General features: G+C 64.1%; 106 protein-coding genes. 41 read left to right on the top strand and 65 right to left on the bottom strand.

Translation table 11 applies throughout. The features are described 5' to 3' along the window. Positions 1-79 precede the first annotated feature (79 nt). On the top strand, positions 80-718 hold the full coding sequence (locus ABID59_RS19155) for an aspartate/glutamate racemase family protein (RefSeq protein ID WP_354084381.1): 639 nt from the start codon (positions 80-82) through the stop codon (positions 716-718). Here the strand turns inward: ABID59_RS19155 and ABID59_RS19150 are convergent. Next, positions 715-1362: a TetR/AcrR family transcriptional regulator gene (locus tag ABID59_RS19150; RefSeq protein WP_354084380.1), complete on the bottom strand. Its 648-nt coding sequence runs from the start codon at positions 1360-1362 to the stop codon at positions 715-717. The two genes, ABID59_RS19155 and ABID59_RS19150, sit on opposite strands and share 4 nt — an antisense overlap. Before the next feature lie 156 nt (positions 1363-1518). Between ABID59_RS19150 and ABID59_RS19145 the strand changes: the two genes are divergently transcribed. From ABID59_RS19145 to ABID59_RS19125, 5 genes are all read left to right on the top strand, one after another. Next, positions 1519-1728: a ferredoxin gene (locus ABID59_RS19145; RefSeq protein ID WP_354084379.1), complete on the top strand. Its 210-nt coding sequence runs from the start codon at positions 1519-1521 to the stop codon at positions 1726-1728. 78 nt (positions 1729-1806) lie between these two features. Next, a complete protein-coding gene (locus ABID59_RS19140) occupies positions 1807-3027 on the top strand; it encodes a cytochrome P450 (RefSeq protein ID WP_148748908.1) in 1221 nt (406 codons plus the stop codon). A 32-nt stretch (positions 3028-3059) separates the two neighbouring features. Then, positions 3060-4382: an MFS transporter gene (locus tag ABID59_RS19135; RefSeq protein WP_354084378.1), complete on the top strand. Its 1323-nt coding sequence runs from the start codon at positions 3060-3062 to the stop codon at positions 4380-4382. Between the two features lie 3 nt (positions 4383-4385). Then, the gene (locus ABID59_RS19130; protein WP_354084377.1) at positions 4386-5045 is read left to right on the top strand and encodes a sulfite oxidase-like oxidoreductase; all 660 of its coding nucleotides are present in this window, start codon (positions 4386-4388) and stop codon (positions 5043-5045) included. A 25-nt stretch (positions 5046-5070) separates the two neighbouring features. Continuing rightward, a complete protein-coding gene (locus tag ABID59_RS19125; protein ID WP_354084376.1) occupies positions 5071-6294 on the top strand; it encodes a bifunctional alpha/beta hydrolase/OsmC family protein in 1224 nt (407 codons plus the stop codon). Positions 6295-6303: 9 nt separating this feature from the next. Here ABID59_RS19125 and pdxR read toward each other — a convergent pair whose 3' ends face one another. Beyond that, the gene (gene pdxR / locus ABID59_RS19120; protein ID WP_354084580.1) at positions 6304-7734 is read right to left on the bottom strand and encodes a MocR-like pyridoxine biosynthesis transcription factor PdxR; all 1431 of its coding nucleotides are present in this window, start codon (positions 7732-7734) and stop codon (positions 6304-6306) included. A 100-nt stretch (positions 7735-7834) separates the two neighbouring features. Between pdxR and ABID59_RS19115 the strand changes: the two genes are divergently transcribed. Further along, on the top strand, positions 7835-8752 hold the full coding sequence (locus ABID59_RS19115) for a DMT family transporter (protein WP_354084375.1): 918 nt from the start codon (positions 7835-7837) through the stop codon (positions 8750-8752). Here the strand turns inward: ABID59_RS19115 and ABID59_RS19110 are convergent. The 16 genes from ABID59_RS19110 to ABID59_RS19035 all read right to left on the bottom strand — a co-directional run bounded on the left by ABID59_RS19110 (position 8731) and on the right by ABID59_RS19035 (position 22584). Next, entirely contained in the window at positions 8731-9789 is a 1059-nt protein-coding gene (locus ABID59_RS19110) for a YeeE/YedE family protein (protein WP_354084374.1), read from the bottom strand. The genes ABID59_RS19115 and ABID59_RS19110 overlap by 22 nt on opposite strands. A gap of 2 nt (positions 9790-9791) precedes the next feature. Next, on the bottom strand, positions 9792-10796 hold the full coding sequence (locus ABID59_RS19105) for a quinone oxidoreductase family protein (protein ID WP_354084579.1): 1005 nt from the start codon (positions 10794-10796) through the stop codon (positions 9792-9794). 52 nt (positions 10797-10848) lie between these two features. After that, complete coding sequence (gene paaK / locus ABID59_RS19100) at positions 10849-12180, bottom strand: phenylacetate--CoA ligase PaaK (protein WP_354084373.1); 1332 nt, start codon at positions 12178-12180, stop codon at positions 10849-10851. A 40-nt stretch (positions 12181-12220) separates the two neighbouring features. After that, positions 12221-12670: a hydroxyphenylacetyl-CoA thioesterase PaaI gene (gene paaI, locus ABID59_RS19095; protein ID WP_354084372.1), complete on the bottom strand. Its 450-nt coding sequence runs from the start codon at positions 12668-12670 to the stop codon at positions 12221-12223. 55 nt (positions 12671-12725) lie between these two features. Further along, entirely contained in the window at positions 12726-13808 is a 1083-nt protein-coding gene (paaE, locus tag ABID59_RS19090; protein ID WP_354084371.1) for a 1,2-phenylacetyl-CoA epoxidase subunit PaaE, read from the bottom strand. A 2-nt stretch (positions 13809-13810) separates the two neighbouring features. Next, a complete protein-coding gene (gene paaD, locus ABID59_RS19085) occupies positions 13811-14314 on the bottom strand; it encodes a 1,2-phenylacetyl-CoA epoxidase subunit PaaD (RefSeq protein ID WP_148748918.1) in 504 nt (167 codons plus the stop codon). Further along, positions 14308-15084, bottom strand: coding sequence for a 1,2-phenylacetyl-CoA epoxidase subunit PaaC (gene paaC / locus ABID59_RS19080; protein ID WP_187434587.1), 777 nt, complete (start codon positions 15082-15084; stop codon positions 14308-14310). The genes paaD and paaC overlap by 7 nt, the downstream gene beginning before the upstream one ends. Next, positions 15084-15371 (bottom strand): 1,2-phenylacetyl-CoA epoxidase subunit PaaB, encoded by a 288-nt coding sequence (paaB, locus tag ABID59_RS19075; RefSeq protein ID WP_092186062.1) that lies wholly within the window; start codon positions 15369-15371, stop codon positions 15084-15086. The genes paaC and paaB overlap by 1 nt, the downstream gene beginning before the upstream one ends. A gap of 11 nt (positions 15372-15382) precedes the next feature. After that, a complete protein-coding gene (paaA, locus tag ABID59_RS19070; RefSeq protein ID WP_354084370.1) occupies positions 15383-16375 on the bottom strand; it encodes a 1,2-phenylacetyl-CoA epoxidase subunit PaaA in 993 nt (330 codons plus the stop codon). Between the two features lie 76 nt (positions 16376-16451). Further along, positions 16452-17318 (bottom strand): phenylacetic acid degradation operon negative regulatory protein PaaX, encoded by an 867-nt coding sequence (gene paaX / locus ABID59_RS19065; RefSeq protein ID WP_148748922.1) that lies wholly within the window; start codon positions 17316-17318, stop codon positions 16452-16454. Between the two features lie 97 nt (positions 17319-17415). Continuing rightward, positions 17416-18186, bottom strand: a complete 771-nt coding sequence (locus ABID59_RS19060) for an esterase/lipase family protein (RefSeq protein WP_148748923.1) — start codon at positions 18184-18186, stop codon at positions 17416-17418. A gap of 202 nt (positions 18187-18388) precedes the next feature. Next, complete coding sequence (locus tag ABID59_RS19055) at positions 18389-19675, bottom strand: DUF445 domain-containing protein (RefSeq protein WP_148748924.1); 1287 nt, start codon at positions 19673-19675, stop codon at positions 18389-18391. 157 nt (positions 19676-19832) lie between these two features. Next, complete coding sequence (locus tag ABID59_RS19050) at positions 19833-20288, bottom strand: phasin (protein ID WP_148748925.1); 456 nt, start codon at positions 20286-20288, stop codon at positions 19833-19835. 246 nt (positions 20289-20534) lie between these two features. After that, positions 20535-21128: a GNAT family N-acetyltransferase gene (locus ABID59_RS19045; RefSeq protein ID WP_354084369.1), complete on the bottom strand. Its 594-nt coding sequence runs from the start codon at positions 21126-21128 to the stop codon at positions 20535-20537. Beyond that, a complete protein-coding gene (locus ABID59_RS19040; protein WP_354031755.1) occupies positions 21125-22207 on the bottom strand; it encodes a PHA/PHB synthase family protein in 1083 nt (360 codons plus the stop codon). Before ABID59_RS19040 ends, ABID59_RS19045 begins: the two co-directional genes overlap by 4 nt. Further along, complete coding sequence (locus ABID59_RS19035; protein WP_354084368.1) at positions 22204-22584, bottom strand: hypothetical protein; 381 nt, start codon at positions 22582-22584, stop codon at positions 22204-22206. Before ABID59_RS19035 ends, ABID59_RS19040 begins: the two co-directional genes overlap by 4 nt. Before the next feature lie 163 nt (positions 22585-22747). On the opposite strand from ABID59_RS19035, the gene ABID59_RS19030 reads away from it, so the two are divergent. Together ABID59_RS19030 and ABID59_RS19025 are read left to right on the top strand one after the other, a co-directional pair. Continuing rightward, positions 22748-23662 carry an alpha/beta fold hydrolase gene (locus ABID59_RS19030; protein WP_354084367.1) on the top strand — a complete coding sequence of 305 codons (915 nt, stop codon included), beginning with the start codon at positions 22748-22750 and terminating at the stop codon, positions 23660-23662. A 128-nt stretch (positions 23663-23790) separates the two neighbouring features. Then, positions 23791-24255 carry a nuclear transport factor 2 family protein gene (locus ABID59_RS19025; protein WP_148748930.1) on the top strand — a complete coding sequence of 155 codons (465 nt, stop codon included), beginning with the start codon at positions 23791-23793 and terminating at the stop codon, positions 24253-24255. Here the strand turns inward: ABID59_RS19025 and ABID59_RS19020 are convergent. Genes ABID59_RS19020 through ABID59_RS18995 form a run of 6 tightly spaced genes read right to left on the bottom strand, consistent with a single transcriptional unit; the run spans position 24252 to position 31885 of the window. Then, positions 24252-24926 carry a spermidine synthase gene (locus ABID59_RS19020; protein WP_148748931.1) on the bottom strand — a complete coding sequence of 225 codons (675 nt, stop codon included), beginning with the start codon at positions 24924-24926 and terminating at the stop codon, positions 24252-24254. The two genes, ABID59_RS19025 and ABID59_RS19020, sit on opposite strands and share 4 nt — an antisense overlap. A 30-nt stretch (positions 24927-24956) precedes the next feature. Then, a complete protein-coding gene (locus ABID59_RS19015) occupies positions 24957-28193 on the bottom strand; it encodes a bifunctional cytochrome P450/NADPH--P450 reductase (RefSeq protein ID WP_354084366.1) in 3237 nt (1078 codons plus the stop codon). A 30-nt stretch (positions 28194-28223) separates the two neighbouring features. Next, the gene (locus ABID59_RS19010) at positions 28224-29219 is read right to left on the bottom strand and encodes an alpha/beta fold hydrolase (RefSeq protein ID WP_354084365.1); all 996 of its coding nucleotides are present in this window, start codon (positions 29217-29219) and stop codon (positions 28224-28226) included. Between the two features lie 10 nt (positions 29220-29229). Continuing rightward, positions 29230-30780 (bottom strand): wax ester/triacylglycerol synthase family O-acyltransferase, encoded by a 1551-nt coding sequence (locus tag ABID59_RS19005; protein WP_354084364.1) that lies wholly within the window; start codon positions 30778-30780, stop codon positions 29230-29232. 47 nt (positions 30781-30827) lie between these two features. Further along, positions 30828-31628, bottom strand: a complete 801-nt coding sequence (locus ABID59_RS19000; RefSeq protein ID WP_354084363.1) for an esterase/lipase family protein — start codon at positions 31626-31628, stop codon at positions 30828-30830. Continuing rightward, positions 31628-31885: a DUF6489 family protein gene (locus tag ABID59_RS18995; protein ID WP_354031748.1), complete on the bottom strand. Its 258-nt coding sequence runs from the start codon at positions 31883-31885 to the stop codon at positions 31628-31630. Before ABID59_RS18995 ends, ABID59_RS19000 begins: the two co-directional genes overlap by 1 nt. 374 nt (positions 31886-32259) lie before the next feature. Here ABID59_RS18995 and ABID59_RS18990 point away from each other — a divergent pair, with 374 nt between their 5' ends. The 12 genes from ABID59_RS18990 (at position 32260) to ABID59_RS18935 (ending at position 46142) form a co-directional block, all read left to right on the top strand. Beyond that, entirely contained in the window at positions 32260-33861 is a 1602-nt protein-coding gene (locus ABID59_RS18990) for an ABC transporter substrate-binding protein (RefSeq protein ID WP_354084362.1), read from the top strand. 101 nt (positions 33862-33962) lie between these two features. Then, entirely contained in the window at positions 33963-34943 is a 981-nt protein-coding gene (locus ABID59_RS18985; RefSeq protein ID WP_354084361.1) for an ABC transporter permease, read from the top strand. Position 34944: 1 nt separating this feature from the next. Then, positions 34945-35907: an ABC transporter permease gene (locus ABID59_RS18980; RefSeq protein WP_148748939.1), complete on the top strand. Its 963-nt coding sequence runs from the start codon at positions 34945-34947 to the stop codon at positions 35905-35907. Between the two features lie 13 nt (positions 35908-35920). Then, entirely contained in the window at positions 35921-36907 is a 987-nt protein-coding gene (locus tag ABID59_RS18975; RefSeq protein ID WP_148748940.1) for an ABC transporter ATP-binding protein, read from the top strand. Then, positions 36904-37893 carry an ABC transporter ATP-binding protein gene (locus ABID59_RS18970; protein WP_354084360.1) on the top strand — a complete coding sequence of 330 codons (990 nt, stop codon included), beginning with the start codon at positions 36904-36906 and terminating at the stop codon, positions 37891-37893. The genes ABID59_RS18975 and ABID59_RS18970 overlap by 4 nt, the downstream gene beginning before the upstream one ends. An 81-nt stretch (positions 37894-37974) precedes the next feature. Beyond that, positions 37975-39780: a gamma-glutamyltransferase family protein gene (locus ABID59_RS18965; RefSeq protein WP_354084359.1), complete on the top strand. Its 1806-nt coding sequence runs from the start codon at positions 37975-37977 to the stop codon at positions 39778-39780. A gap of 9 nt (positions 39781-39789) precedes the next feature. Continuing rightward, the gene (locus ABID59_RS18960; RefSeq protein ID WP_354084358.1) at positions 39790-40500 is read left to right on the top strand and encodes a DUF1028 domain-containing protein; all 711 of its coding nucleotides are present in this window, start codon (positions 39790-39792) and stop codon (positions 40498-40500) included. Further along, positions 40497-41486 carry an ABC transporter ATP-binding protein gene (locus tag ABID59_RS18955; RefSeq protein ID WP_354084357.1) on the top strand — a complete coding sequence of 330 codons (990 nt, stop codon included), beginning with the start codon at positions 40497-40499 and terminating at the stop codon, positions 41484-41486. The genes ABID59_RS18960 and ABID59_RS18955 overlap by 4 nt, the downstream gene beginning before the upstream one ends. A gap of 175 nt (positions 41487-41661) precedes the next feature. Further along, positions 41662-42771: an ABC transporter ATP-binding protein gene (locus ABID59_RS18950; RefSeq protein ID WP_354084356.1), complete on the top strand. Its 1110-nt coding sequence runs from the start codon at positions 41662-41664 to the stop codon at positions 42769-42771. A 22-nt stretch (positions 42772-42793) separates the two neighbouring features. After that, positions 42794-44302 carry an ABC transporter substrate-binding protein gene (locus ABID59_RS18945; protein WP_354084355.1) on the top strand — a complete coding sequence of 503 codons (1509 nt, stop codon included), beginning with the start codon at positions 42794-42796 and terminating at the stop codon, positions 44300-44302. 10 nt (positions 44303-44312) lie between these two features. Then, positions 44313-45254: an ABC transporter permease gene (locus tag ABID59_RS18940; protein ID WP_148748947.1), complete on the top strand. Its 942-nt coding sequence runs from the start codon at positions 44313-44315 to the stop codon at positions 45252-45254. A 3-nt stretch (positions 45255-45257) separates the two neighbouring features. Continuing rightward, entirely contained in the window at positions 45258-46142 is an 885-nt protein-coding gene (locus tag ABID59_RS18935; RefSeq protein ID WP_354084354.1) for an ABC transporter permease, read from the top strand. On the opposite strand, the gene cnbZ is transcribed toward ABID59_RS18935, so the two are convergent. The 10 genes from cnbZ to ABID59_RS18885 all read right to left on the bottom strand — a co-directional run bounded on the left by cnbZ (position 46139) and on the right by ABID59_RS18885 (position 58624). After that, entirely contained in the window at positions 46139-46885 is a 747-nt protein-coding gene (gene cnbZ / locus ABID59_RS18930) for a 2-amino-5-chloromuconate deaminase CnbZ (protein WP_354084353.1), read from the bottom strand. The genes ABID59_RS18935 and cnbZ overlap by 4 nt on opposite strands. Positions 46886-46894: 9 nt before the next feature. Further along, entirely contained in the window at positions 46895-48145 is a 1251-nt protein-coding gene (locus ABID59_RS18925; protein WP_148748950.1) for a response regulator, read from the bottom strand. Then, entirely contained in the window at positions 48142-48531 is a 390-nt protein-coding gene (locus ABID59_RS18920; RefSeq protein WP_148748951.1) for a response regulator, read from the bottom strand. The genes ABID59_RS18925 and ABID59_RS18920 overlap by 4 nt, the downstream gene beginning before the upstream one ends. Beyond that, positions 48528-51122, bottom strand: coding sequence for a cache domain-containing protein (locus ABID59_RS18915; protein WP_354084352.1), 2595 nt, complete (start codon positions 51120-51122; stop codon positions 48528-48530). The genes ABID59_RS18920 and ABID59_RS18915 overlap by 4 nt, the downstream gene beginning before the upstream one ends. A gap of 54 nt (positions 51123-51176) precedes the next feature. Beyond that, positions 51177-52160 carry an ABC transporter substrate-binding protein gene (locus tag ABID59_RS18910; RefSeq protein WP_354084351.1) on the bottom strand — a complete coding sequence of 328 codons (984 nt, stop codon included), beginning with the start codon at positions 52158-52160 and terminating at the stop codon, positions 51177-51179. Between the two features lie 128 nt (positions 52161-52288). Next, entirely contained in the window at positions 52289-55384 is a 3096-nt protein-coding gene (locus ABID59_RS18905; RefSeq protein ID WP_148748954.1) for a MexW/MexI family multidrug efflux RND transporter permease subunit, read from the bottom strand. 68 nt (positions 55385-55452) lie between these two features. Continuing rightward, the gene (locus ABID59_RS18900) at positions 55453-56646 is read right to left on the bottom strand and encodes an efflux RND transporter periplasmic adaptor subunit (RefSeq protein ID WP_354031733.1); all 1194 of its coding nucleotides are present in this window, start codon (positions 56644-56646) and stop codon (positions 55453-55455) included. Position 56647: 1 nt separating this feature from the next. Further along, a complete protein-coding gene (locus ABID59_RS18895; protein ID WP_354084350.1) occupies positions 56648-57349 on the bottom strand; it encodes a TetR/AcrR family transcriptional regulator in 702 nt (233 codons plus the stop codon). Positions 57350-57494: 145 nt separating this feature from the next. Beyond that, the gene (locus ABID59_RS18890; protein ID WP_354084349.1) at positions 57495-58085 is read right to left on the bottom strand and encodes a thiamine pyrophosphate-dependent enzyme; all 591 of its coding nucleotides are present in this window, start codon (positions 58083-58085) and stop codon (positions 57495-57497) included. After that, positions 58082-58624 carry a phosphonopyruvate decarboxylase gene (locus ABID59_RS18885; protein ID WP_354084348.1) on the bottom strand — a complete coding sequence of 181 codons (543 nt, stop codon included), beginning with the start codon at positions 58622-58624 and terminating at the stop codon, positions 58082-58084. The genes ABID59_RS18890 and ABID59_RS18885 overlap by 4 nt, the downstream gene beginning before the upstream one ends. A gap of 106 nt (positions 58625-58730) precedes the next feature. On the opposite strand from ABID59_RS18885, the gene ABID59_RS18880 reads away from it, so the two are divergent. The 6 genes from ABID59_RS18880 (at position 58731) to ABID59_RS18855 (ending at position 64615) form a co-directional block, all read left to right on the top strand. Continuing rightward, positions 58731-59951 (top strand): cytochrome P450, encoded by a 1221-nt coding sequence (locus ABID59_RS18880; RefSeq protein WP_354084347.1) that lies wholly within the window; start codon positions 58731-58733, stop codon positions 59949-59951. Between the two features lie 6 nt (positions 59952-59957). Next, the gene (locus ABID59_RS18875; protein ID WP_148748959.1) at positions 59958-60635 is read left to right on the top strand and encodes a potassium channel family protein; all 678 of its coding nucleotides are present in this window, start codon (positions 59958-59960) and stop codon (positions 60633-60635) included. A 150-nt stretch (positions 60636-60785) separates the two neighbouring features. Beyond that, positions 60786-62000 carry an ornithine--oxo-acid transaminase gene (gene rocD, locus ABID59_RS18870; RefSeq protein ID WP_354084346.1) on the top strand — a complete coding sequence of 405 codons (1215 nt, stop codon included), beginning with the start codon at positions 60786-60788 and terminating at the stop codon, positions 61998-62000. A 283-nt stretch (positions 62001-62283) separates the two neighbouring features. After that, positions 62284-63939 carry a Spy/CpxP family protein refolding chaperone gene (locus ABID59_RS18865; protein ID WP_354084345.1) on the top strand — a complete coding sequence of 552 codons (1656 nt, stop codon included), beginning with the start codon at positions 62284-62286 and terminating at the stop codon, positions 63937-63939. Between the two features lie 71 nt (positions 63940-64010). Continuing rightward, entirely contained in the window at positions 64011-64289 is a 279-nt protein-coding gene (locus ABID59_RS18860) for a type II toxin-antitoxin system RelE/ParE family toxin (RefSeq protein ID WP_354084578.1), read from the top strand. Positions 64290-64300: 11 nt separating this feature from the next. After that, positions 64301-64615 carry a HigA family addiction module antitoxin gene (locus tag ABID59_RS18855; protein ID WP_187434591.1) on the top strand — a complete coding sequence of 105 codons (315 nt, stop codon included), beginning with the start codon at positions 64301-64303 and terminating at the stop codon, positions 64613-64615. 192 nt (positions 64616-64807) lie between these two features. On the opposite strand, the gene ABID59_RS18850 is transcribed toward ABID59_RS18855, so the two are convergent. The 11 genes from ABID59_RS18850 to ABID59_RS18800 form a co-directional block, all read right to left on the bottom strand. Further along, positions 64808-65044: a hypothetical protein gene (locus tag ABID59_RS18850; protein ID WP_148748963.1), complete on the bottom strand. Its 237-nt coding sequence runs from the start codon at positions 65042-65044 to the stop codon at positions 64808-64810. Between the two features lie 48 nt (positions 65045-65092). Further along, positions 65093-65542 (bottom strand): hypothetical protein, encoded by a 450-nt coding sequence (locus ABID59_RS18845; protein WP_354084344.1) that lies wholly within the window; start codon positions 65540-65542, stop codon positions 65093-65095. Positions 65543-66287: 745 nt separating this feature from the next. Then, on the bottom strand, positions 66288-67151 hold the full coding sequence (locus tag ABID59_RS18840) for a sugar phosphate isomerase/epimerase family protein (protein ID WP_354084343.1): 864 nt from the start codon (positions 67149-67151) through the stop codon (positions 66288-66290). Then, positions 67151-68341, bottom strand: a complete 1191-nt coding sequence (locus ABID59_RS18835) for a dihydrodipicolinate synthase family protein (protein WP_354084342.1) — start codon at positions 68339-68341, stop codon at positions 67151-67153. The genes ABID59_RS18840 and ABID59_RS18835 overlap by 1 nt, the downstream gene beginning before the upstream one ends. Before the next feature lie 172 nt (positions 68342-68513). Next, positions 68514-69665, bottom strand: coding sequence for a Gfo/Idh/MocA family protein (locus ABID59_RS18830; RefSeq protein WP_354084341.1), 1152 nt, complete (start codon positions 69663-69665; stop codon positions 68514-68516). After that, positions 69662-71059, bottom strand: coding sequence for an enolase-like domain-containing protein (locus ABID59_RS18825; RefSeq protein ID WP_354084340.1), 1398 nt, complete (start codon positions 71057-71059; stop codon positions 69662-69664). The genes ABID59_RS18830 and ABID59_RS18825 overlap by 4 nt, the downstream gene beginning before the upstream one ends. 4 nt (positions 71060-71063) lie before the next feature. Next, the gene (locus ABID59_RS18820; RefSeq protein ID WP_354031717.1) at positions 71064-71912 is read right to left on the bottom strand and encodes an ABC transporter ATP-binding protein; all 849 of its coding nucleotides are present in this window, start codon (positions 71910-71912) and stop codon (positions 71064-71066) included. Then, complete coding sequence (locus tag ABID59_RS18815; protein WP_187434592.1) at positions 71909-72901, bottom strand: ABC transporter substrate-binding protein; 993 nt, start codon at positions 72899-72901, stop codon at positions 71909-71911. Before ABID59_RS18815 ends, ABID59_RS18820 begins: the two co-directional genes overlap by 4 nt. A gap of 46 nt (positions 72902-72947) precedes the next feature. After that, entirely contained in the window at positions 72948-73757 is an 810-nt protein-coding gene (locus ABID59_RS18810) for an ABC transporter permease (protein WP_354084339.1), read from the bottom strand. 235 nt (positions 73758-73992) lie between these two features. Further along, positions 73993-74652: a TetR/AcrR family transcriptional regulator gene (locus tag ABID59_RS18805; protein WP_354084577.1), complete on the bottom strand. Its 660-nt coding sequence runs from the start codon at positions 74650-74652 to the stop codon at positions 73993-73995. A gap of 232 nt (positions 74653-74884) precedes the next feature. Continuing rightward, positions 74885-75733 (bottom strand): VOC family protein, encoded by an 849-nt coding sequence (locus tag ABID59_RS18800; protein ID WP_354084338.1) that lies wholly within the window; start codon positions 75731-75733, stop codon positions 74885-74887. Between the two features lie 208 nt (positions 75734-75941). On the opposite strand from ABID59_RS18800, the gene ABID59_RS18795 reads away from it, so the two are divergent. Beyond that, entirely contained in the window at positions 75942-76835 is an 894-nt protein-coding gene (locus ABID59_RS18795; RefSeq protein ID WP_148748972.1) for a sugar kinase, read from the top strand. Between the two features lie 102 nt (positions 76836-76937). Beyond that, entirely contained in the window at positions 76938-77846 is a 909-nt protein-coding gene (gene rbsK, locus ABID59_RS18790; protein WP_148748973.1) for a ribokinase, read from the top strand. A 161-nt stretch (positions 77847-78007) separates the two neighbouring features. Here the strand turns inward: rbsK and ABID59_RS18785 are convergent, their stop codons facing one another. Next, positions 78008-79240, bottom strand: a complete 1233-nt coding sequence (locus ABID59_RS18785) for an NAD(P)/FAD-dependent oxidoreductase (protein ID WP_354084337.1) — start codon at positions 79238-79240, stop codon at positions 78008-78010. Between the two features lie 243 nt (positions 79241-79483). On the opposite strand from ABID59_RS18785, the gene ABID59_RS18780 reads away from it, so the two are divergent. Together ABID59_RS18780 and ABID59_RS18775 are read left to right on the top strand one after the other, a co-directional pair. Beyond that, positions 79484-80278, top strand: a complete 795-nt coding sequence (locus ABID59_RS18780) for an enoyl-CoA hydratase/isomerase family protein (protein ID WP_354084336.1) — start codon at positions 79484-79486, stop codon at positions 80276-80278. Then, entirely contained in the window at positions 80275-80856 is a 582-nt protein-coding gene (locus tag ABID59_RS18775; protein WP_354084335.1) for a histidine phosphatase family protein, read from the top strand. Before ABID59_RS18780 ends, ABID59_RS18775 begins: the two co-directional genes overlap by 4 nt. On the opposite strand, the gene ABID59_RS18770 is transcribed toward ABID59_RS18775, so the two are convergent. The 4 genes from ABID59_RS18770 to ABID59_RS18755 form a co-directional block, all read right to left on the bottom strand. Then, positions 80849-82189 carry a TRAP transporter large permease gene (locus ABID59_RS18770; protein ID WP_354084334.1) on the bottom strand — a complete coding sequence of 447 codons (1341 nt, stop codon included), beginning with the start codon at positions 82187-82189 and terminating at the stop codon, positions 80849-80851. The genes ABID59_RS18775 and ABID59_RS18770 overlap by 8 nt on opposite strands. Continuing rightward, positions 82186-82764 carry a TRAP transporter small permease gene (locus ABID59_RS18765; RefSeq protein WP_354084333.1) on the bottom strand — a complete coding sequence of 193 codons (579 nt, stop codon included), beginning with the start codon at positions 82762-82764 and terminating at the stop codon, positions 82186-82188. The genes ABID59_RS18770 and ABID59_RS18765 overlap by 4 nt, the downstream gene beginning before the upstream one ends. 152 nt (positions 82765-82916) lie before the next feature. After that, the gene (locus tag ABID59_RS18760) at positions 82917-83924 is read right to left on the bottom strand and encodes a TRAP transporter substrate-binding protein (protein ID WP_354084332.1); all 1008 of its coding nucleotides are present in this window, start codon (positions 83922-83924) and stop codon (positions 82917-82919) included. A 59-nt stretch (positions 83925-83983) separates the two neighbouring features. After that, positions 83984-85702, bottom strand: a complete 1719-nt coding sequence (locus ABID59_RS18755) for an IlvD/Edd family dehydratase (RefSeq protein WP_354084576.1) — start codon at positions 85700-85702, stop codon at positions 83984-83986. 173 nt (positions 85703-85875) lie between these two features. On the opposite strand from ABID59_RS18755, the gene ABID59_RS18750 reads away from it, so the two are divergent. Continuing rightward, entirely contained in the window at positions 85876-86553 is a 678-nt protein-coding gene (locus tag ABID59_RS18750) for a GntR family transcriptional regulator (protein ID WP_354084331.1), read from the top strand. Between the two features lie 15 nt (positions 86554-86568). On the opposite strand, the gene ABID59_RS18745 is transcribed toward ABID59_RS18750, so the two are convergent. Continuing rightward, the gene (locus tag ABID59_RS18745) at positions 86569-87390 is read right to left on the bottom strand and encodes an NAD-dependent epimerase/dehydratase family protein (protein ID WP_148748981.1); all 822 of its coding nucleotides are present in this window, start codon (positions 87388-87390) and stop codon (positions 86569-86571) included. Positions 87391-87479: 89 nt separating this feature from the next. Here ABID59_RS18745 and ABID59_RS18740 point away from each other — a divergent pair, with 89 nt between their 5' ends. Further along, the gene (locus ABID59_RS18740; protein ID WP_148748982.1) at positions 87480-88457 is read left to right on the top strand and encodes an SMP-30/gluconolactonase/LRE family protein; all 978 of its coding nucleotides are present in this window, start codon (positions 87480-87482) and stop codon (positions 88455-88457) included. A 175-nt stretch (positions 88458-88632) separates the two neighbouring features. Here the strand turns inward: ABID59_RS18740 and ABID59_RS18735 are convergent, their stop codons facing one another. Beyond that, positions 88633-90063, bottom strand: a complete 1431-nt coding sequence (locus ABID59_RS18735) for an aldehyde dehydrogenase family protein (RefSeq protein ID WP_148748983.1) — start codon at positions 90061-90063, stop codon at positions 88633-88635. A gap of 274 nt (positions 90064-90337) precedes the next feature. Next, positions 90338-92701 (bottom strand): thiamine pyrophosphate-binding protein, encoded by a 2364-nt coding sequence (locus tag ABID59_RS18730; protein ID WP_354084330.1) that lies wholly within the window; start codon positions 92699-92701, stop codon positions 90338-90340. Positions 92702-92836: 135 nt separating this feature from the next. On the opposite strand from ABID59_RS18730, the gene ABID59_RS18725 reads away from it, so the two are divergent. Both ABID59_RS18725 and ppk2 read left to right on the top strand, forming a co-directional pair. Further along, positions 92837-93298, top strand: a complete 462-nt coding sequence (locus tag ABID59_RS18725; RefSeq protein ID WP_354084329.1) for an Lrp/AsnC family transcriptional regulator — start codon at positions 92837-92839, stop codon at positions 93296-93298. A gap of 91 nt (positions 93299-93389) precedes the next feature. Continuing rightward, positions 93390-94310 carry a polyphosphate kinase 2 gene (gene ppk2, locus ABID59_RS18720; protein ID WP_187434594.1) on the top strand — a complete coding sequence of 307 codons (921 nt, stop codon included), beginning with the start codon at positions 93390-93392 and terminating at the stop codon, positions 94308-94310. 108 nt (positions 94311-94418) lie between these two features. Here the strand turns inward: ppk2 and ABID59_RS18715 are convergent, their stop codons facing one another. The 7 genes from ABID59_RS18715 to ABID59_RS18685 form a co-directional block, all read right to left on the bottom strand. Beyond that, the gene (locus ABID59_RS18715) at positions 94419-95498 is read right to left on the bottom strand and encodes a zinc-binding dehydrogenase (protein ID WP_354084328.1); all 1080 of its coding nucleotides are present in this window, start codon (positions 95496-95498) and stop codon (positions 94419-94421) included. A gap of 60 nt (positions 95499-95558) precedes the next feature. Then, complete coding sequence (locus ABID59_RS18710; protein ID WP_354084575.1) at positions 95559-96500, bottom strand: DMT family transporter; 942 nt, start codon at positions 96498-96500, stop codon at positions 95559-95561. Between the two features lie 188 nt (positions 96501-96688). Continuing rightward, positions 96689-97528, bottom strand: coding sequence for an aldo/keto reductase (locus tag ABID59_RS18705; protein WP_354084327.1), 840 nt, complete (start codon positions 97526-97528; stop codon positions 96689-96691). Positions 97529-97792: 264 nt separating this feature from the next. Beyond that, on the bottom strand, positions 97793-100498 hold the full coding sequence (locus ABID59_RS18700) for a molybdopterin-dependent oxidoreductase (protein WP_354084326.1): 2706 nt from the start codon (positions 100496-100498) through the stop codon (positions 97793-97795). A 15-nt stretch (positions 100499-100513) separates the two neighbouring features. Beyond that, positions 100514-101731: an NAD(P)/FAD-dependent oxidoreductase gene (locus tag ABID59_RS18695; protein ID WP_354084325.1), complete on the bottom strand. Its 1218-nt coding sequence runs from the start codon at positions 101729-101731 to the stop codon at positions 100514-100516. 10 nt (positions 101732-101741) lie between these two features. Further along, positions 101742-102170 (bottom strand): globin family protein, encoded by a 429-nt coding sequence (locus ABID59_RS18690; RefSeq protein WP_148748993.1) that lies wholly within the window; start codon positions 102168-102170, stop codon positions 101742-101744. Positions 102171-102293: 123 nt separating this feature from the next. Beyond that, positions 102294-103676 carry an MFS transporter gene (locus tag ABID59_RS18685; protein WP_354084324.1) on the bottom strand — a complete coding sequence of 461 codons (1383 nt, stop codon included), beginning with the start codon at positions 103674-103676 and terminating at the stop codon, positions 102294-102296. Positions 103677-104367: 691 nt separating this feature from the next. Here ABID59_RS18685 and ABID59_RS18680 point away from each other — a divergent pair. Together ABID59_RS18680 and ABID59_RS18675 are read left to right on the top strand one after the other, a co-directional pair. Then, a complete protein-coding gene (locus ABID59_RS18680) occupies positions 104368-105207 on the top strand; it encodes a formate/nitrite transporter family protein (RefSeq protein ID WP_148748995.1) in 840 nt (279 codons plus the stop codon). Positions 105208-105266: 59 nt separating this feature from the next. Continuing rightward, positions 105267-106994, top strand: a complete 1728-nt coding sequence (locus ABID59_RS18675) for a bifunctional protein-serine/threonine kinase/phosphatase (RefSeq protein WP_354084323.1) — start codon at positions 105267-105269, stop codon at positions 106992-106994. 35 nt (positions 106995-107029) lie between these two features. Here the strand turns inward: ABID59_RS18675 and ABID59_RS18670 are convergent, their stop codons facing one another. Both ABID59_RS18670 and ABID59_RS18665 read right to left on the bottom strand, forming a co-directional pair. Continuing rightward, a complete protein-coding gene (locus tag ABID59_RS18670) occupies positions 107030-107698 on the bottom strand; it encodes an NAD(P)-dependent oxidoreductase (RefSeq protein WP_354084322.1) in 669 nt (222 codons plus the stop codon). A gap of 75 nt (positions 107699-107773) precedes the next feature. Continuing rightward, positions 107774-108643, bottom strand: a complete 870-nt coding sequence (locus tag ABID59_RS18665; RefSeq protein ID WP_354084321.1) for an SDR family oxidoreductase — start codon at positions 108641-108643, stop codon at positions 107774-107776. Positions 108644-108746: 103 nt separating this feature from the next. Between ABID59_RS18665 and ABID59_RS18660 the strand changes: the two genes are divergently transcribed. Further along, positions 108747-109640 carry a LysR family transcriptional regulator gene (locus ABID59_RS18660; RefSeq protein ID WP_354084320.1) on the top strand — a complete coding sequence of 298 codons (894 nt, stop codon included), beginning with the start codon at positions 108747-108749 and terminating at the stop codon, positions 109638-109640. 24 nt (positions 109641-109664) lie between these two features. Here ABID59_RS18660 and ABID59_RS18655 read toward each other — a convergent pair whose 3' ends face one another. Next, a complete protein-coding gene (locus tag ABID59_RS18655) occupies positions 109665-110582 on the bottom strand; it encodes an intradiol ring-cleavage dioxygenase (protein ID WP_354084574.1) in 918 nt (305 codons plus the stop codon). A 173-nt stretch (positions 110583-110755) separates the two neighbouring features. On the opposite strand from ABID59_RS18655, the gene ABID59_RS18650 reads away from it, so the two are divergent. After that, complete coding sequence (locus tag ABID59_RS18650) at positions 110756-112030, top strand: serine hydrolase domain-containing protein (RefSeq protein WP_354031693.1); 1275 nt, start codon at positions 110756-110758, stop codon at positions 112028-112030. Positions 112031-112360: 330 nt separating this feature from the next. Continuing rightward, on the top strand, positions 112361-113818 hold the full coding sequence (locus ABID59_RS18645) for a sensor histidine kinase (RefSeq protein WP_354084573.1): 1458 nt from the start codon (positions 112361-112363) through the stop codon (positions 113816-113818). Positions 113819-113822: 4 nt separating this feature from the next. Here the strand turns inward: ABID59_RS18645 and ABID59_RS18640 are convergent, their stop codons facing one another. Both ABID59_RS18640 and ABID59_RS18635 read right to left on the bottom strand, forming a co-directional pair. After that, entirely contained in the window at positions 113823-114554 is a 732-nt protein-coding gene (locus ABID59_RS18640) for a cytochrome c biogenesis CcdA family protein (RefSeq protein ID WP_148749001.1), read from the bottom strand. Positions 114555-114762: 208 nt separating this feature from the next. Then, on the bottom strand, positions 114763-115029 hold the full coding sequence (locus ABID59_RS18635) for a hypothetical protein (protein ID WP_354084319.1): 267 nt from the start codon (positions 115027-115029) through the stop codon (positions 114763-114765). Between the two features lie 110 nt (positions 115030-115139). On the opposite strand from ABID59_RS18635, the gene ABID59_RS18630 reads away from it, so the two are divergent. Continuing rightward, the coding region (locus ABID59_RS18630; RefSeq protein WP_354084318.1) for a hypothetical protein at positions 115140-115343 on the top strand (204 nt) is incomplete at its 3' end.

The following is a 115343-nucleotide window of genomic DNA, read 5'->3' as shown; positions in this document are numbered from 1 at the left end:
ACCTATCGTGCGGACAGCGCCCCTCACCCCGACCCTCTCCCCGTAAGAACGGGGAGAGGGAGAAGAAGCACCGAGCCTCATGCGCATCGCCCTGATCCACGCCCTCAAGCACTCCATCGCCCCGATCGAGGCGGCGTTCGCGCAGGCGTGGCCGGAGGCGCGGCTGATGAACCTGCTCGACGACAGCCTCTCGGCGGATCTGGCGCGCGACGGCAAGCTCAACGATGCCATGACCGAGCGTTTTCTTGCGCTCGGCGATTATGCGGCAGCGACCGGGGCAAACGCGATCCTGTTCACCTGCTCGGCCTTCGGCCCCTGCATTGAGGCCGTCGCGCGCGCGCATGCGCCGATGCCGGTGCTCAAGCCGAACGAAGCCATGATCGAACGGGCCGTGACGATGGGCAAGAAGATCGGCCTGCTCTCGACCTTCCCGCCAACGCTGGTCTCGATGCCACCGGAGTTTCCGACCTCCATCCAGATCGTGCCAAAGCTTGCCGACGGCGCGCTTGCCGCACTCGACCGCGGCGACCGTGCCACGCATGACCGGCTGATCATCGAGGCGTCAAAGGATTTGCGCGACTGCGACGTCATTGCGCTGGCGCAGTTCAGCATCGCGGCAACCGCACCGCTCGTCGCGGAAGCGACCGGCCGCCCGGTCGTGATGACACCGGATAGCGCGGTCGAAAAGTTGATGCGGCTGCTGAAAACGAAGGCTTAAGCGCCCGCCTTCTTGCCACGCTGCGCGTCCTTGATCGCAACGGCGAGCGCGGCCTTCGTCTCGTTCACAAAGTCCTCGACCAGTTCCTCGCGCGTGGCATGTGCGGCCTCGCCGGTGAACAGACCCTGCTCGGCCAGCATCACCACGCCGTGCAGCGCGGCCCAGATCTTGAGTGCTTGCCGCTCGCGCAGATAGCCAATTGCTGGCGCTTCCAGCGCCTCGATCACAAGTGCAAAGGTCTCGCGCGTAGCCTCGTGCAGCTCGCTGCCCTTGGCTGCGCAAGACACCGTGCGCGAGGCAAACATCAACCGGTAGATGCCGTTGCGGTGTAGGCCGAAATCGAGCGTCGCCTGCGCCAGCCGCGACAGCTTTGATTGCTTCGATGGCTTGGCCATTGCCTCACGCAGAATCGCGCTGAGCTGCCGGAACGCCTCCGCCGTCGCCGCGGCAAGCAGCGCCTCTCGGTCAGCAAAATGACGGTACGGCGCCGGTTGCGAAACACCGAGCTGCTTTGCCAGCGCCTTGATGCTGATCGCTTCCGCCCCGCCCTGCTCAGCCTCGCGCAGCGCGGCCTTGATCAGGGCGTCGCGGAGATCGCCATGGTGGTAGTTATTGTGCGGCTTGCGGGCAAGTTGTGAACGCATGTTGCGCCGAGCCTATAAGTTTGCGCTTGACAGGGGAAGCCTGTCGCGAATGTAATAGACTATAACTTAAAGCCAGCGGCAAATGCCGCGGATAAAAATCTACATGAGGAACGCGCGCCACCTTCCGGCCGCGCGCATACGACCGAGGAAGCCGCAATGACAGAGCGACTGAGGGTTCGCGTCGATCCCGACAAATGCCAGGGCCACGCGCGGTGCAAGGCACTCGCGCCAGAGCTGTTCGAGCTCGACGAATACGGCAATGCCCATGAGGCCGGAGACGGCACGGTTCCACCGGGCCTTGAGGACAAGGCCTGGCTTGCCAAATCCAACTGCCCGGAAACCGCGATCGATGTGATCGAGGAGTAGCGCGGCGCCTGCCCGCGCGCGCTTTGCGTGCCTTCAGCGAACACGAGCCCCAAGGGATATTCAAGGGATTTTCCTGCCATGTCCGACGTCAGCCAGCCCGCCGCCCATCCGCCCGTGACCGACTGGGTCAATGACTTCGACCACACCGATCCGCAATGGACCGACGATCCCTTCCCGATCTGGGAAGAGCTGCGCGCCGCGAGCCCGGTCGTCCATACCGGGCGCTTCCTCGGCTGCTACATGCCGACGACCTATGAGGCGGTGCGCGAAATCGCCAACGACACCGAACATTTTTCGTCACGCCGCATCATCGTCCGCGACGTACGGCCCGAGGTCGCCAGGAACGCGGCCCCGCCGATCACTTCGGATCCGCCCGTGCACAAGCCGGCCAAGCAATTGCTGCTACCGCCCTTCACGCCGGATGCGATGAAGAAGCTGGAGCCGCGGATGCGCGCAATCTGCAACGAGCTGATCGACGGGTTCATTGCCGACGGCAAGGTCGATGCCGCAGCGCAGTACAGCAAATACATTCCGGTTCAGGCCATCGCGCACATGCTCGGCATTCCCGAGTCTGACAGCGATCTCTTCATCAACTGGATCCACATGATCCTGGAGCTCGGCATCAAGGACGAGAACAGATTGCTCCAGGCGGTGCAGGAGATGAGCGCCTATTTCAGGACGCATATCGAGGAGCGGAGGTCGAAGCCGACCAACGATCTCATCTCCTATTTGATGAATGCCAAGGACAAGGAAGGCCAGCCGCTGGAGGAGTCGCACGTGCTGGGCTCGCTGCGGCTGCTCCTGATTGCCGGCATCGATACCACTTGGAGCGCGATCGGCTCCTCGCTCTGGCATCTCGCCCGGACACCGGCCGATCGCGAGCGGCTGATCGCCGAGCCCGGGTTGATCCCGATCGCCGTAGAGGAGCTGCTACGTGCCTATTCGCCGGTGACCATGGCTCGTGAGGTCGTCAAGGAGACCACGGTCTCGGGCTGCCCGGTCAAGACGGGCAACATGGTGCTGCTGTCCTTCCCGGCCGCCAACCGGGACCCAAAAATGTTTCCGGACGCTGACAAGGTCGTGATCGACCGGCGGGAAAACCGCCATGCCGCCTTCGGCCTCGGCATCCACCGCTGCGTCGGTTCCAATTTGGCGCGGATGGAAATGCAGGTCGCGCTCGAGGAATGGCTGAAGCGGATTCCGGACTTCCGGCTCGACCCAGCCGGCACCGTGACCTGGTCGCAGGGCACGGTACGAGGCCCCCGCCAGTTGCCATTTCTGCTTGGAAAGGCGATGTAGGCTCCCAACAGATGATTTCTGGGAGGCCGGACGTGACAGAGCAAGCAATCAAACCGGGCTCCGACCACATTGACATCGCCGACGCAGAGCGCCGGATCAAGGCGATCTTGATCGGCTCGATCGGCAATCTCGTCGAGTGGTACGACTTCTACGCCTACACGGCGTTCGCGCTCTATTTTGCCCCGGCCTTCTTCCCGGGCAGCGATCCCGTCGTCCAGCAATTGAACGTCGCCGTGGTGTTCGCGGCAACCTTCCTGATGCGGCCGCTGGGCGGCTGGCTGTTCGGCTACATCGCCGACCATTTCGGGCGGCGGATCTCACTGACGCTGTCAGTCGTCTTCATGTGCTTCGGCTCGCTGATCATCGCGGCGACGCCGACCTATGCCACGATCGGCTTTGCCGCCCCGGTGATCCTGGCGCTGGCCCGCGTGATCGAGGGCCTGAGCCTCGGCGGCGAATATGGCGCCAGCGCCACCTACCTGAGCGAAGTCGCCGATCCCAGGCGTCGCGGCTTCTATTCGAGCTTTCAATACGTCACGCTGATCGGCGGCCAGCTCACCGCGATCATCGTGCTATTGCTGCTGCAAAAGGTCTTCCTGACGCCCGACGAGCTGAAGGCCTGGGGCTGGCGGATTCCGTTCGCGATCGGCGCAGCGCTCGCGATTTTTGCCGCAGTGATGCGGCGCAATCTGCAGGAGACCGAGGCGTTCGAGGAAGCCAAGAAGGTGGTGAAGCCGACCGGCTCGATCACCAATTTGCTGCGGTATCCGCGCGAGCTGCTACTCGTGGTCGGCCTCACTGCCGGCGGCACCGCGGCGTTCTACACTTTCACCACCTACATGCAGACCTTCGTGAAGCTCTCGGTCGGCCTGACCGAAGACCAGACCACCTTCGTGATCTTCGGCACGCTGATCTTCGCGACCATCCTGCAGCCGATCTATGGTGCGATCTCCGACAAGATCGGCCGCAAGCCGCTGTTGATCTTCTTCGGCGTCGCCGGCACGCTCGCCACCGTGCCGCTGCTGATGACGCTGAAGGAGACCAAGTCGCCATTCGTGGCGTTCATCCTGATCTGCGCCGCATGGCTGTTCGTCGCCGGCTACACCTCGATCAACGCGGTGGTGAAGGCCGAGCTGTTCCCGACCAATGTCCGAGCGCTCGGCGTCGGCCTGCCCTATGCGATCACGGTCTCGATCTTCGGCGGCACGGCGCCCGCGATCGCGCTCTATTTCAAGAGCGTCGGGCACGAGGAATGGTTCTACTACTATCTCGCCGGCGTCATCTTCCTGTCGCTGATCATCTATTCCACCATGCGCGACACCAAGCATGCCTCTGCGATGCACCGCCACGAGTAGCTCATGGCCGACCAGACGCCATACGACAGCAAGCTGACGCGCACCAAGGAGAAATGGGCGCGCGAGGGCCGCTTTCTCACGGGTAAGGTTACGCGCTCCGAGGATCAGCGCCTGCCGCCCGGCCAGCATCTGACGAAAGACTGGCCGGTGCTCGACCTTGGCGTCCTGCCGCCGGTCTCGCGCGATCGCTGGCGGCTCGACGTCTACGGCGCGATCGAGAATCCCGTGTTCTGGACTTTTGCGGAGCTCGCCGCGCAAAAGCAGGACCAGTTCACCTCCGACATCCATTGCGTGACGACCTGGTCGCGTTACGACAATGAGTGGGAAGGGCTCGCAACGCGCGAGCTGCTGGCAGCCTGCCAGCCGCGCGACGATGCACGTTTCGTCGTGCTGCATTCCTATGACGGGTACACCACCAACCTCGCGCTCGAAGACTTTGCCGCCGAGGACGCGCTGCTCGCCCATAGCTGGTCGGGCCAGCCGCTGTCGGACGAGCATGGCGGCCCGGTGCGGCTGGTCGTGCCGCATCTCTATTTCTGGAAGAGCGCAAAGTGGCTCCAGGCTATCGAATTCCTGACCGACGACGCGCCGGGCTTTTGGGAGGTCCGCGGCTATCATAACCGCGGCGATCCCTGGGCCGAGCAGCGCTATTCGGCCGACTAGGCTCAAGCAAGAACGGGGGAAGCCCATGACGACGGAACGCTTTCAATTCACCGGCGAAGGCGGCCATCAACTCGCCGCCGCGCTGGAGCTCCCTGACGGCGAGCCCGTAGCTTACGCACTGTTTGCCCACTGCTTCACCTGCGGCAAGGACACGCTGGCGGCCAAGCGCATCTCGGTCGCCCTCGCCGCCAAAGGCATCGCAGTGCTGCGCTTCGACTTCACCGGGCTCGGCTCCAGCGAAGGCGAGTTTGCCAATTCGACGTTCTCCTCCAATGTCGCCGATCTCGTGCATGCCGCCGATCATCTGCGTGCGACCCGCAAGGCGCCGTCGATCCTGGTCGGGCACAGTCTCGGCGGCGCGGCGATTCTGGCGGCCGCCGGAAAGATTCCGGAGGCCAAGGCGGTCGCGACCATCGCGGCGCCGTCCGATCCTGCTCACGTCACCGGTCTCTTTAGAGAGCATCTCGACAATATCCGCACGCAGGGTGAGGTCGAGGTTTCTCTCGCGGGCCGCCCGTTCCGGATCAAGCGCGAATTTCTCGACGACATCGTCGAACACGAGCTGATGAAGGACGTCACCGGCCTGCACAAGGCGCTGCTGGTGATGCATTCGCCGGTCGACGGTACCGTGGGGATCGACAACGCAACCAAGATCTTCGTTGCGGCAAAACATCCCAAGAGCTTCGTCTCGCTCGATCATGCCGACCATCTCCTGACCAAGCCGGCCGACGCGCTCTATGCGGCCGATGTGATCGCTGCCTGGGCGAGCCGATATGTCGACACGGCAAAGCCCGCGCAAGCGATGGACCTCCCTGAGGAACCGCGGAAGGTCGTGGTCCGGGAGACCCGCAAGAGCAAGTTCAACCAGATCATCACAGTCGGACCGCATCATCTGGTAGCGGACGAGCCGGCGGCGGCTGGGGGTGAAGATGCAGGTCCCGGGCCCTATGATTTCCTTCTCGCCGGTCTCGGTGCCTGCACCTCCATGACCATGCGCCTCTATGCCGACCGCAAGTCGCTGCCGCTCGACCGCGTCACCGTCACGCTGAAGCATTCAAAAATCTATGCCAAGGACTGCGCGGAGTGCGAGACGCGCGACGGCATGCTCGACCAGATCGAGCGCGATATCGCAATCGACGGCGCGCTCGACGCCGAGCAGCGCAAGAAGCTGATGGAGATCGCCGACAAGTGCCCGGTGCACCGGACGCTGACCTCGGAGATTCGCATCGTGACGAAGGCGGTTGACTAGCGCGACTGCCTAGAAACATGACGCCATCGTTCGCACCGCTGCGCTGATCTCGCTCTCGCGCCAGGCCGCAAAGCCGAGCAACAGGCCATTATCGCGCGGCTTGCCCAGCGCCAGGCTGGACAGGGCGCGCGTTTCAACGCCTGCCTTGACGAGCCGCTTCACCGCCGCCTGATCGGCACGACCGCGCTTGAGGCGGGCGACGAGCTGGATGCCGCCCGATGGCACCTCGACCAAGAGCACCTCACCGAGATTGCGCTCCAGCCCCTCGACGAGGTGATCGCGGCGCGCGTGATAGAGTCGGCGCATCCGACGCAGATGCGCCAGAAAATGCCCATCAGCGATAAACTCGGCGAGCGCTTCCTGGATATGACTGGACGCGATCAAGCCGATATGCCGCTGCGCGATCTCGAATGTGCTGACCAGCGCCGGCGGCACGACGAGATAGCCGAGCCGGATATCCGACGTCATCGCCTTTGAGAACGTGCCGACATAAAACACGCGGCCATGGGCGTCGAGCCCCTGCAAGGCCGGCACCGGCCGGCTGTCATAGTGGAATTCACCGTCATAATCGTCCTCGACGATCCAGGTCTTGCCGGGCCTGCTTGACCTGAGAAACTCGGTGCGGCGGGCCAGCGACATCAGCCGTCCAGTCGGGTGCTGGTGCGACGGCGTCATGAAAACGAGTTTGGGCACGGCCATTCCCGGCATCGGCTGCATGCCCTGCTCATCCAGCCCGATGCCGGTCACGCGCGCGCCAGAGGCGCGGAAAGCCGCCGCGGCGCCGGGATAGCCGGGATCCTCGACCCAGACGTCGTCGCCCGGGCTAACGAGCGCAGCCGCTATCAAGGTCAACGCAGCCTGTGCGCTTGGCAGGATCATGATCTGGTCGGCCGTGGCACGAACGCCTCTGCTGGTCGCGAGATAATGCGCCAGCGCCTCGCGCAGGCGCGCTCGGTTGAGCGGACCAAGCTCGCGCCTGGCGGCGCGCACGGCGCTGCGGCGCAGGCAGCGCGCCCACACCTCGTTCGGAAACTCCCTGAAATCGCCATGCCCCGGCCGCAACGGCTTGAGCGGAGCCTGATAGGACATCGGCCAGTCCGTCTGCTTGAGCTGCGAAGCCCAAGGCGAGAGCTGCGGCCTGGCGGAGCGAACGCGCGAAGCGGCGGCGCCAGCTCCTTCGACGGGCTCAGCACCATCGACCGTCACTACAGGACGACGTCCGTGCGACGCCTGGAGATATCCCTCGGCGGCGAGCTGCTCGAACGCATAGGTGACAGTGTTGCGCGAGACGCCGAGATCGCTCGCAAGCCGGCGGCTTGACGGCAGCGCGCGGCCTTTGGCGAGGCGGCCGGTCGCGATCAGGCTCCGGAGTTGGCTGGTCAGCTGGGCCACCAGCCCCTCTTCCTCGGTCCGGCTCAGGTCGATCAGACCGGAGATCATGCTTTCTGAAACTGGCACTTTATTCCTTTCAGATCTGGCACTTTTTCAGGTGCCAGCTGGGATGCTATCTCGCAGACCGCACTGCTTCAAGGATTCTGCGATGAACTCTTCCCTCTCTCCCCGCACGGCAATCGGGCTGTTCCTCATCGTCGTGCTGGCCTGGGGCGTGAACTGGTCGATCACGAAGCAGCTCGTGCAATTCCTTCCGGCCCTCTGGACCTCGGCGATCCGGAGCTGGATCGCGCTGGCTGGGTTGTTCGTGATCCTGGGACTGAGCAACAATCTTGTGATCCCGGAGCGGCGCGACATTCCTGTGGTCTTGAGCGTGGCGCTGCTGCACATGACGGTCTTCTCGGTCCTGGTTGCGGCCGGTGTGCGCTTCCTGCCCGCGAGCAAGGCTGTCGTGCTCGGCTACACCACGCCGCTCTGGGTTGCGATTGCAGCACCGTTGCTGGGGGAAGATACGCTGACGGCGCCAAAGCTCGCGGGCGCCCTGCTCGGACTGATCGGGCTAGCCGTGATCCTGAACCCGGCATCGATCGATTGGACCAACACAAACGTCGTGCTTGGTGCCGGCATGGTGATCCTGGCCGCGATCTCCTGGGCCGCGAACATCATCTATATCCGCGCGCATCGTTGGATCGGCTCCCCGCTCCAGCTCCTGATCTGGCAGGTGCTCGTGGCAACCATCGTGCTCACAGGGTCGGCGCTGATCACGGACGGCCTGCCGCATGCGGAGTGGTCGGGGAGGCTCGTGCTGCTGTTCCTGTATTCCGGCCTGATCGGGACGGCGCTGGCCTATTGGGCGATGTCGATGGTCAACAAGAGCATCTCGGCCCTGACGACGTCGCTCGGCACCACCGGGACGCCGCTCGTCGGTATCGCCAGTGCGGCCGTCCTACTGGGTGAGCCAATCGACATCAGTCTGGTCGTTGCGGCCGGACTGATCGTGGCCGGCATTGGCCTTGCGACGCTGGGCGACCGGCTGCTGCGCCGTCAGGCCACCGCGAGCGGCTGAACGCGCAAGCTTCCGCGCAGGCCCGCCGTCGCGCCGAGCAGGATGCCGGCAACTGCAATGAACGAGCCCAGAGCGAGCGTCGATATGCCCGTGAGCCCCTGCCCGATCGAGCAGCCAAAAGCCATCACGCCGCCGATCCCCATCAGCGCGGCGCCGCCGGCCGAGCGCAGCAAGTGGCGCGGCGAGGAATAACCTTCGAGATGGAAGCGGCCCGTGGTGAGCGCAGTGACCAGACTGCCGGCAAAGACGCCGGCAACGGTCGCGATGCCGAAGTTCGGTGTCAGGCCCGTCGAGAGCATCGCGTATTGCAGGCTATCAGCAATCGGCGCGACGAAGGTGAGCGAGGTCACCGGGACGGGATTGAAGTCGTCAGCGCCAAGATAGCCGGTGACGTACCAGCCAGCGGCGACGAGAAGGCCTACGATGACGCCCGCCGCGATCTGACCCGGCGAGCGGCGAAACGCTGGATGGGCAAAGGCAAACAGGACCAGCGCTACGACGATCGCGGCAGCGGAGAGTACGCGAGAAAGAGCTTCACCAAGACCAAGCGTCGTCAACAGCGTGGGCAGCGAATTGGCGCCGGCGGTGGTTTGGGAAGCCTGAACCAGCGCAATGCGCGCTGGCGCGATCAAGCCTTTGAGCGTCATCTGCGCGGCAATGGCGAGCACGATCACGACGACGAAGGAGCGGAGATTGCCGCCGCCGAGCAGCACCAGCGCGCGCGAGCCGCAGCCGTTCGACAGCACCATGCCGTAGCCGAACAGCAGGCCGCCGAGGAACAGCACCGGTACCGAAAAGGTCGGCTGCAGGTAGATCGACTTGCCGAGATCGACCATGCCTTCGCCGGCGAGGAATTGGCTCATGGCAATCGCGACCGCGATCGCCAACGCATAGCTGCGCACCAGCCGCCCGTCTCCCGCCGCCAGCCATCCGCGCATGCTGCTCATCAGGCAGAAACCGCTGAGCAGGCCGACGGCACCATAGACCAGGCCGATGACGAGGCCGGCGATGATGACGAGTTGGGCGGGCGAATCCATGATTACGGCTTCAGGATCACGCGATCACGCGAGGAGCCGGCGACCGCAACGTAGGCTTCCTTCGCGCGCTCGAGCGGATAGATCGCATTCGCGTTGATTGGGAACGGCCTCAGGTGGCCGCCCGCAAAGCCCGGACCGAGATCGTGCAGCACGGCGCCCGTTGCGGCCGACGACAGGCCGAGCGTGTCGATGCCGACATAGGTGTGCTGTCCCCGGTAGAATTCGAGGATGTTGAACTGCACGATCCGGTCGATCGCGGCGATCAGGATCTGGCGGCCGCGCAGCGCGAGCGACTTGTGCGCGGCCTGGAAATAGGGATCGCCGACGGTGTTGAAGACGATGTCGGCGCCGTTGCCGCCGGTCAATTCGCGCACGCGTGTGGCGACATCGACGGCGGAAACGTCGATGACCTCGATCGGCGCATTGCTGTGACCTTCATAGGCTTCCGCCTTGCGCACCACGCCGACGACGCGCGCACCCTGCCAGGTCGCGATCTGCACCGCGGCCTGACCGACCTTGCCGTTAACGCCGAACACCAGAACCGTCTCGCCGCTCTTCGGCACGCCCGCGCGGCGAAAGCCTTCCATCGCGGTGACGAAGGGCACGCCGATGCCGGCGGCCTCCTCCCACGATACGCTCTTCGGCTTCTCCACGACCGCGTCAGCTTCGACCACGAGATGGCTCGCGTGCGTACCGTCGCGGCGGATGCCGAGATCACCCGAGGAGCCGAACACCTCGCGGCCGATCGTGCCGGCCGGCCCGTCGATCACCACGCCGGCGTAGTCTCGGCCGGGCGTACGCGGGAACACGGCATAGGGCATCAGCCCGGTGGCAGCCTTGACGTCGGACGGATTGACGGCGGCGGCCTTCACCTCGATCAGGAGATCGTTCGGGCCGCACGTCAGCATACGGCGCTCGACGCTGGGTGCAATCGCGGCGGCGTTTTCGGCCTTGGCATCGAGGCGGACGCAACGCGCCTCGACGGTTCTGGTATCGGCTGGCGACATAGGAAAGACCCGCGATTTCTCGCGGGCCTTGTCGCCTTTGGGGGCGGTCAAGTCAATCCTTCGGCCGCTTGTCGTAAAGGCGCTTGGCCTTGCCGAGCGAGCGCTCCAGCGTGGCCGGCGCGACGATCTGCACTTTGGAGCTGACGCCGATGGTGTTCTTGATATGGGTCGAGATCCGGTCGGCATGGTCGATGAGGCCTTGTCCATCCCAGCTTTCGGGGCGCGCCTCGGCGATGATGGTCAGTTCATCCATCCGGCCTTCGCGGGTCAATTCGAGGATAAAGTGACCGCCGCACCAGTCGGTGGCGAGCAGCACCTCCTCGATCTGGGTCGGGAACAGGTTGACGCCGCGCAGGATGATCATGTCGTCGGAGCGGCCCGTCACCTTCTCCATCCGCCGCATCCCCGGCCTTGCCGTACCCGGCAACAGCCGCGTCAGGTCGCGGGTGCGATAGCGGATCACCGGAAAGGCTTCCTTGGTCAGCGAGGTGAACACAAGTTCGCCCTTCTCGCCATCCGGTAGCACCGCGCCGGTCAAGGGATCAATCACCTCGGGATAGAAATGGTCCTCCCAGATGTGAAGGCCGTCCTTGGTCTCGATGCATTCCTGCGCGACGCCGGGGCCAATCACCTCAGACAGGCCATAGATGTCGGTCGCATCCATGTCGAAGGCGTCCTCGATCTCGCCGCGCATGGCGTTGGTCCACGGCTCGGCACCGAAGATGCCGACCTTGAGCGAGCATTGGCGCGGGTCGAGCTTCTGCCGCTTGAACTCGTCCAGGATCGCCAGCATGTAGCTCGGCGTCACCGTGATGATGTCAGGCCGGAAGTCGTTGATCAGTTGCACCTGCCGCTCGGTCATGCCGCCCGAGATCGGCACCACGGTGCAGCCGAGCTTTTCGGCACCGTAATGCACACCAAGACCTCCGGTGAAAAGACCATAGCCATAGGCGTTGTGGATGATCATGCCGGTGCGGCCGCCGGCCGCCCGGATCGAGCGCGCCACCACCTCCGACCAGGTCTCGATGTCGCGTTGGGTATAGCCGACGACGATCGGCTTGCCCGTCGTGCCGGAGGACGCATGCACGCGCACCAGTTTTTCACGTGGCACGGCGAACATGTTGAAGGGGTAGTTGTCGCGGAGATCCGTCTTCACCGTGAACGGAAACCTTGCGAGATCAGGAAGCTCGCGAAAGTCGGACGGATGCACGCCAGCCTTGTCAAAAGCCTTGCGATAATGCGCGACGTTGTCATAGGCGTGCTTCAGCGACCAGGCCAGCCGCTGCTTCTGCAACGCCATGATCTCGTCGCGTGACGCGCGCTCCTGCGCGTCCAACTCGACCCTATAGACGTGGCCGCCTTCCTTCAGCTTCGTCGAAGCCATTTTCGTTTCCCCACATTGATTTGTTCTCTTTATTGATTTCTTACTGTTCTTGCGCCGGCAACCACGTGCCGGGAATGACACGCGAATGCCCGCGGAATTCGGCTATGACGGTATCGCCGGTGGTGACACGCACGTCATAGATGCCGGAGCGGCCGCCGCGGGTGACCTCTTTTGCTTTCGCAACGAGCCGATCGCCGAGCTTGCCCGGCTTGATGAAGGTGATCTGGCCTTGTGCAGCCACGACACGGTCATTATGCGAGTTGCAAGCAAAGGCGAAGGCGGAATCGGCGAGCGTGAAGATGAATCCGCCATGGGCGATGCGCTGACCGTTGACCATGTCCGGCCGCACCGTCATGGCGAGCGTCGCAAAGCCCGGGCCGACCTCGACGATCTCCATGCCGAGGCCCTTTGAGGCGTCGTCCTCCGCCCACATCGCATCGGCACAGGCCCGCGCGACATCCTCAGGCGACAAGGCGGCTTTGACGTTCACGCGCTTCTCCCGACGAAATGCTTGCTCATGATGTTCTGCTGGTTGGCCAACACTGTCAAACGTGGTCGTAGTCGACCACGACCCGCTCCGACGATGGCTTGGCCTGGCAAGTGAGAACAAAACCCGCCTTCAGCTCCCACGGCTCCAGTGAATAATTGGTGTCCATCGGCGCCTCGCCCTCCACCAGCTTCGCCCGGCAGGTCGAGCACATGCCGCCCTTGCAGGCGAAGGGAAGATCGACGCCCGCGCGCAGCGCAGCATCGAGAATCGCTTCGCCGTCAGCGACCGGCACGTCGCGGCGCTTGCCGTCGATGATCAGTGATGCGATCGCCTTCGGCGGCGCATCGGGAGCAACGATCTTCTTCGGTCGCGGCTTGCCGCCGAATTCGGAGACGAAGCGTTCGACATGGATGCGGTCGTCGGCGATGCCAAGATCGCGGCAGGTTGCCTCGATCTCCTCGCTCATGCCAAGGGGCCCGCAGACGAAGACGTGATCAACGCTCTCCGCCGGCACCAGCGAGCGTAGCAGCACCCTCACCTTGTCGCCGTCGAGCCGGCCATGCAGGATCGGGATATCCTGCTCCTCGCCCGAGATGACGTGAAAGATCGAGAGGCGGTCGATGAAGCGGTCCTTCAGCTCCTCCAGCGCCTCGAGGAACATGATGTTATCGGTCGCGCGGTTGCCATAGAACAGGAAGAAGCGGCTATTGGGCTCGCGCGCCAGCACGCCCTTCACGATCGACAGGATCGGCGTGATGCCGGAGCCGGCCGCGAAGCCGACATGGATACGCCCAGCATCCGCCGGCGGGACCACGCCGAAGCGGCCGGTCGGGGTCATCACGTCGAGCTCGTCGCCACTCTTCAGCTCATCGGCCGCCCAGCTCGAAAACGCGCCGCCGTCGACCTTCTTCACGGCAATCCGGATCTCGCCGTCGTCAGGGCCGGAGCAGATGGAATAGGAGCGCCGCACCTCCTCCCCGTCGAGTGTGGTGCGGAGCGTGAGATACTGGCCGGGGGTAAAGGCGTAGTCGCCGGCGAGTTCACCGGGGATCGCGAAGGTCAGCGACACGGCGTCAGAGGCCTCGCGGCGGAGGTCGTTGACGGCCAGGCGATGGAAGCGCGGTGCGGCTGCTGACATGGTCAATGACACTTGAAATAATCAAAGGGTTCGCGGCAGGACTTGCAGCGCCAAAGCGCTTTGCAGGAAGTCGATCCGAATTCGGACAGCAGCTCCGTCTCCTGCGAGCCGCATTGCGGGCATGTGACGGCCTGCTCGCCGAACAGCGCGCGACGCGAGTGTGAGGATTGCGGCGGCGCGATGCCGTAGGCGTGCAGCTTGCGGCGTCCCTCTTCGCTCATCCAGTCGGTGGTCCAGGCCGGCGACAGCACGGTGCGCACTTTCGGCTGACGAAAGCCGGCGCGCTCCAACGCAAGCTCGATTTCGAGCGCGATCATGTTCATGGCCGGGCAACCCGAATAGGTCGGCGTGATCGCAACCTCGACATGGTCGCCGTCGAGCACGACATCGCGCAGCACGCCGAGATCGGCGATGGTCAGCACCGGGATTTCCGGATCGACGACATTTGCAGCAGCGTCCCAGGCGCGCCGGCGCAACTCGCTATCGTGCTCCAGCACCGTCACCATGTCTGCCCCGGAAACGTGCGCTGCATCGATTGCAGCTCGGACAGGAGATGACCGAGATGCTCGCCGTGCCGACCCGAACGGCCGCCCTGCTGCATCCAATCATTCTGCGGCAGAGTAAGCGTTGCTTCACCAACGACATCAGACAGCGTCGTCATCCAGCGGCCGCGCAAGGTGCCGGGATCGACGGCGATACCGGCATGAATCATCGCGCGCTCGCCGTCATCGACGGCAAACATCTCGCCCGTGAAGGCCCAGAGGTGATCGATCGCCGACTGCGTCCGTTGACGGCTCTCGTCGGTGCCGTCGCCGAGCCGGATGATCCATTCCGAGGCGTGACGCAGATGATAGGCGCTCTCCTTCTCCGACTTCGCTGCAATCGCCGCAAGCGTCGTGTCGCGCGAGGTCATCATGGCGCGCCAGTAGAGATCGGCGAAGGCCGAATAGAAGAACTGCCGCACCAGGGTCTGGGCGAAGTCACCATTGGGTTGCTCGACCAGCAGCAGATTGCGGTATTGCCTGACGTCGCGCAGATAAGCGAGCTTGTCCTCGTCGTTATCCTTGCCTTCGGTCTTGGCGGCATAGGTGTAGAGCTCGCGCGCCTGGCCGATGAGGTCGAGCGCAATGTTGGAGAGCGCCATATCCTCTTCCATCATCGGCGCGTGCCCGCACCATTCCGACAGCCGGTGTCCGAGGATGAGCGCATCGTCGGCCCGGCGCAGCGCGTAGAGCACGAGCGGCGTTTCGGAGACCTGGATGTTGGCGGCGGGCATCACATGTGCCCCACTTCTTCCGGCACCTCGTAGAATGTCGGATGCCGGTAGATTTTGGACTCAGCCGGCTCGAACATCATGCCCTTCTCGGCGGGGTCGCTTGCGGTGATCGCGGTCGACGGCACCACCCAGATCGAAAGGCCCTCGCCGCGGCGGGTGTAGATATCGCGCGCAGCCTGCAGCGCCATCGTGGCATCGCTCGCATGCAGCGAGCCGACATGCTTGTGCGCGAGCCCGTTGCGGCTGCGAATGAAGACTTCCCACAGCGGCGTATTCGGCGTGGTCATTTTTGATCTCCCTATTCCGCAGCTTGCGCGGTCTGACGCTGCGCGCGCTTCGCCGCGTAGGCGGCAGCGGCCTCGCGCACCCAGGCGCCCTCGTCGTGCGACTTGCGGCGCGCGGCCATGCGGTCACGGTTGCAGGGGCCGTTGCCGGCGAGCACCTGCTTGAATTCGGTCCAGTCGATCTCGCTGTAGCGCCAGTGACCTTCCGCATCCTGAGTCATGCCGGGATCGGGGATGGTGAGGCCGAGATATTGCGCCTGCGGCACGGTGGCATCGACGAATTTCTGGCGCAGCTCGTCATTGGAGAAACGCTTGATCTTCCACTTCGTCGACGTGTCGCTGTGCTGGCTGGTGGCATCGGGCGGGCCAAACATCATCAGCACCGGCCACCACCAGCGGTTCAGCGCGTCCTGCGCCATCGCCTTCTGCTCGTCCGAGCCGCGGCACAGCGTCAGCATGATCTCGTAACCCTGGCGCTGATGGAACGACTCCTCCTTGCAGACGCGGATCATCGCGCGCGCATAGGGGCCATAGGAGCAGCGGCACAGCGGGATCTGGTTCATGATCGCGGCGCCATCGACCAGCCAGCCGATGGTGCCGATGTCGGCCCAGGACAGCGTCGGATAGTTGAAGATCGAGGAATATTTGGCCTTGCCCGAGAGCATCGCGTCGACCAGCTCTTCGCGCGAGGTTCCGAGCGTCTCGGCGGCGGCGTAGAGATAGAGCCCGTGGCCGCATTCGTCCTGCACTTTGGCAAGTAACGCCGCCTTGCGCCGCAGCGTCGGCGCGCGCGTGATCCAGTTGCCTTCGGGCAGCATGCCGACGATTTCGGAATGGGCGTGCTGGGAGATCTGGCGGGTGAGCGTCTTGCGATAGGCCGCCGGCATCCAGTCATTCGGCTCGATGCGCTCTTCGGCATCGATGCGGGCCTGGAACTGCGCGGCCTTGGCCGCGTCCTCAAGACCGCGATCATCGGTGTCGGCCGTGTTCAGCGCCTGGGTATACATGCGCATCCTCCCGTTTGGTTGGGAGGAAATATATAACAAAAATTATCTCATGCAAGATATTTCTGTAACATATAGGTCAAGCCTCGAACCTCCGTTCCAGCAGCTTTCTCGCCGGCGGCAGCGCCCCCTTCTCGTTGGTTCCATGCCTATCAAGCCATTGTTCGGACGGCGCCAGCAGCGCGCGATAGATCTCGCCGCAAAGTTCGCGGGCAGTCCTGCCCGGCCAATCCGCCGGCAGCAGGCTCTCAGGCAGCAGCGGATCGCGCAGCACGACGCGGCGGTAGTAGTGGATCAGCAGGATGCGCGCGGTGAAGGCATCGGCCTCGGACAGGCCCGCGCCGCGCGCAAGCGCGGCGCGCAGCGGCTCGAACGTCTTCATGAATTTCAGATAGGCGTCGGCGGTGCGCTCCAGCGGCCAGCTCGCGCCGAGCAGGCGACGCCCGCTGTCATCCTCAGCCGAAACTTCGAGCCGGATGGCACCGGCAGCTTCCTCCGGCACCGGAACACCCGACGGAGCGACCCAGACGCCCGGCAGTGGGCTACCGAAGCCGGCATTGCGCAAGGCTTCGCGCGAGGCGTCGCGGTCCTCACCATTGCCGATCAGCAGCAGCTCGAAGCGGCCGGTCCAGTCCGACGGTAGCGGATCGTAGATGTGGCGCGTCGCGGCCTCGAACGTTTCTCGGCCCTTCTCGGCAAGACGATAAAAGCTGTTGCGGCCGACCTTTTCGCGCGTCAGCCAGCCATCGGCAGCGAGCCGCGACATCGCGGTGCGCACAACGCCGGCATCGATGTCCAAGGTCTCGAAGAACGCCAGCAGCGTGCCGAGCCACACCGAACCGCCGCGCGGCACGATGGCATCGCCGAACATGGTGATGACGATGGAGCCGGTGCGCGACGGCTCGCGCTTGAGCTGGTCGATGATGCGAGAGAGCGGATGCGCCATGCGCGAGGCATAGCGCGTTTGGTGCGGGCGCGACAATGGAGAGACGCGACGATCTTGCTGCTCGCTCTTCCCGTTCTTACCGGGAGAGGCGAAGAAACTACCTGTGCGGATCGGGATAAACCAGGCTGCGCCAGCCGCTGCGATCAAAAGGCTGCCACTGGCCTTCCTTCTGCGCGAGACGGTCGGCGACCGCATAGACAACGGCTGGATGGTGGCCCATGCCGCAATGGCTGCTTTCGACCTCGATGCTCTCGGTCTGCGCGCCCGACTTCTCCATGCAGCCTTGCCAGGCGCAGACGCCGTCGGTACGGCTGAAGATCGCGGTGGTCGGCACCGGCGGCGGGACGGCGAGTTCGCCACCGAACTCTGGATCGACATCATCGGCCTTGCGGCCGCTCGCCCATTCGTAGACACGCCAGGCATTGGTCGAACGGTGATCGCCGGCAAAGGGGCTGCCGAGCGTGATCACCTGGCGCACGCGCTCGGGCATCATCTTGGCGAGCTGGCGCGCATAGAGGCCGCCGAGGCTCCAGCCGACCAGGCTGATCTTTCGGACGTGCTTGTCGCTGAGCTCCTCGACCAGATCGACCATCGCGTGCTGCACGCCCTCGCGCAGGCCGTAGTTGCGGCCCTGGCGCCAACCGCTCACCGCGTAGCCCTTGCTGGTCAGAAAGGTGCGCAGCGCCCGCGTTGATGCGTCGGAGGCCACGAGGCCCGGCAACACCAGCACCGGATGCCCATCACCGTGCGGCGCGAGGCTCAGCAGCGGCAGCGCCCCGAGGAATGCGCCGAACTCGTGGATCGCGCGCCCTTCCAGAAACATCAGGGTACGGGATGGCGGACGCAGCGTCTGGGCAGTAGCGGTCATCAATGGATCCCCTGGGCAAGAATTCCTGGAAAGCTTGCCGGACGCGATGCCGGCAATGGGCATGAATTCCTATACGCCGGCTTCTTGAACGTTCCGCAGCGCAACATGAATCAGCTAGGCGGCCGGTTCCCGACATTCAAGCCGGTGCAGCACTGCGCCACAATAGGCTCAGGCGTTAATGCTAAGGGCCGTGACGCAAAAGTCACAACCATCGGAGCAGGAATTCTACGGAGTAGAGGACGAGACCTGCGAGCCCGCCGATCAGCGAGCCGTTAAAGCGGATGTATTGCAGGTCGCGGCCGATGTTGATCTCGATCAGCGAAATCAGCTGCGCCATATTCCATGATTTCACCTGATCTGAGATGAAGGTCGAGACGCCGCTCTTCTGGTCAGCGACGAAGCTGCGCAGCACCGTCACCAGCCCCTTGTTGATCTCGCCACGCAACTCGGCGTCGCCGGCGAGCGCATCGCCCGCCGAAACGAACATTCCGGCGAGATGATGCTGCAGCACCTGCGTCTCGCCGGACGCACTGCGCTCGATGAAGGATCGCGTGTTAGCCCAGACGGTGCGGGCGAGATCGGCAAGCTCGGGCCGCGCCAACAGATCGCGCTTCAAGCCGTCGATACGATCGATATAGGCCTGATCGGTGCCGAGCCGGTCAACGAAGCTCAGCACCATGCGGTCGAACTCGCCGCGGAACGGATGCTTGGGATCGCTGCGCACCTCATTGAAGAAGGCAGTGGCGGACGCCACGATCTTGTTCACCAGAAACTTGTCGGCGCGATAGAGCCTGAGCAAGGTCGGCAATTCCGCGCGCACCTTCTCGCGGATCATCGCCATCGTCTCTTTCTGGTTCAGCGTCTCGTGCATCACGCGGAGGAGATCGTCGAACAGGATCTGGTGCCGCCCCTCCGCGACGAAGCCGCGCAGCGTTCCGGCAGCGAGCGGCGCAAGGTCGATCGCCTGGAGCTGGGAGGACATGCGGCGGATGATGAAGGTCATCAGGCCCGAGCTTTCGGTTGTTGAGACCGCCTCCGGCAGCAGCCGCAGCGCGAAGCGCGCAAGGTCATTGCTGCGCTTGCGGTCGCGCAGCCAGTCAGCGACGAAGGAGCCGAAATCGATCTCCTGCAGCTTGGCCTCGACGGGACCTGCCTCGAGGAAATGCACCTGGATGAATTCGCCGAGCTTGTCGGCGATGCGGGCCTGGTTGCTCTGGATGATCGCGGTGTGCGGGATCGGCAGGCCGAGCGGCCGCTTGAACAGCGCGACCACAGCGTACCAATCGGCGAGCCCGCCGATGGTCGCAGCTTCCGCGAAGGCCGCGATGAAGCCGAACACGGGATGCACGGGCAGCAGCCATTTCGCGACAACGAACAGCAGAAGCGTCGAGGCCAGCACCAGGGTCGCCAGCGCCTTGACGCGGCGCAGCTCGGCCGCGCGTTCGGCATCGCCCGGAGTGTCGAAGGAAAAGGTGGCGGGTGAAGTCATCACTGCATCACCCTACCCGTCATTGCGAGCGAAGCGAAGCAATCCAGTCTGCCTCCGCGGAAAGACTCCGGATTGCTTCGCTCGCAATGACGGCAGCGCAAAAAACAAAGGCCCGCCGAAGCGGGCCTCAAATTCAGTTTCTCGTCTCAGGCGCCAATCAGGCGGTCTTGGTGTAGACCTTGGCAAAGTTGTCCTGAGCGGACTTCGCACCGTTGGCGGCGAGGTTGCCGAGATAGTCGGTGGTCGCCTTGGCGCGCGAGACGAAGGCTTCGCCGCGAGCGCGGAGCAGGCTCGACTGGATCTCGACGGCTTCGCTGAACGACTTGGCGGACGCGAGCTTGTCGATGCCCGAGAAGAACGCCTCGGCGTCCTCATAGATCGCCTGCTGGATGTTGCGGCTGATCTTGCCGGCCTCAGTGACGGACTCGGTCACCGCGTTCTCGACGGCGGCGGTCACGCGCTCGGAGCCAGCGAACACTTCGGCAGCACGATCCTTGGCGGTGTTGGCAGTCTTCTTGACGAACTCGCGGGCGGCCTCGGGAACTTCCAGGTTCTGGATGTTCTTGAACGCGTCCTTGAAGCCTTCGAAAGCAGTGTTGGTCTCGGTCGTCATTGGGGTCTCTCCATCCTCATTGAGTTGAGCTATGGGCTCACCCCGTCCGGTTGTGGCCCGGGGCACGGCTTATATGGCAGAGTTAATGGTGCGATGCAACATTCGTATTGCACTGCGATATCACGAAACCGTGAACCGCCGAAAGAGCAGGCAATCTGCCGCCTTCCTGGCCCGCCGCCTACTGTGCATGGGGTTGATTTCCAGCTTTTGGGTTGCCCAATGGCGTCTCAGTGCTGGACGGCGCTCCTAGTGCTGGACGGCGCCCGTCAGCCCGTAGGCTTCCATCTGGGCCTGGACCTGCGCAATGTTGTGGCCAAGCACGACGATGTCGTGGGTCTTGCCGCCGACATCCCGGACATGGTCGCGGAGCAGCGCCTCGGCCTTGAAGCCGAGGCTCTCGAACAGCGCGATCGCCGCCTGCTGGTCGACCGTCATCTGGACCGAGAGCTTTTCCAGCCCGGCCCCTAGCGCGAGCGCAAAGGTCTCCTGCGACAGCGCCTTCCCCACCCCCTTCCCGCGGACCTCGGGCGAAACCACCATGCGGATCTCGCCGACATGGGGCGACCAGGAGTGCGGATCGCGCACCAGCGTGCCGCAACCTATGACCTTGCCGTCTTTCACCGCGAGAAGGCTCTGAATCGCGCCACGCTCGATCTCCTTGACCCAGGCGGACAGCACCTTCGGTTCGCTGATGTTGCGCGGCAGGAACAGCAGGTCATGCGTCGGCAAGCCCTTGCCGAAAGCGAGCACAGCGCCTTCGTCCGTAGGCGACATCAGGCGGACCTCAATATCGCCCGCGTCGGTCTTGACATGACGCGGATAGGCACGCTGCTCACTCATGTCGATCTCTTTCCCAGCCAGGAATCCAGTTTCGGCCACAGCCGCTTGACCGCATTGGCGCCGGCGACCAGCGAGACGTGACCGCCCTTCAGCATCACCTCTTCCTTGTCGTCGGATCCGATCTTGGCGATCAGATGTTTTGCGGCCTCATACGGCACGATGTGATCGTGCTCGGCGACTGCGTGCAGGAATGGCACCTTGATATTCTCGAGCTTCGCTGGCCGCCCGCCGACCGACATGGTGTCGTTGTAGAGCTTGTTGTCCCACATCAGGTCCTTGGTGATGGTGCGGAAATACTCGCCCGCCAGCGGCAGCGTGTCGGTCGCCCAGCGATCGAACATCCGGTAGGACTTGACGAACTCGTCGTTCCAGATGTTCTCCCAGAGCTGGATCTGGCTCACCGTGCGCGAGGCCGGACGCAGCATCTCGAACGACGACAGGATCATCTCGGGTGGCACATTGCCGACGCTGTCGACCAGGCGGTCGACGTCGAAATAACGTCGGTCGGAGAAATTGGAGAACAGCTTCATCTCGCGGAAGTCGATCGGCGTGGTGAAGCAGATCAGATTCTTCATCGGCCCGTCCGGGAAGATCGAGCCATAAAGCAGCGACAAGACCCCGCCGAAGCAATAGCCGATGACGGAGACATCCTGCTCGCCGGAATCGGCCTGCACGCGACGGACGCAATCCGGGATGAAATCGAGGACATAGTCCTCCATCCTCAGGCTCTTTTCCTCCGGCCGCGGCGCGCTCCAGTCGAGCATGTAGACGTCGTAGCCGCGCTTGAGCAGGAACTCGATAAAACTCTGGCCCGGCACGAGATCGAGGATGTAGCCGCGATTGGTCGTCGCCATGACGACCAGCACCGGCACGCGGTAGATCTCGTCCGACATCGGCCGGTAGTGGTAGAGGCTCATCGTACCGCGCGAGTGCAGCACGTCCTTCGGAGTCGATCCGAGCGTGGGACCGGAGCTCGAGAAATATTCGACGCCCTTGATGCTGCGCTGGATCGCGCGCTGCACTTCGGACTGGATGCGCTCCGGGATCGCAGCGAAATCAAGTCCCGTCGGCGCGTTCATCTTTGCTCTCCGCCTTCGGAGGGCGGGCGTTTGGTGCGTGGCGGCCGCGGCGCGACGCACATCTGCGCATCGCTCGAATTGGCCGACATCTGGCTCAGCATCGACTTGATCTCGCCAATCTGGCCTTCGATGGCTTGCAGCCGTTCGGCGATGCCGGTCATCTGCTCGCGGCTCGGCAGGTTCATGGAGAGCAGGTACTTCTCCATGAGATCGCCGAACTGCTTCTGAGCACCCGCAGCAGCGCCGCCGGCGCGATTCATGGCTTGCGAGAATTCAGGCGTCTCCATCGCCTTGGTGGCGAAGGAGTTGAACCCCTTCTCCATGTCGCCGACCATCTTCTGCCACAAGGCGACTGGGTCGGTGATCTTGTCGGTCATCAGCGTCCTCCCAATTTGGAGGGCTTGTGCCCTTCTTTTCCCGCCATACCACACCGTTGCGCGGGGCCGGTCAACCGGCAAGCGGCGGGTGCCGCGCACACGGCTTCTTTGCCGCGGGAAACCGTGCGATACAGCATTGATCAAAAGCCAAGGGAACACGCCTGTGAACGCCCATCAGCCGCCTCAGACCCTCCGCGCCAACGGCATCGACATCTGCTACGAGATTTTCGGCAACGACAATGCCGAGCCGCTGCTGCTGATCATGGGGCTCGGGGCGCAGATGATCCATTGGGACGATGTGTTCTGCGAGCAGCTCGCCGCGCGCGGCTTTCGCGTGATCCGCTTCGACAACCGCGACATCGGCAAGTCGAGCCATCTCGCCGGCGGCAAGCGGCTAACGCCGCTTGAGCTGCTAAAGCTTCGCTTCCTCAGGATTCCCGTGGCCGCAACCTACAAGCTGATCGACATGGCCAAAGACACGGTCGGCCTGATGGACACGCTCGGCATCAAGTCGGCGCATCTGGTCGGGGCGTCCATGGGCGGCATGATCGCGCAGGAGGTGACGCTGTCGTTTCCGCAGCGCGTGCGCTCACTGACCTCGATCATGTCGACGACAGGCAATCCGCGCGTTCCGCCGCCGACGCGGGAGGCCGCTGCCATGCTGATGGCACCGCCGCCGCGCAGTAAGGAGGAGTTCATCACCCGCTACGGCCAGACCTGGAAGGTCTTGCGCGCCGGTTCCTTTCCGGAAGAAGAAGCGCTCGACCCCGGCCGCGCCGAACGCGTCTTCTCCCGCGGGCTCAATCCGGCCGGCGTCGGCCGGCAACTCCGCGCCGTGCTCGCCTCCGGCAGCCGCAAGGAGCGGCTGAATGGCGTCAAGACGCCGACGCTCGTGATTCACGGCACGGTCGATCCGCTGGTCCGTCCCGAAGGCGGCAAGGACACGGCAGAGTCAATTCCGGGTGCAAAGCTGCTGATGATCGAAGGCATGGGCCACGCTCTTCCGATGAGGTTCTGGCCTGAGATCATCGGCGCCATCGACATGCACGCCCATGGCGCAGCAGTGCAGGCGGCGTAGACCGACGCCCTCGGTCTCCTGGCGGTGACCATGTGAGCTGCCGGTTACTCTCTTAACGAGTGCCGGCGCGAAAGCTATAGAGGCCTTCCTCAATCGCAAGACCGGGGCTGCGGCCTCTCGGAGCTCACATGCATCTCATCGTCCGGCCGGTCGCAATGCTCGCCGCTTCAATTCTCGTGCTGTCCCTCGCCAACGGCGCCGCGATGGCTGGCAGCGCACAAGAAGAAGCCAATCGCAAAGCGGTGCTGGCCTTCTACGAGAAAGGTCTCAATCAGAAGGATGTCGACGCGGCCCTAACCTATGTCGGCGACCGATACACCCAACACAATCCGAACGCTGCCGATGGTCCGGAGGGCTTCCGAAAGTTCATCGGCTTCCTGCGTGAGAAGTTCCCGAACTCGCACAGCGAGATCAAGCGTTCTTTCGTTGATGGTGACTACGTCATTCTCCACGTTCACGCGGTTCGCGAACCCGGCACCAAAGGCAACGCGATCGTCGACATCTTCAAGCTCGATAACGGCAAGATCGTCGAGCATTGGGACGTGGTGCAGCCGATCCCGGAGAATCCGGCGAACAACAACACGATGTTCTAGCTCTTCTTCGCGATCCAGATCACGTGGCGCGCGCCGCCACCCCTGCCGGTGGCGCGCACACTGACCTCATTGACGTCGAAACCGGCGCTGCCGAGACGCTTGGTGAATGCAGGATTGGGTCCCGACGACCAGACACCGAGCACGCCGCCCGGCCGCAATGCCGCCTTCGCCGCCTTCAGCCCGCTTGCGCTGTAGAGCGCGTCATTGCCCTTTCTCGTCAGCCCTTCCGGCCCGTTGTCGACATCGAGGAGAATGGCGTCGAAAGCCGAGCTCTTCGCCCGGATGATTTCGCCAACATCGGTCTCCCGGATGCTCACCCTGGCATCATCGAGACTGTCGCCGAAGACCTCTGACATTGGGCCTCGCGCCCAGGCGACGACCGCAGGCACCAGCTCGGAGACCACGATCTTCGCCTTAGCTCCGAGCACGGTGAGCGCCGCGCGCAACGTAAAGCCCATGCCGAGGCCACCGATGAGGACGACGGGCTTTGCGACGGTCTCGATTCTCTTCGCCGCGAGCGTCGCGAGCGCGACCTCGGAGCCCGACAGGCGGTTGTTCATCAGCTCGTTGATGCCGAGCTTAATGGAGAACTCTTTGCCGCGCCGCATCAGGCGAAGCTCCTCGTCGGAGCCGGGGATTTTGGCGGTATCGATCTTTTCCCAGGGAATCATGCGAGAGCTTTAGCACGATCGGACGAACAATCACCCTCCCGCCCAGACGTCCAGCACATAGCGGCTCTTCGCACCCATCTCCTCGATCCAGCGCGCACCGGCGGCCGTATCGCTGCCGCTCTTCTCGCGATGGATCGCGACCAGCGCCGCCTTCACGTCGGGCTCCATCTTGCCGCCGTCGCCACAGACATAGATGATCGCGCCCTGCTCGATCAGCGGCCAGACCTTGTCCTTCTGCGCGGCAAGCATGTGCTGGACATAGGTCTTCGGTCCGTCCGCGCGCGAGAACGCGGTGAACAGTTCGGTGATGCCGCCGGCCGACAGCGTCTTCAATTCATCCGCATAGAGAAAATCCTGGTCGGGATGGCGGCAGCCGAACAACAGCATCGCTGAGCCAAGGACGGCCCCCTTGGCTTTACGCGCGGCGCGCTCCTGGAGGAAGCCGCGGAACGGAGCCAATCCCGTACCCGGACCGATCATGATGATCGGCACGGATGGATCATCCGGGAGCCGGAAGCCGGCCTTGGTCTCTCGCACCGTCGCGTAGACCGTATCGCCTGTGCGGCGGTTGGCGAGATAGTTCGAGCAAATCCCCTTGTAGGTGCCGCGCCCAGAGGCGGCCAGCCCTTCGACCACGCCGACCGTGACGCTACAGCGCGTCGGATCGACCGACGGCGAGGACGAGATCGAGTAATAGCGCGGCGCCAGCAGCGAGAGCATTTCCAGATAGACATGGAACGGCAATTCGCAGGCCGGATATTCGAGCAGCAGGTCGAACACGGATTTGCGCCTGGCCAAAATCTCGCTGCGATAACGCTCGAGCGGTTCGGCCTCCTCGCCGGCGAAGGCGAGCAATTTCGGCTTGGTGACGGGGCAACGGGTGTGCTCAGCCATGATCTGGATCTGCTTGCGGGTCGCCACCTGCTGCAACTCGACGAACTCGCTGAGCAGACGGCCGACCGACACGGCATCGCCAACAGGCAACTGCGCGCGACGGCCCTCGGCGACCTGAAGCCTGATCTGGTCGGCCGGCAGGAAACCGAACCGGCGGGCCACCGAATCAACCAACATCGGATCGTTGCGTGGAACTACGCTCAAATGGTCGCCGACCCGGTAGGTGACATTAGACGGAAGCTGCACCTCGATATGGCGCGTCGAGCGCTCGGACGGATTGGCGCCGGACTTGTTCTGGAGCTCGTCATTGACCAGCACCTTCATCGCCACCGCGCCGCCCTGGGCCACGATGGTGTTGACGGCGGTCACCGCGACCGGCTCGATCGCGTAGAGCGGATCGTCCTCCGCGGTGCGGGTGAAATTCCAGTCGATGCCGAATTCCTTGGTCGCAACCTGGGCGGCGGCCGGGAACCACTTCTGGAACTGACCGTCGAGATCGCTGCGCGCGTCGCCCTCGCCGCGCGGATAGACCGCGCGGGCGCCATGCTTCGACAATTGCTCGTCGATGAACCGTGGCACCGATTGATAGGTTGCGGCCCAGTCGCTGTTGCCACAGCCGAACACGGCGTACCGCACGTTGGCGAAGGCGTCTCTTGGCAAGTCGTCGCCGAGCCATTTGACGAACTGCGTCGCATTGTCAGGCGGCGCCCCGTTATAGGAGGCGCAGATAATCAGCACGCCGCCGGCTTGCGGCAGCTTGCCGACGTAGTCGTCGAGCGGCCCGAGGCGCACGGCAAAGCCGTTGATCTCGGCGAGATCGGCCATGCGGGTCGCAAGCTCCTCGGCCGTGCCGAGGTTGGAGCCGTAAAGAACCAGCATCGGCGTGTTGTGGCCGAGCCGGGTGGTCGGCTGACGTGGTGCTCTCGGCGCAGAAGCCGCCGCTGCGACCGGGCCGCCATAAGCACCGCGCTCACGATCCGCACGCGGCCGGACCTTGATCTTGAAGCCTTCCGGCTTCATCGTCAGCGTTTCCTTCAAGTGCATCTGATAACGCTGATGATCGATCAATCTGAAGCGCTGGAGGATCATGCCGAGCGCGAGCGCAGCCTCGTGCATGGCGAAGCCACGGCCGATGCAGGCGCGCTGGCCGTTGCCGAACGGTTTCCAGGCATTGATCGGCCGCCTGGCCTCGGCTTCCTTGCTGAAATTTTCGGGATCGAAGGCGTCGGGACTGGGTCCCCAGACGCTGGGGTCGCGATGCAGCGCCGTCACCAGGATCGTGGTGAATGTGCCTTTCCTGAGCTTGTACTTTCCGCCGCCGATGGTCTCGTCGTTCAGAGGCGAGATCCCATAGGCCGGCGCCGGCGGCCACAGCCGCAGCGCTTCTTTCAGGATCTGCGTGATGTAGGAGAGCTGCGTCACCTGCTGGTAGGTCGGCTTGGCATTGACGTCCGGACCGAAGACGCGGTCGACCTCGTCATAGGTCTTCTTGAGAATGTCCGGATGCTTGAGCAACGCATAAAGCGTGTAGGACAGCAGGCCGCTGGTGGTCTCGTGCCCCGCGATCAGGAAAGTGTTGATCTGGTAGCGGATGTTGACGTCATCGAGCTGCTCGCCGGTCGAGCGATCGACGCCGGTCATCATCGCGGCCAACATGTCCTTCTTGTCATCAATTCCTTCGGCACTCTTGCGGCGCTCGGCGATGATCTCGTCGACCATCTTGTTCATGAAGGCAACGTCTTCGCCCAACGTCTTCCGCCGCTTCTGCATCCAGAGCTGCTCGAACGGCAGGCCGCGCGTCATCATGATGGTTTCAAGTGAGCGCACCAGCGATTCGACGAAGGGATGGTAGTCGCGCCGGTAGAACGAGTTGAAACGGTACTCGAAACCGCACAGGCCGATCGTGTCGAGCGTCAGCGCCGTCATGTCGTGGACGACGTCGATCTCGTCGTCGGCGTTCAGACGCTCCCATTTGTGGACGAGCTGCTCGGCGATATCGACCATGCTCGGGTGGTAGGACTGCATGGCGCGGTTGCCGAAGGGTTGGAGCAGGATGTTGTGCGCCTTGCTCCAGTTCGGCTCCTTGGTATCGGCGGTGAACAGGCCGTCGCCGCCGACCGCGCGCACGCGCCGCAGCGCACCGCGCACCGTCTTGTCGAATCGTTTTTCATCGGAGAGCTCGTCGACGAGATCGTGTCCGGAGACGACGACGATCGGCGACCCCATCATGTCGAGCCAGAAGATCGGGCCGAGCTCCTTGGCAAGCCGCGTCAGGTGCTGCACGGGTGCGGCCGAATCCAGCGACAGCATGTTGCCAACCACCGGCTTGGGCGGCGGCTGCGGAATCGGGTCCAGACGGTTCTTCGATGACATCGCTACGCTTCCCCCGCTCGCAATGACGAGCTAGCCAAACCGCCTTCGACGCCATTCGATCAGCTTGGCGCTGACCTCTTGCGGCTTCTCCTGCTGTGTCCAATGGCCGCTGTCGCGGACCAGATATTTTTCCAGATCGGGAATCAGCTTGTCCATGCCATCAGCGGAAGACGGCGGCAACACCGCGTCGTTCTCGGCCATGATCATCAGCGACGGCACGCGCACCGTGTGATCCAGCGCTTCGGAGCGTATCCAGTTGCGCGACATGTTGCGGTACCAATTGATGCCGCCGGTAAAGCCGGTCCTGGTAAAGTTGTCGACGAACATTTGCTTCTCTTCCGGCGACAGGATCGGTGTGCGCGGATCATGCCTGGCGTCATAGCCGGCAATCATCTGCGGAAACGCCAGATTGACCCGCGGCGAAGCGCCGACGCCGGCAACCACCTCCTCTGCCGGTGCGTCGGGCGGACGCGGCGCCGGCTTGCGCATGAACGCATCGAAGGTCTGCTCGACGCGGCTACCAAAGATTCTGTCGGGTTCACGCGCTGGATCCTGGAACTGCACGATGTACATCTTGTCGCCGAAGCACGCGCGCAGCAGCTCGATCGGATCGGCCCAGGCACGATTGGTATGAGGCGTGTTGACGCCGACCACCCCAGCAACCCGGTCGATGTGCCGCAACGGCATCTGCCAGACGACGAAGCCGCCCCAGTCGTGGCCGACAAAGATTGCCTTGTCGATATTGAGGTGGTCGAGCAGCCCGACGAGGTCACCGGTCAGGTGCTCGATGTCGTAGTCCTCGACCGGCTCGGGCCGGTCGGTCGCGCCATAGCCGCGCTGGTCCGGCGCGATCACGCGGATGCCGGCCTCGCTCAGCGCCTTGATCTGATGGCGCCAGGAGAAGGCGAGCTCTGGCCAGCCGTGGCATAGCACCATCGGGGGCTTATCGGTGACCGGGCCCGCCTCGTAATAACCCATGCGGATTCCGTTCGTATGCACGAACTTGAGTGGTGGCATCTCAATCATCTCAGCATTCCTACTCAGCCGCGCCCTTGATGTCGGCCGCGGGCGGCGCATACGCCGCTTCGAGCGCGGCAAACTCCTCCGGCAGCATGTCGCACATCACCTGCACATGTGGAATGATGTTGGCGCCGACGATGAAGCCGAAATCGAGCTGGTCGCGGTAGCTCTGCACGGTGATGTTCAGCGCCTGCCCATGTGTCGAGATCGACACCGGGAAGATGTGCAACAGCTCGGCACCAGCGGCATAGAGCGTCTGCCGCGGCCCCGGCACGTTGGACACGGTGATGTTCGCAGCCGGCGGCAGCACATCCGACAGGTCGGAGCGGCTGTAGAGCAATGCCATGATCTGGACGATGATCGGTGCGCCCAGCATCGAGATGTTGGAGACCTGCGGCATCAGGGCGCGCAGCGGATGCGACATCTCCTTGGACTTGATCGACTGCGCGATGATGGCGTCAAGCCGCGCCTTGGGATCATCGATGTTGGTCGCGATCGAGCAGATCATGCCGAACACCTGGTTGTTGGCCTCGGTGTTGCCCTCCTCACGCAGCGAGATCGGCACGGCGGCGGTCAGCGATTTCGCCGGCAATGTGGCGTATTGCAGGAGGTAGCGGCGGACCACGCCGGAGGCGAGCGCCAGCACCACGTCGTTGAGCTTGCCGCCGGCCTGCTTGGCCAGCGCCTTGGATCGCGACAACGAGATCGACACGCCGGCAAAGCTGCGCTCGGACGATATCGACTTGTTGAGCATGGTCGGCGGCGACACCATGCTGGCGAGGCTCTCGCGCGACTTCGGATCGGAAATCTTGCCGAGCACGTCGGAAACGCTCTTGACCATGGTCGGGATATTGCCGGCAAAGCGTACCGCGCTCTCGATCTGGTACATCGCATTGTCGAACAGGATCGAACCGATGTCGCTCTTGCCGGTGCGCGGCAGTTGAAGATTCTTCGCGGCCGCCGAGGCATCAAGCGGCTGGGTGAAGAGCTGCTGATAGGAATCGAGCAGGTTCGCCGCGATATCGCGCGGCTCCTGTCCCGGCTTCGATCCGCCCGTCGGCGGCTCGACCTTTCGCGGGATCGGCGAGATGTCGTAGATCATGTTGGTCAGGGCCGCACCGGCACCGCCGTCGATGGCGGCATGGTGCATCTTGGAATAAAGCCCAACCTCGTTGTCCTTCATGCCCTCAAACACGTAGAACTCCCAGAGCGGGCGAGCACGGTTCAGGAGCTTGGCATGCATCCAGCCGACGATGCGCTCGAGCGTGGCGCGATCGCGCGGCGCCGGCAGGCTGGCACGGAAGATGTGACGGTCGATGTCGAATTGATCGTCTTCGACCCAGGTCGGATGATCGATGTCGAGCGGTGCCTTCTCCAGGCGCGCTTTCAGAATCGGCGCGATATGCAACCGCGAGACGATCATCGCCTTGAAGTCTTCGAAGAAGTCGCCCTTGTAATCGTCAGGCAGGCGAAAGATCGCCATGCTGCCGACATGCATCGGCATTTCCGGCGTTTCCAGATAAAGAAACGACGCGTCCAGCGACGACAGCTTCTTACCGTCAGCCATAGTTCCCTCCGCTCGTATTCGACGGGCGCCTTTGCCGGCGCTTCTCGTCAGGCCGATACTGCCTGCTCCGGCGGGGCATATGCAATGGCAAACGGACCAGCCCGGTCAAATGGCCAGAACTCCCCCTCCGGTTGCGCCAGGCGATCCGCCACGGCCCACAAGGCAGCCGGGTTCACCCCGAGCCCGATGTGGCTTGCGAAATGCACCTCGATATTCTCGGCCCGGTCGGAGGGATGTAGCAGGCAAGTCCGCCAATTCACGACGCCGTCCGCGCGCGAATAGATCGACGTCGCCGGTACCGGAAGATCGCCGGCGATCGCTTCACGCGCTTCCGCAAAATCCTCGACCCGCTCGCCGGACAACGCCTCATAGAGCGCCGTCGCATTGGTGGCCCGTACATCATTGGCAAAGGGGCTGCCGAGCGTAATGACATTGCGGACCATCTCGGGCGCCTGGAGCGCGAGATCACGGGCATAGACGCCGCCGAGGCTCCATCCGACCAGACTGACCTTCCGTCCGCTCGCGGCGTGGATTTCGGTGATGCGAGTGTGCAGGGCTTCCCGCATCCGCGCCAGTCCGCCGAGATTGCGGCCCATCCGCCAGGCGTGCGCGTCATAGCCGAGCTCGCCGAGATAGCGCCGCATCGGCGCCATCGAGAGATCACTGGCGAGAAAGCCCGGCAGCGCCAGCACCGGATGGCCGTCGCCCCGGGGCGCGCGCATCAGCAACGGCGACAGCAGGACGCTGGCGTTGAATTCGAGCAAGCTGCGCGCCTCCGCGAGCAGCAGGCCGAGGCCCGGCGGACGAAGCCGGCCTGAGCCTGGCGCCCCGTCGCGCGCCGTCGGCATTATTTCTTCTTGTCGCTGCTGCGCGGGCTGCCGAGACCGGCCATGGTGACGAACATGTCCTGAAACCGCTCGGCGATTTTGGGATCGAAGGTGAACCAGCTCTGGATCAGCGATTCCGGCGAGACCTTGTCGATATTACTCAGGACCTGCTGCTGCAGCTTTTCCATGACGGCAACCTGCATCGGCGACACATCCGGCAATCCGAAGAACTGGCGGGCCTCAAGGGGGGTGCAGTCGATTTCGATATTAACTTTCATATCCCCTCCGGATGAGATTCGAGCGGCGTCACACAGTATCGCCGCGACATGGTGTGCGACGCAAGCGACCTGAGACGTCGGGTCGGAAACCGGCTTCCGCAATCGGCGGATATGGTCAATCAGATTGTCGGCGCGAATGGGCGCCGGCGGGCCGCCCCCGCCCTCAATCTCGGGACCCGGCTGGCCGAAAGTCCAATGTCGCCAACTCGCTTCTCGCCGCTAAATTGTTGGTCAGCATTGCTGCAAAGCGGTGCAACTTGGCGCATTCCTTGCTGGAATGGCGCTTGCACGGGTCGAGAACTCTGGGCAACATGGATCGATCAACCCCGCCGAACATCAAAAATGACGGCGCGGGCGAGTGGAGAGGGTCAAGAATGTCAGTTGGACGAAGTCTGTTTGCGGCGACGCTCGCCGGTGTGCTTGCGTTGGCGGCCTCGCCGGCGTCGAGCCAGACGCTGCGTTACGCCAACCAGGGTGAGCTGAAGTCGCTCGACCCCTACACGCTGAATGAGTCGACCACCAGTGCGCATCTCGGCCACGTCTATGAGGGCCTGGTCGCCCGCGGCAAGGACCTGAAAGTCGTCCCGGCGCTGGCCGAAAGCTGGGAGACCCCGGAGCCGACACGCTGGCGCTTTCATCTGCGCAAGGGCGTGAAATTCCACAATGGCGACCCCTTCACCGCCGATGACGTGATATTCTCGGCCGAGCGCGTGCGGGCGAAGGGCTCGAATTTCCAGAGCCGCGTTCCCGCCGATGCCAAGGCGGTCAAGATTGACGATTATACCGTCGATTTCGTCCTGACCTCGCCCAATCCGATCCTGACGGCGCTTTGGGCGACCTGGTACATCATGGACAAGAAATGGGCAGAGGCGAACGATGCGGTGGCACCGACGCCGGCCGCCGCCACGACCCCGAGCTATGCCTCGCTTCATGAAAACGGCACTGGCCCTTTCACGATCGAGAGCCATCAGCCGGGCGTGAAGACCGTCTTCAAGGCAAATCCGAACTGGTGGCGCAAGCCGGAGCATAATCTGAAGGAGATCATCTTCACGCCGATCGCAAACCCGGCCACGCGTGTCGCGGCGCTGCTGTCGGGCGAGGTCGACGTGATCGAACCGGTTCCGGTCCAGGACATCGAGCGCGTCAAAGCGAGCCCCAACGCCACTGTGCTGACAGGACCTGAACTCCGCACCATCTTCGTCGGCATGGATCAGCAGCGCGATGAGCTATTGTACTCCAACGTCAAGGGCAAGAACCCGTTCAAGGACGTTCGCGTCCGCGAAGCCGTGTACCGGGCGATCGATGTCGACCTGATCAAGAATCGCGTCATGCGCGGGCTCTCAACGCCTTCCGCGTTGATGGTCGCACCGGAGATCTTTACGCTCTCGAAGGACTTCACCCGGCCGAAGTTCGATCCCGACGCCTCCAAGAAGCTCCTGGCGGACGCCGGCTATCCCGAGGGTTTCGAAGTCACGATGGACTGCCCCAACGATCGCTACGTCAATGACGCCGCGATCTGTCAGGCCGTCGTCGGAATGCTCGCCCGTATCGGCATCAAGGTGGAGCTGCTGGCGCAACCCAAGGCGCTGTATTTCGCCAAGGTGCTGAAGCCCGGCGGCTACAAGACTTCGCTGTTCATGCTGGGCTGGACCCCGGATACGCTCGACGCCCATAACGTGCTGCACGACATCATGGGCTGCCGGGACGATCCCAAGGATCCCAACCGCGGCGAGGCCAATCTCGCCGGCTATTGCAACAAGCAGTTCGACGAGCTCGCAGACCAGATCCTCGTGGAACCCGATGTGGGCAAGCGCGATCTCCTGATCAAGCAGGCCTTCGAGGTCTCGATGAAGGACTGGGCCTACGTCCCGCTGCACCAGCAGGCGCTCGCCTGGGGCGTCTCGAAGAAAGTGAAGCTGACCCAGCGCGCGGACAACATGGTCATGCTCTACTGGGCGACCAAGCAGGACGAGTAGGTGTCGACAAGTTGTGAAGTCCCGGAAGCCCTGGCTTCCGGGACTTGCTGTTTCGGGCTAACGCAATGATGCGTGCTGCTGAAGAGATGTGAAAGGAACAGATGCTCGCTTTCACACTGCGCCGGGCCATCCAGGCCATCGGTGTCATGATCGCCGTCGGGATCATCTCGTTCTCGATGTTCCGCTTTGCCGGCGATCCCGTGAACCAGATGGTCGGGATGGATACGTCGGGCGCCGAACGCGCCGCGATCCGCAAGTCGCTCGGCCTCGACGATCCCGTCATCGTGCAGTTCGGCCGCTATGTCGGTAATGCCGCGCAATTCAAGTTCGGCGTGTCCTACCAGTTCCGGCTGCCCGTCACCGACCTGCTGATGGAACGGATGCCGGCGACGCTGGAGCTGGCCATCGTTGCAACCATCTTCGCAATGGTCAGCGGCATTCTGATGGGCGTTTATTCCGCGCTGCGTCGTGACAGCTGGCTCACGCATGTATTCCAGGCCGTCTCGCTGATCGGCATCTCGCTGCCGACCTTCCTGATCGGCATTCTCATGATCTACCTGTTTTCGGTGACACTCGGCTGGCTACCCTCGTTCGGGCGGGGCGATGTCGTGCATATCGGCTGGTGGACGACGGGGCTCCTGACGTTGTCAGGCCTGAAAGCGCTGATCATGCCCTCGATCACCCTCGGCCTGTTCCAGATGACGCTGATCATGCGGCTCGTCCGCGCAGAGATGCTCGAGGTCCTGCGGACCGACTACATCCGCTTCGCCCGCGCCCGTGGGCTCACCACGCGGGCGATCCATTTCGGCCACGCGCTGCGCAACACGCTGGTTCCGGTGATCACCGTGGCGGGCCTGCAATTTGGCTCGGTCATTGCGTTCGCAATCATCACCGAGACCGTGTTCCAATGGCCGGGCATGGGACTCCTGTTCGTGCAGGCGGTTCAGAACGTCGATATCCCGATCATGGCAGCCTATCTGATGATGGTGTCCCTGATCTTCGTCACCATCAATCTCGTGGTTGATATTCTCTACACCATCGTCGATCCGCGGCTGCGCTCGACGGTCAGCCGGGCGCACTGACATGAGCGAGGCCGTCGTTCCACACAGCACCGAGAAGCGCGCCGCCGCCGCACCAGGCTGGTTCAAGCGCGCGCTCGACAGCGACCTGTTCTATTCCTTCCGCCGCTCCAGGATCACCATGATCGCGGCCGCAGTGACGCTGCTGTTCTTCCTGCTCGCGATCTTCGCCTCGGTGCTGTCGGTGCAGAATCCGTTCGACCCGGCGCAGCTCCAGCTGATGAATTCGCGCATCTCGCCGCTCTGGACCGCCGACGGCCAGAGCCCATTCCTGCTCGGCACCGACGAGCAGGGCCGCGACGTGCTGTCTGCGATCCTCTACGGCCTGCGCATCTCGCTTCTCGTCGGCGTACTCGGCGTGGTCTTGTCCGGCGTGCTCGGCATCATGCTCGGGCTGACGGCCGGCTATTTCGGTGGCGCCGTCGACGGGCTGATCATGCGCATCGCCGACGTGCAGCTTTCTTTTCCGGCCATCCTGATCGCGCTCTTGATCAACGGCATCGCCAAATCGGTCTTTGGCAACAAGCTCGACGAGATGAGCATGTTGGCGGTCCTGGTTTTCGCGATCGGGCTGAGTTTTTGGGTGCAGTACGCGCGCACGGTGCGTGGCTCGGTGCTGGTCGAGAAGAACAAGGATTATGTCGCAGCCGCGCAACTGATCGGCCTGCCCGCCCCCGTGATCATGCTGCGCCACGTGCTGCCAAACACGATGGGCCCGATCCTCGTGATCGCCACCATCAACCTCGCGCTCGCCATCATCACCGAGGCAACGCTGTCGTTCCTCGGCTCGGGCATGCCCGAGACCATGCCGTCGCTCGGCACGCTGATCCGTATCGGCAACGGCTATCTGTTCGCAGGCGAATGGTGGATCGTCGCATTCCCCGGAATCGCACTCGCGGCCCTGATCCTGTCGATCAACCTGCTCGGCGACTGGCTGCGCGACGCGCTCAACCCGAAACTCCGATGAGTATGCACCGTTCATGACCGCACCTGTTCTCTCCGTCCGCAATCTTCAGGTCGAGTTCGCCTCCCGCCGCGGCACGCTGCGTGCGATCGACGGCGTATCCTTCGACATCGCCAAGGGCGAAGTGCTCGGCGTGGTCGGCGAATCCGGCGCCGGCAAATCCGTCACCGGGCTCTCGGTGATCGGCCTGATCGATCCGCCCGGCCGCATCGCCGGTGGCGAGATCCATCTCGCGGGCCTGCGCATCGACAATCTGCCGCCGGAAGAGATGCGCCGTATCAGGGGAAAGCGCATCGGCATGATCTTCCAGGATCCGCTCACTTCCCTCAATCCGCTGTACAAGGTCGGCGACCAGATCGTGGAAACGATCCGGACCCACCTCAATCTCTCCGAACAGGCCGCCCGCCGCCGTGCCATCGACCTCCTCGCCGAGGTCGGCATTCCCGCGCCGGACAAGCGCATCGACGGCTACCCTCATGAATTCTCCGGCGGCATGCGCCAGCGCGTGGTGATTGCGCTGGCGATCTGCGCCGAGCCGGAATTGATTATCGCGGACGAGCCGACCACCGCGCTCGATGTCTCCGTGCAGGCCCAGATCATCTCGCTGATCAAGCGTCTCGGCCGCGACCACGGCACCGCCGTGATGCTGGTGACGCACGACATGGGCGTGATCGCCGAGACCTCGGACCGCGTCGCGGTGATGTATGCCGGCCGCGTCGCCGAGATCGGCCCGGTGCAGGACGTGGTCAGGAACCCGCTGCACCCCTACGCCAAAGGATTGATGGGCGCGATCCCGACGCTTGCCGGCGACGACAAGCGCCTGGTGCAGATTCCGGGCTCCATGCCGCGCCTGTCGGCGATCCCCCGCGGCTGCTCGTTCAACCCGCGCTGCGCCTCCGCCTTCGACCGCTGCCGCGTCGACCGGCCAGAGCCGCTGTCGCGTGGCACACAATCGGTAGCCTGCCATCTCTATGACAGCGTGCCGGCGGAGACCGCGGCATGAGCGCCCCCTTCGTCCAGGCCACAAATCTCCGCCGCGTCTTCGACGTCTCAAAGCCCTGGCTCAACCGCTTGCTGGAAGGCGGACATCTCGAATATCTCAAGGCTGTCGATCACGTCACTTTCGACATCAAGAAAGGCGAGACCTTTGCCCTGGTCGGTGAGTCCGGCTCAGGCAAGACCACGGTGGCGCGGATGGTGGTCGGCCTGTTGCCGCCGAGCTCCGGCAACGTCCTGATCGACGGCGTCTCGATGACCGATCCGCGGCAGACGTCAGCGCGCCGAAAGCTGCGCCGCCGCATCCAGATGATTTTTCAGGATCCTTATGCGAGCCTGAACCCGCACTTCCGCGTCGATGCCATCATCTCCGAGCCAATCCGCGCCTTCGACCTGATCCAGGGCGAACGCGACATCCAGGCGCGCGTCGGCGAGCTGCTCAGCCTCGTCGGCCTGCACCCCGACGACCGCCTGAAATTCCCGCACGAATTCTCTGGCGGCCAGCGCCAGCGCATCGCAATCGCGCGGGCGCTCGCCTCCGACGCCGAATTCATCGTCTGTGACGAGCCGACCTCGGCGCTCGACGTCTCCGTGCAGGCGCAGATCCTGAACCTGATGCGCGACCTGCAGGACAAGTTCGGCCTGACCTATCTGTTCATCAGCCATAACCTCGCCGTGGTCCGCCACATGGCGAGCCGGGTCGGCGTGATGTATCTCGGCCGGATCGTGGAGATCGCGGAGGGGCGCGAGCTGTTTGCCCGTCCACGCATGCCTTACACCAAGATGCTGCTGGGCGCCGTACCTGATCTCGCGATGTCCGGTCGCCAGCGCATTCCGGTGAAGGGCGAGATCCCGAACCCGATCGATCCGCCGCCCGGCTGTGCCTTCAATCCGCGCTGTCCGCTGGCGTTCGACCTCTGTCGCAAGCAAGCTCCGGAATTGATCGACGGCGTCGCCTGCCATGCGGTTAACACCGCGCCGGTCCCGGCGTGACGCGCGCGTGCCATGCGGCCTGTGCATTGGCCGCGCGGCATTGCCTGTGATCAATTGCGCGCGCCGCAAATGAGGTAGCCCATGGCCAGCAACGTCAATCCCGATCCCTTCACGACGCGCCCCGAGATCGAGGGCACGTTCGGTGTCGTCGCAACCACGCACTGGATCGCAACCGCCGTCGGCATGGCTATTCTGGAAAAGGGCGGCAATGCCTTCGACGCCGGTGTCGCCACCGCCTTCACGCTTCAGGTCGTCGAGCCGCATCTGAACGGACCCGGCGGCGACGTGCCTGTTATCGTCCATGACGTGAAGCGCGGCCGCACCGAGGTGATCTGCGGCCAGGGCCCGGCACCGGCACGCGCCACCATCGCGCATTACAAGAGCGAGGGCCTCGACATGGTGCCGGGCACCGGCCTGCTCGCGGCCTGCGTTCCCGGCACCTTCGAATCCTGGATGATGCTGCTCCGCGACTACGGCACGATGCGCGTGCGCGACGTGCTGGAGCCCGCGATCTCTTATGCCCGCGACGGCTATCCGCTGGTCGAGCGCGCCTGCGCCACGATCCAGACCGTCGAGCAATTGTTCCGCAAGCACTGGCCGACCTCGGCCGCTGTCTACCTGCCGAACGGCGAGGTCCCGAAACCCGGTACGCTCTTCACCAACAAGACGCTGGCGGCGACCTACGCGCGCATCCTCAGCGAAGCCGAAAGCGGTGGCGGAGGCCGCGACGCCGAGATCGAGCGTGCGCGAAATGCCTGGTCCCAGGGTTTTGTCGCGGAGGCCATCGACAAGTTCTGCCGGACCCAGGACGTGATGGACGTCAGTGGCTCGCCGCATCGCGGCGTGCTTTCCGCCGATGACATGGCACGCTGGCAGCCGACGATCGAGGCGCCCCTCACCTACGATTATGGCCGCTACACCGTCTGCAAGGCCGGCGTCTGGAGCCAGGGTCCGGTGACGCTGCAACAGCTCGCGCTGTTGAAAGGCTTCGCGCTTGACGGGCTCGATCCGACCGGGCCGGAGTTCATCCATCTCCAGATCGAATGCGCAAAACTCGCCTTCGCCGACCGCGAAAAGTTCTACGGCGATCCCAAGTTCAGCGAAATCCCGATCGCAACGCTGCTGTCGGACGCCTACAACGACGAGCGCCGCAAGCTCGTCACCGACAAGGCGTCGCTCGATTTTATCCCGGGATCGATCGAAGGTTTTGGCGGTGTGGTCAAGCTGCGCCGTGCAGAGGGCCAACGCGAGGCCGTCGGCGCACTCGGCGCCGGCGAGCCCACCGTGGGGCGCTTCGGCGAGGTCCGCGGCGACACCGTGCATTTCGACATCATCGACAAGGCAGGCAATATGGTGTCCTCGACGCCGTCGGGTGGCTGGCTGCAATCTTCACCGGTGATCCCGGAGATCGGATTCTGCCTCGGCAGCCGCGCGCAAATGTTCTGGCTCGAGGAAGATCACCCGGCAGCACTCGCACCGGGCAAGCGGCCGCGCACCACGCTGTCGCCGACCATGGCGCTGCGTGACGGCGAGCCCTACCTCGCCTGGGGCTCGCCCGGCGGCGATCAGCAGGACCAATGGATCACGCAGTTCTTCCTGCGCCACGTCCATTGCAACCTCAACCTCCAGGAGGCGATCGACGCACCGGCCTGGCACTCCGAGCATTTCCCGATCTCGTTCTGGCCGCGCACCGCGCGTCCCGGCGTGCTCGTGGTCGAAAACCGCGTGCCGAAGGCAACCATCGAGAGCCTTCGCGAGCGCGGGCATATCGTCGAGGTCGGCCCCGACTGGTCCGAGGGCCGCCTCACCGCCGCCTCGCGTGTCGGCGTGCGCCGCCGCGCCGCCGCCAATCCGCGCGGCATGCAGGGCTACGCCGCGGGACGCTGAAGGCAGCACATGACCTGGTCGATCATCGCGCGCGATCCTGCCACCGGCCAGTTCGGCATTGCGGTAGCGACCCGCTTCTTCGCGGTCGGCGCACGTGTGCCCTACATCGCGGCAGGCCTCGGGGCCATCGCAACGCAAGCTTTCGTCAATCCCTATTACGGCATCGACGGCATCAAGCTGCTACGCGAAGGCCTGAACGCGCACGACGTGCTCGCCGCCCTGGTCGCGACCGACGACGGCCGTGAGAGCCGGCAGATCCACATCATGGATGCAAGCGGCGCGATCGCCGGGCATACGGGGCGCGATTGCGTCGACTGGTGCGGGCACATCGCCGGCAGCGGCTTCTCGATCGCGGGCAACATGCTCGCCGGCGCCGATGTGCTCGCCGAAACGGCAAAGACCTACATCGCCAATGACAGCCTGCCTTTCCCGCAGCGGCTACTGGCCGCCATGCGCGCAGGGGAAGCCGCCGGCGGCGACAAGCGCGGCAAGCAGTCTGCGGCACTACTGATCCACGGCGAGGAGGAATGGCCGGCGCTGGACATTCGCGCCGACGATCACCCCGAACCGCTCGGCGAGCTTGAGCGGCTCGAACGGGTCAGCCACGAGCTCTGGATCCACTTCCGCGCTTCCATGCCGACCCGGCAGAACCCGGCCGGCAACACCGATCGCAGCGTCATCGACGCCAGCATCGCCGCGGCACGGGCGAGGCAAGCATGAACGCAAGCCCTCTCATCGAGATCAGGGACCTGCGCATCCGCTTCCACGGCGACGACGGCCGCATCACCCATGCGGTCGACAGCGTCGATCTCAGCGTCGCCAATGGCGCAACGCTCGGCCTCGTCGGCGAATCCGGCTGCGGCAAGAGCGTGACCTCGCTGGCGATCATGGGCCTGCTGCCGAAGCAGACGACGGAGATATCGGGCACGATCCGCTTCGACGGCTTCGACCTGCTGAAGACCTCGGACCAGACGCTGCGCGACTTGCGCGGCAACCGGCTCGCGATGATTTTCCAGGAGCCGATGACCTCACTCAACCCGAGCTTCACCATCGGCGACCAGATCATTGAGACCATTTTGCGCCATCGCGGCGGCTCGCGCCGCAGCGCACGGGATCGGGCGATCGAGCTGCTGCGTCGCGTCCACATCCCTTCGCCCGAGCGTCGGATCGACGAATATCCGCACAAGCTCTCCGGCGGCATGCGCCAGCGCGTCATGATCGCGATGGCGCTTGCCTGCGATCCACAGCTCTTGATCGCCGACGAGCCGACCACTGCACTCGACGTCACCCTGCAGGCCCAGATCCTGGAGCTGATGCGCGAGCTGAAGGCCGCGAGCGGCGCCGCGATCATTCTGATCACCCACGACCTCGGCGTCGTCGCCGAAGTCTGCGACGAAGTCGCGGTGATGTATGCCGGCGAGATCGTCGAGCGCGCGCCGGTCGACGAATTGTTCTCCGCGCCGCAGCACCCCTACACGGTCGGACTGCTCGGCTCGATCCCGCGTCTGGACCATCGCGCCGAACAGCTTGCGACGATCGAGGGCATGGTGCCGAACATGGCACAGCCGCCCGCAGGCTGCCGTTTCGCGGCGCGCTGCCCGTTCGTGCTGGACGCCTGCACCATTGCGCCGCCGCCGCTGTTGGAACTCAGTCCCGGCCACCTCTCGCGCTGCATCCGCGCGCCGCTCGAACGTCTGGTGTCGTGATGGCGCTGCCTTCTTCCATCTTGCCCCGGGCGCAGCGCAGCACAAGCGAAGCGCAGTGCTGCGCTGCTGAACCGGGGCCCATGCGGCAACAACCTGGGTCCCGGTTCAGCGTCGCACCACTTCGTGCTGCGCCGCGCCCGGGACACGAGACCGGATTTCGCGGGGAGCGCCGAGGATGACCGCTCTCCTCGAGGTCAAAGGCCTGGTCAAGCATTTCGTCGCCCGGCGCTCGTTGTTCGGCCGGGCGCTGGCCCATGTCAAAGCGGTCGATGGTGTCAGCTTCACACTCGAACCCGGCAAGACCCTCGCTTTGGTCGGTGAATCCGGCTGCGGCAAGTCCACTGTCAGCCGCCTCGTGCTGCGGCTGATCGAGCCAGACGCGGGCACGGTGCGATTCGACGGCCGCGATCTGCTCTCACTCGATCCGGATGCGCTCCGCAAATTCCGCCGCGAGGCGCAGATCATCTTTCAGGACCCCTACGCCTCGCTCAATCCTCGCATGACGGTCGGCCAGATTCTGACCGAGCCGCTGGCGCTGCACGATCTCGTGCCGACGGCGCACCGGCGCGAGCGCGTCGCGGAGCTTCTGCGGCTGGTGGGGCTCGAACCGCGGCTGGCGCGGCGCTATCCGCACGAGTTCTCCGGCGGCCAGCGCCAGCGCATCGCCATCGCGCGCGCGCTTGCGGTCGAGCCGAAGCTGATCATTTGCGACGAGCCGGTCTCGGCGCTCGACGTCTCGATCCGCTCGCAGATATTGAACCTGCTGCGCGAGCTCCAGGACCGGCTTGGTCTGGCCTACATCTTCGTTTCGCATGATCTCGCAGTGGTCAAGCACATCGCCGACCGCGTCGCGGTGATGAATCTCGGCCAGATTGTCGAAGAAGCCGATGCGGGCGAGTTGTTCGCCGAGCCACGCCATCCCTACAGCCGGGCCCTGTTGTCCGCGATTCCGCTGCCGCAGCCTCACGCCAGGCGGGCGAAGATCGTACTGCAGGGCGAGACCCCGAGCGCGCTCAATCCGCCGGCCGGCTGTCGCTTCCACACCCGCTGCCCCTTCGTGATCGACCGTTGCCGCGCCGAGGCGCCGGCGCTGGTGGCAGACGAGGCAGGCCACGCCACCGCCTGCCATCGCGTCAGCGAGCTGCCCCCGGCCGACACCATCCTGCCCACAGCCCTAGGATTCACGCCGGAACTGGCAAAATTAGTCGCCGCCTTCAGCCGAAAGACGGAAGGCGCGAGCCTGGCCGGGGTTGGTATACAGAGTGCAAGGCCTACAACGACGTAGCCGGAGCAATGGGGACTGTCCGATGAAGATGTTTCGCCTGGCCGCAACCGCGGCTGCGTTCCTGCTGTCGCTTGGAGCCGCCCAGGCGCAGACCACGCTGCGCATCGGCCTTGCCGAGGACCCCGATATCCTCGATCCCTCGATGGCGCGCACCTATGTCGGCCGCATCGTGTTCGCCGCATTTTGCGACAAGCTGTTCGACATCGACGAGAAGCTCAACATCGTGCCCCAGCTCGCGCTGTCGAGCGAGACGGTCGATGACGGCAGGGGCCTCGTCATCAAGCTCAGGCCCGGCGTGAAATTCCACGACGGCGAGCCGTTCGACGCGGAGGCCGCCAAATTCTCGCTTGAGCGCCATCTGACCCTCCCCGGCTCGTTCCGCAAGCCGGAGCTCGCCTCGGTCGACCACATCGATGTCGTCGATCCCCTCACCATCAAGCTGGTGCTGAAATCGCCGTTCTCGCCCCTGCTTGCCCAGCTCACAGATCGCGCCGGCATGATGATGTCGCCGAAAGCGGCAAAGGCAGCCGGCGACAAGTTCGGTCTGCACCCGGTCTGCGCCGGCCCCTACAAATTCGTCGAGCGCGTGCAGCAGGACCGCATCGTGTTCGAGAAGTTCGCGGACTACTGGAACAGGGACAACATCTTCATCGATCGCATCGTGTTCCAGCCCATCGTCGACGCCACCGTGCGGCTGGCGAACCTGAAATCCGGCGGCCTCGATCTGATCGAGCGCGTGCTCGCCACCGATCTCAAGGAGGTGCGCGCCGATTCACGGCTGAAGGTCGCCACCGCGATCGAGCTCGGCTATCAGGGCATCACGCTCAACATCGGCAAGGACAAGGCCAAGGGACCGCTGAGCCAATCAGCCAAGGTGCGGCAGGCCCTCGACCTTGCCATCGACCGAGAGGCGATCAACCAGGTCGTGTTCAACGGCGAGTTCCAGGTTGGCAATCAATGGGTCAATCCTGATCATCCCTACTATCAAAAGAGCTTGCCGGTCCGTCCCCGCAACGTGGAGAAGGCCAAGGCGCTGCTGAAGGAAGCCGGCGTGACGCCGCCGGTCAGCGTCGACTTCCTGGTACCCAAGGGCGCAGAAACGGAGACGCCGGCGCAAGTGATCCAGTCGATGGCGGCGGAGGCCGGCTTCGACATGAAGATCCGCGTCACCGAATTTGCAACCGGGCTCAAGCAGGCCGAGGCCGGCGACTACCAGGCCTTCATGCTCGCCTGGAGTGGCCGCGTCGATCCTGATGGCAACACCTTCATCTTCCTGCACAGTGGCGCTCCTCAGAATTACGGCGACTGGAACAATGCGCAGGCCGACAAGGCACTGGAGGACGCGCGGCTGGTGACCGACCTTGCCAAGCGCAAGGCCAGCTACGAAGTTTTGGCGAAGCTAGTCCAGGATGAGGAGCCGCTGCTTTATCTCTATCACCGCCGCATCATCATCGCGCATACGACCAAGCTCGATGGCTACAAGCAGATGCCAGACGGCCTCGTGCGCGTCGTCGGCCTCAAGCTGAAGTGACGCCGCGGCGATGCTGAACTTTCTCACCCGCCGGCTTGCGCAGATCGTGCCGACACTGTTCTTCGTGTCGGTGCTGATCTTCTCGCTGCAACAATTGCTGCCGGGCGATCCCGCCCTGGTGATGGCGGGCGAAGAGCGCGATCCGGCCGTGATCGAGCAGATCCGCCACCAATACCGGCTCGATCAACCGGTCCCCGTGCAGTATGCCTACTGGATGAAGGGCGTGTTATCTGGCGATTTCGGCGAGTCCCTGCGCAACAAGATGCCGGTGCGCGAGCTGATTGCGCAAAAGCTGCCGGTCACGCTGCAGCTCGGCTCGATGGCGATCATCATCGCCTTTCTGATCGGCATTCCCGCCGGGATCGTCGCCGCCGTGAAGAAGGGAACGGCCTGGGACTACGGCGCCAACTTCTTCGCGCTGTGGGGCATCTCGACGCCGAACTTCTGGCTCGGGATCATGCTGATCTTCCTGTTCTCGATCGAGCTCGGCTGGCTGCCGGCCTCCGGCTACGTGCCGCTCACCGAGAACTGGCGCGCGAGCCTTGCCGCCACGATCATGCCGGCCTTCGTGCTCGGCAACGCCATTTCCGCGGTCCTGATGCGGCATACGCGCAGCGCCATGCTCCAGGTGCTGGAAAGCGATTACGTCCGCACCGCACGCGCCAAGGGCCTCTCCGAGCGTTCCGTGATCCTCAAGCATGCCATGCGCAACGCGCTGACGCCGATCATCACACTCGGCGCGCTCGAGCTCGGCACGCTGCTCTCCGGCGCCGTGCTGACCGAGCAGATCTTCTCCATTCCCGGCTTCGGCAAGCTGATCGTGGACGCCGTGTTCAACCGCGACTATGCCGTCGTGCAGGGCGTGGTGCTGGTGACCGCGACCGTCTACATCACGCTCAATCTGGTCGCCGACGTCGCCTATATCCTCGTCAATCCGCGGCTGAGGGGCTAGGCCATGACCGACGCCGCCCTGTCGGGCCCCCTTGCGCAAGCCGACGAGCTGGACAGCCCGGCGCGCCGCGCACGGCGCCGCCTGTTCAAGCGCAAGGCGGCGGTTGCGGGCCTCGCGGTCCTCACCATCTTCATCCTGCTCGCGCTGCTGGCGCCTCTGATCGTGCCCTACGACCCCATCGCGACGAGCTGGAGCTTGGTGCGCAAGCCGCCCACAATGGCGCACTGGTTCGGCACTGACGAGCTCGGCCGCGATATCCTGAGCCGCGTCGTCTACGGTGCGCGGGCCTCGCTGCTGGCAGGCCTTATCTCGGTCGCGATCGCGCTCGGCATCGGCGTGCCGCTTGGCCTCATCGCCGGCTATCGCGGTGGCTTCACCGATGCGCTGATCAGCCGGATCACCGACGCGATGCTGGCCTGCCCGTTCCTGATCCTGGCGATTGCGCTGGCGGCGTTCCTCGGCCCGAGTCTTGGCAACGCCATGATCGCGATCGGCATCTCGGCAACGCCCATCTTCATCCGCCTGACCCGCGGCCAGGTGCTGAGTGTCAAGGCCGAGGACTATGTCGAAGCGGCGCGCGCACTCGGCAATCCGCCCTGGCGCATCGCCGTCTCGCATATCCTGCCGAACATCCTGCCCGCACTGCTGGTTCAGGCCACGCTCTCTATCGCTGCAGCGATCATCGCCGAGGCGGCGCTGTCGTTCCTTGGCCTTGGCCAGCAGCCGCCGGCGCCGTCCTGGGGCAGCATGCTTAACGCAGCGCAACGCTTCCTGACCCAGGCGCCCTGGATGGCGATCTGGCCGGGGCTGGCGATCTTCCTCGTGGTGCTGTCGCTCAACTTACTTGGCGACGGCCTGCGCGACGCCCTCGACCCGCGCCAGCGCTAGATCACGCTCTCGCGCATCACGCGGCGGCAATCCATCTCGTATTCGAGGTCGACCACCGGCGGCCGCGCAAAGTGCCAGGTGAGACCTGAGCGTAGTGCACCACGCCGAACCAGTTCATCGACCAGCGCGTGATGGAAGTCGTGCACGGAGTAGGCCTGCACGCCCGTCGTGTCCTTCCAGCCAAATCCAAACGCCGTCATCCGGTTCTCCATCTGGGACGTGGTGGTGAACCGCACCTTCTCGCGCAAACCCTCCGGGCTGAGGTCGCGGTAGCGTACCGTGCGCTCGACATAGGTGCCGCTGCCCTCGCGTGCCTCGGCGCCGCCGGCGATGACGAAGGACGGCGCCTTGGAGCTGGTAGGGCGCGTGAAGGAGAACGCATAGAACGACGGCTCCGACGGCGGATCGAGTTCCGGACAGACATTGCTGCGCGCCACCGGATTGGTGGTGCCGTCGAAGATGCCCCATTCCGACAGCGTCTTGACGTAATGCAGGTTGAACGCGCGGAAGCCCTCCTCGCTGAAGGCGGCCGGCGAACGCAGCTCGCAGGCACAGAAAGCCGTCAACGGACGCCCTGCCTCCTGGATGAACTTTGCCGCAAGCGCAAACCCCTCGGCCAGAGGCACGAGGCGATCGAACCGGACGCGCTCGATCTCATAGCCGTCATCGGCGGCAGCCCCAGCCGAGTACTGAAACACGGAGGGAATGAACCGATAATTGCCAGCGGAGAATTCACGCGTCATGACGAGCTCCTAATCCAATTGAATGCGGATGCCCTTGCCGCCGTTGAGCAGGCGCCTCAAGTGAAATCCGGCGAGAGCATCGTCGGCGTGCGCGCCGACCAGCGCGGCAAAGGTCGGCATGGCCGCGGCGTCACCGGCTTGCATCTTGGCAAAGGCCTCGGAATACTGCGCCGTCTCGGGCGCCTCGAATCTTTCGCGCGGCAGCGGCTCGAACGCGCGCAGCGGCTCGCTGCGCCCGCGCAGCATCAGATCGCCGACGGGTCGCCCCTGGAAGTTCCTGGCTGCCTCGGCGACACTGGAGCTGACACAGATGCGGGTGCCCAGCTGCTTGTTCGCAGCTTCCAGCCGCGCGGCGATGTTGATCGTGTCCCCATACGCGGTGTAGTCGAAAAAGCGGTTCCCGCCGAAATTGCCGACCAGTGCTGACCCGGCGTGAATGCCGATGCGGGTGGCTCCGAAATCCACGCCTCGATCACTTTGGCGCGCACAAAACTCCTGTGCCCACGCATCCAGATCATGGGCGCATGCGACCGCACGCGTCGCATAGTCCGGCTGATCGCCGGGCGCGTTAAACAGCACCTGGATCGCATCACCGATGATCTTGGCGACGGTGCCGTCATGCGCGAACACCACTTCGGTCATCCCGCCGACATATTCGTTGAGGAGCGCGCCCAGCGTCTCGGGCGGCGCGCTCTCGACCAGCGAAGTGAAGCCGGTGATATCGGTGAAAATGGTCGCGATATCGCGCCACTGCACCTCGATCCCCTCGCCCTCGCCGCTTGCCGCCAGACGCTTGGCCAACTCCGGCGAGAAGTGGCGCGACAGCGCAGCATGGGCGCGCTCGGCCTCCGCCTGACGACGACGCACCTCGCGCAACATCTCGATGTGGCGAAGGGTCTTATCGATCGTGGTTTCCAGGTCGGTGAAGTCGATCGGCTTGGTCAGGAAATCGAACGCACCGCGGTTCATGGCGGTGCGGATATTGCTCATGTCGCCATAGGCCGAGACGATGATGGTCGACTTCTTGTCCTCGGCTTCCTGCAACTTCTGCAGCAGCGACAGCCCGTCCATCCTGGGCATGTTGATGTCCGAGACCACCATATCGACTTGCGGGTTCTGCTCGAGCGATTCCAGCGCCTCCAAGCCGTCGCGCGCGAACATGATGGAGACGAGCCCGTCGCGGATCTGCCTGCGGAATTTCTGCAGGATCAGCGCCTCGAGGTCGGGCTCGTCGTCGACGAAGAGGATGGTCGGGGTCATGCCGCTTGCTCGAGCCTTGTGTCGATCTGCTGGCGCAGCAGCGCAAAATCAATCGGCTTGGTGAGGAGCCCGATGGCGCCGCGCTCGATCGCCTTGCGACGCGTCTCGGCATCGCCGTACGCCGTGATCATGATAACCGGAACATGCGGATGCTCGGCGCGCACCCTGGGCAGCATGTCGAGCCCGCTCATGCCGGGCATGTTGATATCGGACAGGATCAGGATCAACGAGGGGTCGCGAACCTCGGCCGCGAGCCTCAGCGCATCGGGCGCCGAGGGTGCAAACTCCATCTGGAAACGGCCGGCGCGCAGATCGCGCCGGAATTGCTGCCGGAACAGCGCCTCGACATCGGGCTCGTCATCGACGACCAGGATGTAAACGTTCACGTCTTGCCTCCGGAAGGACCGCTTGCCGCCATGACGCGCGGCAGGGAGATGATGAATTCGGTGAAGACACCGGGCTCGGTGTTCACGTCGATCGTGCCGCCGTGCTGTTTCACGACGATGTCATGGCTCATGGACAGACCAAGCCCGGTGCCCTCGCCGGCCGGTTTGGTGGTGAAGAAGGGATTGAACATCTTCCCCTTCACGTCCTGCGGAATGCCTGTGCCGTTGTCGCGGATCCGGATCTCGACCCTGCCGCCGAGATTCTTCGTCGCAGCGCTCAAGCTCGGTTCGAATCCATCCGCGGCGCTTTCCTTGCGCTTGGCCGCAGCATAGAAGCCGTTCGAGATCAGATTGAGGAAGACGCGACTGATCTCCTGCGGATAGACGTCGGCCATCCCGGCGGCCGGATCGAGGTCGCGCTGGAGCGTCACGTTGAACGACGGCCGTTCGGCGCGCGCGCCGTGATAGGCGAGATTAAGGCTCTCCTCCACGATCGCGTTGATGTCGGTGGGGCGATGCTCACTGGAGCCTTCGCGCGAGTGCAATAGCATGTTCCTGACGATGGAATCGGCGCGCTTGCCGTGCTGCACCACCTTCTCGAGATTCCCCCGCAGCATGCCGGTCAGCTCGTCCACCTCGTCCTTCGTCTTGCCGTCGAGCGATGCCGTTTGCAGGACCTCGTTGAGCTCGTCGATCAGCTCCGCCGAGATCGACGAGAAATTATTGACGAAGTTGAGCGGGTTCTTGATCTCGTGGGCGATGCCAGCCGTGAGCTGGCCGAGCGAGGCCAGCTTCTCGGTCTGGATCAGGCGGCCCTGAGCCGCGCGCAACTCATCAAGGGACTGCGAGAGTTCCATCGTGCGTTTGCGCAACTCATTCAGCAGCCGCGCATTCTCGACGGCAATGACGGCTTGCTTCGTGAAATTCTCGACCACAGAAATCTGTTTATCGGTGAACGGACGGACCTCCTTGCGATAGACTGCGATCGTGCCGATCAGCTCGCTCTCCCTCAGCATCGGTACGACGACGATCGTGCGGGCACCGGCCACATCGGAGATTCCGCGAATGCTTGGGCCTCCCGCAATATAGGCCGGTGTGCTTTGCACATCGTGAACGTGAACGACCTGACGCGTCCTGACGACCGCAGCGAGCGCGCTCTCCGGATGAGGGCGTATCGCCACATCTCTTCGCGAAGCGGCGAACGCAGGCGGCACGTTGTAGTCAGCCGCGATGGTGAAGCCTTCGCCGTCCCACAGGTTCATGATCCCGAAACTCGCGCCACAGACGCGCGTGGCGTTCTCGAGCAATTTGTGGAAAACCGGCGTGAGTTCGCCCGGAGACGAACTGATCACCTGTAGCACCTCCGAAGTCGCTGTCTGCTGCTCCAGCGACTCGCTCAATTCGGCCGTTCGTACCTCGACCTTCTTTTCCAAATCCGCGTAGGATTCCTGCAAGCGCGCGCCCATGTCGTTGAACTGGTCGGCTAGCTCCTCGAGCTCGTCGCCGGTCTTGATGGAGATGCGCTGAGAGAAATCGCCGCCGCCGATGCGCTCGGCACCGCTGCGCAGCGCCTGGATCGGGCCAACCATGCGGCGCGCGAGGAATATTCCAGCGAGCACCGCGAAGATCGAGGCTGCGAGCAGCACGATCGCGAGCCGCTGCAGCGATGCGTAGAGCGAGGCATAGGCCTCCTCGACCGGCAATTCAACGAACATGGTCCAGCCGAGCGGCGCGATCGGCGCGGAGGCCGTCAGGACCTTCTGCCCCTGGATGTTGGTCGCTTCCTGCAATGCATCCGGCATTGCGCCGCCACCGGCCTGAGCACCGCGTACCTGCTCGAGCTTGGACATGTCGGTGTTGCGCAGCACGAGGCTGATGTCGGGATGCGCGATCAGGCGCCCCTCCGGGCCGACCACATAGGCGTGTCCGTGCTCGCCGACCTTGATCTGGGATACGACGTCCCAGATCAGCTTGAGATTGACCTCTGCGATGCTGACGCCCGCATCCTTACGGGCGCCGGCCTGCGCCAGCGTCATGTAGGGCTCGGAATCCCTGCGGAAATAGATCGGCCCGTAAAAAACCTTGTGCGCGACCGCCTGCGTGAATTTTGGATCGTCCGACAGATCGACGCCGCTGTCGATCGCGTCCATCGCCAGCCGCGAAACGCGCAGGCGCTCTCTGCCGGTCGCGTCGACCTGGGCGAGCTCGGTGATCGCCGGCACTTGACGCAGCAACCGCAGCGCATCGAACCGGCGCGGCTCGATCGAGCCCGCCGACCAGGGCAACTGCGTGGTCCAGCCGAGCTGGCTCTCGATCTCCTTGATGAACTGGCCAATCTTGGCGGCCGCCGCCTCGGCCTGCTCGTGCTGGACCCGGATCAGCGAGGCCTTGTGCTCCCGATAGTAGAAGAAGACCTCGAACAGGCCATTGGCCAGCAGGGCGACGGCGACCACGGCCACGAACAGCGCGACATATTTGGTGAACAGCCGGGTCCTGATCCCCCGCCCCGCCTCGCCGGACGCGACCCCGCCCTCGGCCGCGCGCGGCAGGGTCCTGGTTTGCGGAGTGTCGGGATGGACGGAAATGCTCATTCCCCCAAGCCTAGCAAGAAGGCCGAACCTTGTCTCCCGCCGCAGCGCACTGGGTTACTCAATGACCTCGTCGGCAAGTGCCAGCAAGGTGGGTGGAATTTCAAGTCCGGTCGCCTTCGCCGTCTTGAGATTGAGCACCAGGGGATAGCGGGTCGGGAGCTCGAACGGCAGGTCGCCGGGATTTGCCCCATTGAAAATGCGGGCGACCAGCGCGGCCGCTCGCTCGAACGATTCCGAAGAATCCGCACCGTAGGACATCAGGCCGCCGTCGCGGGCGAATTGGTCGAATTCGTAGATCGCCGGCAGCTTTCGGACCGCGGCGAACTCGAACACGCGCTCGCGATTAAGAATCGTCAGCGCGTCCGCGACCATCAGGATGCCGTCGGGCAAATCGTTGTTCATCGCGGAAAAGGCTTCGTCAAAATCGTCGGGCTCGCGCACGCCGAGCGCCTGCACGGTCAGTCCGAGCGCCTGGGCCGCCTTCGCGGATGCCTGATAGCGCATGGTCATGCCGAGGTCGTCCTTGTTCCAGAGCATCGCGACCTTGGTCAGTTTCGGCGAAACCTCCTTGAGCAGCGACAGCCGCTTGGCGCTGAGCGTCGCTGCGACGTCCGAAATGCCGGTGATCTTGCCGCCTGGATGCGCCAGGCTTTCGATCAGCTTGGTCTCGACGGGATCACCGACGCCGCTGGCCGCGACAGTGGCAATGCCGGCGGCCTTGGCGGCCATGGCCGTCGGGTAGCCAATGATCACGACGACGTCGACGTTCCCGGCCTTCAGCTCTGCGATGAGCGCGGGCAGCATCGCGACGTCGCCAAGTGCGCCCCGCGCTTCGAAGGTCAGGTTGCGGCCGAGCTTGAAACCGCGCTCTTCGAGCACCTTGATCAGGATCTTGCCGCCCCGGCTCTCCGCCGTCACCGGCGCGATCGGGGCCACCGTACCCAGGCGATAGATACGACCCGGCGTATCGGCCGACGCCATGCCCGGGCGCGCCAATGCCGCCCCGCCAAGCACTGCCAGAAATTCGCGCCTCTTCATCTGACAACCCGCCTCAAGCGCACAATCACGGCGCAGCTGCGATCATAGCACGAGATACCGCGCGACAAGAAAAAGCGGCAACAGCCGTGGCTATTGCCGCTTCGCACGCAAATCGAGCTTAGGTCAGGTCAGGTCGGCCGCAGCGCCTTGGCGCCGACGTCGAGTTCATTGACCTGCTTGTTACGCTCGGAATCGGCCGCCGCGCGATGGTCGGTCGCCAGCACGACATAGACGGCCGGCAGCACGAACAGCGTGAACAGCGTGCCGATCGACATGCCGGCCACGACCACGAGACCGATCGAGAAGCGGCTGGCCGCACCGGCGCCGCTTGCAGTCAGCAGCGGGATCAGGCCCGTGACCATCGCAGCCGTCGTCATCAGGATCGGCCGCAAGCGGATGCGGGCAGACATTTCGATCGCCGATCGACGGTCGAGCCGCTCATTGACCTGGAGCTCGTTGGCGAACTCCACCATCAGGATGCCGTGCTTGGTGATCAGGCCGACCAGGGTGAGCAGACCGACCTGAGTGTAGATGTTCATGGTGGCCGCGCCGAAGAACAGCGGGATCAGCGCTCCCACGATCGCCATCGGCACCGAGATCATGATCACCAGCGGGTCACGCAAGCTCTCGAACTGCGCGGCCAGCACCAGGAAGATGATGATCAGCGCGAAACCGAAGGTGATCGCGAGCTGGTTACCTTCCTGAACATACTGCCGGCTATCCGCGAGAAAGTCGTGGCTGAAGCCCTGCGGCAGCTTCTTGGCCTCACTCTCAAGGAACTCCACCGCAGCGCCGACGGTCACGCCGGGCATCGGCACGGCCGAGAACGTCGCCGAGTTGAGCTGATTGTAATGCGTCAGCGAGTTCGGGTCGGTCTTGGTCTTGATCGAGACCACGGTCGACAGCGGGAGCTGCTGTCCGGTGTTGGTCGTCACATAGTAGCCACCGAGCGATTCCGGCGAGAGACGATCGCTGCGCGGCACCTGCGGGATCACCTGGTAGGACCGGCCCTCGAGATTGAAGCGATTGATGTAGTTGCCGCCGAGCAGAACCGCGAGCGTGCTGCCGAGGTTCTGCATGTTGACGCCGAGATCCTGCGCCTTGGTGCGGTCGATCGTGACCTGCACGTTCGGCTGGTTATAGGCGAGGTCGCTGTCGGAGACGATGAACATGCCGCTCTTGCGGGCAGCGTCCTTCAGCTTCTCCATCTGCTCAAAAACGGTCTGGTAGCCCGCGGTGGAGTTGATGACCATCTGCACCGGCAGACCGCCCGGACCACCCGGCAGCGGCGGCAGGTTGAATGCGAAGGCCTGCACGCCCTCGATCTTGGAGAGCTCGGCCTGGACCAGCGGCTTCAGCGCGATCGACGACCGCTTGCGCTCTTCCCACGGCTTGAGCAGCATGCCGGCGATGCCGCCTTGCGGACCGTTGATGCCGTTCAGCACGAAGCGCAAATCGGTCTCGGGGAATTTCTGGAATTCCTTGTCGAGCTTCTCGCCGTAGAAATCGACATAGTCGATGTTGGCGTATTTCGGCGCCTTGGTCACCGCGAACACGATACCCTGGTCTTCCTCAGGCGCCAGCTCCTTCGAGGTGTGCATATAGAGGAAGCCGACGAGTCCGAGGATCGTCACGGCGAACAGGCCGGTGATCGTCTTGTAGTCGAGCGAGCGGTCAAGCCTGCGGCCGTACCAGCGCGTCAGCGCGCCAAACACCCTGTTGACGAGCTTGGCGAAGCGGCCCTCCTCGGTGTTCTTGAGGAGCACCGAGCACATCATCGGCGACAGCGTCAGCGCGATCACGCCTGATACGATCACCGAGCCGGCGAGCGTGAACGCGAATTCGCGGAACAGCGAACCGGTGAGACCGCCGAGGAAACCGATCGGGGCATACACCGCCGCGAGCGTGATGGTCATCGAGACGACGGGGCCGACGATCTCGCGCGCGCCTTCGAGCGCCGCCTGCACCGGTGTCTTCCCTTCTTCGAGATGGCGGTGGATGTTCTCCACCACCACGATGGCGTCGTCGACCACGAGCCCGATCGCGAGCACCATCGCGAGCAAGGTCAGCAAGTTGAAGCTGAAGCCCAGCGCCAGCATCAGGGTACAGACGCCGATCATCGACAACGGGATGGTGACGACCGGAATGATGACCGAACGGAGCGAGGCCAGGAACAGGAAGATCACCACGATCACGATGATGACGGCTTCGCCCAGCGTCTTCTCCACCTCGTCAATCGAGGATTGGATGAACTTGGTCGAGTCATAGGCGACCTTCATCTTCATCGAGGGCGGCAGATTGCGCTCGAGCTCCGGGAACAGCGCCCGCACGCCCTTGACCAGCGTCAGCGGATTGCCTTGCGGCGTCGCGTTCACACCAATGAAGATCGCATGCTCGCCGTTGAAGGCGACGCTCGCGTCGGTACTCTGCGCCGCAAGTTCGACCGTGGCGATATCCTCCATCCGGACGAAGCCACCGTCCTTGGCCTTGACGATCATCTTCCGGAACTGGTTGACGTCGGTCAGGCTGGTGTTCGTCGAGATGTTGGAAACGATGAGATAGCCCTTGGTCTGTCCCGCCGCAGACTGGAAGTTGTTGGCCGCAATCGCGGACGCGACGTCGGCCGGCGATACGCTGCGGCCTGCCATCTTCACGGGATCAAGCCACAGCCGCATCGCAAAGGTCTGGCCGCCCAAAATATCGGCCGAGGCCACGCCGTCGACGGTCGACAGCACCGGCTGCACCACGCGCGTCAGATAATCGGAGATCGCCGAGCCCGACAGCTCCTCGGAGGAGAAGCCGAGATACATCACGGCCGTTGTCTGGCCCGTGGTCTTGGTGACGACCGGATCGTTCGATTCCTTCGGAATCAGATATTTGACCGAATTCGTCTTGGCCAGCACCTCGGTGAGCGCCTGGTTCGGATCGAAGTTCAGCTTGATGTAGACCTGAATCGTCGAGGTGCCGAGCACCGAGGACGAGGTCATGTAGTCCACGCCTTCGGCGGAGGCGACCGCCTGCTCGATCGGCGTCGTGATGAAGCCCTGGATCAGGTCTGCGGACGCGCCGGGATAAACGGTCGTGATGTTGATGACCGTATTCGACAGCTTCGGGTACTGCCGGATCGGCAGCACCATCGCCGCGCGCAGTCCGATCAGCAGGATCAGCAGGCTGACGACGACCGACAGAACCGGGCGCTTGATGAAAATATCAGTAAAGGCCATCGCGGCGATCTCGATTTCTATGTCTCAAGAAACGTGATCCGGCCAGGCCGGATCACGCGAGTGTAGTGTCAGTAGCGCGGCGGTTGCGCCGGGATCTGCGGAGCAGGGTCGGTCGAAATCGCCACGGCGGCGCCCGACTGCAGCTTGAGCTGGCCCACGGCGACGACCTTGTCGCCCGGCTTCACGCCCTTGATGATTTCGGTGCGACCATTGACCCGGCTGCCGGTCTGCACGAACGTGCGCACCGCACTCAGGCTGGTCTTGCCGTCCTCTCCCTTCTTCTCGGTGATCACGAACACCGAGTCGCCGTACAGGGTGTAATCGACTGCCGTCTCCGGAACGGTGATCACGGCCGGCTTGTCCGGCAGCACCACCGTGGTGGTCACGAACATGCCGGGCTTCAGGATCTTCTCCGGATTGGAGACAGTCGCCTGCACGCGGATGTTGCGCGTATCGGCGGCGATCTGCGGCTCGATCGTGGTGATCTTGCCGTCGAAGGTGCGGCCCGGATAGGCGTCGACCTTCAGCCGGACAGACTGTCCGACCTTGAGATTCGCGGAGTCCTTTTCCGTCACCGTGAAGTTGGCCCACAGCTCCGACAGATCAGTCAGCGAGACGATCGCCGTGCCCGCGGTCAGATACTGACCGACCTCGACCTTGCGGACGCCGAGATCGCCTGAGAACGGCGCGCGGACGAGCTTCTGCGAGATCAGCGCTTCGGTCTTGGCGATGCCGGCCAGCGCCTGGTCATAGGCGGCCTGCGCGGAATCGACGGTCGCCTGCGGACCGAACTGGCGCGACGCCAGCTGTTTTGCGCGGTCGAGCGAGAGCTGTGCGACCGTTGCCTGGGCCTTGTAGTTGGCGAGGTCGCCCTGGTCGGGCGCGTCGAACAGCTGCACCAGCGGCGTGCCGGCCTCGACATGGGCGCCGGGCTCGAACTTGATCTCGGTGACGCGGCCGTTTACGTCGGCGCTGACGTCGACCTGGTGCACGGCGGTGAGGCCGCCGACCGCGGTGAGCAGGTTCGGGATCACCTCGGACTTCGCTTCCGCCGCGCTGACGGCAGTCGGCGGCGGCTTGTTGTTGGCGAAGAACTGCTTGATCATCTGGCCACGGAAATAGTTGAACCAGACGAGACCACCAACCAGCGCGCCCAGGAGCGTGCCGACGATGATGAACCAGAGCACCGGCCGAACCGGACGCTTGGGAGCCTTGCTGTCGATCGGTTCGCCCGAAATCTTGTGTTCGGTTACGATGTTCATGTCATGCGCTTTCTGCAATCGCCGTTTTGCCGGCACAAGCGGCCTGATCGCGGCCCAGATGCGAAGCAATTGCGGCGTCGTTAAGTCCGATGCCTCTCAAGAGAAACTCACAGAGCTGCCGCTCCAGATCGTTCGCCCTGCCATAAGCGAGACAGGGCACGGACGGCAGCCTGGTCAGCGCAGCGGTCATCACCGTATGATGCGCAAACCAGAACAGGTTGAGCGGTTCACTGCCACTCGCCCGCGCATCGCCGGCGGCGACCGCACGTTCGAGCGAGGCGACGAAGACCGCCCCGATCAGCGTCTCGATCTTGGCATATAGCAAACGAGCGAATTCGCCGTCATCCAGATGACTGGTGGCCGTCAGTCGCAGGCGCTGGGCCTCCTCCTGGTCGGGTCCGTCGGCGATCATCAGGAAATGCTGGACCATGCCGCGGATCAATTCCACCAGGGTGGCCGTCGACGACTCGCGCTCGAGCAGATCCATGAGCGCCGGGTCCGCCTCGCACTCGTCGCTGAGGATTTCAGCATAGAGCGCCGCCTTGGACGGGAAATGCTTGAACAGCAGCGCCTCGGAAATGGCAGCAGCGGCCGCCACGCTCTTGGTCGTGGTGCCGGTATAGCCGTGTCGGGCAAAGCAACGCTTTGCGGCTCCGAGGATCAATTGACGCCTCAGGTCGCTCGTCATACGCAATGAGCTCATGCTAGTGAGTAAGCACTCACCCACGCCAAAGTCAAGCCAAATGGTGCGACGCAACCTAGGTGGGTGCCGACTTGTTGGAAATTGGTCACACTTTCCCGACCACCGAGGGCCGGCCGTCGGCGAGGGCGAGAGCAACCGGGCGATGTCAGATCGGCTGGAAGCCGAGATCGCCGCGGATCCGGTTGACGATGTAGGTCCCGTCCCGACTTGGCAAAATCCGCTCGACGCTGGCGCTGTCGATCTTCACATTGGCAAAGCGCGGCCCCGTCGAGAGATCATGGACGGTCTTGGCGAAGGTTTCGACCTCGGCCATGGTCGAGATCGCCCGGCTGTCGGTGATGCCACAGGCCCTGGCGACGCCCACCAAATCGGCCGCAGCCGAAGTGTGGCTGGTCTGGCCACCGGTCTCGCCATAGGCCTCGTTGTCGAGCACTGCGATCGAGAGGTTGGAGGGCTTCTGCAGGCCGATGGTGGCAAGGCTGCCCATCCCCATCAGCATCTCGCCGTCGCCGGTGATGACCAGCACCGGCAACTTTGGCTGCGCCAGCGCGAGACCCAGCCCGATCATCGCAGCGCCGCCCATGCCCCCCCAGAGATAGAAGTTGCGGGCATGATCGCCCGCGGCGGTGATGTCGTTGGTGGAGGCACCGAGGCCACCGATCGCGACGACGTCCTTGCGGTTGGCCAGCAGCGCGGACACCACCTGGCGGCGGTCGAGGAGATTGGCCTTGCTCATCTGGTGAAAACCTTGGCGCCGATCAGGCGCTGCGATAGCAGGACGGCGGTGGGCGTCAGCGCGTTGTAGGCTTGCGCCGCGGCCGCCTCCAACACCGCCGGCACCTCGGCTGCGTTCGAGGCGCGCAGCACCTTGATGCCGGAGAGCTCGAGCACGCCCTGCGTGGTCGAACCCATCGGCACCTGCCACGGATTGAACTCGCCCCACTCGCCGCGCATGGTCACGAGGGTGAGGAACGGAAAACGCAGGATCGGGATCAGCGACAGCATGTTGATGCAATTGCCGACGCCGCTCGACTGCATCAGCAGCACACCGCGCTGACCGCCGGTCCAGGCGCCGGCGAGCAGCGCCACGCCTTCCTCCTCCGTCGTCAGCGGAATGCCGCGCATCGTGGAGGAGCCGAGCACGCGCTGGATCAGCTTCGAGTGACCGGCGTCGGGCACATAAGGCACCTGCCGCACGTCGAAGCGTTGCAAGGTCGCGAAAATATCGTCCGGCCAGCTCGGGGCGGTGTCGGAAGCATCAGCGCGGGCGTGCATTTTCCTGTCCGGTCGGCTAGCAAATCACGGCGAGACTGTAGACGGTGATCAGCACGGCTCGAAAGAGCGAAAACGGCATATCGGTCTCAACCGGTGAGTATGGCGCATGAACGCAGATGCGAAAGAACTGGCGGCCAATTTCGATCTGGCGAAGCTGACGAGCGAATTCTACGACGATCCCTACCCGACCTATCGTGCACTGCGGGAGAACGAGCCGGTCAAGCGCCTGCCAAGCGGCACCGTGTTCCTGACCCGCTACGACGACCTTGTCGCCGCCTACAAGAACACAAGGTCGTTCAGCTCGGACAAGAAGCGCGAGTTCGCGCCGAAATATGGCGACACCCCGCTCTACGAGCACCACACCACAAGCCTCGTCTTCAACGATCCGCCGGCGCACACAAGGGTGCGGCGCCTGATCATGGGCGCGCTGTCGCCGCGCGCGATCGCGGGGATGGAGCCTGACATCGTCAGGCTGGTCGACAGCCTGCTCGACACCATCGCTGCCAAGGGCGATTGCGAGCTGATCGAGGATTTTGCCGCCTCCATCCCCATCGAGGTGATCGGCAATTTGCTCGACGTCCCCCATGAGGAGCGCACGCCGTTGCGCGACTGGTCGCTGGCGATCCTTGGCGCGCTCGAGCCCGTCGTATCGCCTGCGGTTGCCGCGCGCGGCAACAAGGCGGTGACGGATTTCCTTGCCTATCTCGAGACGCTGGTCGCGCGCCGGCGCCAGAAGCCCGGCAATCCCGAGCGCGACGTGCTGACGCGCCTGATCCAGGGCGAAGACAACGGTGAGCGGCTGACCGAGAAGGAGCTGCTGCACAATTGCATCTTCCTGCTCAACGCCGGCCACGAGACGACCACCAATCTGATCGGCAACGGCCTCGTCGCGCTCGACAGGAATCCGGACCAGAAGCAGCGGCTGATCGACAATCCCGATATGATCAAGACCGCGGTGGAGGAGATGCTGCGCTACGAAAGCTCGAACCAGCTCGGCAACCGCATGACGACGGAGCGGGTCGAGCTCGGCGGCGTCGTGCTCGAAGCGGGCACGTCGGTGACGTTGTGCATCGGTGCTGCCAACCGCGATCCCGCGCAGTTTCCGGACCCTGAACGCTTCGACGTCGCACGCACGCCGAACCGGCACCTTGCGTTCGCCACCGGTGCGCACCAATGCGCCGGCATGGCCCTGGCCCGGCTCGAAGGCGCGATTGCGATCTCGCGGTTCCTGGCGCGCTTCCCGGATTATGCCGTAAGCAGTCAGCCCGTACGCGGTGGCCGCGTCCGGTTCCGCGGCTTCCTGAGCGTACCCTGCTCGATCGGCTGAGGCGTCATGAACATCGATCGATTGCGCGAACGCTGGGCCGATCCGGCCCTGACGGTGCTGACAGTGCTGCTGGTGATCATGATGTTCGTGATCGCGCCGCTGCAGGCGCTGGGGCTTTTTGCATTCCAGGTCTCCGAGCTGGTGCTGGCGCTGCTGCTGGTCTGCGGCATCTTCGTGATATCAGGCAGCCCGGTCGCGGTCATCGGCATGCTGATCGCGCTCGGCATGATCGTGACCGGCGCGATCCTGCGGATCAAATCGCCGTCCATTCTCGATCTCAATCTGTTCGCGGGCTCGTGGTTCATCGTGGGCGCGACGATGGCCTGGGCGGTCGCGCGCCAGACTTTTGCGCCGGGGCGCGTGACCTATCATCGCGTGATCGGCGCGGTGCTGTTGTATCTGACTGTCGCGATCATTTTCGCAGCCCTCTACACCTTTATCGGCTCGCTGGATCAGGACGCCTTCGTCAGCATGAAGGTGGAAGACAGTCCCAGCCTCGCAAGCGAGGTCATCTATTTCAGCTTCGCGACGATGACCACGACCGGATATGGCGACGTCGCCCCGCTCCATCCGGTTGCGCGCAGCCTGTGCAACATGGAAGCCATCTTCGGCCAGCTCTATCCGGCGACGCTGCTGGCGCGGCTGGTCACGCTGGAGATCGCGCATCGCGATCAGGACTCCTGAGGCCCAAACAAAAATGTCGAAAACAACCCCATGCACAGTAGGGGACAGGTTGGTCGAAAATGCCCGGTGGATGCCCAGAACCATTTGACACGCCGGAGCAAATCGGCAGCATCGCGCACGTCCCAGGCTGCCCAATGGGAGTGACGAAAAATGAGCCCGTCGGTCGTTGATCTCCTCGCAACCGAAGCACGCTTTGGCGCCCATAATTACCAGCCGATCGGCGTCGTCCTGACACGCGGCGAAGGTGTCTGGGTCTGGGATACCGAAGGCAACCGTTATCTCGATTGCCTCTCCGCCTATTCCGCGGTCAGCCAGGGCCACTGCCACCCCAAGATCCTGGCGGCGATGGTGGAACAGGCACAGCGGCTGACGCTCACCTCGCGCGCTTTCCACAACGACCAGCTCGCCTTGTTCTACGAGGAGATCGCGGCGCTGACCGGCTCCCACAAGGTGCTGCCGATGAACAGCGGCGCCGAGGCGGTCGAAAGCGCGATCAAGTCGGTGCGCAAATGGGGCTATGAGGTGAAAGGCGTGCCGGACGGCCAGGCCGAGATCATCGTCTGCGCCGACAATTTCCACGGACGCACGCTGGGCGTTGTCGGCTTCTCGACGGACGCCGAGACCCGCGGACACTTTGGGCCGTTCGCGCCGGGCTTCAGGATAATCCCGTTCGGCGATGCCGCGGCGCTGGAACAAGCGATCACGCCGAACACGGTCGCCTTTCTGGTCGAGCCGATCCAGGGCGAAGCCGGTGTCATCATTCCTCCAGCCGGCTATTTCGCCAGCGTGCGGGAGCTCTGCACCGCCCACAACGTCATGCTGGTGCTCGACGAGATCCAGACCGGGCTCGGCCGCACCGGCAAGCTGCTCGCCGAACAGCACGAGGGCATTGAGGCGGACGTGACGCTGCTCGGCAAGGCCTTGTCCGGCGGCTTCTATCCGGTGTCGGCTGTGCTCTCGAACAACGACGTGCTCGGAACACTCCGACCCGGACAGCATGGCTCGACCTTCGGCGGCAACCCGCTGGCCTGCGCGGTGGCGCGCGCGGCGATGCGCGTGCTGGTCGAGGAAGGCATGATCGAGAACGCGGCCACGCAGGGCGCGCGCTTTCTGCAAGGCTTGAAGGACATCCGCGCCAACACGATCCGCGAGGTGCGCGGGCGCGGCCTGATGCTGGCGGTCGAGCTGCATCCCGAGGCCGGCCGCGCCCGCCGCTACTGCGAGGCGCTCCAGGGCAAGGGCATCCTGGCCAAGGACACCCATGAGCACACGATCCGCATCGCCCCGCCGCTGGTGATCACCAGCGACCAGGTGGACTGGGCGCTGGAGCAGTTCACCACGATACTCACGCAGGATTTGTCTTGAGGCTGCCTGCGTCGGAAGATCGCAAGGCCGGCCGCGGCCGACAACGAACCATTCCGGCACTTCTGCGTTGAACGTTGCGGGCAGTTAGGAGCTGGGAGCTACGATCATGCTTCCGCGTGGCGTCTGCTTGACGGCTTTTTTGATCAGTATCTCGATGCTGGCGGCGAGCATCAGTGCATCCGCCCAGCCGCATGGAAGGGGTGGACCACCAGGGCCGGCCGCAGCGCCGGCTGCACGGCCGGCAGCCCCACCCGCGATGGCCCGCCCTGCCGCGCCACCAGCCATGGCGCGTCCCGCCGCGCCGGCATTCCATCCGCCGGCCATGGCGCCGCATCCCGCGCCGCACTTCGCCGCACCGGCGCCACGTCCGATGCCGCACTTTGCCGCGCCGCCGCGGGCTGCCCCGCACCTGGCTACGCCGCGGCCTGAATTCCATCGGCCGCCGCCTGCACCGCAACGTCCGGCCATGGCGCCGCGGCCGACGCCGCATATCGCCGCGCCGTCGCGCCCAAGCGCGCCGCCGGCCGTGAGCGAGCGGCTGTCGCGACAGGGGCAGATCGATCAGCGCGCGCAACAGCATCAGCAGCAGATCCAGCAGCGCCAGCAGATGGTGCAGCAGCGGCAGCGCGACGTGCTATCGCGCCAGACGACGGAGCGCCAGACCCGCATCGATCGGCTCCAGCAGCGCGTGCAGCAACTCCAGTCGCAAAAGCCGGAAGGTGCGCGCGCGCAGCGGACGCAAGAACGCATGCTGCAATCGCAGAACCGCCTGCTCCAGCGCGAGCAACGCGCGCAGCAGGGCGATCTGGCACGCCAGCAAAGGCTGGGACAGGCTCCCGCTGCAACAGCTGCAGCGGCTGCCGCCGCGCGGGCTGCCGAGCGCGGGCGGTTTGCCGCGCGCTTCCGCGAACAGACTACCCCACAAACCCAGGCGGCGCTTATCGCTCGCGAAAACGGCTGGGCGCCCCGGCAGGCCTGGCGGCACCGCCATCCCGCGGCGTTCGTAGCCTGGCTTGGACCGGTGTTCTGGCCTTACGCCTATTCCGACATTTTTGACTACACGTTCTGGCCCCAAGCCTATGAGCCCGGCTATTGGGCCTACGCGTATGACGACCTCGTCGACACCGTGTTCTGGGGCGGGGACAGCGGCCCCTACTCCGCCTATGCCAGCACCAACCCGTATGACTATCCCCAAGCCGGCGGCGGCTATCCCGCACGCCAGCGCGCCAGCGTGAGCCCGCAGACGCTTCGGCAATTGTGCGGCACACCGGACAAGGGCGTCACGGCGTGGCCGCTCGCCGATATCGCGCGGGCGGTGCGGCCGACGCCGGAGCAGCGCGCGCTGCTCGACGAATTGAAGACCGCGGCGGCCAACGCTGCCGGTGTGTTCAAGGACTCCTGCGCGGAGACTTATGCGTTGACGCCGCCCGGCCGCTTGCGGGCGATGATGAACCGCGTCAGTGCGACGCTGGAGGCGGTCAAGATCGTGCGGCCGGCACTGGAGAATTTTTACAACTCGCTCAGCGACGAGCAGCAGGCGCGCTTCAACGCGCTCGGCCCCAATGTTGGCGAGCGCTCACCGCCGCAGCAGCAAGCCAGTGCCCAAACCACTGCCGAGGGCTGCGGCGATCCGAAGTCCGGCCTGACCCAGTTGCCGATCCAAAGAATCGAGGCCGTGCTCCACCCCGCGGGCAAGCAAAAGGACGCGCTTGACCGCCTCAGCGAAGCGACGGCCAAAGGTGTCGAAGACCTGCAGGCGGCCTGCCCGAACGATGTACCGCTGACGCCGGTCGGGCGGCTGGAGGCGATGCAGCACCGGCTCGAGGCCATGCTGAGCGCCGCCAAGCTGGTCGAGCCGGCCCTTGACGAGTTCTATGCCACGCTGAGCAGCGAGCAGAAGGCGCGCTTCAACACGCTGCAACAGGTCGCTGGTCCCTAGGCACATAAGCGGAGCTATGCCGTAAGCTAGTTATGGACATATGTCAGCTATTAGCTTACATGCTTGAAGCTATGATCAGAGGCTTCAAGAGCAAGGCTCTCGCGGAGCTTTGGGGAAAGGGCCGAACAGCGAAAATCGACGCGAAAATGCACGCGCGGATTTTTCGTCGTCTTGATCGCCTGGATGCAGCTGCAGTGCCCGAGGAAGTGAATATCCCGGGCTTTGATTTCCATGCCTTGCGAGGCTTTAAGCCAACGCGCTATTCGGTCCACGTGAACGGGCCGTGGTGCATCACGTTCGAATTCGAGGCCGGCGACGCCTGTCGGATCGACTTCGAACAATATCGCTGAGAGAGACGATCATGGCTCATGTCACGAAACGTAATCCTGATCGCTGCCCGACCCACCCCGGCGCGTTGCTGAGGGAGGACGTGATTCCGGCGACCGGCAAGACCAAGGCCGAGATTGCGCAGCTTCTCGGCATTTCCCGCCAGCACCTCTACGACATTTTGCGCGAGCGCAAACCGGTCTCGCCGGGCGTTGCTGTTCGGCTCGGCAAGTTGTTCGGAGATGGCGCCGGAGTTTGGGTGCGCATGCAGGCAGCCTATGATACTTGGCACGCGGAACGGGAAGAGGACGTGAGCGGAATCCCCACGCTCCGCCCCAGAGCCGCATGAACACCGCCCAGATCAGTTTCGTCATGCGCCGGCGTTTGAAGGCGGCGTCGCATTCTCTCGTTGCAACGTGGCCAAACGCCGTGGATGACGTAGTCGCCCAGCCTCAAAGCTCGACGAGAGCATGCCTGTCCGGGCCGCGGCTCGCCGTGAGGCTGCGGTGGCACGGAATGCAAACGACAGCCTCGTTCCTCCTCACGCGCTGGAAATCGTCTCCTGCCGCGCGCCATTCGTGCTTGCGATCGCTTGAGGCCGCTCTATCTCATTTGCGCTAGCGGCGTTGCATTGCTGGAAGTATGAAGACAGCTCAAGATCGGCCAGGTGGTCCCAGTATTCTGCTTCTGCGAGCAGCTTCCATTTGTTCATGCTGTTGTAGGCGGCCTGTTGACGGCACAGCGAACCCATCGCACGCAAGCGTTGCACCTTCTCCACTGCGAACCTCCCTTCGCGCTTGTTTGTTTTACAAGCGCATTCGTGTTGTCACAGCTTTGCAGATTGAATTGACGAGCGATAGTCCGGTGTTTGACGGTCATCGATGATAGCGCAATCGTCTGACTTTTCACCGAATAGTCGAGCCGAACGACGCGGGCACTGACGGCAGCAAAAGGCGCTGCGCAGAATGACCGCTCTTTCGGCCTGCGCTCTACGAGGCGCATTCCATTTCAGGACTGAAATTTTAATTGTGAGCGGCCGTTCCTGGATGGTGGTTAGCTCGTGATCAGACCGGGCCGGACAAAGTTTGATCCCGAAACTATTTTGGCCCGGCCAATTGGACTGCAAGACCGCCTTCGGGCGGTCTTTCCTTATCGCCGCAAAAATCGCCAGCCTTGCCACGCCGATCACAACAATGGCCCCGACGATGACACGTCGGGGCCATTCAAGATCGTCAGGCAGGGTACATCCGCCGTGCCTGCCGATCGTTGATGCCACCGATTACCGCATCTGATCTTGCACAGACTGAGGCGCGGCTGCGGCATCGGGGTGATGATATTCTGCCTGAAAGCTGAAGGCTGTCCACCTCTCGCTGGTAGTACTCCAACCAGCTCGCTGAGCCGCGGCCTCATCGCTGGTCAACGCAGATTGCTTCGCCGCACGAGAACCGGCTCGACGCTCCTGTTAAACTCGATCTTCTAGCCCGGTACTGCTAGTCGCAACGGCGGACTCTGCGGACCGAACCGTCGTCACGCTCGATTGTGACGGTGCGGCATCCGCGATATCCGCGATCATATCCGTAGGCGCGATAAGCGGGTCGATCATACTCCCGGTAGTAACGCTGCTCCGGGCCCACTCTTACGCCGCCGAGCGGAGTATCAACGGCAACTTGAGCTGACGCGGGTGCAATGGATATCGGCGTGGCGACAGCGAAACCAGCAACCGCCAGCACACCAGCCAGTAACAGTGTTCTCATGAGAGTTTCCTCCTGAGTGATTGTGTCGTTTTCCAACATCCCAGACGGGGGCAAGGTTCCTGCGCGAACCTTATCCAAATGGCGGGCGGCTCAGATTTTGGTCGCCCGCCTCGGACGGATACGGACACCAGCCCCGCCGCGCATGTTCCTGAACCGTTGAGGGTCATTCGCGACCCGGTCGAGCCGGCAGCGCCGGCCGCCCGAAAGGCATATGCGATCGCCCTGCGGCGAGGCCGGACAGCCGATCGAACCTAATTTCATCGCGCTCTACACAAAAGTCCGATGCCGTTCGATGCAAGTCCGTAGCACCTCGTCCATCGGCTTGCCCCACCAATCGTTGGAGAAGATCTCGATTTCCGAATAGCCGGCAAAACCCTGCGCCTCGACGGCCGCGCGCGCCGACTTGATGTCGATGACGCCGTCGCCCATCATGCCGCGGTCGTTGAGGATGTCCCTGGTGGGCACCAGCCAGTCGCAGACGTGGAACGCGAGCAGGCGATCCTCGCCGGCCCGTGCGATCTGCCCCGACAGCTCCGGATCCCACCAGATGTGATAGACATCGAGCGCGACGCCGAGCATGCCGGTGCGGCCGGGGTCGAGCCGGTCGCAGATATCGAGCGCCTGCTTGGTCGTGTTGACGCAGGCGCGGTCGGCGGCATAGGCGGGATGCAGCGGCTCGATCGCCAACGGCAGCTTTGCCTGCTTGGCGTAATCGAGCATGTCGGCGAGAGCATCCTCGACCTGCCCGCGCGCCGCCGCGATATCTTTCGACGCTTCGCTGCCCGGACGCGAATATTGCGGCAGGCCGCCGACGACGAGCACGACGCAGGGCGCGCCAAGCGCCTTGGCCTCATCGACGCAGCGGCGGTTGTCGTCACGCACCTCGCCCCGGCGCGATGCGTCCGACGTGAACATGCCGCCGCGGCAATAGCCCGAAAGATCAAGCCCGGCATCGCGCACCGCGCGCGCCGCGCGATCGAGGCCGACGGTCGCGACCTGATCGCGCCAGGGATCGATGGCGCGGATGCCGTGCCTGGCGCAGGCCTCGATGATCTCTGCGAGGTCACCCTGCTTGCGGACTGTCGCCGTGTTCAGCGACAGCCAGCGATGGTCGGACGAGAAATCGCGCATCAGGCGTCGATCCCGTGCGAGGCCAGCACGGTCTTCATCCGCCGCGTCGCCAGCTCGGGTTTGGCGAGCAGGCCGGCCTGATCGGCGAGCCGGAACAGCTCGGCCAGATGCAGCATCGAGCGCGCGCTCTCCTGGCCGCCGACCATGGTGAAATGGTCCTGATGGCCGTTGAGATACGCCATGAACACGACGCCGGTCTTGTAGAAACGCGTCGGCGCCTTGAAGATGTGGCGCGACAACGGCACCGTCGGCCCAAGCACGTCGTGGAAGCCGGCCTCGTCGCCCGCAGCCAGCCGCGACAGCGCGTAGGATGCCGCGGGCGCAATGGCATCGAAGATGCCGAGCAGCGCGTGGGAAAAGCCTTGGCTATCGCCAGCGATCAGCTCCGCATAGTTGAAATCGTCGCCGGTGTACATCTTGATGCGCTTGTCGAGGCGCCGGCGCATGTCGATCTCGCGCTGCTTGTCGAGCAGCGAGACCTTGACGCCATCGACCTTGGCGGCGTTGCCGTTGACGATGGTCACTGCCATATCCATCGCCTTGTCGAGGTCTTTCGTGCCCCAATAGCCCGTCAGTGCCGGATCGAACATGTCGCCCAGCCAGTGGATGATCACGGGCTCCCGGACTTGCGTGAGCACACGGTCATAGACCTTCGCGTAGTCGTCGGCGTTGCGGCCGAGCTTGGCCAGCGCGCGCGACGCCATCAAAATGATGCGGCCGCCAACCTTCTCGACCGCCGAAATCTGCTCCTCATAGGCGCGGATCACGTCGTCGAGGCTCTTGGCGTCCTCCACGGCGAGATGGTCGGTGCCGGCGCCTGAGAACACCAGCGCATTGCGGCGCTTGGCGGCACCGATCGACCGCGTAATCAGCTCCAGCGAGGTCGGCCAGTCCAGCCCCATGCCGCGCTGCGCGGTGTCCATGGCTTCGGCAACGCCGAGGCCGAGATCCCAGACGTGCTCGCGGAACGCGATGGTCTTGTCCCAGTCGACGGCCACAGAAAGCCAGGGATCGTTGTCGGCAAAGGGATCGGCCACCGTATGCACGGCGGAGAAGGCGATCCGGTTGAGCGGTCCTTCGAGCTTTGCGGGGAACGTGCGCGAGGCCGTGAGCCGGTAGGTCTCGATCGAACGGTCGGCCTTCGGCAGCTTGAGCGACAATGATGACATCGGCGGGACGGGCTTGTTCATGATTTCGAACCTCTCCCCGTCATTGCGAGGAGCCACCCGGTCCGGCCTTTGGCCGGCCGGATGATAAACTCCGCGACGAAGCAATCCAGACCGTCGCCGCGGAGGGACACTGGATTGCTTCGCTTCGCTCGCAATGACGGCTTGGTAAACATCGCGACTTATCCAATAGACTTCAGGCCTTGATCGGGGCGACGTCGATCCAGCGCCGCTCCTTCCAGCTCTTCAGCGCGCATTCGGCGAGCTGCACGCCCTTGACGCCTTCGAGCAGCGTGAACTTGTAGGGCGCATCCTCGTAGACGTGGCGGATGAACATCTCCCACTGCTCCCTAAAGCCGTTGTCGTAGGTGACGTTGTCCGGCAGCTTCTGCCAGTCGCCGTAAAAATCATGCAGCCGCTTCTCGTCGGGATTCCACAGCGGCCGGGGCGTTGCCTGCCGAGCCTGGATCATGCAGTCGGTGAGACCCGCGACCGCCGAGCCGTGCGTGCCGTCGACCTGGAAGGTGACGAGATCATCGCGATAGACACGCGTGACCCAGGACATGTTGATGTGGGCGATGACGCCACCCTCGAGCTGGAAGGTCGCGTAGGCGGAATCATCCGCGGTCGCCTTGTAGTTCTTGCCCTGCTCGTCAAAGCGCTCGGGAATGTCGGTGTTGCCGATGCAGACCACGCTCTGGACGTTGCCGAACAGGTTGTCGAGCACGTAACGCCAGTGGCAGACCATGTCCAGAATGATGCCGCCGCCGTCCTCGTCGCGGTAATTCCAGGACGGCCGCTGCGCCTCCTGCCAGCCGCCTTCGAACACCCAATAGCCGAACTCGCCGCGCACCGAGAGGATGCGGCCGAAGAAGCCGGAGTCGCGCAGGAAGGCGATCTTCTTCAGGCCGGGCAGGAACAGCTTGTCCTGCACCGTTCCGTGCTTGACACCCTTGGCATTGGCGAGCTTGACGACCTCGAGCGCCTCCTCAAAATTCGTCGCGATCGGCTTCTCGCAATAGACGTGCTTGCCGGCGTTGATGGCCTGTGTCAGCAGGCCGGGCCGCGCCTGTGTCGTCGCAGCATCGAAGAACATGGTGTTGTTCTTGTCGGCGAGCGCGGCATCGAGGTCGGTGGTCCAGCGCGTGATGTTGAAGCGTTTTGCGAGCGCCTCGATCTTCTCGGCGCTGCGACCGACCAGGATCGGGTCGGGCATGATGCGATCGCCGTTCTTCAGGCGAACGCCACCCTGATCACGGATCGCCACGATCGAGCGGATCAGATGCTGGTTGAGCCCCATGCGGCCGGTGACGCCGTTCATGATGAGGCCGAGGCGTTGGGTGGTCATGCCAATTGCTCCCTAGGTGATTTTGGCTGTTCGAGCGGGCGGAGCGCCGACCAATCCGGATGGACCGACGTCGCAAAGCCCGCAACATGGAGCGATCCCGTCAGGAGATCGCCGTTGTGAATGGAAAGCCGGATGCCCTGCCCGGCATCGGCATAGAGATCGGGGTGCGCGGCGGCGAAGGCCTGCGCTTCGGCGGCTGGCGTGTCGCCAAAGCCGTCGACATAGTGATGGCCGTTGCGCTCGGCATGGGTAACTCCGATGAAGGCGCCGAGCGCGAGATCCTGCTGCACGGCAAGGCCGGCCTGGCAGGTCAGGTCCTCGCCCGTGACGAAGAACCTCTCTCGGCCCGCGCTCCATTTCGCTGCGCGCGTTGCGTTGACGATGGACTTGTAGAGCCCCTTGCAGGACTTTGACGAGATGCCGTGATAGCCGAGCGCGCGCGCCGCGGGGAACGCATCATAGGAATCGTCGGCCTCGTCGATGATGAAGCCGCGCGCGGCGAGCGAGCCGAGCGGCGATTGCCGGGTGATGTCGCGCGGCATCGGTTGCTCGACATAGAGCAGCCTCGATGAGATCGACCGCAGCGCGGGCTCGCGATCGAGCCGGTCGATCAGCGCCTGCAGTGCGGCGAGATCTGCATATTGCTCATTGGCATCGAGCGTCACCTTGTGATCGCGCCCGAGCGTGTCGAGCTCCTTGCCAATGCGCGTCAGCCGCGCCGTATCGGCCGCGGGATCGCCGGACATTTTCAGCTTGACGTAATTCGCACCAGCGTTCTCGTGGAGATCGGCAACACCGCCCTCGCCTTCGACGGTGTCGTCGAGGCCAACGGTATGCCTGATCGCTACACGCGGCAGCGGCTTGCGGCCGGCGAGAAACGTCGCGAGGTCCGCGTCCTTCAGGTCCGGCGACAAGCGGGCATCGATGCCGGCGATGTTGGCTGCCATGCCGTCGAAAAAATTGAGCTCGGTGGCGCGGAGCAGCGCATCGAGGATCGCCTTGTCGATTTCTGCCGGACCATAGGCCGCGGCAAGCGCCGGAATGTTCTGCTTCGCACAGGTCGCGACCTGGGCGCCGATGCAGGACGCGTGCAGATCGAACGCCGTCAGGAATCCGGTGCGCGCAAGATAGAGCCCGCGCGCGATCGCGAGCGATCGACGCAATTCGTCGACCGTCTGTGCCGGCGACAGCTCCGGCCGCTTGTCGAACCATTTGGGCACCAGCAGTTCGGCGCTGGCGCCGACAGCAACGCCCCTGCCCTCGAGCTCGATCTCGACTCGCACAAAGAGCTGCGGCGTCGCGTCGATGGCGATCGCACCGAATCGGAACGGCCGCGCGAAATGCACGGGACGTTCAAAGAAGGCGATATCTCGCAGCTTCAGGCGCGGTGGCATGGTTTTAGTCCAGCGACCCCTGTGAGAAAAAATGCTTGCGGATGCGTTGCACGAGCTCGGTGAAAACAGGATCGGCCATCACGTCGAGCGAGCGCGGGCGCGGCAGCGGCACGTCGTAGATCGCAGCGACCGCACCGGGCCGCTCGGTCATCACCAGCACGCGGTCGGCGAGGAACACGGCCTCCGGAATCGAATGCGTGATCAGCAGCACCGTCTTCCTGGTCTCGCGCTGGATTCGCATCAGCTCGACATTCATGCGCTCGCGCGTCAGCGCGTCGAGTGCGCCGAACGGCTCGTCCATCAGCATGATCTTGGGATCGTGCACCAGCGCGCGGCAGATCGAGGCCCGCTGCTGCATGCCGCCGGAGAGCTGCCAGGGCAGTTTCTTCTCGAACCCCTCAAGCCCGACCAGCTTGAGCAGCGCCTTGGCGCGGACGAGATATTCGTCCCGGGCGAGACGCTTCATGTCGATCGGCAGCATCACGTTGGAGAGGATATTGCGCCAGGGCAGCAGCAGCGCATTCTGGAAGACGATGCCGACATTACCATGCGGCTTCGTCACCTTCTCGCCTTCAACCAACACCTCGCCAGCGGTCGGCGGCAGCAACCCCGAGATCAGCTTGAGCAGCGTGGACTTGCCGCAGCCGCTTGGGCCGACCACGACGAAAAACTCGCCGTCGTTGATGTGGAAGTCGAGCGGCCGCAGCGATGGCACATCGCCGTCGCGCGTCCGGTAAGTCTTCGAGACGCCTGAGAGCTTGATGCCTGGCGTCCCGCCGGCAGCCCGGTCGCTCACCAGTCTCAGATGCGCGGCCGGCTGCACGGTTTCACTGGTTACTGCGGCTTGCTTCACGTGCCACTCTTCGGCAGGTAATCGTTCGTGTAGAACGCCTTCGGGTTCTCCTTGGCCTTGGCATCGAGCCCGCCATATTCGACCATCAGATTGACCGTATCCGTCATGTTCTGGTCGGTGACCTGGAACGGCCGCTTGCTCTTGGTCTCGGCCGTCCGGTAGAGCGGAATGGTCAGCTCAAAGCCCTGCGTCAGCGTGTCGATCTTGCCGCCCTTCGGGTTGGCATCGAGGATCGACTGCGCCGCTGCCTTCGGCTCCTTCTCGGCGGCTTCGACGGCCTTGGTCGTCGCCGACATGAAGCGGCGGACGAGGTCGGCATTGGCCTTCACATAGTCGGAATTGGCGATGAGGCCGGAGGAGACCATGTTGATGCCGTAGTCGGCAAACTTGATCGGATAGACGTCCTTGCCGGTGGCGTCCTTGATCTTCATCGACTGGTCCATGACGTATCCGAGCAGCAGATCAGCCTGGCCGTTGATGACGGCGTTGAGCTTGGTCTGGCCGTCACCGGCAACGGTGGTGAAGTCGCTTTCCTTCAGGCCGGTCTTCTTCAGGAACAGCGGCCAGATCTGGGTCATGGAGTCCGCCGGCGTGATCGCGACCGTCTTGCCCTTGATGTCTTCCGGCTTCCTGATGTTCTTGTCGACGAAGCCCATGGCGGACATCGGGCTGGTCTGCAGCAGCACGCCGGTCGCGATCACAGGCGCGCCCTTGATCGCGGCGCGCATCATGGTGGGAACGTCGACATAGCCGAAATCGGCGGTCTTGGCCGCGACAGCCTGCGTGGTCGCAGCCGAACCGCGGCCTTCCTGGATCTCGAGGTCGATGCCCTCGGCCGCGTAAATGCCCTTGGCCTTGCCGTAGTAGAACGGCGCGTGCTCGCCATAGACGTACCAGTTCAGCATCAGCACGACCTTGTCGGCCGCCTGCGCCGGCATGGCCGCAAACACCATCAGCGCTGTTGCTACAGCCCCAATCCATCGCTTCATCGTCATTCTCCCTTGTCGTTATGTTTCGGCCGTTGGTGGCCGTTGCTTAAGAGGCGAAAATCACGTCTTCGCGCTGGCTGACATGCCAGGGAATAACCAGCTTCTCGATCCGGTCGACGATCCAGAACAGGATGACGCCGAGCAGCGCAAGGATGACGAGGGCCGCGAACATCGTCGGCAGGTCGAAGGTGCCGATCGAGCGCTGCATCACATAGCCGATGCCGGAATTGGAGCCGACGAACTCGCCGACGACGGCGCCGACCACGGCGAGCGTCACCGACACTTTGAGGCCGGAGAAGATCGCCGGCAGCGCATGCGGCAGGTTCACCGCGCAAAACACCTGGAAGCGGCTGCCCTGCATGGCGCGGGCGAGATCGACCATGTCGGGGTCGACCGACTTGAAACCCTGCACCGCCGAGACCACGACGGGGAAGAAGCCGAGCAGGAACGCCGAAATCACTTTTGGAATGATGCCGAAGCCGAACCACACCACGAACAGCGGCGCGATCGCGATCTTCGGCACGGATTGGGAGAACACCAGGAGCGGATAGACGTAGCTCTCCACCGTCTTCGAGCCCGCGATCAGCATCGCGACGGGGATGCCGAACAATGCGGACAGCAGGAAGCCGCAGACGGTGGCATAGGTGGTCGGCCAGCACTGGCGCAGCAGTTCCGGCCAATCGGTGCGCAGCACCGCGACGACGTCGGCGGGCGACGGAATCTGATAGGCCGGGATCTTGAACAGCCGGATTGCGAGATCCCAGGCCACGACGATGAAAATCAGAAACAGAAACGGCCGCACCCAGGCCGCATTCAGCATCTTGGACACCGCACCTTGCGGCTTCAGTTCAGCCACGCCTCACTCCCGGCATTTTTTTCGTTCGGGGAGAAATTAACCCGTTGGATAAATACTGTCCAGAGCTTTCCCTGTGACGTTTTGCGCCGGGTTCCGCGCCACACCCTCGGCGTCATTCCCCGCGAAGGCGGGGAATCCAGTACGCCGCGGCATCTCCGTATCCCATCAGCGTCTCTGGAATACTGGATCGCCCGCCTTCGCGGACGATGACAGCGGTGATTGAGGAAACAACGGGCTAAACCGTCTGCGCCACCGCCGTGCGCGACTTCGGCGCCTTGGCGATCTCGAACAGCGCGGCGGTCTGCCCCGTCAGCGCCGCCAGCACGAGACCGACCATGTGCGCAAGCCGCTCGTCCTTGGCGTCCTTGGCGAGCAGGTCGCGACCGAAGATCACGCTGAGCGTCGCCGAGTTCGAGAGGTAGAAGAAGCAGAGGCCCGCGATCGAGATGTAGAGCTGCACCGGATCGACCGCGACCTGGAAATCCCCGCTCTCGACGCCGCGCCGCACCACGGTGCGGATCATCTCGACGAAGGGCGAGTGCATCGACTTGACCTTGGTCGAGCGCTTGAGGTGTTTTGCCCGGACGAGGTTCTCGGTCTGGAGCAGTGACAGGAATTCGGGGTTGCGCAGGAAGTAACCCCAGGTGAACTCGATCAGCCGCTTGATCGCCTCGGGCGGATCGAGATGTTCGAGATCGAGCTCCCGCTCCTCGCTGCGGATCTTGTCATAGGCGCCTTCCAGCACCGCGAGATAGAGGTCGTCCTTGTTGCCGACATGGTAGTACAGCATGCGCTTGTTGGCGCCGGCCTTGGCCGCGATCCGGTCGACGCGCGCGCCGGCGAGCCCGTGAGCGGAAAATTCCTGCTTGGCAGCCTCGAGAATGCGCAGCCGCATCCCCTCGGGATCGCGCTGCCATTTCAGAGTTCGCTTTGCCGTTGCCTTCGCCAAACCGGGTGCTCGCTGGGGTGATCTGAGGATGCATGTAGCACGGGAGCGCGCATTAGAGAAACGTCGTCATTCCGGGGCGCGCCCTCTTGGGCGCGAGCCCGGAATCCATCGTGCGGCAGAGCAAGTCGAGAAATGGATTCCGGGCTCGTCGCTTCGCGACGCCCCGGAATGACAATGATCAATCCACCGGCTTCCGCGAACGCTCCAGCAGCACGGTCTGGATCCCGCAGGTGCCGTTCCGCACGGTCATGATCCGCGTGCCCGGCTTGCGGCCGTTGCGCACCTCGGTGACGTCGAGGCCGGCAGCGAGCAGGCGGGCGCGGGTGGCGTCGATGTCGGCGACGCGCCAGCTCAGGCCCCAGAGACGGTCGTGCTGGGTGTCTCCGCCCGCCACGGGGCGGCGCACCACCTCGACGATGAGATCGCCGCAGCGGAAGAACATCAACTGCCCCCAGTCGTGGTGCGAGCGGTCGAGCGCCAGATCGAGCCCGAGCCGTGCGCCATAGAGTGCAGCGGCGCGATCGGAATCCTCGGTGGTGATCACGACATGGTCGAGCCCGTCGATCGGCGCGATTTCGGTCGCGGCCGACTTCGGACGCTCCTCGGCGAGCTCGAGGAAGAACATGCGCACGCCCCGCGTCAGCTCGGTCGCGGCCCGCGTGCGTTTCCAGTGCAAGGCTGCACCGCTCGCATCGTCGCTGCTCTCGACCTCGGCGATCGGCTCCGGCTTGAGCGCCACCCGCTCCAGCCGCCGGTGCATCTTTCCCATGTCTGCGACACGAAAGCACAGGCTGGCGAGCACGCCCTCCTGATCGTCGAGCAGCGCACGCATCCGGTCCGCCGTTGCGGTAAAGCCGCTCGGTGCCATCAATTCGATGGTCATGTTGTCGAGGGTGAACAGCACGCGGTCGGCGCCCTCGCCGGATTTCTGCCAGGCCGGCGCGCGCCCCAGCAGCGTCTGATAGGCGGCCTTGGCCGCACCGATATCCTTGACCAGAGCGACGACGTGATCGAGGCCGGTGATCATGTTTGTCCCTTTTGATCGACCTGGAACCAGGAGCGGGAAAACGGCATTTGTCCGGGCTTGGCATGGGCCTGACATGGTCGTATTCCGGCGTTATGCCGACCTCAAGCGCTCCGGGGCGATTTTGCGAATAATTTCAGCGTCCCCGAAGCGGAACCGGTGTTAGAGTAAGCCCGCCGGCCGGGACCACCAAGCGCATCACGGACAAGCAATGCAGGCTCTCTTTATCGGACAGACCTATATCGACGTCGTCTTCATTACCGACCACATGCCGACCGGCGACGAAAAGCACGTGGCAACCGACTACGCGGTTTCTTTCGGCGGCAACGCTGTCACGGCGGCGTTCTGCTGCGCCAAGCTCGGCATCGTTCCCGATCTGATCGCCACCGCGGCCAATGACTGGCTAGGGCGCATGTTCCAGGACATGTGCGCGAAATACGCGATCTCGCTGCACGGGCGGAAGGTGAACCAGTCCTCGCTCTCCTTCATCATGCCGAAGGACGGCAAGCGCGCCATCGTCCGCTGTCGCGACGACGAGCACATCCACCCTTTTCCGATGCTCAACCTCGGCGGCTGCCGTGCGCTGCATGTCGACGGCCATCAGCCGGACGCCGCGATTCACTACGCAAAGGTCTGCCGCGAGGCCGGCATTCTGACCTCGCTCGACGGCGGCGGCCTGCGCACCAACACCCATGAGCTGCTCGAATACATCGACGTCGCCATCGTCGCCGAGCGGCTGTGCGAGCAGATGGATCTGACGCCGGAGAAGATGCTCGACTACCTCAAGGGCCGCGGCTGCAAGATCGGCGGCATCACCATGGGTGAGAAGGGCCTGCTCTGGTACAACGAGACCGGCACCGTCGAGACCATGCCGGCGATGCCGATCCCGCGCGAGCGCGTGATCGACACCAATGGCGCCGGCGACGTTTTCCACGGCGCCTATATCTATTCCTACCTCGCCCATCCCGGCAAAAGCTGGCGCGAGCATTTCGACTTTGCCCGCGCCGCCTCGACCTTCAAGATCCAGCGCCTCGGCAACGAGGCCGGCCTGCCGACCCTTGTGGACATCGCCAAAGTCAGGCACGAGTTCGAAGCCAGGGTCTAGGGATTCTTTGTTTGAGCATGATCTCCGCGCAAACGCGCTCTGCGTTTGTCGGGAGGGAGAACCGCTTCACACTTTTCGGGATCATGCTTGAGAGGGCATATCATGGGGCGCGTCTTCGTAGCCGGCAGCATCAACATGGATGTGGTGGCGACCGCCGATCGCCACCCCAGGGTCGGCGAGACCGTCGCGGGTCGGCAGGTGCTGTATTTTCCGGGCGGCAAGGGTGCGAACCAGGCCGTGGCCGCGTCACGGCTCGGCGCGAAGACCACGCTGATCGGGCGGCTGGGCACGGATTCGTTCGGGGCTGAGCTCAGGACGTTTCTTAACGCTCAGGGCATCGATCCCGGCGCGATCAAGGAGACGCCCGGGACACACACCGGCACCGCGATCATCACGGTCGCAGCCTCCGACAACACCATCATCGTCATTCCCGGCAGCAATGGGCTGGTCAGCGCGGATGACGTTGCGGATACGCCGCTGGCGAAGGGCGATGTCGCCGTCAGCCAGTTCGAGATCCCGCTGCCCACCATTGCCGCCTTCTTCCAGCGCGCGCGCGCGGCGGGCGCCACCACATTGCTGAATCCTGCCCCGGCGCAAAAGATGTCGAGCGAGCTGCTCGCGCTAGTCGATATCCTGGTGCTGAACGAGACCGAGCTTGGTTTCCTTGCAGGCACCGAGCTCACCGACAGCGACGAGGCTGCAAGGATCATCGCGGTGGCACGAAAACTTCAGGCGCGCGCGGACCAGACAATCTGCATCACGCTCGGCAAGCGCGGCGTGCTCGCACTCGCTGCCGCCGAAGAATTCGCGGTGCCGGGACGCGTGGTGAAGGCGGTCGACACCACCGGCGCCGGCGATTGCTTCGTCGGCGCGCTCGCATCACAGCTCGCTGAGGGCGCCGCCTTGCGCGCAGCCCTCGCCTTCGCCAACGCCGCCGCATCGATCAGCGTGCAGCGCATGGGCGCCGGGCCGTCAATGCCGACAGCCGCGGAGGTGGCGATGATTCTGTAGGTCCCTCTTCACCTCGCCCCGCTTGCGGGGAGAGGTCGGATTGCATCGAAGATGCAATCCGGGTGAGGGGGAGCCTCCGCGAGTCCAACTGTCACAGTATGCGCGGATAGAGCCCCTCACCCCAACCCTCTCCCCGTAAGAACGGGGAGAGGGAGAGAGCCTCACGCCAGCGCGCTCTTCAGGTCAAAGCTCTCATCCGCCGCCTGTTCCGGCGTGATCGAGCGATTCATGGCCTGCAACCTTCGGCCGAACATGTGATCGCCGGCGCGGTTGATCGATTCGATGCCGAGCAGCCGGTCGCCGTGGTAGCAGAACGCGGAAAACGCCTTTTTGGCGGGATCGCCGCGCAGCACGACGCGGTCGTAGCCGGTGGTGAGACCTGCGATCTGGAGCTTGTCGTCGCCCTGGTCGCTCCAGAACCAGGGATGGCCGTCATAGGGCTTCTTGTCGCCGGTCAGCCGCGCGGCGAGGCAGCGGGCATGGTCGGTGGCGTTCTGCACCGATTCCAGCCGCAGCGAGCCGCCGAAGCGCGGGCTCGCGAACAGCGCGCAGTCGCCGACCGCGGAAATGTTAGGGTCGGATGTCGAGAGATATTCGTCGACGATAATGCCGGCGGCAACTGGCAGCCCCGCCTCGGCCGCCAGCTCGATATTCGGCAGCACGCCGACGCCGACCACGACGAGATCGGCGGGCAGATGCCGGCCGTCGCTCAAGGACACGCCGGTGACCTTGCCGGTATCCTTATCGCCTTGGGCCTCGATGGAAGTAGCCTGCACGCCGAGGTGAATGCGAATGCCGGCCTCGCGATGCCGCGCCTGAAAATACTCCGAGACCTCCGCCGTCACCGCGCGCGCCATCACGCGCGGCGCAAGCTCGAGCACGTCGACCTCGAGCCCCTTGATCCGCGCGGTCGCGGCGAATTCGAGGCCGATGAAGCCGGCGCCGATCACCACGACCCGCGTCTTTGACGGAATGATCTTTCGCAGCGCCTCGCTCTCGTCGAGGATGCGCAGATATTTCACGTCGGGCAGATTGGCATTGGGCAGATCGAGCAGGCGGTTGCGCGCGCCCGTCGCCAGCACGAGATGGCCGTAAGGCAGCATCTCGCCGGATGCGAGGAGCAGCTTGCGCCTCGCGCGGTCGATCGACACGGCGCGGCCCGCGATCAGCTCGATGGTCTGGTCCTGGTAAAATTTCTCCGGCCGGAACATCAGGCTCTCCGGCCCGGCGGAACCCTTGATGTAGGCCTTGGACAAAGGCGGCCGCTGATAGGGCAGATGCGCCTCGTCATTGATCAGGCAGATGCGATCCGAAAAACCCGCCTGCCGCAGGGATGCCGCGGCCTGATAGCCACCATGGCCGGCACCGACAATGATCACGGGACCGTCCGTCATTGGACAGCCCATTTCCGCAAGACACGAGCGTCACCCATGTCGTCTCCTCTCTCGCTAAGATTGGCTTGGCTAGCCTTACGAGGAGCCGGCGCTCGTGTCCGTCCCTAAACGAAGGCGGCCCCATTTGAGCCGATCATTCCGCACGACGCAAGGCCCCTACGCGGGGCACTGGCGGCCAGGGATTGTCACCCCTCGCCTTCTGCGATTTAGTTGCGGCAACGAACCTCATGCCGGGGATTTCCGATGCCAGCTCCCGTCTCCCAACCCGATGATCCCGCCCTGCTGCGGATCGAAGGCCCGATCGCAACCATCACGCTCAATCGCCCCGCCGCCTTCAACTCGATCAACCTGGCGATCGCGCAGAAGCTCGAGCAGCTCGCGGCCACCATCGAGGGCGACGACGCGATCAAGGTCGTGATCCTTGAGGGCGCGGGCCGCGCCTTCTCCGCCGGCGGCGATCTGCAGACGATTGGCGCGGCAGCCGAGGCCAACACGGTGACGCCGGTGGTCGGCGAGCTGCTCAAGCACTATCATTCCTTCATCGAGATCATCCGGCGCATGCCCAAGATCTCGCTGTCGAGCGTGCACGGCTCGGCGGCCGGCGCCGGCATGGGCCTCGCCTTCGTCACCGATCTCTGCATCGCCGCCGAGGACGCGAAGTTCACGCCGGCCTATGCCAAGATCGGCGTCTCGCCGGATGGCGGCTCGACAGTCGGGATCGTCGGCACGGTCGGCGCGCGCCGCGCGCTGCAGATCTTTCTGACCGAGGATAATTTCACCGCGAAGCAAGCCCTTGAATGGGGCCTCGTCGCCAAGATCGTTCCCGCGACCGAGCTGAAGGCCGCGACGCGGCAGCTTGCCGAGCGGCTGGCGCAGAACGCGCCGGCAGCGATCGCCGGCACCAAGTCGCTGGTCTACGCGGCTGCCACCACACCCGTAAAACGGCAGCTCGATGCCGAGGAGCACAAGATCATCATGGCGATGAATACGGAGCAGTTTCGTGTTGCCGTGAAGAAGTTCACGAGCAAGAGCAAGTGAGCGCGCCCACGCCATCGCGTTCGTTCTGCGGCCTGCGCCACGGCGCGACGGATTGGAACCGGCAGGGACTGTTTCAAGGCCGGGCCGACAATCCGCTGAACGAGGATGGCCTCAAACAAGCGCACGAGGCTGCGGACTTGCTGCGCGCTGCCGGCATCAGCCGCATCGTCGCGAGCCCGCTGCTGCGTGCAGCGAAAACCGCCGAGATCATCGCGGAAGCAATCTCGGTACCGCTTACGATCGATGCCGGCATCATCGAGTTCGATTTCGGTAGTTTTGAGGGCCTCCCCGTCCGCGACCTCATGATCAAGCACGGCGTCAACTCGGCGACAGGCCTCGTCTCGATCCTGCCCGCCGACGGCGAGAACTGGGACGCCATGGCCGAACGCTCACTGCGCTGCGTGGCCGGTTGGCTCGACCGCTATCCCGGCGACCATCTGCTGTTCGTCTGCCATGACGCGGTGATGCAGGGCATGGCAAAATCGCTCTCCGGCACCTACTTCAAGAACAGCCACGGCAGACCGTTCCGCTACGTCCGCGAGGACGCGCAGTGGCGCGTCGAGCAGATCGTCACTTAGGGCAAATGTAGCCCGTTCCCTCCGGCGACTTGAAGCAGCCGACCGATTCCGGCAGCACGTGCTGCGGCAGCCACAGCACGACGTTCGGGAAGTAGATCGCGAACGCAATGGTGGCGAAGAACACGACATAGATCGGCAGCGCCGCGCGTAGCGCTTTTGCAAAGCTGACGCCGACGAATTTGGACGCCATCAGCAGCACTAGGCCATAAGGCGGCGTGATCAGGCCGAAGGCGAGCGTCGCGATCAGCACCACGCCCATGTGGACGCCGTTGATGTCGCCGGCTTCGGTCAGCGTGTTGACCAGCGGCATGAAGATGATGATGGTCGGTACCGGCTCGATGAAATCGCCGACCACGGTGAATAGCAGCACCATCAGCAGCATGATCAGATGCGGATCGTTGCCCGCGATCGAAGTGATCATGTCGGCGATGTAGCTCGCGCCGCGCAGGTAGGCGAGCATCCAGCCGAAGGCATTGGCGGCGCCGATCGTGATCAGCGGCAGCGAGAAGATCAGCCCGGCGAGGCAGAAATCGTAGGGAATCTTCCTGAAATGCCCGCGGTTGAGTGCGGGGATCACGACCAGGACGATCCAGGCCACGGCGACGACGCCCGCTTCCGTCGGCGTGAACCAGCCGGTCAGAATGCCGCCGAGCAGGATCACCGGGATCATCAGCGGCAGCGCCGCATCACCGGCGGCGAACACGATTTGCCGCAGCGGCGCGCGCGGCTTGCGCAAGCCCGAGGGGCCGAAGAAATAGCAGTAGATCATCAGGCCGAAGCCGATCATCAGGCCCGGCACCACGCCCGCCATGAACAGGCCGGCGATCGAGACGTTGCCGACCGCACCATAGACCACCGCGGTGATGCTCGGGGGCACGAGCGCCGCAATGGTCGAGGCCGACGCGATGATCGCGGCGATGAAGGCGGGCTCGTAGCCCTCGCGCTTCATCGGCCCACCCAGCGCGCGGCTCATCACGGCGACATCGGCCGTAGTCGACCCCGACATTTCCGAGAAGAACATGCTGAAGACGACCACGACCTGCGACAGGCCGCCTCTGATGTGCCCGACCAGCGACACTGAGAGGTTGGCTATTCGCACCACCACATTGGCCGAGCTCATGAGCTCGCCGACCAGCAGGAAGAAGGGAATCGCCAGCAGCGCCTCGGAGTCGACGCCGTCGAAGATTTTCTGGATGATCGCGGCGAGCGAGACGTCGGACAGGATCGCACCGATGAATACGCCGGCCATCAGCGAGAACGGCACGGGCACGCCGAGGTAGCCGAACGACAGGAAGCAGATCGACATCAACGCCAGGACAATGGGTGCGCTCACGGCTGCGCCCTCATTTGCGCTTCGGTGACGACGGGCGCAGCGTCCTCGTCCAGCGGCTCCGGATGGTCAAAACCGTTGCGCAGACCGTTGACGAGCTGCTCGATGGTGAACAGGCCGACCAGGACGCCGGACAGCGGAATTATCGCGTAAAGCGAGGCAATCGGCGTGCCCGACGGCAGGCGGAAGCTGCCGAAGCCGCGCAAATAATTCTGGTAGCCGTACCAGATCAGGCAGAAGGCGACGCCGAGCACGATGAGGCGGATGATGATTTCGACGATCATCCTGGGCACGCCATGCATCGCCTCGGAAATCGCGGTGAGATAGAGGTGATCGTTGCGGCGGGTCGCAACCGCGGTCCCGATGAAGATCGCATAGATGAACAGCGTCGAGGTGACTTCCTGCAGCCACAGCCAGGGATGGCCGATGGTGCGGGTGACGATGTCGGCGGTGACCGACAGCGAGAAGCCGAAGCACAGCACGCCGCAAAGGATCATCAGCGCGAGCTCGAGCCAGTCGAGCCAGCGCCATTTCAGGTGGCGCTGGCGTTGCAATACGAGCTTGTCGGCGATGGCCATTGCTGCTCCCGTCGTCCCGGCGAAGGCCGGGACCCATAGCCCCAGCTGCTCATTGTGTTAGCGAGTTGACAGCTATCCCCCCAAAGCGCCGCCGCGGAGTAGAGGTCCCGGCCTTCGCCGGGACGACGCGGAGAAGCGCCTGCGCGCGGGGTCTACTTGATCGACCGGATCAGGTCCTTGACCTTCACCGCGTGCGGGCCGAGCTCCTTGGCGAGCTTGTCGAGATAGGGATCGGCGATCGCAATGAAGCCGGACTTGTCAACATCGGGAACGATCTTGACGCCGATCGATTTCAGCTTGACTTGCGATTGATGCTCAAGCTCGATCGCCTTGGCGGGCTGGGTCTTGTTGACCTCGTCGGCGGCGGCCTGCACCCAACCCTGCTGCTCTGGCGTGAGGTTGTTCCAGAGCTTGTCGCTGACCCAGACCAGACTGTTGTTGGCCTCATGCTCGGTCATCGAGAGCACCGGCGCCACTTCATAGTGCTTGTTGGCGAGGTAGACGTTGACGCCATTCTCGGCGACATCGACCACGCCGGTTTGCAGAGAAGTATAGACGCTGCCGAACGGCATGTGCACGATCTGGGCGCCATAGGCCGGGAACATGGTGTCCTCGGTCGGCGTCGCCTGCACCCGCACCTTGAGGCCCTTCATGTCCTCGACCTTCTTGATCTCCCGCTTTGAATACATGTTGCGCAAGCCAAGCGTCGCCAGCGCGATGACATGAGTGCCCTGAACTGTCTCTGCAATCATCGCTTTGACCGCATTTGCCACCTCGGGATTCGCTATCGCCTTGATGAGATGGTCTTCCGAGCGGAACAGGTAGTGCATTGACATAACGCCTGCCTGGGGCGAGAGCGTCGCGGCGTTCGCGGACGATGAAATACAGAACTCGATATCCCCCGCCTTGACGAGCTGCAACACCTGCGGCTCCTGCCCGAGCTGCGCGCCGGGATATTGGTCGATCAACATCGTTCCTTTGCTCAGCGCCTTGAGCTTCTCGCTGAAGATGTCGCCGAGGATTCCATAGCCGGTGATCTTGGGCTGGTCATAGGCGAAGCGATAATGCTTCACCTCCTGCGCCCCGGCGCCCGTGACGAAGAGAACAGCGGCCGTTGCCGCCAGCCGATGTAAGAATCTTGGCATCGATCGTTCAATCATCGTTTCCCCCTGTTTATCGCTCGCCGCTTTAGCGGTCTGAGCGTTCGTTTGGGTGGTTATCACCCCTTCTCGGTCTTCTTCCCAGCCCTCTGCATGAAATCGAAGTCGCAGCCCTCGTCGGCCTGCATGATGGTCTCGTTGAACAGCCAGGCATAGCCGCGCCGCGCTTCATCCGGCGCTGCGGCCGGCTTCAGCGCGGCGCGCCGACGCTCCAGCTCGGCGGCATCGACCAAAAGCTCAATGCTGCGCTTGGCCACATCGAGTTGAATTTTGTCGCCGTTCTTCACCAGCGCCAGCGGGCCGCCGACCGCGGATTCCGGCGTGATGTGCAGAACGATGGTGCCGAACGCGGTGCCGCTCATGCGCGCATCCGAAATGCGCACCATGTCCTTGGTACCATTCCGTGCGAGCTTCTTCGGGATCGGCAGATAGCCCGCCTCGGGCATGCCGGGCGCGCCCTTCGGGCCGGCATTGCGCAGCACCAGCACGTCGTCGGCGGTGACGTCGAGATCGGAATCGTCGACCCGCAAGGTCATGTCCTCGACGGATTCGAACACCACCGCGCGGCCCGTATGCTGCAGGAGCTTGGGGCTCGCAGCAGATTGCTTGATGACCGCGCCGCGCGGCGCGAGATTGCCGTGCAGGACGGCAAGGCCACCCTCCTCCTTGATCGGATTGTGGCGCGGACGGATCGCGTCCTGACCCGGCACGTCCTCTGCATTCGCGACGACGTCGCGCAGGCTCGCGCCCGAGATCGTCTTCGCATCGAGATCGACGAGATCGCCGAGCTGCGCCAGCAGTTTCGGCACGCCGCCGGCGTAATGGAAATGCTCCATATAGTGCTCGCCGGACGGCTTGAGATCGACCAGCACCGGCACCTCGCGGCCGATCTGGTCGAACACTTCGAGATCGAGCCGGTGCGGCGAGCGGTGCGCCATCGCGGTCAGATGGATCAGGCCGTTGGTCGAGCCGCCGATCGCCTGCAGCGCGACCTGCGCGTTCTTGAAGGAGGCCGGCGTCAAGAGCTCGCTCGGCTTCGGGCCCTTGGTCTTGGCCATCTCGGCCGCAACCCGGCCGCTCGCCTCGGCCAGACGAAAACGCTCGGCATGCGGCGCCGGAATTGTCGCGCTCATCGGCAGCGACAGGCCCATGGCTTCGATCATGCAGGCCATGGTCGAGGCCGTGCCCATCACCATGCAGGTGCCGACCGACGGCGCCAGGCGGCCATTGACGGCTTCGATCTCGGCATCGTCGATCTCGCCGGCGCGATACTTGCCCCAGAGACGGCGGCAATCGGTGCAGGCCCCTAACACCTCGCCCTTGTGATGACCGACCACCATCGGACCGACGGGAATGACCACGGTCGGCAGGTCGGCGCTGATCGCCGCCATCACCTGCGCCGGTAGCGTCTTGTCGCAGCCGCCGATCACGATCACAGAATCCATCGGCTGAGCCCGGATCATCTCCTCGGTGTCCATCGCCATCAGATTGCGCAGATACATCGAGGTCGGATGCGCAAAGCTCTCGGCGATCGAAATGGTCGGGAACACGAACGGCATCGCGCCCGACAGCATCACGCCGCGCTTGGCGGCTTCGATGATCTGCGGAACGTTGCCGTGGCAGGGATTGTAGTCGCTATAGGTGTTCGTGATGCCGACGATCGGGCGCTCCAGCGCGTCGTCGGAATAGCCCATGGCCTTGATGAACGCCTTGCGCAGGAACAGCGAGAAGCCGGCATCGCCATAGCTCGTCAGACCCTTGCGCAAACCACTCGTCATCATGCCGCTCCTTAGCTTGCCATTGTGCTACAGCCTGCCCCCTGATTGTCAATAAGACAGGGCCGGATCGCAACGCTTTCTGCTCCTGATGGTGCTCCTGGGCACAAATTATTGACAATCGGGGTTCGCCCTGCTCCACAAGGCGGACCGGCGAGGCGCCGGAGGCTGAGGGCATGTCCGACATTCGCACCGCAGACGCCATGACTATCCGACGCGACGATCCCGATGACGTCGTCGCGCGGCTGGAGGAGGACATCATCTTCGGCCGCCTCGCTCCCGGCGCGCGTCTCACCGAGGATGCGCTGATGTCGCGCTACGGCACCTCCAGGCATTTCGTGCGCCAGGCGCTGGTGGACGCCGAGCGCCGCGGCATCGTCCGCCGCGAGAAGAACGTCGGCGCCACCGTGCGGTTCTATTCCGCCGAGGAGGTCCGGCAGATCTACGAGGTCAGGGAGATGCTGACGCGGCAGGCCGCGCTGATGATCCCGCTGCCCGCGCCGCAAGTCCTGATCGACGAGCTGACCGCCTTGCAACGACAATATTGTGCCAGGGCGGACGTGCAGGATCTGCGCGGCATCCACGAGGCCAACGACGCCTTCCACGTCGCGCTGTTTTCGGCTTGCGGCAATCCCTACCTGGTGCGCTCGCTGCAGGACTATATGAGCCTGACGCTGCCGATGCGCGCGAAGAACCTCGCCGACCGCGAAGGGCTGGCGCAGTCACGGCGCCAGCACGAGTTGATGATCGAGCTGCTCAGGGGCCGCGACAGCTGGGCGCTGGCGCAGCTCTGCGTGGATCACATGCAGTTCAGCAAAGCGGATTATCTGGCAAGGATTGCGAGGGAGAGCTAGCGCCGCCGTTCAAGACTACCGCTTATTCCAATCAATGATCCGGCTTGTGTCGCCATCGAACTCGTTGCTGCAGAACGCGCCGCCCTGATAGTGGTCGCCGACCGGATCCGGCTTCAGCTTGGCCTGCTCGGCCATGGCGTGCGCGACATGATCCTCGGAGCGGCCGGTGGGACGATAACCGAATTCGTAGGCGCGGTGGTTGTCCCACCAGGCGCGCTCGTTCAGCGACACGCCGTAAAAAACCTCGAAATGGATGTCGGGATGCTCGAGCCCGATTTGGCAGAGCTGCACCAGGTCTTCCGGCTTCAGCCAGATCGAGATCCGGCGAAGGTCCAGCGGCACGTCACCGAAATTGCCGATGCGGAGGCAAGTCACCTTCAGGCCGTGCTTATCGGCGTAGAGCGCGCCGAGTGCTTCGCCGAACACCTTGCTGACGCCATAGCGGCCGTCCGGGCGCGCGGTGACGTCGGTATCGATCCTGCGGTGGCGCGGATAGAATCCAACGGCATGGTTCGAGGACGCGAACACCACGCGCTTGACGCCCTTGCGATACGCGGCCTCGAACAGATTATAGCCGCCGATGATGTTGGCCTGGAGGATGTCGTCCCACGGGCCCTCGACCGAATAGCCGCCGAAATGGATGATGCCGTCGACGCCCTCGCAGATCGCCTCGACTTGCGCGAGATCGGACAGGTCCGCCGCCTTGAACTGCTCGTTCGCCCCGAGATCGGCGGGCGGGCGGATGTCGGAGAGCAGGAGGTCCGGATAGATCGGGGGCAGAAGTTTCCGCAGGCGCGTTCCGATCCCGCCCGAAGCTCCCGTCATCAAGATGCGCATGTCATTCCTCGTCTTTGGCGACAGATTTGCCGTCACGTGTCTCTAATGATAGCTGGATTGTCCAGAGGGAACGAAACGAGAGAACCGACATGAATGAGGCATCGTCCCACACCGAGGAGCGGTCAGGCTGGCAGCCGGCGACCTATTACCCCGATCCAGCGATAAAAGCACTGGACCCCCGCTTCGAAAAATACTGGTTGAAACTTTCTGCGGTGGAGCGGCTGGCGACCGGCCTGCGCTGGGCCGAGGGCCCGGTCTGGTTCGGCGACGGGCGCTATCTGCTCTGCAGCGACATCCCGAACCAGCGCATCATCAAATGGGAGGAAGAGACCGGCGCGGTGTCGGTATTCCGAAAGCCCTCCAATTTCGCCAACGGCAACACGCGCGACCGCCAGGGACGGCTTGTCACCTGCGAGCACGGCGGCCGCCGCGTGACCCGCACCGAATATGACGGCGAGATCACGGTGCTGATGGAATCGTTCAACGGCAAGCGGCTGAACTCGCCGAACGACGTCGTGGTCAAGTCCGACGGTTCGATCTGGTTCACCGATCCGACCTTCGGCCTGCTCGGCAATTACGAGGGCTACAAGGCGGACTCCGAGATCGACCCGAACGTCTACCGGCTCGATCCCGCGACGCGCAAGGCGAGTGTCGTCGCCGAGGGCGTGCTGGGACCGAACGGGCTGTGTTTCTCGCCGGACGAGAAGGTACTGTACGTGGTGGAATCGCGCGGGCAACCGAACCGAAAAATCCTCGCCTATGACGTCTCGGCGGATGGCACCACGATCTCCAACAAGCGCGTGCACATCGATGCGGGTCCGGGCACGCCGGACGGCATGCGCTGCGACATCGACGGCAATCTGTGGTGCGGCTGGGGCATGGGCGATCCCGAGCTCGACGGCGTCGTGGTGTTCGCGCCCGACGGCGTCATGATCGGCCGTATCGCGCTGCCCGAGCGCTGCGCCAATCTCTGCTTCGGCGGCCTCAAGCGCAACCGCCTGTTCATGGCCGCGAGCCAGTCGATCTACGCGCTGTATGTGAACACGCAGGGGGCGGTGGGGGGATAGGCTTTCGAACTCTCTCCTCGTCATTGCGAGGAGCCCTTGCGACGAAGCAATCCAGACTGCCTCCGCGGAAGGATTCCTGGATTGCTTCGCTTCGCTCGCAATGACGGAGAGAAACGAAACGAAAAACGCCGGAGCGGTTTCCCGCTCCGGCGTCATTCTGTTCAGGCGCTAAAACTTACGCGGCGTTGAAGCCGGCGACGGCCTTCACTTCGAGGAAGTCCTCGAGGCCGTACTTGCCCCACTCGCGGCCGTTGCCCGACTGCTTGTAGCCGCCGAACGGCGCGCTGCGGTCGTTGGGCACGCCCTGGAGGTTGACGTTGCCGGCGCGGATCTGGCGACCGACGCGCTTGGCATCCTCGACTGAAGCGCCCGTGACGTAACCAGCGAGGCCATACGGCGTGTCGTTGGCGATGTGCACGGCGTCGGCTTCGTTCTTGGCGCCGATGATGGTCAGCACCGGTCCGAAGATTTCTTCACGTGCGATCGTCATCTCGGGGGTGACGTCGGCGAAGATGGTCGGGCGGACGTAGAACCCCTTGTTGACGCCTTCGGGCAGGCCCGGGCCGCCGGCCACGAGCGTTGCGCCCTCGTCGATGCCTTTCTTGATGAGGCCCTGGATCTTGTCCCACTGGCCGCGGTTGACGACCGGACCAATGGTGGTGCCTTCGGCGCGGGGATCACCGGCCTTGGTCTTGTCGGCGACAGCCTTCGCGATCGCGGCGACTTCCTTCATCTTCGACAGCGGCACGATCATGCGCGAGGGCGCGTTGCAGGACTGGCCGGAGTTGTTGAACATGTGCATCACGCCGCCGGTCACCGCCTTCTGCAGGTCGGCGCCTTCGAGGATGACGTTCGGCGACTTGCCGCCCAGCTCCTGGCTGACGCGCTTCACGGTCGGCGCCGCGCGCTTGGCGACGTCGATGCCGGCGCGGGTCGAGCCGGTGAAGGAGATCATGTCGATGTCGGGATGCTCGCTCATGGCGGCGCCGACCTCGGGGCCGAGGCCGTTGACGAGGTTGAACACGCCCTTCGGCACGCCGGCTTCATGGAGGATTTCCGCGAAGATCAGCGCCGAGGTGGGCGTGAACTCCGACGGCTTCAGGATCATGGTGCAGCCGGCGGCGAGCGCGGGCGCGACCTTGCAGGCGATCTGGTTGAGCGGCCAGTTCCAGGGCGTGATCATGCCGACCACCCCGACCGGCTCGCGCAGCACCATGGCGGTGCCGACCGGCTCCTCGAAATGATAGTTCTTGAGCACGTCGAGCGTGGTCATGAGATGGCCGAGGCCGGCGCCGGCCTGGAGTTTTTCAGCCATCGGCAGCGGCGCGCCCATCTCGTCGGAGACGGCGGCCCCGATCTCCTTGAGACGGCCCTTGTAAACCTCGATCACCTTCGTGAGCAGCGCGACGCGCTCATCGCGGCTGGTCTGGGAGAACGTTGCAAAGGCGCGCTTGGCGGCGGCAACCGCCTTGTCCACGTCAGCCTTGGAGCCCAGCGCAACCTCGTACATCGCCTCTTCCGTCGCCGGATTGACGACCGGGGTGGACTTCTTGACGGCGGGATCGACCCAGGCGCCGTCGATGTAGAATTGCATGCGATTGACCATCGTTAACCTCTTCTTGGGGCTTGGAGGGGGCGTTTCGGCAGGCATCCTTGCACGAAAGCGCCGGCAATTGAACCCGCCATATGCGGGGCCAGCGTTGCGGCGGACGGAGGTTATATGAGCCGATGGCGGGAACGTGGCAAGGCTCCCTCAGATGTCATTCCGGGGCGCGACAAAGTCGTGAGCCCGGAATCCATTGCACCACCTGAACTGAGGCGCAATGGATTCCGGGCTCGACGCTACGCGTCGCCCCGGAATGACAACCCGGTCACCCCGACTACACCGCCATCTTACGATGGAGCACCGGCGCGCCGGTGGTGAGGCTTTCCGCCGCATCGATGATCGCATTCGCATCGATGCCATAGTGCCGATAAAGGTCCGCGATGGTGCCGGTCTGCCCGAACTGCTCGACGCCGAGCGCCTCGACGCGGTGGCCGCGGACGCTGCCGAGCCAGCCGAGCGCCGACGGATGGCCGTCGATCACAGTCACGATGCCGCAATCGCGCGGCAGTGGCGCCAGCAGTTTTTCGATATGGCTGAGGTGCTGCACGCCGCGCCGGTCGCGCCGCAATTTTCGCGCGGCAGTCCACCCGGAATGCAGGCGGTCCGCCGAGGTAATCGCAAGCAGGCCGATGTCGCGCCGGCTCTCGCCGATGAAGCCGGTCGCCTCGATCGCCTCCGGCGCGACCGCGCCGGTATAGGCGATCACGAGTTCGGCATTGGGGCCCGGCTTGCGCAGCCAGTAGGCGCCATCGGTAATGCCCTGCTGCAGCTCCGGCGTCATGATCCGCTGCGCCTGCTCGATCGAGCGCGTCGAGAGCCGCAGGTACACGGAACCGCCCTCACCGGGATCGCGCTGCATGTGCTCAAAGCCCCACCCCATGATCACGGCGAGCTCGTCGACAAAGGCCGGCTCGAACGAGGCGAGCCCGTCCTGCGCCATGCCGATCAGCGGCGTCGCGATCGACTGGTGCGCACCGCCCTCCGGCGCGAGCGTGATGCCTGACGGCGTCGCCGCAACCATGAAGCGTGCATCCTGGTAGCAGGCGTAATTCAGCGCATCGAGACCGCGCTCGATGAAGGGATCGTAGAGCGTGCCGACCGGCAGCAGCCGCGCGCCGTTGATCTGGTGCGACAGGCCGAGCGCCGAGAGCATGATGAACAGGTTCATCTCGGCGATGCCGAGCTCGAGATGCTGTCCCTTGGGCGAGAAGTCCCAATTGAAGGTGGACGGAATTTTTTCGCTGCGGAATAAATCCGCCTTCTCACCGCGCGCGAACAGGCCACGCCGGTTCACCCACGGACCGAGATTGGTCGAGACCGTGACATCGGGCGAGGTCGTGACGATCCGTTGTGCCAGCTCGCTGTCGCCGCGCGCGATCTCGTTCAGCACGAGGCCAAAGCCCTGCTGCGTCGACATCTGCGGCGAGGGCTTGAACGCCAGCTGCTGCGGCACCTCGACGACGGGCGCCGTCAGCCGGCGGCCGTCCTTGTTGAACTGCACGCGCGCGAGGAAGGCGTCGAGCTCGGCGGCACTTTGCGTGAGGCCTTCGTACTTGTCCCATTCGTGGCCGGGGCGGATGTTCTGGCTCTCGCGATATTTCTCCATCTGCGCGACCGTCATCAGGCCGGCGTGATTGTCCTTGTGGCCCTGGAACGGCAGGCCGACACCCTTGATGGTGTAGGCGATGAAGCAGACCGGGCGATCGTGATCGATGGACTCGAACGCCTCCAGCATGCTCGCCATGTCGTGGCCGCCGAGATTCGACATCAGCGCCAAGAGCTCGTCGTCGCTGCGCTTGTCGATCAGCTTCGTGATCGGCCCCTGGTCGCCGATCTCGTCATGCAAATGCTTGCGAAAGGACGCGCCGCCCTGGAAGCACAGCGCCGCATAGAGCGCGTTCGGGCAATTGTCGATCCAGCGCTTCAACGCCTCGCCGCCGGGCTCGGCAAAGGCCTCGCGCATCAGGCGACCGTATTTCACGATGACGACGTCCCAGCCGAAATTGCGGAACATGGTCTCGAACTTTTCCCAGAGACCTTCGCGCACCACGGCATCGAGCGACTGGCGGTTGTAGTCGACCACCCACCAGGTGTTGCGCAGGCCGTGCTTCCAGCCTTCGGCCAGCGCTTCGAAGATGTTGCCCTCGTCCATCTCGGCGTCGCCGACCAGCGCGATCATCCGCCCCTCGCGGCGATCCTTCATCCAGCCATGCGCCTTGACATAGTCCTGCACCAGCGAGGCGAACAGCGTCTGCGCGACGCCGAGGCCGACCGAGCCGGTCGAGAAATCGACGTCGTCGACGTCCTTGGTGCGCGAGGGATAGGACTGCGCGCCCTTGAAGCCGCGAAAGTTCTCCAGCTTCTCGCGGCTCTGCCGGCCGAACAGATACTGGATGGCGTGGAACACCGGGCTCGCATGCGGCTTCACCGCGACGCGGTCCTCAGGCCGCAACACGCTAAAATACAGCGCCGACATGATGGTGGCGAGCGAGGCCGAGGAGGCCTGATGTCCGCCGACCTTCAGTCCATCCGTGTTCGACCGGACGTGGTTGGCATGGTGGATGGTCCATGACGACAGCCACAGCGCCTTGCGGGCCAGCGCGGTCAATGTGTCGAGACGGGCGGAATCAACGGGCATGGCAATGCTCCCGGAAAACAGGTCGGAAGATGATACGCCTGCGGGCTGCGCCAAACTTCTCAATTTTTCGCGCCGTACGCTCAAATATTGGGATAATTTACCAATGACATCCAGCCACACATAGGTTCCATCCCAATGCCCGAGCTCGACGCCATCGACCGCAAAATCCTCAGCTCTCTCCAGACCGACAGCCGACTGACCATGCAGCAGCTTGCCGACAAGGTCGGGCTCTCGGTCTCGCCCTGCCATCGCCGGGTCAAGCTCCTGGAGGAGCGCGGGGTCATCTCGCGCTACATCGCAACCGTCGACCAGAAAGCGCTGGGGCTGCATGTCAGCGTCTTCATCTCGATCAAGCTCGCGCGGCAGAAGGAGGAGGACCTCAACCGCTTTGCCCGCGCAATATCGAAATGGGACGAGGTGCTGGAATGCTATCTGATGACCGGCAACCGCGACTACCTCCTGCGCGTGGTGGCGGCCGACCTTGCCTCCTACGAGATCTTCCTCAAGACCAAGCTGACCCGGCTCGACGGCATCGCCTCGATCGAGTCGAGCTTTGCGCTCAGCCAGGTCAAATATTCGATCGCGCTGCCGGTCTGACGGCCCCTGCCGGCCACCGGTGTCACATGGACGCAATAAACCCCGTCGATGGTCGCGGGCGACAGGCATCCTTGGCCCGAGAGAGAGACCCATGACTGCATCCGACCGCACCTCCCAGACCGCCAAGCGCGAGCGCATCATCCAGGAGATGGCCGACGATCTCGACGAGGAGCTGGAGATGGAGCTGGACGACTCCAGGCTCGACGAGTTGCTGGACGAGACCGACGTTCTCAACCCGACGGTCGATCGCCGGCTCTATTTCCGGGAGCTGCTCCGGCTTCAAGCCGAGCTGGTCAAGCTCCAGGACTGGGTGCAGAGCGAGAAGAAGAAGGTCGTCGTGCTGTTCGAAGGCCGCGACTCCGCCGGCAAGGGCGGCGTCATCAAGCGCATCACCCAGCGCCTCAATCCCCGCATCTGCCGCGTCGCGGCGCTTCCGGCGCCGAGCGAGCGCGAGCGCACGCAATGGTATTTCCAGCGCTATGTGTCGCACCTGCCGGCCGGCGGCGAGATGGTGCTGTTCGACCGCAGCTGGTACAACCGCGCCGGCGTCGAACGCGTGATGGGCTTCTGCACCGACGAGCAGTACCAGGAGTTCTTCCAGACGGTGCCGGAGTTCGAACGGATGCTGATCCGCTCCGGCATCATCCTGGTCAAATACTGGTTCTCCATCACTGACGACGAGCAGCAGTTCCGCTTCACCATGCGCATCAAGGATCCCTTGAAGCAGTGGAAGCTGAGCCCGATGGACGTCGAGGCCCGCAGCCGCTGGGAGGCGTACACCAAGGCCAAGGAGACGATGCTGGAGCACACGCATCTGCCGGACTCGCCATGGTGGATCGTCGACGCCGTCGACAAGAAGCGCGCGCGCCTCAACTGCATTGCGCATCTCTTGAGCCAGATCCCCTATCAGGAAGTTGGTCGCGCTCCGGTGGTGCTGCCGCCGCGCGTGCGCAATCCCGACTATCACCGCGGTCCGATCCCGCCGGAGATGTACGTGCCTTCGAAATACTGACGAAGGTCTCGTAGGGTGGGCAATGCGTAGCGTGTCCACCATTCTTACCACGGACGTGGACGCATGGTGGGCACGGCGCTTTGCGCTCTTGCCCACCCTACGACACCGTTATCGCCACGGCTGCACGATGATCTTGGTGTGCGCCTCGGGATTGGCGAGATCGGCGAACGCCTTGGCGACGCCGTCGATGGCTACCTCCGCCGTCACCATCGCCGCGGCATCCACCTGCCCTTCGGCGATCAGGCGCAGCGACCCCGAAAACTCCTCCGGCGTGTAGCCGAGCACGTACTGGACGTTGAGCTCCTTCATGATGCCGAGCATAGGCTCGCATCTGTCGCTCTCCATGCAGACGCCGACCACGACGATCCTGGCATCGCGCGGCGCGCCTTCGAACACCTGCTGCAGCAGGCCGGGCACACCGACGCATTCGAAGATGACCGCGGGCTTCAGCGCCGGCAGCATGGCCTGGAGCGGCGGCCGCGCCGCCTTCTCCGCCTCCGACATCTGCGCGTGCTCGGCCCAGGTCGCATAGGGCTGCGACATCTGGGGATCGACGATGATATCGGCGCCGAGCTGAGCTGCGAGCGCGCGCCGCGCGGGTGAATAATCGGCCGCGACGATCGGATGCAGCCCCTTGATCTTCAGAGCTGCGATCACCGCGAGCCCGACCGGGCCGCAGCCGATCACGAGCGGCACTTCGCCGCCATTGATATTGGCCTTTGCGACGGCGTGAACGCCGACCGCGAGCGGCTCGGTCAACGCGGCGTGTTCCGGCGCAAGGCCGTTCGGCACCTCCAGCAGCAACGGCTCGCTGAGCAGCATCGCTTCCGCATAGCCGCCGACAAAGTCGTTGGAATAGCCGATGCCCTTGATGCCTTCCGGCGTCAGCAGGGCGGGCAGCGAGCACACATGCGTGCCGGGCTTGAGCTTGCGCGCGGTGCCGGGGCCATAGTCGACGATCTCGCAGCAGAACTCGTGGCCAAAGACGACATCGCGCGACAGATCCATCGGCGTTCGCCCGGTCTTCTTCGCCATCTCCACCATCCGCGGCGCGTGCTGGCGCGCGTGCAGGTCGGAGCCGCAGATGCCGCAGGCAAGCGTCTTGACCAGCACCTGGCCGGGGCCGGGCTTCGGTTCGGCCATCCGGTCGACGACAATCTCACCATTCCTGAAAATCGCAGCGCGCATCCGGCTCCTCCCTGTTCGTTGGAGCCGTTGATAGCACGAAGCAGGACGTGTGAACTTGCGTCAGGGGTTCGGGGAACGCTCTTCCAGCACCAGCAGCTGGGCGCGGCGGATGCGTTCGCGATGGGCGATGTAGAGACCGCTGGCGACGATGAAGGCCGCGCCGGTGACGGTCCAGACATCAGGCAGCTCGCCGAACAGGAAGAAGCCCAGAATGCTGACCCACAGCAGCTGCGTGTAGGAGAACGGCGCCAGCACCGAGGCATCGCCATAACGATAGGCGAGCACGACGATCCACTGGCCGATCGTTGAGGCAAGACCGATCACGATGCCGAGCCCGATGCCCGTCCAGGTCGGCGTGACCCAGACGAACGGCACCATGATGCTCAGGATCGCAACGCCGGTGAGAGCCGAGTACGCCATCGTGGTGAGCACCGCCTCCCGCCCGCTCATCAAGCGCGTCATGATCAGCGCGGCAGCCCAGCAGAACGCCGAGACGATCGGGAAGAACGCAGCGATGTGGAACGCGCTCGAGCCCGGCCGCAGGATGATCATCACACCGATCAGCCCGATCGCGGTCGCGATCCAGCGGCGCATGCCGACCTTCTCGCTGAGGAAGATGATCGACAGCGCGGTGACGAACAGCGGCGAGACGAAGCCGGTGGCCGAGGCTTCCGCGATGGGGAGGAAACGCAAGCCGGTGATGAAGAACAGCGAGGAGCCGAGCAGCGCGACGCCGCGCATCAATTGCAGCCCGAGACGTTCGGTGCGCATCGCATGCAGCGGCGAGCCCGGCAGCATCACCGGCGTGAACATCAGCGCGAAGGTGATGAAGCGAATCCAGGTGATCTCGATCGACGGCAGGCTCGTCGAGAGATATTTCGCGGTGACGTCGGAGCAGCCGAGAAACACCGTCGACAGCAACACCAGCGCGATGCCCTTGAAGGGATGATCGACGCGCGCAGGCGCGCGGCGCGTCTGCTGCTTCTTCTCCGGCACGGGCATGGAAATACTGTCGAGCCTTGCGGCTGCGGCGGGCGGCGGTGTCACGGCTGGAACCTGGGAAAACGACGATTCGGGAACGGTCGTAAAAAACGACAAATGCGCCGCTTTCACAACTTCCGAAAACAGGATGCCGATATGCGCTCACGTCCGCGCGTGTCAATACTCCATTAATAATAGGCTTTTGTGCACTACAGCATAGGCAGGCCATGTGGCTTCGGACCGCGCGGAAACGCCGCATCCAGCGCTGAAATCTCCTCTTTCGTCAGCACGAGATCGCCAGCGGCCGCATTTTCGCTGGCGTGTTCCGCGGACGATGCCTTCGGAATCGCGAACACCGTAGTCGCACGGGTGAGGAAGCTCAGCGCGACCTGACGCGGCGTCGCGCGACGCGCCTCCGCGATGCGCGCCAGCACGGCGCCGGCCTTGCTGCGCTCGTCGGGAAAATCATCGTGTCCGAACGGCGAATAGGCGACGACCGCGACGCCATGCCGCTCGCACCACGGGATCACCGCGTGCTCGATCGCGCGCTCCTTGAGATGATAGAGCACCTGATTGCAGGCGATCTTGCCTTCGCCGGAAACGTCGAGGATCTCGTCGAGATCGGCGGCGTCGAAATTGGAGACGCCCCAGGACTTGATCTTGCCGGCCTTCACCAGTTCCTCAAACGCGGCGACGGTGTCTTCAAGGTCATACGAGCCACGCCAGTGCAGCAGATAGCAATCGAGACGGTCCGTCTTCAGCCGCTTCAGCGAGCGCTCGCAAGCGGTGATGGTGCCGCGACGCGAGGCGTTGCTCGGCAGCACCTTCGACACGAGGAACACGTCATCCCGGCGGCCCGCGATCGCATCGGCAATGACGAGCTCGGCATCGCCATACATCTCCGCGGTGTCGATATGGGTCATGCCGAGATCGAGCCCGCGTTGCAGCGCCGCGACCGCACGTTTGCGATCGCCATGGTCGAGATACCAGGTACCCTGCCCGATCACGGAGACATCGGCGCCGGTCCTGCCGAAGGGTTTTGCGTTCATGTTCGTCTCCGATGCCGATCTCTCGTCCAAGCAACTACCACGGAGCTCAAGAGTTCAGTTCACTGACGACAGCAAGGTGTTGGACGGCAGGCACGATAGGGCACAACGGCGCGGCCGTCGATTGCTGCGGGTGTCATCGCAAAAATTCGTGTACAGCTGCATCAACACCGTCATTGCGAGCGTAGCGAAGCAATCCAGACTGTCTCCGCGGAGGAAATCTGGATTGCTTCGCTGTGCTCGCAATGACGATGGAAAGAGCGCCGTCTAACCTGCCGCGCCCGCGACCTTTACCTGCTTCGCCGGGGCCACTTCGGTCGTCGCAATCAGCCGCTTCAGCTCGGGGATGCAGGAGCCGCAATTGGTGCCGGCCTTAAGCTTGGCTCCGATCTCGGCGGCGGTGCGGGCACCGCTCGCGATGGTATCGCAGATGGTGCCGCGGCCGACGCCGAAGCAGGCGCAGACGATCGGGCCGGTCGCCGCGGCGCCTTCGCTGGACTTGCCTGATAGCAGCATGCGGCGCTGATCGTCGGTGACATGATCGGCCGCGAAAACGCTCTTCACCACCTCCCAGTCGCCGGCATCATGCGCGGGGCCGACGAACAGGCAGGCCTCGATGCGATCGCCCGCGAACGAGGCCGCGCGGTAGACGCCGCCGCCGAAATCGCGGTACTCGGCCACGTCGTCGCCGGCGAGGCCATCGAGCCAGGCCGGCCAGCGCGACAGATCCGCATTGTCGGCGAAGAGATAGCCGAAGCCGCCGGCGACGGTCGCGCGGGTCCACAACAGATTCGGCGGCAGATCGAGCTGCTTGCGCGACAGCACAAAGCCGCGGAAGACGTATTCATACGGCGCGATCGCAGCCGGCGTCGCCTTCGACTCCGGCTGTCCGGAGAACGGATCCGTGAACGGCGCGACCAGCGCACCGACGCGGCCGTGCGAGGCATTCATCGCGCTCCAGTGGATCGGCGCGAACAGCGTGCCGCGCTGCTGCCGCTCGCTGACGACGGCCTTCAAGATGCACTGGCCGTAATCGGTGGCGATGCGGGTATAGCCGTCATGGACGATACCGTATTTATTGGCGTCGTCGGGATGGATCTCGACGAACGGCTCAGGCAGATGCGCGCCGAGCCGCTTGCTCAGCCCCGTACGCGTCATGGTGTGCCACTGGTCGCGGATGCGTCCCGTGTTGAGCCGCAGGGGACGCGACGGTCCTGTCTCGCTGCGCAGTGCCGGCACCTCCGGCGCGACGAAGCGGCCCTTGCCGTCATTGGTGAAGAAGCCGCCAGTCGCGAAGAAGCGCTCGCCCGGCGCCTCGCCCTCGCGCGCCGGCCATTGCACGGGCTTCAAGGCGTCGAAGTCCTCGTCGGACAGCGACGTCAGCGCGCCGATGTCGAAATCGCGGCTGCCGTTGTTCTCGAACGCCGAGAGCGCGGCATGCTCGCGGAAAATCTCGGCGGCGGATTTGTAATTGAATCCGTCGCCGAAGCCGAGGCGTTTTGCGGTCTCGCTGAGGATCCACCAATCGGGGCGCGCCTCGCCGGGTGCGGGGAGGAACGAGCGCTGGCGGGAGATGCGGCGCTCGGAATTGGTCACCGTGCCCGACTTCTCGCCCCAGGCCAGTGCCGGCAGCAGCACGTGCGGGCCGGCCTCGACCGTGTCGTTGGAGAGCACGTTCTCGGACACCACGAACAGCTCGAGCTTCTTCAGCGCCTCGCGCACGAAATCCGCATCGGGCAGCGACACCGCGGGATTGGTGCCCATCACCCAGAGCGCCTTGACCTCGCCGCGGTTGATCGCCTCGAACAGCTGCACCGCCTTCAGCCCTTCATGGGTGGCGATGCGCGGCGCTTTCCAGAACCGCCTGACACGGTCGATGTCGGGCGGCGTGAAGTTCATGTGCGCCGCGAGCTGGTTGGCGAGGCCGCCGACCTCGCGGCCGCCCATCGCGTTGGGCTGGCCGGTGAGCGAGAACGGCGAAGCACCGAGCTTGCCGATGCGCCCCGTCGCGAGATGGCAGTTCAGGATCGCGTTGACCTTGTCGGTACCCTGCGCCGACTGGTTGACGCCCTGCGAATAGAGCGTGACGACACGCTCGGTGTCGCGGAACATCCTGAAGAAGGCTGCGACGTCCTGCTCCGAGAGGCCGGTCGCCAGCGCGGTCGCGGTGACGCTGCCGGCGATGCTGCGCGCGCGCGCCAGCGCATCATCAAGGCCCGACGTGTTCCGAGCGATATACTCCTGATCCAGTGCGCCGCTGTCGGCGAGATGGACGAACAGGCCCGAGAACAGCGCGGTGTCGGTGCCGGGCTTGAGGCCGAGGAACAGATCGACCTCGCTCGCGGTATCGGTGCGGCGCGGATCAATCACGATCATGCGCGCGCCGCGCTCCTGCCGGTTCTTGACCATGCGCTGGAACAGCACCGGGTGGCACCAGGCGGCATTCGAGCCGACGAAAACGAGCAGATCGGCCTGGTCGAGATCCTCGTAGCAGCCCGGCACGGTGTCGGCGCCGAAGGCACGGCGGTGGCCGGCGACCGAGGACGACATGCAGAGCCGCGAATTGGTGTCGACATTGGCGGTGCCGACAAAGCCCTTCATCAGCTTGTTGGCGACGTAATAATCCTCGGTGAGGAGCTGGCCCGAAAGATAGAACGCGACCGCATCGGCACCGTCGCGCGCGACGATGTGCTGCATCCGATGGGCGACGTGATCGAGCGCATCGCTCCAGGCAACGCGCTCCAGCACGCCCTTGCAGCGGATCATCGGATACAGCAGCCGGCTCTCGAGCCCGACGGTCTCACCGAGCGCAGAGCCTTTCGAGCACAGCCGGCCGAAATTCGCGGGATGATCGGGATCACCCGCAATCGCAGCGCCACCCGCGCCGTCGGGCGTTGCGAGCACGCCGCAGCCGACGCCGCAATAGGGACAGGTCGTCTTGGTGGTGCGGAGGCTGGGGTCGATCGCCGTCATGTCAAGCCGTCTCCTTCACGCCGCCTTGGACGGAAACGCGAGCGCGCGGCCGAACATCATGTCCGCGCGAATCCCGGCGATCTTCTCGCGAGTGCGGATCAGCTCGAGATACCAGAGCGCATCCGTGGTATCGCCAATCAGGACGGCGCCGGTGAGGCATCCGTCGGCAATGACAAGCTTCTTGTAGGTACCGCGCCTGCGGTCGGTCAGCACGAGGCTCTCGCTGCCCTCGCCGCCCATGAAGTCGCCGGCGGAAAACACGCTGACGCCGGAGACCTTGAGGTTGGTCGAGACCACGCTGCCCTGATAGGCGGCGGGTCGGCCGCCGAGATGCCGCGCCAAGACGCGCGCCTGCTCATAAGCCGGCTCGACCAGGCCGTAGCAGGTGCCGCGATGCTCCGCGCACTCGCCGAGCGCGTAAATGTCGGGCGATGCGGTTTGCATCTCGTCATTGACGACGACGCCGCGGTTGACCGCGATGCCGGCCTCCTTGGCCAGCGCAATGTTGGGCCTGATGCCGGCGGCGAAGATCACGGCGTCGGCCTCGATGCGGCTACCATCGGCAAGCTCGACGGCTTCGACATGGCGCTCGCCATGGATGCGGGCGGTCGAGGCATTGAGCAAAATGCGGATGCCCTTGCGCTCGACCAGCGTCTTGAGCAGATCGGCGGCCGGCCCATCGAGCTGGCGCTCCATCAGCCGGTCCATCAGATGGAGAAGCGTCACGGGCGCGCCGGCCTTCGCAAGGCCGTAGGCTGCCTCAAGCCCGAGCAGGCCGCCGCCAACCACGACGACGCGCTTCTTCGCGGCCGCCAGCGTCAGCAACAGGTCGACATCGCGCGTGTCGCGAAAGGTATGGACACCGGCGAGATCGGCGCCCGGCACGTTGAGCCGCAGCGGCGTCGATCCCGTGGCGAGCACAAGCTTGGAATATTCCATGCTCTCTTCGCCGGCGATCTTGAGCTCGCGGCGGCCAGTGTCGATCTCGGTGACGCGATAGCCATAGCGCACGGTGACACCGCGATGGCGCCACCAGTCCGCCGGGCGGAGCTCAATCTCGTGCGAGCCGGTCTCGCCGGCCAGCACGGAGGAGAGCAGCACGCGATTGTAAGCGAGCCGCGGCTCATCGCCGATAACGGCAACCGCGTAGCGGCCGAGCGCAGTCTTGGCGAGTTCATCGACCAGACGCGCGGCCGCCATACCGTTACCGACGATGACCAGCGGTTCACTCACAAGGCATCTCCTATTCGGCGGCCTGCGACTGTGCGCCGTAGGCTTCGGAAATCATGTAGCCGGACAGCACGCCATAGGCGTCGGTCCAGGCGGTTGCGAGTTCGCCCGTCCAGGCCTCGCCGAGGCCCTTCTCCAGGGTCCAGAGCAAGGTCGCGCCGACCACGGGATAGTGCTCGGCCTTGGCGCCATAGGCGACGTGACGCTTGGCGAGCGCCGAGGCCGCGGGAAGAATCGTCTCGAGATTCGACAGGCCGCTGACGACAGCAGCCAGCATGCCCATCAGCTTCTTGCGCTGCTCGGTCATGTCCTCGGGAAACATCGCACGCACGGACGGCGCCACTTCGAACAAGCGGTCGTAGAACAGCTGCGAAGCTGCTTCGGAAATCGGCGCGACCTTGGAAAAGCTTTGCTGCACGAGGGCGATCTGCTGAGGTGTCATGATGGTTTCCTGTCTGTTTCGGTCTGCCTTTGTCCGCGCCGTTGCGGAGAAAGCTCATGGATCAAACGTCATCAGAGCGGCTTCTCCCCGCGTGCGGGGAGAAGCGAGTTTCGTAACGCGCGATTACACGCGCGCTTCGGCGAGGCTTGGCGCGCCTTCCGCCTGCGGGCTGCGACGCAGGTAGAACCACCAGGTCATTCCGAGGCAGATCGCGTAGAACGCGAGGAAGATGGCGAGCGCGACCTGCGGTCCGCCCGTCATCGCGATCGACTTGCCGAAGCTGCTCGGGATCAGATAACCGCCAACCGCACCGACCGCGCCGATGAAGCCGACAGCCGCACCGCTCTCGATGCTCGCGGTCTTCAGCGCGAGAGCGCGCGCCCCATCGCCCTTGCCGCGCACCTTGAACAGGTTCTCCTCGCGGAAGATCGAGGGGATCATGCGGTAGGTCGAGCCGTTGCCGATGCCCGTCGTCAGGAACAGGATCAGGAACATCGCGAGGAAGCCGGTGAAGTCCTTCTCTCCGACGAAGTACAGCACGCCGATCGTGGCCGCCGCCATCGCGATGAAATTCCAGAAGGTGATGATGGAGCCGCCGACCTTGTCGGCGAGCCAGCCGCCGAACGGACGCGACAACGAGCCGACCAGCGGACCGAGGAACGCGATCGAGATCGTGATCGTCGGAAACTGAGTCTTGATCAGCAGCGGAAACGCCGCGGAGTAGCCGATGAACGAGCCGAACGTCCCGATGTAGATGATGGCCATGATCCAGGTGTGCTTGCGCTTGACGATCGCAAGCTGGTTCTTGATCGACGACTTGGCCGAGGTCAGGTTGTTCATGAAGAACACCGCGCCGATCACCGCGATCGCGATCGGCAACACCCACATCAGGCCGGCGTTCTGGAGATAGACGCCGCCGACCGGCGCTGCTTGGAACAGATTGATGACGGCGAGCGTCATCAGGATCGGCGTCAGCAGCTGCACGCTGGAGACGCCGATATTGCCGCCGGCCGCGTTCAGGCCGAGTGCCCAACCCTTCATCCGGTCAGGAAAGAAGAAGGAGATGTTGGTCATGCTGGAGGCGAAATTGCCACCGCCGAGACCGGCCGTCGACGCGATCAGCAGCATCAGCCAGAACGGCGTTTCGGGCTGACCGACGAAATACGCAAGCGCCAGAGTCGGGATGAACAGCACGGCTGCGCTGAAAATCGTCCAGTTGCGCCCGCCGAACGTGGTGACCGCGAACGTATAGGGAAAGCGCATCAAGGCGCCGATCAGGCCCGGCACAGCCACGAGCTGGAACAGTTCGTCGGTCGAGTAATGGAAGCCCGCCTGCGGCAGCTTGGTCGCGACGATGCTCCAGATCAGCCAGACCGAGAAGCCGATGTGCTCAGCGACGATCGACCAGATCAGATTACGCCGGGCGACGACTTTGCCGCTCGCATTCCAGAACGCCTCATCTTCGGGGCGCCAGTCAGAAATCCACTTCGGATTGCCTTCCTTCATTGGAAAAGTCCCTTTCACTAGGAAGCGGGACACCGACTGACGCGGGGCGCAAAGATGCACGCTCGGGGAAGCCCCCCGTTTTCGGCGGTGTCACGATTTGAATGATTGCTCGGTGACGGCGTCGATGGCGTCGAGACGCTTAATTCAAGCTCCATGCCAAGTCGGCCAGCGCAAGAAATAAGAATAATTACAAAGCCTTATCTAATTGCCTAAAATATAATCACGCCTATAATTGCATCAAAAATTTGCTGGCCGCTCATTTCTTGAATGCGGATTCGCCCGTTGATTGTGCGTCGCACAAGAGTTGGGCAGGAGCCCGTTTTCGCGCCAGCCCGCCGCGGCGGCGGTCGGACGCGATGTTCTCCAGAAGGGCTATCCCCTTCCAGCACGAGCAAATTTGGGCTCGGAATGCAGCCTGCCGTGCCGGATCATCTGGCACATCGATTGCTTCCACTCTGCCTAGTCAACGATGACTGACAGTGAGCCGGAGCGCGAAGCCACCGAAGGCCACTGGGAAGCCTATTCGCTGGTCCGCCAAGGCGCGGTCATCGTGACGCTATCCCTTGCGCATGTCGATGTCGCTTTCCGGTACGCGCCCCAATCCCACGGGGCGCGAAAGCTCACTGGTCTGACAAAGGCGTCGATCCGGCACGGACCGGGTCGATCATGCACATGAGCAAAGGAGCTGTTGATGTCGTATCTCGCACCTTCGGAATTCGTCACCAAGATGGTGGACGCAGGCGAATCCAAGATCTTCATGTCCACCAGGGATACGGTCATCCGCGCCTACATGGCCGGCGCCATCCTGGCACTCGCCGCCTGGTTCGCCGTCACGATCAACGTCAACACCGGCCAGCCGATCATCGGCGCACTGCTGTTTCCGGTCGGATTCTCGATGCTCTATCTGTTGGGCTTCGACCTTCTGACCGGCGTGTTCGTGCTCGCGCCGCTCGCGCTGATCGACAAGCGGCCGGGGGTCACGCTCGGCGGCGTCTTGCGGAACTGGGGCCTCGTCTTCATCGGCAATTTCGCCGGCGCCCTCACGGTGGCCTTCATGATGGCTTTCGTGACGACGTTCGGATTCACGCAGGACCCGGACAAGGTCGGCGCGGCCATCGGCAATATCGGTGAAGGCCGAACGCTCGGCTACGCGGCACATGGCGCCGCCGGCATGGCGACGCTGTTCATCCGCGGCATGCTCTGCAACTGGATGGTCTCGACCGGCGTCGTGGGCGCGATGATCTCCACGACTGTGCCGGGCAAGGTCATCGCGATGTGGATGCCGATCCTGGTGTTCTTCTACATGGTGTTCGAGCATTCCGTGGTGAACATGTTCCTGTTCCCTTCAGGCCTGATGCTCCATGCCAAGTTCTCGATCATGGACTATTTCATCTGGAACGAGATCCCGACCGTGCTGGGTAACCTCGTGGGCGGCCTCGCCTTCACCGGACTGACGCTGTACGCGACGCATGTGCTGACGAAGCCGAAGCGCGAACCGGGTGCGAAGGCGCAGACCCGCGCCGCGGCCTGATCGTCAACAAAGGGAGCCTCGCCTGATAAGGTGAGGCTCCCTTTGCATTGGTGGCGAGGATGGACCGGGGCTTGCGAATTTCGATCGGGCAGCACTCCGACAGGGGGCGCAAGCCGGTCAATCAGGACTTTCACGGCGCCCTCATCCCGGCGGAGCCGCTGTTAGGCCTGAAGGGGATTGCCGTCGTCCTGGCCGACGGCATCTCGAGCAGCGCGGTGAGCCAGGTGGCGAGCGAATCCGCGGTCAAGAGTTTCCTGACCGACTATTACTGCACGCCCGAGTCCTGGACGGTGAAGACCTCGGCGCGACGCGTGCTGGAAGCCACGAATTCATGGCTCCACGCCGAGACGCGCCGTAGCCAATACGCCTATGATCGCGACAAGGGCTATGTCTGCACCTTCACAGCCATGGTGGTCAAATCGACCATGGCCCATATCTTTCACGTCGGCGATTGCCGGATCTACCGCGTCGCCGGCAAGGCGCTCGAGCAGCTCACCGACGATCACCGCGTCATCGTCTCGTCGGAACAGACCTATCTCGGCCGCGCGCTCGGGATCAACCCGCAAATCGAAATCGACTACCAGGCGCTCCAGATCGAGCAGGGCGACATCTTCCTGCTGGCCACCGACGGTGCCTACGAGTTCGTCGATCATCGCTTCGTCAGCACCGCGCTCGCGACGCACGCGGACGATCTCGATGGAGCGGCGAAATCCATCGTCGAGGAAGCCTATCGGCGCGGCAGCGATGACAACATCACCGTCCAGATCCTGCGCATCGACGAAGTGCCGCCGACCGGCTCATCCGACATTTTTGGCGGCACGGCCGAGCTACCGCCGCCACCGCTGCCGGAGCCGCGGGCGCTGTTTGACGGCTATCGTATCGTCCGCGAGATTCACGCCAGCAGCCGCAGCCACATCTATCTCGCGGCCGACACCGAGACTGAGGAGACGGTCGCGCTGAAGATCCCCTCGATCGATCTTCGCGACGATCCCGCCTATTTGAAGCGGTTCCTGATGGAGGAATGGATCGCGCGACGGATTGACAGCCCGCACGTCCTGAAGCCCCGCTCGCGGTCCAAACGACGCAACTATCTCTATGTCGCGACCGAGTTCATCGAGGGGCAGACGCTACGGCAGTGGATGCTGGACAATCCTCGCCCCGACCTCGAGACCGTGCGCGGCATCGTGGACCAGATCGCCGCGGGCCTGCGCGCCTTCCATCGCATGGAAATGCTGCATCAGGATCTGCGACCAGACAACGTCCTGATCGACAGGACCGGCACCGCGAAGATCATCGACTTTGGTGCGGTCAAGGTCGCCGGCGTCGCCGAGGCGGCACCGGACAACACCGAAATCCTCGGCACGGTGCAGTACACAGCGCCAGAATACTTCCTTGGCGAAGGCGGCTCTCCCCGATCGGACATGTTCTCGCTGGCGACCATCTGCTACCAGATGCTGACCGGAGAGCTGCCTTACGGCGCCCAGGTCGGCCGTATCAGAGGACGATCGGACGCGTGGAAGCTCAGATACCGTCCGGCCAGCCATGACGACCGCGCCGTCCCGGTCTGGATCGACGGCGCGCTACGCAAGGCGCTGCATCCGGATCCCAACAAGCGCCACGAGGATGTGTCCGAATTCACCTACGAGCTCAGAATCCCGAACCCCGCGTACCTCAGCACGCGGACCACGCCCCTGATCGAGCGCAATCCGCTTCTGTTCTGGAAACTGACCACGGTGGTCCTGGCCTGCGCCGTCGTCGTCCTGCTCGCCCTGCTGCACGCGCGCTAGCAGGGCCGGTCTGGGTCAGGCCGGGTCGGCCGCCTTCACCATGTGATCAACGGAGAACGATGCAGCCAGGCATCAGCGCGCAGCTGGTCCAAGACGAACCTCGCAACGTCTTCTCGCGATATGCCTCCGCCATGGAAGTTGGATAGATCCGTGAGCGCCCGGATCGTATCGCGGCTCGGCTTGTTGTTCAGGACGGAGGGGCGAACCAGAACCCAATCGAGGCCGCTGTCTCTCACGATCGCTTCCTGACGATCCTTGTCGGCGTACACTCTGCGCAGGAGAAGCGGGAAAATCAGGTTGTCGAAAAGAAAACCGCCGTGCCCGACACTGTTACCGGCTCCCATTCCCGTGATGCAGACCAGACGTGAGACTTGCTCGATCTGCATTGCGCTCGTGAGTGCACGCGTCGCTGTCGAGAGAAGCGTCACCTCTCGGAACGGGCTTGCCGGTGTGCCCAGCGCGCTTACGACGGCGTCACGGCCCTTGAGCGCCTGGCGCAGCACTTTTTCGTCACGGGCGTCTCCGACAATGAGCTTCGCCCCCTTGAGATCACGCGCCTTCTCGGCAGAACGCACGAGCACGGTGACGTCGTACCCTCGCACCACCGCCTGGCTGACGATCAGACGGCCAGTAGCGCCGGTCGCTCCAAGAACCAGTATCTTAGGTGGGGCAGTCCGGATGTCGTCGGTTTCAGAATTTTGCATGGTAGCTACCTCGAGGCGGGACGCCTGCGCTGGCGATTGCATCCTTGTTGTCATTGTCGGGTATGGCCCGCGCCCTCAGGCCGACGCCGCGATCTCGGAGGCGAAGTCGCGATAGGAACGCAGGGGACGGCCCAGGAGCGCGGTCAGACGCTCGACGTCGCCAGCGTCGGGAATCATGCCGTCCGTCAGGAAGCGCTCGCACATCAGCCGCATGTCGTAGGCCATCCAGCCCGGCATGAACTGTCTGAGGTTCTGCTCGAATCTGCCGGCGTCGTCGCCGCCATAGGCGATCGTGCGGCCCAGCCCCTCCGACCAGATGGTGGCGATATCCGCGCCGGTCAGCGTGTCCGGACCGACGAGATTGATCCGGTTGAGCGGCAGAGGCCCGGTGGCGCGCTCGCGGCGGATCAGCTCGATGGCTGCGATCTCGCCGATGTCGCGCGCGTCGATCATGGCGAGCCCCTTGCTACCGATCGGCATCGGATAGACACCATGTCCGAGCACGACGTCCTTGATCGTGAGATCGTTGTTCATGAAGTAGGCCGGCCGCAGGATCGTGGCGTTGAAGCCCATCTGCTCGATCATCCGCTCCACACCGAACTTGCCCGCGAAGTGCGGCACGTTCACGTAGAGATCGCTGTGGATCACTGACAGGTAGACGATCCGCTCGACGCCCGCCTCGCGCGCCAGGTTGAGCGCGATCAGCGCCTGCGTGAATTCATCTGCCACCACTGCGTTGAGCAGGAACAGGGTGGATACGCCTGACAACGCGCCGCGCAAGGAGTCGACATCGAGCAGGTCGCCCTGCGCGACGATGACGCCTGTCGGGAAATTGGCCTTCGCGGGATCGCGGACGAGAGCACGAACATCGGCGCCGCGCTTCACCAGTTGTTCGACAACTTGGCGGCCGACAGTGCCGGTTGCGCCGGTAACGAGGATGGTCATGGGGGTCACTCCGGTTGGGGTCAAAAGACACTCCGGAAACTAGCGATCCACATCTGGCCCGATAGACGCTATATTTAGACCTTCTGTCTCACTGGTGGAACGCATGGATCTGCTCGCCCTCGCTGATTTCAATCTCGTCGCCCGCCACGGAGGGTTCGGACGGGCCGCACGTGCCGCTGGGCGGCCGAAGGCGACCCTGTCCCGCCGGGTCGCGGAACTGGAGAGCAGCCTCGACCTGCGCCTTTTCGAGCGCGGAGCGCGCGCCCTGAAGCTCACCCAAGAGGGACGTGCACTTTACGAGCGAACTGGCGCGCTGCTGACTGAACTCGACGAAACCACGGCGGCGATCGCTTCGGGTGGCGACAGGCCGCGCGGCAGGCTGCGGATCAGCGCACCGTTGCTGTTCTCGCAAACCGCGATGGGGAAGCTCGCCGCCGGTTTCGCGCTCAGATATCCGGAGATCCGCCTTGAGGTCACGACGGAAGACCGGAGCGTCGACATGGTGGAGGAAGGCTACGACCTGGTCATCCGGGTCAATCCGGATCCGGATGAAAGCCTCGTCGGACGAATCTTTCTGCGCGACCGGCTGGTGATCGTGGCGAGCCCAAGCCTGAAACGGCCGAGGGGCGATCACGCTGTGCCGGCTATCATGCGCGGAGCGGGCGACCGCAAGACAACCTGGGAAGTGACGGTGCCAAAAGGAAAATCGCGCATCGCGGTTGATCCGGTGCTTCGCCTGTCATCGCTCGTCATGGTCCGCGATGCGGTCCGGGCGGGCGTCGGCGCCGCACGCCTTCCAGTGTCACTGGTCAGTCACGACCTCGCCGCCGGCACGCTGGTGCATTGGGGCGACGTCGACGGACCAGAGATCGCGCTGTGGACGCTCTATCCATCGCGCCGGCTCTTGAGCGCGCGCGTATCCGCCTTCCTCGACTTTATGAAGGAGGCCTTTCCGATGGGGACGCCCGACGAGCTGGCGGCCTATATCGGGAGGTGAGAAGCGGCGCGCCCGGCAGGGCCGTCAGGCCGGCTCCGCCGCCTTCGTCCCAAGCGGCTTCGGCGCCATGCCGCCGCCCGGCTTGAGGTGGAATTCGTAGGTCATCAGGTGCCATTGTCCGCTCGCCTTGCCGCCGTCGGGCATCTCAAGGTCGTTGCGCGGCTCGACCTTGGCGACGAGGTCGTCCTTGACCCCGAACACCACGTCGGAATCGAGATATTTGTCGCCGTCCATGAAGACGTGGGTGATCAGCGGCTCGTAGCCCTTGGCATTGACCAGGAAGTGCACATGCGCCGGGCGCATCGGGTGGCGCTTGGTCTGCACAATCATCTCGCCGACCGGCCCGTCCGTCGGGATCGGATAGCTGCACGGCAGAATGGTTCGGAAGAAGAAGCGGCCGTCGGCGTCGGTGATGAAACGCGCCCGCGCCGACGCGCCGACCTCGTCGTAATTCGCCTTCTGTGAATCGTAGAACCCGTCATCGTCGGCATGCCAGACGTCGACGGGGACATTGGCGAGCGGCTCGCCCTTGAGATCGGTGACGCGGCTCTGCACGAACATCCGCTCGCCGGTGAGATTATTCGGCGAGATATCGGTGCCATGAGCGGTGATCTTGTGCTCGCCGACATAGAACGGGCCGAGCACCGTGGTCTGGGTCGCGCCGTCGCGGTCACGGTGGTTGACGGCATCGACCAGCATGGAGACGCCGAGCACGTCGGACAGCAGGATGAACTCCTGACGGGTGTCGGTGCATTTCTGGCCGGTGCGGGTCAGGAAATCGATGGCGTATTCCCATTCCTCGAAAGTGAGACCGGTCTTGCTTACGTAATCGTGCAGCGACTTCATCAATTCCTGGAGCAGGAATTTCGCACGCGGATTCGGTGTCTGGTCAAAGCTCCGGACGACGGCTTCGGTGAGTTCGGTCTCGTTGAACTGGGTCATGATGCGTTTGCCTTGCATTTTTCTCGTTGGCCCGTGAAAAGTCCTGAGGGCTCCCTGGAGGCGTTCCAGACTGGAGCCTACACCAGTCGGTGGGCTCGCGTTAAGCGCGACCCGCTTGGAATGGGGGCCCCATTTCGGCTATTACCTCCTGCAGAAACTGCCCGGAGGAACTGATGCTCGCCCCTACCCCCGCCTCGCCCGAATCCGTCGGCATGTCCAAGGCCGCGCTCGACCGCGTCGATGCACACCTGAAGAACCGCTACATCGATGCCGGCCGTTTCCCGGGCACGCATCTGCTGGTCTATCGCCGCGGCAAGGTCGCGCACAGTTCGGTCCAGGGCTTTGCCGATATCGAGCGCAAGGCGCCGGTCAAGGACGACACCATCTACCGCATCTATTCCATGACCAAGCCGCTCACCAGCGTCGCCTTCATGATGCTGGTCGAGCAAGGCCTGGTCGCGATCGACGAGCCCGTCGCAAAGTACATTCCGGAATGGAAGGATCTTGGCGTCTTCGTCGCGGGCACCTCACCCGCCTTCCTGACCCGGCCGCCGTCCCGGCCGATGCTGATCGTCGACCTCCTGCGCCACACCTCCGGGCTGACTTACGGCTTCCAGCAGCGCTCCAATGTCGATGCCGCCTATCGCGCCGAGAAGATCGGCGAGGTCGAGAAGTCAGGCACGCTCCAGACCATGATCGAGGCGCTGGCCAAGATCCCGCTGGAGTTCTCGCCGGGCGAGGCCTGGAACTACTCGGTCGCGACCGACGTGCTCGGCTATCTCGTCGGCAAGATCTCGGGCATGCCGTTCGAGCAGTTCCTCAAGACGCGCATCCTCGATCCGCTCGGCATGACCGACACCGATTTCCACGTGCCGGCATCGAAAGCGCACCGTTTCGCTGCCTGCTACTCGGCAGATCCCGGTGGCGGCATGACCTTCCATGCCGGCCAGCGACGCGAGGGCCTGACGCTCCAGGACGATCCGACCAAAAGCTCGTTCCTCTCGCCGCCCTCCTTCATCTCCGGCGGCGGCGGCCTGTGCTCGACGGTCGCCGACTATCTCACCTTCTGCCGCGCGCTGCTCAACGGCGGCGAGCTCGGAGGGGTCAGGCTGATCGGGCCGAAGACACTGGCACTGATGACGACCAACCACATTCCGGGCGGCCGCTTCCTCCCCGAGGTATCGCGCTCGCTGTTCTCCGAGGCGACCTATAACGGCATCGGTTTCGGCCTCGGCTTCGCCGTCACCATCCGCCCGGCGGAGACACTGATCGCCGGCAGCCCCGGCGAATATAATTGGGGCGGCGCGGCCACGACCTCGTTCTGGATCGATCCGGCCGAGGAGCTGATCACGATCTTCATGACGCAGGTGCTGCCGTCGAGCGCCTATCCGCTCCGCCGCGAGCTGCGCAGCATGATCTACGCCGCGATCACCGAGAGCAATCTCTGACCTTCCCAACATTTGTTGCAACGGGCTTCGCGCATCATCGCGGAGCCCGCCACATCGCATCGAGAAGCCCGGATCGCCGGGCTCAGCGTGGCGGTCGTGTACGCCATGTGTCTTCTGCTCACCGCCATCAGCATGAGTTGAGACGGCGGCGATTGCGCCGCAAAAATCCTGTCTGGCCTGCTCGCCGGATGTGAAAATCATGGCGCAGCGCAAATCCTGCCCGTATGGTTTGACAAAATCATAATCCGGCGTCGCAGCGCTGGAACCGGGACGCCTGCGTTGTCAAAGCTCTCTTTGCCGGTCCGGCTCGCTCTCCTGGTGACGGGAACGATGTTGCCGTTGATCGTTTTCGCCGTCGGCCTCGCCTATTCCAACTATCGCCAGGACCGCAGCGACGCGACGCGCCGGGTGCTCGAGACGGTGCGAAGCATGCGCCTCGTGCTCGATTCCGAGGTGCAGCGGATGACGGGCGGCCTGCAGGTGCTCGCGCTTAGCGAGTCCTTGCACAGGGGCGACTTCGACAGTTTCCGCCGCTCGGCAGTCGGGTTCATCAGCCAGTATGGCGAGGACAGCGTCCTGCTGCTGGCCGACAAGTCCGGGCACCAGCTGTTCTCGACGCTGACGACCGACACGGCGAGCCTGCCGCCGCGCAACAATCGCGATATCGTCGAACGAGTCTTCGCGAGCAAGACGCCGCAATTTTCCGATCTGTTCACCGGCTCGTCCAAGAAGCGCCCGATCGTCACGGTCGAGGTCCCGGTGCTGCGTGACGGCGAAGTCGTCTACACGCTCTCCTTCAGCCCGCCGATCGACATCTTCCAGCACCTGGTCGAACGGCAGCGCCCCGACGAGCAGTGGACGGTATCGCTGCTCGACAGCAAGGGCGTCGTGTTCGCGCGCGCCCCCAATCCGAACGAGACTTTCGGCAAGCAGGCTTCGCCGTCGCTCTATGAGGCGATGTTCCGCGCACCCGAGGCGGTTCTGTCGAGCGTGTCGCTCGACGGCGTGGCCCTCGCCTCGGCCTATGCGCGATCGCGGCTGACCGGCTGGACCGTCGCCGCCGGCGTCACCGAGAGCTCGCTAATCGCGCCGCTCTGGCGCGACATCGCGATCACCAGCCTGATCGGCGGCGTGCTGCTGCTGGTCGGCCTCACCTTTGCGGTCAGGATGGCGACCACGATCGCGCGCGGCGACATGCTGCACAATCTGCTGATCGAGGAGCTCAACCACCGCGTCAAGAATACGCTGGCGCTGATGCAGGCCATCGCAGTGCAGACTTTCCGCAGCGCCAGCCGCGACGAGCGGACCAAATTCGAGGGGCGCCTCTGCGCGCTGGCCGAGGCGCACAATCTCCTCAGCCAGGAGAAGTGGGCGGGCTCGGAGCTGCGAGACGTGATCGCACGCGCGCTACAGCCGTTCCTGCTCGCCAATCCCGATCGCATCAGGATGGCCGGCCCCACCGTGCCACTGTCACCACGGCTTGCCGTGGTGCTGTCGATGATCGTGCATGAAATCGCGACCAACGCCGCGAAATACGGCGCGCTGTCCAACGAGACCGGCCGGGTGACCCTGGACTGGGAGATAATGGAAGATGCGCCCAAGCCGCGGCTCCGGCTGATCTGGACCGAGACTGGCGGCCCGCCGGTGACCGCCCCGGTGCAGCGCGGCTTCGGCTCGCGCCTGATCGAGCGCAGCGCGCGCGACCAGCTCGGCGGCGAGGCAACGGTCGACTTCCTGCCGCGCGGCGTGGTCTGCACGGTCATCTGCGCGCTGGACGAGGAGCGGTGAACGCCTACCCGATCGTCTGCAGCGCCGGAAATGTCTCCAGCAGCCAGATGCTCACATTGGAGACGGCGCCGGTGAGGAAGCCGACGCCGGTGATGACCATCAACACGCCCATGGCGCGCTCGACATTGACGAGCTGGCCCTTCATGCGCGCGAACAGCTTTGAGAACTGCTCGATCATCAGCGCCGCGATCAGGAAGGGAATGCCGAGGCCGGCGGAATAGACCGCGAGCAGTCCCGCCCCCTTCGTCACCGTCGCCTCCGCCGCGGCGATCGAGAGGATCGCGGCGAGGATCGGGCCGATGCAGGGCGTCCAGCCGAAGGCGAAGGCGAGGCCCATCACATAGGCGCCCCAGAGACCGACGGGCCTTGGTGCAGTCAGGCGCCCCTCGCGCATCAACAGGCCGATCCGCGTCAGCCCGAGGAAGTGCAGGCCCATGATGATGATGACGATGCCGGCCAGGATCGACAGTTCCGCCGACCAGGCGCGGATCAGCCCGCCGACCAGCGAGGCGCTGGCACCGAGAGCCACGAACACCGTCGAGAATCCGAGCACGAACAGCAGCGCCGCCATCATGATCGCGCGCTTGGAGGTCGACGCCGGCTCGTCGCTTTCGACATGCTCGATCGTGGCGCCGGTGAGATAGATCAGATAGGGCGGAACCAGGGGCAGGACGCAAGGCGAGAGGAAGCTGACGAGGCCGGCAATCAGCGCCGCCGTAATCGAGACATTTTGCATGATGCAGTCGGAGCCATCCCGGGCCCTCGGGCAGCGCTCCGGGAATGGGCGCATGGCCGGAGCCAAACCGGCTCTGGTGTAGCCGATGCCGGGGAATGCGCAACAGAGGCGCGATCAAACCAAGGCTCCTCCCGATGCCGTCTGCGATCACAGATGCGGCATCGGGACGCGCACAAATCTCGCCAAAAAGCGAGATTCAGCGGCGCGGCTACTTCACCACGCGGAGCAGCGGACGCCGGGGCTGGTCCTGCGTCTGCTTGGAGGGGGGCAGCGGCTCGCTGGCAGCGCTCCGCAGCATTTCGTCGCACAGCGCCTTGAGGTCCGCACTGTCAATTCCTTTGAGCTTCATCCTGACATCGAGGATGACGATCGAGAGCAGCTCAGCCGACTCACGGCTGTTGCTCTCGTTGAGAACCTTGCGGCACTCCTCGAGCGTCTCGAGCACCGACTGCAACTGTTTGTCTGAATGCGACACGGCGTTCTTTCCGTTAGTTCGGGCTGCGAGACGTGCTTGAAACGATCCCCTTGGCCCCCAAAGCGAGCCAAGGATAGCATGAGGAGTCCGCGCCCTCGAAGATGATTTCAATGTGTTTCTGCGTCGAAACCGCAGTTCCAGATGGCTTTGCAAAGCGGCGCAAGTCGGAATGGCGAGAGCTGAAACGCTTGAAGCTGAAACGCTTGAAGCTGAAACGCTTGGAGCTGAAACGCCTGGAGCTGAAACGCCTGGAGCTGAAACGCCTGGAGCTGAAACGCCTGGAGCTGAAACGCCTGGAGCTGAAACGCCTGGAG

Origin of the sequence: Bradyrhizobium sp. S3.3.6 (assembly GCF_040546905.1) — a bacterium.
Lineage (GTDB): Bacteria > Pseudomonadota > Alphaproteobacteria > Rhizobiales > Xanthobacteraceae > Bradyrhizobium > Bradyrhizobium cytisi.
The sequence above is the reverse complement of the archived record's forward strand: the minus strand, read 5'-3'. Positions and strand labels throughout refer to the sequence as shown.

Excerpts from the sequence above, each read along its gene's own strand:
- ABID59_RS19035 (WP_354084368.1), bottom strand. The coding sequence starts at position 22,584 with ATGACCGACAAGATCACCGACCCAGTCGCCTTGTGGCAGAAGATGGTC.
- ABID59_RS18800 (WP_354084338.1), bottom strand. The coding sequence starts at position 75,733 with ATGATCACCGGCCTCGATCACGTCGTCGCTCTGGTCAAGGATATCGGT.
- ABID59_RS18665 (WP_354084321.1), bottom strand. The coding sequence starts at position 108,643 with ATGACCATCCTCGTTACCGGCGCAACCGGCACTGTCGGCCGCCAAGTT.
- ABID59_RS19130 (WP_354084377.1), top strand. The coding sequence starts at position 4,386 with ATGGCCGACCAGACGCCATACGACAGCAAGCTGACGCGCACCAAGGAG.
- ABID59_RS19150 (WP_354084380.1), bottom strand. The coding sequence starts at position 1,362 with ATGCGTTCACAACTTGCCCGCAAGCCGCACAATAACTACCACCATGGC.
- ABID59_RS19105 (WP_354084579.1), bottom strand. The coding sequence starts at position 10,796 with ATGTCGCCAGCCGATACCAGAACCGTCGAGGCGCGTTGCGTCCGCCTC.
- rocD (WP_354084346.1), top strand. The coding sequence starts at position 60,786 with ATGAGCCCGTCGGTCGTTGATCTCCTCGCAACCGAAGCACGCTTTGGC.
- ABID59_RS18745 (WP_148748981.1), bottom strand. The coding sequence starts at position 87,390 with ATGCGCATCTTGATGACGGGAGCTTCGGGCGGGATCGGAACGCGCCTG.
- ABID59_RS18840 (WP_354084343.1), bottom strand. The coding sequence starts at position 67,151 with ATGCGCGATTTCTCGTCCGACCATCGCTGGCTGTCGCTGAACACGGCG.
- ABID59_RS19110 (WP_354084374.1), bottom strand. The coding sequence starts at position 9,789 with ATGGATTCGCCCGCCCAACTCGTCATCATCGCCGGCCTCGTCATCGGC.
- ABID59_RS18645 (WP_354084573.1), top strand. The coding sequence starts at position 112,361 with ATGTTGCCGTTGATCGTTTTCGCCGTCGGCCTCGCCTATTCCAACTAT.
- ABID59_RS18995 (WP_354031748.1), bottom strand. The coding sequence starts at position 31,885 with ATGAAAGTTAATATCGAAATCGACTGCACCCCCCTTGAGGCCCGCCAG.
- ABID59_RS19010 (WP_354084365.1), bottom strand. The coding sequence starts at position 29,219 with ATGATTGAGATGCCACCACTCAAGTTCGTGCATACGAACGGAATCCGC.
- ABID59_RS18925 (WP_148748950.1), bottom strand. The coding sequence starts at position 48,145 with ATGACCCCGACCATCCTCTTCGTCGACGACGAGCCCGACCTCGAGGCG.
- ABID59_RS19000 (WP_354084363.1), bottom strand. The coding sequence starts at position 31,628 with ATGCCGACGGCGCGCGACGGGGCGCCAGGCTCAGGCCGGCTTCGTCCG.
- ABID59_RS18705 (WP_354084327.1), bottom strand. The coding sequence starts at position 97,528 with ATGAACGCAAAACCCTTCGGCAGGACCGGCGCCGATGTCTCCGTGATC.
- paaD (WP_148748918.1), bottom strand. The coding sequence starts at position 14,314 with ATGGTGACGGTGCTGGAGCACGATAGCGAGTTGCGCCGGCGCGCCTGG.
- ABID59_RS18715 (WP_354084328.1), bottom strand. The coding sequence starts at position 95,498 with ATGCGCGCTGCGATTTTCAGGAATGGTGAGATTGTCGTCGACCGGATG.
- ABID59_RS18950 (WP_354084356.1), top strand. The coding sequence starts at position 41,662 with ATGACCGCTCTCCTCGAGGTCAAAGGCCTGGTCAAGCATTTCGTCGCC.
- ABID59_RS18700 (WP_354084326.1), bottom strand. The coding sequence starts at position 100,498 with ATGACGGCGATCGACCCCAGCCTCCGCACCACCAAGACGACCTGTCCC.
- rbsK (WP_148748973.1), top strand. The coding sequence starts at position 76,938 with ATGGGGCGCGTCTTCGTAGCCGGCAGCATCAACATGGATGTGGTGGCG.
- paaE (WP_354084371.1), bottom strand. The coding sequence starts at position 13,808 with ATGTCAGCAGCCGCACCGCGCTTCCATCGCCTGGCCGTCAACGACCTC.
- cnbZ (WP_354084353.1), bottom strand. The coding sequence starts at position 46,885 with ATGACGCGTGAATTCTCCGCTGGCAATTATCGGTTCATTCCCTCCGTG.
- paaX (WP_148748922.1), bottom strand. The coding sequence starts at position 17,318 with ATGGCGCATCCGCTCTCTCGCATCATCGACCAGCTCAAGCGCGAGCCG.
- ABID59_RS18785 (WP_354084337.1), bottom strand. The coding sequence starts at position 79,240 with ATGACGGACGGTCCCGTGATCATTGTCGGTGCCGGCCATGGTGGCTAT.
- ABID59_RS18960 (WP_354084358.1), top strand. The coding sequence starts at position 39,790 with ATGACCTGGTCGATCATCGCGCGCGATCCTGCCACCGGCCAGTTCGGC.
- ABID59_RS18675 (WP_354084323.1), top strand. The coding sequence starts at position 105,267 with ATGGACCGGGGCTTGCGAATTTCGATCGGGCAGCACTCCGACAGGGGG.
- ABID59_RS18650 (WP_354031693.1), top strand. The coding sequence starts at position 110,756 with ATGCTCGCCCCTACCCCCGCCTCGCCCGAATCCGTCGGCATGTCCAAG.
- ABID59_RS18835 (WP_354084342.1), bottom strand. The coding sequence starts at position 68,341 with ATGAACAAGCCCGTCCCGCCGATGTCATCATTGTCGCTCAAGCTGCCG.
- paaC (WP_187434587.1), bottom strand. The coding sequence starts at position 15,084 with ATGCCCGCCGCCAACATCCAGGTCTCCGAAACGCCGCTCGTGCTCTAC.
- ABID59_RS18890 (WP_354084349.1), bottom strand. The coding sequence starts at position 58,085 with ATGAGCAAGGCCAATCTCCTCGACCGCCGCCAGGTGGTGTCCGCGCTG.
- ABID59_RS18755 (WP_354084576.1), bottom strand. The coding sequence starts at position 85,702 with ATGACGAGTGGTTTGCGCAAGGGTCTGACGAGCTATGGCGATGCCGGC.
- ABID59_RS18750 (WP_354084331.1), top strand. The coding sequence starts at position 85,876 with ATGTCCGACATTCGCACCGCAGACGCCATGACTATCCGACGCGACGAT.
- ABID59_RS18710 (WP_354084575.1), bottom strand. The coding sequence starts at position 96,500 with ATGCCCGTGCCGGAGAAGAAGCAGCAGACGCGCCGCGCGCCTGCGCGC.
- ABID59_RS18885 (WP_354084348.1), bottom strand. The coding sequence starts at position 58,624 with ATGCACGCCCGCGCTGATGCTTCCGACACCGCCCCGAGCTGGCCGGAC.
- pdxR (WP_354084580.1), bottom strand. The coding sequence starts at position 7,734 with ATGATCTCCGGTCTGATCGACCTGAGCCGGACCGAGGAAGAGGGGCTG.
- ABID59_RS18805 (WP_354084577.1), bottom strand. The coding sequence starts at position 74,652 with ATGCGGCTGCGCATTCTCGAGGCTGCCAAGCAGGAATTTTCCGCTCAC.
- ABID59_RS19015 (WP_354084366.1), bottom strand. The coding sequence starts at position 28,193 with ATGTCATCGAAGAACCGTCTGGACCCGATTCCGCAGCCGCCGCCCAAG.
- ABID59_RS18955 (WP_354084357.1), top strand. The coding sequence starts at position 40,497 with ATGAACGCAAGCCCTCTCATCGAGATCAGGGACCTGCGCATCCGCTTC.
- ABID59_RS18895 (WP_354084350.1), bottom strand. The coding sequence starts at position 57,349 with ATGAGCTCATTGCGTATGACGAGCGACCTGAGGCGTCAATTGATCCTC.
- paaA (WP_354084370.1), bottom strand. The coding sequence starts at position 16,375 with ATGTATACCCAGGCGCTGAACACGGCCGACACCGATGATCGCGGTCTT.
- ABID59_RS18690 (WP_148748993.1), bottom strand. The coding sequence starts at position 102,170 with ATGACACCTCAGCAGATCGCCCTCGTGCAGCAAAGCTTTTCCAAGGTC.
- ABID59_RS18855 (WP_187434591.1), top strand. The coding sequence starts at position 64,301 with ATGGCTCATGTCACGAAACGTAATCCTGATCGCTGCCCGACCCACCCC.
- ABID59_RS18990 (WP_354084362.1), top strand. The coding sequence starts at position 32,260 with ATGTCAGTTGGACGAAGTCTGTTTGCGGCGACGCTCGCCGGTGTGCTT.
- ABID59_RS18905 (WP_148748954.1), bottom strand. The coding sequence starts at position 55,384 with ATGGCCTTTACTGATATTTTCATCAAGCGCCCGGTTCTGTCGGTCGTC.
- ABID59_RS18640 (WP_148749001.1), bottom strand. The coding sequence starts at position 114,554 with ATGCAAAATGTCTCGATTACGGCGGCGCTGATTGCCGGCCTCGTCAGC.
- ABID59_RS18965 (WP_354084359.1), top strand. The coding sequence starts at position 37,975 with ATGGCCAGCAACGTCAATCCCGATCCCTTCACGACGCGCCCCGAGATC.
- ABID59_RS19050 (WP_148748925.1), bottom strand. The coding sequence starts at position 20,288 with ATGACGACCGAGACCAACACTGCTTTCGAAGGCTTCAAGGACGCGTTC.
- ABID59_RS18945 (WP_354084355.1), top strand. The coding sequence starts at position 42,794 with ATGAAGATGTTTCGCCTGGCCGCAACCGCGGCTGCGTTCCTGCTGTCG.
- ABID59_RS18815 (WP_187434592.1), bottom strand. The coding sequence starts at position 72,901 with ATGAAGCGATGGATTGGGGCTGTAGCAACAGCGCTGATGGTGTTTGCG.
- ABID59_RS19140 (WP_148748908.1), top strand. The coding sequence starts at position 1,807 with ATGTCCGACGTCAGCCAGCCCGCCGCCCATCCGCCCGTGACCGACTGG.
- ABID59_RS19145 (WP_354084379.1), top strand. The coding sequence starts at position 1,519 with ATGACAGAGCGACTGAGGGTTCGCGTCGATCCCGACAAATGCCAGGGC.
- ABID59_RS19045 (WP_354084369.1), bottom strand. The coding sequence starts at position 21,128 with ATGAGTGAGCAGCGTGCCTATCCGCGTCATGTCAAGACCGACGCGGGC.
- ABID59_RS18880 (WP_354084347.1), top strand. The coding sequence starts at position 58,731 with ATGAACGCAGATGCGAAAGAACTGGCGGCCAATTTCGATCTGGCGAAG.
- ABID59_RS18970 (WP_354084360.1), top strand. The coding sequence starts at position 36,904 with ATGAGCGCCCCCTTCGTCCAGGCCACAAATCTCCGCCGCGTCTTCGAC.
- ABID59_RS19025 (WP_148748930.1), top strand. The coding sequence starts at position 23,791 with ATGCATCTCATCGTCCGGCCGGTCGCAATGCTCGCCGCTTCAATTCTC.
- ABID59_RS19125 (WP_354084376.1), top strand. The coding sequence starts at position 5,071 with ATGACGACGGAACGCTTTCAATTCACCGGCGAAGGCGGCCATCAACTC.
- ABID59_RS19115 (WP_354084375.1), top strand. The coding sequence starts at position 7,835 with ATGAACTCTTCCCTCTCTCCCCGCACGGCAATCGGGCTGTTCCTCATC.
- ABID59_RS19055 (WP_148748924.1), bottom strand. The coding sequence starts at position 19,675 with ATGACTTCACCCGCCACCTTTTCCTTCGACACTCCGGGCGATGCCGAA.
- ABID59_RS19040 (WP_354031755.1), bottom strand. The coding sequence starts at position 22,207 with ATGAACGCGCCGACGGGACTTGATTTCGCTGCGATCCCGGAGCGCATC.
- ABID59_RS18935 (WP_354084354.1), top strand. The coding sequence starts at position 45,258 with ATGACCGACGCCGCCCTGTCGGGCCCCCTTGCGCAAGCCGACGAGCTG.
- ABID59_RS18735 (WP_148748983.1), bottom strand. The coding sequence starts at position 90,063 with ATGGTCAATCGCATGCAATTCTACATCGACGGCGCCTGGGTCGATCCC.
- ABID59_RS18760 (WP_354084332.1), bottom strand. The coding sequence starts at position 83,924 with ATGATTGAACGATCGATGCCAAGATTCTTACATCGGCTGGCGGCAACG.
- ABID59_RS18680 (WP_148748995.1), top strand. The coding sequence starts at position 104,368 with ATGTCGTATCTCGCACCTTCGGAATTCGTCACCAAGATGGTGGACGCA.
- ABID59_RS18825 (WP_354084340.1), bottom strand. The coding sequence starts at position 71,059 with ATGCCACCGCGCCTGAAGCTGCGAGATATCGCCTTCTTTGAACGTCCC.
- paaB (WP_092186062.1), bottom strand. The coding sequence starts at position 15,371 with ATGACCACGCCGAATACGCCGCTGTGGGAAGTCTTCATTCGCAGCCGC.
- ABID59_RS18685 (WP_354084324.1), bottom strand. The coding sequence starts at position 103,676 with ATGAAGGAAGGCAATCCGAAGTGGATTTCTGACTGGCGCCCCGAAGAT.
- ABID59_RS19060 (WP_148748923.1), bottom strand. The coding sequence starts at position 18,186 with ATGACCGCTACTGCCCAGACGCTGCGTCCGCCATCCCGTACCCTGATG.
- ABID59_RS18875 (WP_148748959.1), top strand. The coding sequence starts at position 59,958 with ATGAACATCGATCGATTGCGCGAACGCTGGGCCGATCCGGCCCTGACG.
- ABID59_RS18660 (WP_354084320.1), top strand. The coding sequence starts at position 108,747 with ATGGATCTGCTCGCCCTCGCTGATTTCAATCTCGTCGCCCGCCACGGA.
- ABID59_RS19155 (WP_354084381.1), top strand. The coding sequence starts at position 80 with ATGCGCATCGCCCTGATCCACGCCCTCAAGCACTCCATCGCCCCGATC.
- ABID59_RS18865 (WP_354084345.1), top strand. The coding sequence starts at position 62,284 with ATGGCGCGTCCCGCCGCGCCGGCATTCCATCCGCCGGCCATGGCGCCG.
- ABID59_RS18795 (WP_148748972.1), top strand. The coding sequence starts at position 75,942 with ATGCAGGCTCTCTTTATCGGACAGACCTATATCGACGTCGTCTTCATT.
- ppk2 (WP_187434594.1), top strand. The coding sequence starts at position 93,390 with ATGACTGCATCCGACCGCACCTCCCAGACCGCCAAGCGCGAGCGCATC.
- ABID59_RS18900 (WP_354031733.1), bottom strand. The coding sequence starts at position 56,646 with ATGAACATCGTAACCGAACACAAGATTTCGGGCGAACCGATCGACAGC.
- ABID59_RS18985 (WP_354084361.1), top strand. The coding sequence starts at position 33,963 with ATGCTCGCTTTCACACTGCGCCGGGCCATCCAGGCCATCGGTGTCATG.
- paaK (WP_354084373.1), bottom strand. The coding sequence starts at position 12,180 with ATGGCTTCGACGAAGCTGAAGGAAGGCGGCCACGTCTATAGGGTCGAG.
- ABID59_RS18940 (WP_148748947.1), top strand. The coding sequence starts at position 44,313 with ATGCTGAACTTTCTCACCCGCCGGCTTGCGCAGATCGTGCCGACACTG.
- ABID59_RS18975 (WP_148748940.1), top strand. The coding sequence starts at position 35,921 with ATGACCGCACCTGTTCTCTCCGTCCGCAATCTTCAGGTCGAGTTCGCC.
- ABID59_RS18670 (WP_354084322.1), bottom strand. The coding sequence starts at position 107,698 with ATGCAAAATTCTGAAACCGACGACATCCGGACTGCCCCACCTAAGATA.
- ABID59_RS18830 (WP_354084341.1), bottom strand. The coding sequence starts at position 69,665 with ATGACCACCCAACGCCTCGGCCTCATCATGAACGGCGTCACCGGCCGC.
- ABID59_RS18915 (WP_354084352.1), bottom strand. The coding sequence starts at position 51,122 with ATGAGCATTTCCGTCCATCCCGACACTCCGCAAACCAGGACCCTGCCG.
- ABID59_RS19005 (WP_354084364.1), bottom strand. The coding sequence starts at position 30,780 with ATGGCTGACGGTAAGAAGCTGTCGTCGCTGGACGCGTCGTTTCTTTAT.
- ABID59_RS18910 (WP_354084351.1), bottom strand. The coding sequence starts at position 52,160 with ATGAAGAGGCGCGAATTTCTGGCAGTGCTTGGCGGGGCGGCATTGGCG.
- ABID59_RS18725 (WP_354084329.1), top strand. The coding sequence starts at position 92,837 with ATGCCCGAGCTCGACGCCATCGACCGCAAAATCCTCAGCTCTCTCCAG.
- ABID59_RS18860 (WP_354084578.1), top strand. The coding sequence starts at position 64,011 with ATGATCAGAGGCTTCAAGAGCAAGGCTCTCGCGGAGCTTTGGGGAAAG.
- ABID59_RS18730 (WP_354084330.1), bottom strand. The coding sequence starts at position 92,701 with ATGCCCGTTGATTCCGCCCGTCTCGACACATTGACCGCGCTGGCCCGC.
- ABID59_RS18780 (WP_354084336.1), top strand. The coding sequence starts at position 79,484 with ATGCCAGCTCCCGTCTCCCAACCCGATGATCCCGCCCTGCTGCGGATC.
- ABID59_RS18765 (WP_354084333.1), bottom strand. The coding sequence starts at position 82,764 with ATGGCCATCGCCGACAAGCTCGTATTGCAACGCCAGCGCCACCTGAAA.
- ABID59_RS18740 (WP_148748982.1), top strand. The coding sequence starts at position 87,480 with ATGAATGAGGCATCGTCCCACACCGAGGAGCGGTCAGGCTGGCAGCCG.
- ABID59_RS18980 (WP_148748939.1), top strand. The coding sequence starts at position 34,945 with ATGAGCGAGGCCGTCGTTCCACACAGCACCGAGAAGCGCGCCGCCGCC.
- ABID59_RS19020 (WP_148748931.1), bottom strand. The coding sequence starts at position 24,926 with ATGATTCCCTGGGAAAAGATCGATACCGCCAAAATCCCCGGCTCCGAC.
- ABID59_RS18655 (WP_354084574.1), bottom strand. The coding sequence starts at position 110,582 with ATGACCCAGTTCAACGAGACCGAACTCACCGAAGCCGTCGTCCGGAGC.